This window comes from Serratia sp. PGPR-27 (assembly GCF_022678525.1).
Classification (GTDB): Bacteria; Pseudomonadota; Gammaproteobacteria; order Enterobacterales; family Enterobacteriaceae; genus Serratia; species Serratia nematodiphila.
In genome coordinates this window covers 1-100,667 of sequence record NZ_JALBYS010000019.1, presented here as the reverse complement: position 1 = coordinate 100,667, position 100,667 = coordinate 1, and the positions used below count along the sequence as shown (strand labels likewise).

Annotated in this window: 85 protein-coding genes and 4 tRNA genes; 61 read left to right on the top strand and 28 right to left on the bottom strand. The window is 59.8% G+C overall.

What is annotated here, in order from left to right; all coding sequences use genetic code 11:
- Window positions 1-269 precede the first annotated feature (269 nt).
- From actP to acs, 3 genes are all read right to left on the bottom strand, one after another.
- Window positions 270-1,922 (bottom strand): cation/acetate symporter ActP, encoded by a 1,653-nt coding sequence (gene actP, locus MMS95_RS12590; protein WP_031300213.1) that lies wholly within the window; start codon window positions 1,920-1,922, stop codon window positions 270-272.
- Entirely contained in the window at window positions 1,919-2,230 is a 312-nt protein-coding gene (locus MMS95_RS12585) for a DUF485 domain-containing protein (RefSeq protein ID WP_004930047.1), read from the bottom strand. Before MMS95_RS12585 ends, actP begins: the two co-directional genes overlap by 4 nt.
- A 91-nt stretch (window positions 2,231-2,321) precedes the next feature.
- Window positions 2,322-4,280 carry an acetate--CoA ligase gene (gene acs / locus MMS95_RS12580; protein WP_004930044.1) on the bottom strand — a complete coding sequence of 653 codons (1,959 nt, stop codon included), beginning with the start codon at window positions 4,278-4,280 and terminating at the stop codon, window positions 2,322-2,324.
- A 901-nt stretch (window positions 4,281-5,181) separates the two neighbouring features.
- On the opposite strand from acs, the gene gltP reads away from it, so the two are divergent.
- Window positions 5,182-6,498 carry a glutamate/aspartate:proton symporter GltP gene (gltP, locus tag MMS95_RS12575; RefSeq protein ID WP_156866184.1) on the top strand — a complete coding sequence of 439 codons (1,317 nt, stop codon included), beginning with the start codon at window positions 5,182-5,184 and terminating at the stop codon, window positions 6,496-6,498.
- Between the two features lie 273 nt (window positions 6,499-6,771).
- Window positions 6,772-8,115: a condensation domain-containing protein gene (locus MMS95_RS12570; protein ID WP_242141748.1), complete on the top strand. Its 1,344-nt coding sequence runs from the start codon at window positions 6,772-6,774 to the stop codon at window positions 8,113-8,115.
- A 43-nt stretch (window positions 8,116-8,158) separates the two neighbouring features.
- Here MMS95_RS12570 and MMS95_RS12565 read toward each other — a convergent pair whose 3' ends face one another.
- Together MMS95_RS12565 and MMS95_RS12560 are read right to left on the bottom strand one after the other, a co-directional pair.
- Window positions 8,159-11,254: an amino acid adenylation domain-containing protein gene (locus tag MMS95_RS12565; RefSeq protein WP_118892542.1), complete on the bottom strand. Its 3,096-nt coding sequence runs from the start codon at window positions 11,252-11,254 to the stop codon at window positions 8,159-8,161.
- A gap of 64 nt (window positions 11,255-11,318) precedes the next feature.
- Window positions 11,319-12,929, bottom strand: a complete 1,611-nt coding sequence (locus MMS95_RS12560; protein WP_172575074.1) for a condensation domain-containing protein — start codon at window positions 12,927-12,929, stop codon at window positions 11,319-11,321.
- Window positions 12,930-13,462: 533 nt separating this feature from the next.
- Between MMS95_RS12560 and MMS95_RS12555 the strand changes: the two genes are divergently transcribed.
- The 3 genes from MMS95_RS12555 to MMS95_RS12545 all read left to right on the top strand — a co-directional run bounded on the left by MMS95_RS12555 (window position 13,463) and on the right by MMS95_RS12545 (window position 19,824).
- Window positions 13,463-15,556, top strand: coding sequence for a TonB-dependent receptor (locus MMS95_RS12555; protein ID WP_015376338.1), 2,094 nt, complete (start codon window positions 13,463-13,465; stop codon window positions 15,554-15,556).
- A 78-nt stretch (window positions 15,557-15,634) separates the two neighbouring features.
- A complete protein-coding gene (locus tag MMS95_RS12550; protein WP_242141747.1) occupies window positions 15,635-18,544 on the top strand; it encodes a condensation domain-containing protein in 2,910 nt (969 codons plus the stop codon).
- A gap of 47 nt (window positions 18,545-18,591) precedes the next feature.
- Window positions 18,592-19,824, top strand: a complete 1,233-nt coding sequence (locus MMS95_RS12545) for a hypothetical protein (protein ID WP_048325759.1) — start codon at window positions 18,592-18,594, stop codon at window positions 19,822-19,824.
- 59 nt (window positions 19,825-19,883) lie between these two features.
- Here MMS95_RS12545 and MMS95_RS12540 read toward each other — a convergent pair whose 3' ends face one another.
- Window positions 19,884-22,166, bottom strand: coding sequence for a TonB-dependent siderophore receptor (locus MMS95_RS12540; RefSeq protein WP_242141746.1), 2,283 nt, complete (start codon window positions 22,164-22,166; stop codon window positions 19,884-19,886).
- A gap of 284 nt (window positions 22,167-22,450) precedes the next feature.
- Between MMS95_RS12540 and fes the strand changes: the two genes are divergently transcribed.
- The 11 genes from fes to MMS95_RS12485 all read left to right on the top strand — a co-directional run bounded on the left by fes (window position 22,451) and on the right by MMS95_RS12485 (window position 36,725).
- A complete protein-coding gene (gene fes, locus MMS95_RS12535) occupies window positions 22,451-23,824 on the top strand; it encodes an enterochelin esterase (protein ID WP_074469401.1) in 1,374 nt (457 codons plus the stop codon).
- Window positions 23,799-24,005, top strand: coding sequence for an MbtH family protein (locus tag MMS95_RS12530; RefSeq protein WP_004930023.1), 207 nt, complete (start codon window positions 23,799-23,801; stop codon window positions 24,003-24,005). The genes fes and MMS95_RS12530 overlap by 26 nt, the downstream gene beginning before the upstream one ends.
- A gap of 32 nt (window positions 24,006-24,037) precedes the next feature.
- Entirely contained in the window at window positions 24,038-27,982 is a 3,945-nt protein-coding gene (locus tag MMS95_RS12525; RefSeq protein ID WP_242141745.1) for an enterobactin synthase subunit F, read from the top strand.
- 175 nt (window positions 27,983-28,157) lie between these two features.
- Window positions 28,158-29,414: an enterobactin transporter EntS gene (entS, locus tag MMS95_RS12520; protein WP_015376345.1), complete on the top strand. Its 1,257-nt coding sequence runs from the start codon at window positions 28,158-28,160 to the stop codon at window positions 29,412-29,414.
- A 212-nt stretch (window positions 29,415-29,626) separates the two neighbouring features.
- Window positions 29,627-30,832 (top strand): isochorismate synthase, encoded by a 1,206-nt coding sequence (locus MMS95_RS12515; protein WP_176326589.1) that lies wholly within the window; start codon window positions 29,627-29,629, stop codon window positions 30,830-30,832.
- A 7-nt stretch (window positions 30,833-30,839) separates the two neighbouring features.
- The gene (locus MMS95_RS12510) at window positions 30,840-32,468 is read left to right on the top strand and encodes a (2,3-dihydroxybenzoyl)adenylate synthase (protein ID WP_076740803.1); all 1,629 of its coding nucleotides are present in this window, start codon (window positions 30,840-30,842) and stop codon (window positions 32,466-32,468) included.
- Between the two features lie 3 nt (window positions 32,469-32,471).
- A complete protein-coding gene (locus MMS95_RS12505) occupies window positions 32,472-33,332 on the top strand; it encodes an isochorismatase (RefSeq protein ID WP_004930014.1) in 861 nt (286 codons plus the stop codon).
- 61 nt (window positions 33,333-33,393) lie between these two features.
- Window positions 33,394-34,458: a YncE family protein gene (locus MMS95_RS12500; RefSeq protein WP_015376349.1), complete on the top strand. Its 1,065-nt coding sequence runs from the start codon at window positions 33,394-33,396 to the stop codon at window positions 34,456-34,458.
- Between the two features lie 121 nt (window positions 34,459-34,579).
- Complete coding sequence (locus MMS95_RS12495) at window positions 34,580-35,197, top strand: DUF2238 domain-containing protein (protein ID WP_156866174.1); 618 nt, start codon at window positions 34,580-34,582, stop codon at window positions 35,195-35,197.
- Window positions 35,198-35,516: 319 nt separating this feature from the next.
- Complete coding sequence (locus tag MMS95_RS12490; protein WP_242141744.1) at window positions 35,517-36,257, top strand: helix-turn-helix domain-containing protein; 741 nt, start codon at window positions 35,517-35,519, stop codon at window positions 36,255-36,257.
- A gap of 3 nt (window positions 36,258-36,260) precedes the next feature.
- A complete protein-coding gene (locus MMS95_RS12485) occupies window positions 36,261-36,725 on the top strand; it encodes a hypothetical protein (protein WP_033631555.1) in 465 nt (154 codons plus the stop codon).
- A 77-nt stretch (window positions 36,726-36,802) separates the two neighbouring features.
- Here the strand turns inward: MMS95_RS12485 and MMS95_RS12480 are convergent, their stop codons facing one another.
- The gene (locus MMS95_RS12480; RefSeq protein ID WP_156866173.1) at window positions 36,803-37,558 is read right to left on the bottom strand and encodes a winged helix-turn-helix domain-containing protein; all 756 of its coding nucleotides are present in this window, start codon (window positions 37,556-37,558) and stop codon (window positions 36,803-36,805) included.
- A 430-nt stretch (window positions 37,559-37,988) separates the two neighbouring features.
- Between MMS95_RS12480 and MMS95_RS12475 the strand changes: the two genes are divergently transcribed.
- The 12 genes from MMS95_RS12475 (at window position 37,989) to MMS95_RS12420 (ending at window position 48,767) form a co-directional block, all read left to right on the top strand.
- Window positions 37,989-38,543, top strand: coding sequence for a fimbrial protein (locus MMS95_RS12475; protein ID WP_156866172.1), 555 nt, complete (start codon window positions 37,989-37,991; stop codon window positions 38,541-38,543).
- Window positions 38,544-38,637: 94 nt separating this feature from the next.
- The gene (locus MMS95_RS12470; protein WP_033631559.1) at window positions 38,638-39,183 is read left to right on the top strand and encodes a fimbrial protein; all 546 of its coding nucleotides are present in this window, start codon (window positions 38,638-38,640) and stop codon (window positions 39,181-39,183) included.
- Window positions 39,184-39,230: 47 nt separating this feature from the next.
- The gene (locus tag MMS95_RS12465; RefSeq protein WP_156866170.1) at window positions 39,231-41,762 is read left to right on the top strand and encodes an outer membrane usher protein; all 2,532 of its coding nucleotides are present in this window, start codon (window positions 39,231-39,233) and stop codon (window positions 41,760-41,762) included.
- 43 nt (window positions 41,763-41,805) lie between these two features.
- Window positions 41,806-42,564 carry a fimbria/pilus periplasmic chaperone gene (locus MMS95_RS12460; protein WP_103086361.1) on the top strand — a complete coding sequence of 253 codons (759 nt, stop codon included), beginning with the start codon at window positions 41,806-41,808 and terminating at the stop codon, window positions 42,562-42,564.
- 37 nt (window positions 42,565-42,601) lie between these two features.
- A complete protein-coding gene (locus MMS95_RS12455) occupies window positions 42,602-43,264 on the top strand; it encodes a fimbrial protein (protein ID WP_103086362.1) in 663 nt (220 codons plus the stop codon).
- Between the two features lie 13 nt (window positions 43,265-43,277).
- Window positions 43,278-43,793: a fimbrial protein gene (locus MMS95_RS12450; RefSeq protein ID WP_050501218.1), complete on the top strand. Its 516-nt coding sequence runs from the start codon at window positions 43,278-43,280 to the stop codon at window positions 43,791-43,793.
- A gap of 13 nt (window positions 43,794-43,806) precedes the next feature.
- Window positions 43,807-44,295: a fimbrial protein gene (locus tag MMS95_RS12445; protein ID WP_103086363.1), complete on the top strand. Its 489-nt coding sequence runs from the start codon at window positions 43,807-43,809 to the stop codon at window positions 44,293-44,295.
- 150 nt (window positions 44,296-44,445) lie between these two features.
- The gene (locus MMS95_RS12440) at window positions 44,446-45,258 is read left to right on the top strand and encodes a hypothetical protein (RefSeq protein WP_242141743.1); all 813 of its coding nucleotides are present in this window, start codon (window positions 44,446-44,448) and stop codon (window positions 45,256-45,258) included.
- A 461-nt stretch (window positions 45,259-45,719) separates the two neighbouring features.
- Entirely contained in the window at window positions 45,720-46,208 is a 489-nt protein-coding gene (locus MMS95_RS12435; RefSeq protein ID WP_232733427.1) for a fimbrial protein, read from the top strand.
- Window positions 46,209-46,441: 233 nt separating this feature from the next.
- Complete coding sequence (locus MMS95_RS12430) at window positions 46,442-47,260, top strand: PapG chaperone-binding domain-containing protein (protein WP_134954212.1); 819 nt, start codon at window positions 46,442-46,444, stop codon at window positions 47,258-47,260.
- A gap of 166 nt (window positions 47,261-47,426) precedes the next feature.
- A complete protein-coding gene (locus MMS95_RS12425; RefSeq protein ID WP_232733420.1) occupies window positions 47,427-47,972 on the top strand; it encodes a helix-turn-helix transcriptional regulator in 546 nt (181 codons plus the stop codon).
- Between the two features lie 507 nt (window positions 47,973-48,479).
- Window positions 48,480-48,767, top strand: a complete 288-nt coding sequence (locus tag MMS95_RS12420) for a hypothetical protein (RefSeq protein WP_103086367.1) — start codon at window positions 48,480-48,482, stop codon at window positions 48,765-48,767.
- Between the two features lie 69 nt (window positions 48,768-48,836).
- Here MMS95_RS12420 and MMS95_RS12415 read toward each other — a convergent pair whose 3' ends face one another.
- Window positions 48,837-49,754, bottom strand: a complete 918-nt coding sequence (locus MMS95_RS12415) for a LysR family transcriptional regulator (protein ID WP_103086368.1) — start codon at window positions 49,752-49,754, stop codon at window positions 48,837-48,839.
- A gap of 252 nt (window positions 49,755-50,006) precedes the next feature.
- Between MMS95_RS12415 and MMS95_RS12410 the strand changes: the two genes are divergently transcribed.
- Complete coding sequence (locus MMS95_RS12410; protein WP_103086369.1) at window positions 50,007-51,335, top strand: MFS transporter; 1,329 nt, start codon at window positions 50,007-50,009, stop codon at window positions 51,333-51,335.
- Between the two features lie 395 nt (window positions 51,336-51,730).
- On the opposite strand, the gene MMS95_RS12405 is transcribed toward MMS95_RS12410, so the two are convergent.
- From MMS95_RS12405 to aspA, 6 genes are all read right to left on the bottom strand, one after another.
- A tRNA-Phe gene (locus MMS95_RS12405) sits at window positions 51,731-51,806 on the bottom strand.
- A gap of 160 nt (window positions 51,807-51,966) precedes the next feature.
- Window positions 51,967-52,542: a transcriptional regulator gene (locus tag MMS95_RS12400; protein ID WP_015376374.1), complete on the bottom strand. Its 576-nt coding sequence runs from the start codon at window positions 52,540-52,542 to the stop codon at window positions 51,967-51,969.
- Between the two features lie 39 nt (window positions 52,543-52,581).
- The gene (locus tag MMS95_RS12395; RefSeq protein WP_242141742.1) at window positions 52,582-54,306 is read right to left on the bottom strand and encodes a protein-disulfide reductase DsbD; all 1,725 of its coding nucleotides are present in this window, start codon (window positions 54,304-54,306) and stop codon (window positions 52,582-52,584) included.
- Window positions 54,282-54,605 (bottom strand): divalent cation tolerance protein CutA, encoded by a 324-nt coding sequence (gene cutA / locus MMS95_RS12390; protein ID WP_021504953.1) that lies wholly within the window; start codon window positions 54,603-54,605, stop codon window positions 54,282-54,284. Before cutA ends, MMS95_RS12395 begins: the two co-directional genes overlap by 25 nt.
- 109 nt (window positions 54,606-54,714) lie before the next feature.
- Entirely contained in the window at window positions 54,715-56,016 is a 1,302-nt protein-coding gene (locus tag MMS95_RS12385; protein ID WP_242141741.1) for an anaerobic C4-dicarboxylate transporter, read from the bottom strand.
- A gap of 249 nt (window positions 56,017-56,265) precedes the next feature.
- Window positions 56,266-57,702: an aspartate ammonia-lyase gene (gene aspA / locus MMS95_RS12380; protein ID WP_004929659.1), complete on the bottom strand. Its 1,437-nt coding sequence runs from the start codon at window positions 57,700-57,702 to the stop codon at window positions 56,266-56,268.
- 367 nt (window positions 57,703-58,069) lie between these two features.
- Between aspA and MMS95_RS12375 the strand changes: the two genes are divergently transcribed.
- The 5 genes from MMS95_RS12375 to MMS95_RS12355 all read left to right on the top strand — a co-directional run bounded on the left by MMS95_RS12375 (window position 58,070) and on the right by MMS95_RS12355 (window position 63,212).
- The gene (locus MMS95_RS12375; RefSeq protein WP_004929660.1) at window positions 58,070-58,558 is read left to right on the top strand and encodes an FxsA family protein; all 489 of its coding nucleotides are present in this window, start codon (window positions 58,070-58,072) and stop codon (window positions 58,556-58,558) included.
- 189 nt (window positions 58,559-58,747) lie between these two features.
- Entirely contained in the window at window positions 58,748-59,041 is a 294-nt protein-coding gene (locus MMS95_RS12370; protein ID WP_004929661.1) for a co-chaperone GroES, read from the top strand.
- A gap of 44 nt (window positions 59,042-59,085) precedes the next feature.
- Window positions 59,086-60,732, top strand: coding sequence for a chaperonin GroEL (gene groL / locus MMS95_RS12365; RefSeq protein ID WP_004929662.1), 1,647 nt, complete (start codon window positions 59,086-59,088; stop codon window positions 60,730-60,732).
- Between the two features lie 224 nt (window positions 60,733-60,956).
- Window positions 60,957-62,564, top strand: coding sequence for a methyl-accepting chemotaxis protein (locus MMS95_RS12360; protein ID WP_242141740.1), 1,608 nt, complete (start codon window positions 60,957-60,959; stop codon window positions 62,562-62,564).
- A gap of 303 nt (window positions 62,565-62,867) precedes the next feature.
- Window positions 62,868-63,212, top strand: coding sequence for a DUF4156 domain-containing protein (locus tag MMS95_RS12355; protein ID WP_004929664.1), 345 nt, complete (start codon window positions 62,868-62,870; stop codon window positions 63,210-63,212).
- 88 nt (window positions 63,213-63,300) lie between these two features.
- On the opposite strand, the gene epmB is transcribed toward MMS95_RS12355, so the two are convergent.
- A complete protein-coding gene (gene epmB / locus MMS95_RS12350; protein WP_004929665.1) occupies window positions 63,301-64,329 on the bottom strand; it encodes an EF-P beta-lysylation protein EpmB in 1,029 nt (342 codons plus the stop codon).
- 42 nt (window positions 64,330-64,371) lie between these two features.
- On the opposite strand from epmB, the gene efp reads away from it, so the two are divergent.
- The 4 genes from efp (at window position 64,372) to sugE (ending at window position 65,902) form a co-directional block, all read left to right on the top strand.
- Window positions 64,372-64,938: an elongation factor P gene (gene efp, locus MMS95_RS12345; RefSeq protein ID WP_004929666.1), complete on the top strand. Its 567-nt coding sequence runs from the start codon at window positions 64,372-64,374 to the stop codon at window positions 64,936-64,938.
- Between the two features lie 70 nt (window positions 64,939-65,008).
- Entirely contained in the window at window positions 65,009-65,140 is a 132-nt protein-coding gene (locus MMS95_RS12340; RefSeq protein ID WP_004929667.1) for an entericidin A/B family lipoprotein, read from the top strand.
- A 120-nt stretch (window positions 65,141-65,260) separates the two neighbouring features.
- On the top strand, window positions 65,261-65,392 hold the full coding sequence (locus MMS95_RS12335; RefSeq protein WP_004929668.1) for an entericidin A/B family lipoprotein: 132 nt from the start codon (window positions 65,261-65,263) through the stop codon (window positions 65,390-65,392).
- 192 nt (window positions 65,393-65,584) lie between these two features.
- Entirely contained in the window at window positions 65,585-65,902 is a 318-nt protein-coding gene (sugE, locus tag MMS95_RS12330; protein WP_004929669.1) for a quaternary ammonium compound efflux SMR transporter SugE, read from the top strand.
- Here the strand turns inward: sugE and blc are convergent.
- The 5 genes from blc to frdA form a co-directional block, all read right to left on the bottom strand.
- On the bottom strand, window positions 65,896-66,429 hold the full coding sequence (gene blc, locus MMS95_RS12325) for an outer membrane lipoprotein Blc (RefSeq protein WP_242141739.1): 534 nt from the start codon (window positions 66,427-66,429) through the stop codon (window positions 65,896-65,898). The genes sugE and blc overlap by 7 nt on opposite strands.
- A gap of 84 nt (window positions 66,430-66,513) precedes the next feature.
- A complete protein-coding gene (gene frdD / locus MMS95_RS12320; RefSeq protein ID WP_004929672.1) occupies window positions 66,514-66,873 on the bottom strand; it encodes a fumarate reductase subunit FrdD in 360 nt (119 codons plus the stop codon).
- A 12-nt stretch (window positions 66,874-66,885) separates the two neighbouring features.
- Window positions 66,886-67,278, bottom strand: a complete 393-nt coding sequence (gene frdC, locus MMS95_RS12315) for a fumarate reductase subunit FrdC (RefSeq protein WP_004929673.1) — start codon at window positions 67,276-67,278, stop codon at window positions 66,886-66,888.
- Between the two features lie 15 nt (window positions 67,279-67,293).
- Window positions 67,294-68,028, bottom strand: a complete 735-nt coding sequence (locus MMS95_RS12310) for a succinate dehydrogenase/fumarate reductase iron-sulfur subunit (protein WP_004929676.1) — start codon at window positions 68,026-68,028, stop codon at window positions 67,294-67,296.
- Entirely contained in the window at window positions 68,021-69,817 is a 1,797-nt protein-coding gene (gene frdA, locus MMS95_RS12305; RefSeq protein ID WP_015376381.1) for a fumarate reductase (quinol) flavoprotein subunit, read from the bottom strand. Before frdA ends, MMS95_RS12310 begins: the two co-directional genes overlap by 8 nt.
- A gap of 385 nt (window positions 69,818-70,202) precedes the next feature.
- Between frdA and epmA the strand changes: the two genes are divergently transcribed.
- The gene (epmA, locus tag MMS95_RS12300; RefSeq protein WP_242141738.1) at window positions 70,203-71,180 is read left to right on the top strand and encodes an elongation factor P--(R)-beta-lysine ligase; all 978 of its coding nucleotides are present in this window, start codon (window positions 70,203-70,205) and stop codon (window positions 71,178-71,180) included.
- Window positions 71,181-71,248: 68 nt separating this feature from the next.
- On the opposite strand, the gene mscM is transcribed toward epmA, so the two are convergent.
- The 3 genes from mscM to rsgA all read right to left on the bottom strand — a co-directional run bounded on the left by mscM (window position 71,249) and on the right by rsgA (window position 76,629).
- On the bottom strand, window positions 71,249-74,596 hold the full coding sequence (gene mscM, locus MMS95_RS12295; protein WP_015376383.1) for a miniconductance mechanosensitive channel MscM: 3,348 nt from the start codon (window positions 74,594-74,596) through the stop codon (window positions 71,249-71,251).
- Window positions 74,597-74,609: 13 nt separating this feature from the next.
- The gene (gene asd, locus MMS95_RS12290; RefSeq protein WP_015376384.1) at window positions 74,610-75,503 is read right to left on the bottom strand and encodes an archaetidylserine decarboxylase; all 894 of its coding nucleotides are present in this window, start codon (window positions 75,501-75,503) and stop codon (window positions 74,610-74,612) included.
- Window positions 75,504-75,579: 76 nt separating this feature from the next.
- Complete coding sequence (rsgA, locus tag MMS95_RS12285; RefSeq protein ID WP_004929686.1) at window positions 75,580-76,629, bottom strand: small ribosomal subunit biogenesis GTPase RsgA; 1,050 nt, start codon at window positions 76,627-76,629, stop codon at window positions 75,580-75,582.
- Window positions 76,630-76,873: 244 nt separating this feature from the next.
- On the opposite strand from rsgA, the gene orn reads away from it, so the two are divergent.
- From orn to MMS95_RS12265, 4 genes are all read left to right on the top strand, one after another.
- Window positions 76,874-77,419: an oligoribonuclease gene (gene orn / locus MMS95_RS12280; RefSeq protein ID WP_004929689.1), complete on the top strand. Its 546-nt coding sequence runs from the start codon at window positions 76,874-76,876 to the stop codon at window positions 77,417-77,419.
- A 192-nt stretch (window positions 77,420-77,611) separates the two neighbouring features.
- A tRNA-Gly gene (locus tag MMS95_RS12275) sits at window positions 77,612-77,687 on the top strand.
- A 66-nt stretch (window positions 77,688-77,753) separates the two neighbouring features.
- A tRNA-Gly gene (locus MMS95_RS12270) sits at window positions 77,754-77,829 on the top strand.
- Window positions 77,830-77,883: 54 nt separating this feature from the next.
- A tRNA-Gly gene (locus MMS95_RS12265) sits at window positions 77,884-77,959 on the top strand.
- 311 nt (window positions 77,960-78,270) lie between these two features.
- Here MMS95_RS12265 and queG read toward each other — a convergent pair.
- The gene (gene queG / locus MMS95_RS12260; RefSeq protein ID WP_015376385.1) at window positions 78,271-79,410 is read right to left on the bottom strand and encodes a tRNA epoxyqueuosine(34) reductase QueG; all 1,140 of its coding nucleotides are present in this window, start codon (window positions 79,408-79,410) and stop codon (window positions 78,271-78,273) included.
- Here queG and nnr point away from each other — a divergent pair.
- The 16 genes from nnr (at window position 79,409) to MMS95_RS12180 (ending at window position 98,034) form a co-directional block, all read left to right on the top strand.
- Window positions 79,409-80,923 carry a bifunctional ADP-dependent NAD(P)H-hydrate dehydratase/NAD(P)H-hydrate epimerase gene (gene nnr / locus MMS95_RS12255; RefSeq protein WP_041922173.1) on the top strand — a complete coding sequence of 505 codons (1,515 nt, stop codon included), beginning with the start codon at window positions 79,409-79,411 and terminating at the stop codon, window positions 80,921-80,923. The genes queG and nnr overlap by 2 nt on opposite strands.
- Window positions 80,924-80,933: 10 nt before the next feature.
- Entirely contained in the window at window positions 80,934-81,404 is a 471-nt protein-coding gene (tsaE, locus tag MMS95_RS12250) for a tRNA (adenosine(37)-N6)-threonylcarbamoyltransferase complex ATPase subunit type 1 TsaE (protein ID WP_015376387.1), read from the top strand.
- A 7-nt stretch (window positions 81,405-81,411) separates the two neighbouring features.
- Window positions 81,412-83,208 (top strand): N-acetylmuramoyl-L-alanine amidase AmiB, encoded by a 1,797-nt coding sequence (amiB, locus tag MMS95_RS12245; RefSeq protein ID WP_033631608.1) that lies wholly within the window; start codon window positions 81,412-81,414, stop codon window positions 83,206-83,208.
- Between the two features lie 22 nt (window positions 83,209-83,230).
- The gene (mutL, locus tag MMS95_RS12240) at window positions 83,231-85,114 is read left to right on the top strand and encodes a DNA mismatch repair endonuclease MutL (protein WP_075684694.1); all 1,884 of its coding nucleotides are present in this window, start codon (window positions 83,231-83,233) and stop codon (window positions 85,112-85,114) included.
- The gene (gene miaA, locus MMS95_RS12235; protein ID WP_004933679.1) at window positions 85,107-86,048 is read left to right on the top strand and encodes a tRNA (adenosine(37)-N6)-dimethylallyltransferase MiaA; all 942 of its coding nucleotides are present in this window, start codon (window positions 85,107-85,109) and stop codon (window positions 86,046-86,048) included. Before mutL ends, miaA begins: the two co-directional genes overlap by 8 nt.
- Window positions 86,049-86,162: 114 nt before the next feature.
- The gene (gene hfq, locus MMS95_RS12230; protein WP_004933678.1) at window positions 86,163-86,471 is read left to right on the top strand and encodes an RNA chaperone Hfq; all 309 of its coding nucleotides are present in this window, start codon (window positions 86,163-86,165) and stop codon (window positions 86,469-86,471) included.
- A 98-nt stretch (window positions 86,472-86,569) separates the two neighbouring features.
- Entirely contained in the window at window positions 86,570-87,850 is a 1,281-nt protein-coding gene (gene hflX / locus MMS95_RS12225; RefSeq protein ID WP_004933675.1) for a ribosome rescue GTPase HflX, read from the top strand.
- A 68-nt stretch (window positions 87,851-87,918) separates the two neighbouring features.
- Window positions 87,919-89,169, top strand: coding sequence for an FtsH protease activity modulator HflK (gene hflK / locus MMS95_RS12220; protein WP_016929360.1), 1,251 nt, complete (start codon window positions 87,919-87,921; stop codon window positions 89,167-89,169).
- Between the two features lie 3 nt (window positions 89,170-89,172).
- Complete coding sequence (gene hflC / locus MMS95_RS12215; protein ID WP_004933669.1) at window positions 89,173-90,177, top strand: protease modulator HflC; 1,005 nt, start codon at window positions 89,173-89,175, stop codon at window positions 90,175-90,177.
- 63 nt (window positions 90,178-90,240) lie between these two features.
- The gene (locus tag MMS95_RS12210; RefSeq protein ID WP_004933666.1) at window positions 90,241-90,441 is read left to right on the top strand and encodes a DUF2065 domain-containing protein; all 201 of its coding nucleotides are present in this window, start codon (window positions 90,241-90,243) and stop codon (window positions 90,439-90,441) included.
- A gap of 98 nt (window positions 90,442-90,539) precedes the next feature.
- Window positions 90,540-91,838 carry an adenylosuccinate synthase gene (locus MMS95_RS12205; protein WP_004933663.1) on the top strand — a complete coding sequence of 433 codons (1,299 nt, stop codon included), beginning with the start codon at window positions 90,540-90,542 and terminating at the stop codon, window positions 91,836-91,838.
- A gap of 233 nt (window positions 91,839-92,071) precedes the next feature.
- On the top strand, window positions 92,072-92,497 hold the full coding sequence (nsrR, locus tag MMS95_RS12200) for a nitric oxide-sensing transcriptional repressor NsrR (RefSeq protein WP_015376391.1): 426 nt from the start codon (window positions 92,072-92,074) through the stop codon (window positions 92,495-92,497).
- 59 nt (window positions 92,498-92,556) lie between these two features.
- A complete protein-coding gene (rnr, locus tag MMS95_RS12195; RefSeq protein WP_048325821.1) occupies window positions 92,557-95,031 on the top strand; it encodes a ribonuclease R in 2,475 nt (824 codons plus the stop codon).
- A 61-nt stretch (window positions 95,032-95,092) separates the two neighbouring features.
- Complete coding sequence (gene rlmB, locus MMS95_RS12190) at window positions 95,093-95,824, top strand: 23S rRNA (guanosine(2251)-2'-O)-methyltransferase RlmB (protein ID WP_004933653.1); 732 nt, start codon at window positions 95,093-95,095, stop codon at window positions 95,822-95,824.
- Window positions 95,825-95,940: 116 nt separating this feature from the next.
- Window positions 95,941-97,569 carry an isovaleryl-CoA dehydrogenase gene (locus MMS95_RS12185; protein WP_021504938.1) on the top strand — a complete coding sequence of 543 codons (1,629 nt, stop codon included), beginning with the start codon at window positions 95,941-95,943 and terminating at the stop codon, window positions 97,567-97,569.
- 66 nt (window positions 97,570-97,635) lie between these two features.
- Window positions 97,636-98,034 (top strand): DUF350 domain-containing protein, encoded by a 399-nt coding sequence (locus MMS95_RS12180; protein WP_048325824.1) that lies wholly within the window; start codon window positions 97,636-97,638, stop codon window positions 98,032-98,034.
- Here the strand turns inward: MMS95_RS12180 and MMS95_RS12175 are convergent.
- Both MMS95_RS12175 and bsmA read right to left on the bottom strand, forming a co-directional pair.
- Window positions 98,031-98,306, bottom strand: a complete 276-nt coding sequence (locus MMS95_RS12175; protein WP_033633541.1) for a DUF1471 domain-containing protein — start codon at window positions 98,304-98,306, stop codon at window positions 98,031-98,033. The genes MMS95_RS12180 and MMS95_RS12175 overlap by 4 nt on opposite strands.
- A gap of 122 nt (window positions 98,307-98,428) precedes the next feature.
- Window positions 98,429-98,737 carry a biofilm peroxide resistance protein BsmA gene (gene bsmA / locus MMS95_RS12170; protein ID WP_048325827.1) on the bottom strand — a complete coding sequence of 103 codons (309 nt, stop codon included), beginning with the start codon at window positions 98,735-98,737 and terminating at the stop codon, window positions 98,429-98,431.
- A gap of 127 nt (window positions 98,738-98,864) precedes the next feature.
- On the opposite strand from bsmA, the gene yjfP reads away from it, so the two are divergent.
- On the top strand, window positions 98,865-99,617 hold the full coding sequence (gene yjfP / locus MMS95_RS12165; RefSeq protein ID WP_049243008.1) for an esterase: 753 nt from the start codon (window positions 98,865-98,867) through the stop codon (window positions 99,615-99,617).
- A gap of 123 nt (window positions 99,618-99,740) precedes the next feature.
- On the top strand, window positions 99,741-100,088 hold the full coding sequence (locus MMS95_RS12160; protein ID WP_156866164.1) for a hypothetical protein: 348 nt from the start codon (window positions 99,741-99,743) through the stop codon (window positions 100,086-100,088).
- Between the two features lie 99 nt (window positions 100,089-100,187).
- Here the strand turns inward: MMS95_RS12160 and MMS95_RS12155 are convergent, their stop codons facing one another.
- Window positions 100,188-100,454, bottom strand: a complete 267-nt coding sequence (locus tag MMS95_RS12155) for a DUF1471 domain-containing protein (protein ID WP_033631615.1) — start codon at window positions 100,452-100,454, stop codon at window positions 100,188-100,190.
- A gap of 10 nt (window positions 100,455-100,464) precedes the next feature.
- The coding region (locus MMS95_RS12150; RefSeq protein WP_242141737.1) for a hypothetical protein at window positions 100,465-100,667 on the bottom strand (203 nt) is incomplete at its 5' end.

Sequence of the window (100,667 nt, the reverse complement as noted above, 5' to 3'; positions counted from 1 at the left end):
GGACAAATCCGCCGGGAGCGGATTTGAACGTTGCGAAGCAACGGCCCGAAGGGGGGCGGGCAGGACGCCCGCCATAAACTGCCAGGCATCAAACAAAGCCGAAAGCCCTGAACTGACGTTCAGGGCTTTTTGCTATGCGTAAAACGTAAAAAAGCGCAGCTACGCTGCGCGGTTTTCCCCCTCCTCCTTATTCTCCGCCAGCGAGCCAGAGAAAAGGCCCCGAAGGGCCTTTGATTAGGGTGTGTTTGCTTTTTTCACTTATTATTCGATCAATGCGAGCTGCCCTGAGAGATGCCCAGCCCGGTTTGCGAACGGACAAACTGGGCCCGGAAGCGTTCCCGTTCCTGCTGCCCGGCCAGCGAGCTGTCGGTGATCGAGAACAGCCAGGTGCCGACAAAGGCCACGATCATCGAGAACAACGCCGGGTATTCATACGGATAAATCGGTTTCTCATGGCCGAGGATCTGCACCCAGATCGTCGGGCCGAGGATCATCAGAATCACCGCCGTTAACAGACCCAGCCAGCCGCCAATCATCGCGCCGCGAGTCGTCAAACGCGACCAGTACATCGACAGGATAATGATAGGGAAGTTACAGCTGGCGGCGATGGAGAACGCCAGCCCGACCATAAAGGCGATATTCTGCTTCTCGAACAAAATCCCCAGGGCAATGGCGACCAGCCCCAATACCACGACAGTGATCTTGGAGACCTTCAGCTCATCGCGCTCGGTCGCCTTGCCATTTTTAATCACGCTGGCGTACAGGTCATGGGACACGGCCGAGGCGCCGGCCAGCGTCAGGCCTGCAACCACCGCCAGAATGGTGGCGAACGCCACCGCCGAGATAAAGCCGAGGAAGAAGTTGCCGCCAACGGCATTGGCCAGGTGCACCGCCGCCATGTTGGTGCCGCCCAGCAGCGCGCCGGTGGCGTCTTTGAACGCCGGATTGGCGCTAACCAGCAAGATGGCGCCGAAGCCGATGATAAAGGTCAGGATATAGAAGTAACCGATAAAGCCGGTGGCGTAGAACACGCTCTTGCGCGCTTCCTTGGCGTCACTCACGGTGAAGAAACGCATCAGGATGTGCGGCAGGCCGGCGGTGCCGAACATCAGCGCCAGGCCAAGCGACAGCGCGGAAATCGGATCGGACACCAGCCCGCCGGGGCTCATGATGGCGATGCCTTTCGGATGCACCTTCACCGCTTCGGCGAACAGGGTATTGAAGTCGAAGTTGACCGACTTCATCACCATCAGCGCCATAAAGCTGGCGCCGGCCAGCAGCAGCACCGCTTTGATGATCTGCACCCAGGTGGTGGCCAGCATGCCGCCGAACAGCACGTACAGCACCATCAGAATGCCGACCAGGATCACCGCCACGTGGTAGTTGAGCCCGAACAGCAGCTGGATCAGTTTACCGGCGCCGACCATCTGCGCGATCAGATATAGCGCCACCACTACCAACGAGCCGCAGGCCGAGAGGGTGCGGATCGGTTTCTGCTGCAGACGGTAAGAGGCGACATCGGCGAAGGTATAGCGGCCGAGATTGCGCAGGCGTTCCGCGATCAGGAACAGAATGATCGGCCAGCCGATGAGGAAGCCGATGGAGTAGATCAGCCCGTCATAGCCCGAGGTGTAGACCAATGCGGAGATGCCGAGGAACGAGGCGGCGGACATGAAGTCACCGGCGATCGCCAGGCCGTTTTGCAGGCCGGTAATGCGCCCGCCCGCGGTGTAGTAGTCCTGACGGGAACGGGTGCGTTTGGACGCCCAGTAGGTGATGTACAGGGTGGCACCGACAAACAGGATAAACATCACGATCGCCTGGATGTTCAGCGGCTGGCGATGCACCTCGCCGCCAATGGCGTCGGCGCAGGCCAGGCCCGGCAGTAACAGCAGCGCGGTGGCGGACAATAAGCGCTTCATTGTTTCACCTCGCGCAGGATCTCTGCGGTGAGGCGATCGAACTCGCCGTTGGCGCGAAACACGTAGATCCCGGTCAAGACGAAAGAGATCACGATCAACCCGACGCCGACCGGGATCCCGCGGGTGATGGTCGATCCGGCGGCGATCGGCGTACCGAGCCATTGTGGATCGAAGGCGATCAACAAAATAAAGCCGACGTACAGCGCCAGCGTAATCAGCGAAAGCAGCCAGGCGAACCGGCCGCGTTTTCTCACCAGCTCTTTAAAGCGCGGGTTTTCTTCAATCCCTTGATAAATGGTGTCATTCATCAGAGTGTCTCCAGTCGGTATTGAGAGAGTACGCCGCGCCAGGGCCGCTCAACGGCGCGTTATCCGAATGAGCGGCCTGAAGCGGCGTAAATTATGACGGCACTTTCATTGATTGTTTTTCTTCCAACAGCTTGTCGACTACGGCCGGATCCGCCAGCGTGGAGGTATCCCCCAGGTTGCTGGTGTCGCCGGCGGCAATTTTGCGCAGGATGCGCCGCATGATCTTGCCGGAGCGCGTTTTGGGCAGTGAGTCTGTCCAGTGCAGCACATCCGGCGTAGCGATCGGCCCTATCTCTTTGCGCACCCAGTTGCGCACTTCGGTATAGAGCTCCGGCGTCGGTTCTTCGCCGTGGTTCAGCGTGATGTAGGCGTAGATCGCCTGGCCTTTGATGTTGTGAGGAATGCCGACCACCGCCGCTTCGGCGATTTTCGGGTGCGATACCAGCGCGGACTCGATCTCGGCGGTGCCCAGACGGTGGCCGGAGACGTTCAGCACGTCGTCGACGCGGCCGGTGATCCAGTAGTAACCGTCCTCGTCGCGGCGGGCGCCGTCACCGCTGAAGTACATGCCTTTGAAGGTCGAGAAGTAAGTTTGCTCGAAGCGATCATGATCGCCGAACAGGGTGCGCGCCTGGCCCGGCCAGGAATCGACGATCACCAGGTTGCCTTCGCAGGCGCCTTCCTGCGGCGTGCCGACGTTATCGACCAGCGCCGGCTGTACGCCAAAGAACGGCCGCGTGGCGGAACCGGCTTTCAGCTCAGTGGCGCCCGGCAGCGGGGTAATCATGAAGCCGCCGGTTTCGGTTTGCCACCAGGTGTCGACGATCGGGCATCTCGCGTTGCCGATCTTGTTGTAATACCACTCCCAGGCTTCCGGGTTGATCGGTTCGCCGACCGAGCCCATGATGCGCAGCGAATCGCGTCGGGTGCCTTCGATCGCCTTGTCGCCTTCGGCCATCAACGCGCGAATGGCGGTCGGTGCGGTATACAGAATGTTGACCTGGTGTTTGTCGATCACCTGCGACAGGCGATTGACGCCCGGATAGTTAGGCACGCCTTCGAACATCAGCGTGGTGGCACCGCAGGCCAGCGGGCCGTACAGCAGATAGCTGTGGCCGGTGACCCAGCCCACGTCGGCGGTGCACCAGTAAATGTCGCCGTCGTGGTAGTCGAACACATACTTAAAGGTCATCGCAGCGTAGACCAGGTAGCCGCCGGTGGTGTGCAGCACGCCTTTCGGCTTGCCGGTCGAACCGGAGGTGTACAGGATGAACAGCGGATCTTCGGCGTTCACTTCTTCCGGCGGGCAGTCTGCGGAGACGCCCTGGGTCAGCTCATGCCACCACAGATCGCGCCCTTCCTGCCAGTAGCCCGGTTTACCGGTGCGTTTGAATACCACCACGTTGGCCACGCTGACCACGCCGGGATTTTTCAGCGCATCGTCGACGTTCTTTTTCAGCGGCACGGCGCGGCCGGCGCGCAGGCCTTCATCGGCGGTGATCACCAGTTTGGCGTTGGAGTCGATAATGCGCCCGGCGACGGCTTCCGGCGAGAAGCCGCCGAAGATCACCGAATGTACGGCGCCGATGCGCGCGCAGGCCAGCATGGCGACCGCCGCTTCCGGCACCATCGGCATATAGATGGCCACCACGTCGCCTTTTTTAACGCCGAGCTGTTTCAGCACGTTGGCGAATTGGCAGACATCGTGGTGCAGCTGTTTGTAAGTCACCTTTTTGGATTGGGTCGGGTCATCGCCTTCCCAGATAATGGCGGTTTGGTCACCGCGCTCGGCCAGATGGCGGTCCAGGCAGTTGGCCGCCAGGTTCAAGGTGCCGTCTTCAAACCAGCGAATGCTGACGTGGCCCGGATCGAACGAGGTATTTTTAACTTTGGTATAGGGTTTGATCCAATCCAGGATTTTTCCATGCTCACCCCAGAAAGCCTCTGGGTCTTGAACCGACTGTTGATAATACTGTTGGTATTGTGCCGGATTAATCAGGGCGCGTTCTGCAATTGCAGAAGGAATAGCGTGTTTATGCAGTTGGCTCATAGCTTTTCTCCTTGAAGTTGTTAATGATATGTCAACTGAAGGTTAAGTATAGTTTGCTACGATTCTTTGTTTCTTTTTTGCGCGGCAGATCACGCAACAAAGATATTGATTTGTAATCGTTCTGTCGCATTTGCAGGGCGTATCTATCTCTTTGGTGCTTAAATCCTCATAAACCCACGTTTTTAACCAAAAACACTTATATAAAGAACAAAAAAGAATAAACCAAAACGGACTCAACTGCCGCGAAATTAATAGATACGATCAGGGCCGCCATTATTTCTCGCTATAAATCTTTTTGGGTTGTTTTTCGCTATTAATATTCTAAGTTGGCATTAGCACGATATAACGATGGACTGCACAGCGTGAAATAACGTTTTATTAACGCTTAATTCCTGATGAAAACTCGGGAAATACCCTGTGGCATTCATCCTGCGGTATCGTTCGATTTTTAATCGAAATATAAAGTGGCGCTGCATTTATGGACGAAAGTGTCACTCGGCCAATTCTCATTTATTTGACTTTTGAGTAACAAAATATAAACATATGATGCGGATTAAATATGCAGAATGGACGAAAAATAACGCATTTTAATCGCGTTCAAAAAATCGTCGTCGGCGCGGTTATGTACTTCATTATATGAAAAATTATGTTTTTAATAACAAGCAATTATGCCATTTGAAATAGTTACGCGAAATTTTTGTGATTCGATTCAGCGCTCAAGCCTGACAAATCAAGGCTTGCAGAGCATGCCGCCCGGATGATACAGATTTATACTGCGTCGCACCCAGGGCAGGTGAACGCTTCCACTGAATTAACATAAGCCTGTAATAAATGATTAAGTATTCTTTTCGCCGTGTTGCGACTTTGTACGGCGCAAAGAGTCTTTGAGGACTTTTTGGGTATGAAAAGTGTAAAAATTAGCCTGGCTTGGCAAATCCTGATCGCGTTGGTACTGGGTATTATTGTTGGCGCGGTATTGCACAACCAGACCGAATCTCGTGAGTGGCTAGTGAGTAATATTCTCAGCCCGGCGGGTGATATCTTTATTCGTTTGATCAAGATGATTGTGGTGCCGATCGTTATTTCCACGCTGATCGTCGGTATTGCCGGCGTGGGGGATGCGAAAAAGCTGGGCCGCATCGGATTGAAAACCATTATCTACTTCGAAGTGATCACCACCGTCGCCATCGTGGTGGGGCTCACCTTGGCCAACGTTTTCCAACCCGGCCACGGCATCGATATGTCGACGCTGACCACGGTGGACATTTCGCAGTACGAGAAAACCACCGAACAGGTGCAAAGCGGTTCGCACAGTCTGGTGGCGACCATTCTGTCGCTGATCCCGTCGAACGTCTTCTCGTCGATGGCCAAGGGTGACATGTTGCCGATTATCTTCTTCTCGGTGCTGTTCGGCCTGGGGTTGTCGTCGTTGCCGAAAGAGACCAAAGAGCCGCTGCTGAAGGTGTTCAAGGCGGTGTCCGAGAGCATGTTCAAAGTCACCCACATGATTATGCGCTATGCGCCGATCGGGGTGTTTGGCCTGATTGCGGTCACGGTAGCCAACTTCGGTTTCGCTTCGCTGCTGCCGCTGGCCAAGCTGGTGGTGCTGGTGTACTTCGCCATTGCGTTCTTCGCCCTGGTGGTGCTGGGGGCGGTCGCCCGGCTGTGCAACCTGCGCATCTGGACGCTGATCCGCATCCTGAAAGACGAACTGATCCTGGCTTATTCCACCGCCAGTTCGGAAACGGTGCTGCCGCGCATCATCGAAAAGATGGAGGCTTATGGCGCGCCCAAGTCGATCACCAGCTTCGTGGTGCCGACGGGTTACTCCTTTAACCTGGATGGCTCGACGCTGTACCAGAGCATCGCCGCCATCTTTATTGCCCAGCTGTACGGCATCGAGCTGTCGTTGGGGCAGGAGATCGTGCTGGTGCTGACGCTGATGGTGACCTCGAAAGGGATCGCCGGCGTGCCGGGCGTCTCGTTCGTGGTACTGCTGGCCACCCTGGGCAGCGTCGGCATTCCGTTGGAAGGCCTGGCGTTCATCGCCGGCGTGGACCGTATCCTGGATATGGCGCGCACTGCGCTGAACGTGGTGGGTAACGCGCTGGCGGTATTGGTGATCGCCAAGTGGGAGCACCAGTTCGATCGCAAGAAGGCGCTGGCCTACGAAACGGAGTTCCTGACGCAGAAGGTGAAGCCGGCCAACCAGGCCTAATTACCGAGTATCGCCGACGTTGAAAACGCCCCAGGCAGTTGTGCCGGGGCGTTTTGTTTTTATGGCTCTTCAACCGGCCACTTTCTTTTCTCTGTCCTACTGCGCGACTTGCATCCCCGCTTAACAGAATCTAAAGTGTTACCAAATTAATAAAAATGATAATAGATGTTATTATCATTTTCATTTAATGATGTATGGAGACACGCAAAGCCGTTGAACGGTGGGGTTACGCCCGTTCGGCGTCTTTATTCAGGCTTATCAAAGGTAGGTAACATGTCGGACACCGCTTTGGCCTCTGAATGGTTGCCGCTGGCGCCAGCGCAGCTTGATTTCTGGGAAGAACACACCTTGCACCCCGGGCAGCCCCTGTCCACCGTCGCACACTGCACCGAACTGTGCGGCGCGGTAGAGGAAGAGACGCTCTGCCGGGCGATCGCCACCACTCTTGCCGAGACGCAGGCGTTTGCCTTGCGCTTTGGTGAGCGGCATGGCGACGCTCCTCCGTCGTTGCGTTACGATCCACAGTGCACACCGCCATTGCAACGCATCGATCTGCAAACGCACGGCGATCCCTGGCAGGCGGCGCAAAACCTGATGCGCGAAGATATCGCGCAGCGCCGGGCGCTGCATAGCGAGCCGCTAGCCGCAGCCTGGCTGCTCAAACTGGAGCCGGAGCGCTACCTCTGGTACGTGCGTGCGCACCATATTCTGATTGATGGCTTCGGTATGGCCCTGATCGAACACCGCTGCGCCGCGTTATATGCGCACTACCTCGGCCAGGGCAACGCGGGTATGCCCCTGGGTGCCTTTAATGTCTTTCAACAGGCCGAGCTGGCCTACGCTGATTCTGAGCGATGCGAGCGCGATCGGCGCTTTTGGCAGAGCTATCTGCCGCCGTCGCAGGCGTTGCCGACGGTGCGCAAGGGCGGCAGGGAGTATGGCGTGCGACGCCTGAGCGTCAACCGTCGGTTGCCGACAGAAGTCGCGCAACGTCTGGCGCAGCAGTCGGAACGCAGTGGCATCAATTGGCCCGACTTGCTGGTGGCGCTGTCGGCGGCCTGGCTGTTTCAGGTGATGCCGCGCGGTACCCGGCAGGGCGATACGCTGCCGATGTGGATGCCGGCGCTGAATCGCCGTGGGCAGGCCGCCACCAACGTGCCTTCGCTGGCGGTCAATACCCTGCCGCTGCTGGTGTCACCGCCGCAAGCGGAGACGCTGGGGAGCTTTCTCACCACGCTGACGCAGCAGCTGCGGGAGCTGCGCAGCCACGCCGGCTACCGCCTGCGCCAACTGGCCGCCGATCGCGGCGTGGATCCGGACTCGCGCTTCTTTATTTCCCCTTTCATCAACGTGCAACCCTTCGATACGCCCCGTTTTACCGGCTGCAGCGGTACGCGCAGCGTATTGGCCGGCGGCTCGGGCGACGGTTTCAACCTGACTTATCGCGGCCGCACCGACGCCCGCGATCTGCAGGTGGATATCGATATCTATCTGGAGCAGTTTCCGACGGAGGATGCGCTGGACTATGGCGAGGCGCTGCAAGAATTTCTGTTGCGTGCGCTGCAGCGGGAAGCCTGGGAGCAACCGCTGGCGGCCCTGACGGCGTTGCCCGCCTGAGAAAGTGCGGGCGGGAGGGTGCTCCCGCCCGAGTGGCAGGACTTCAGCTGGCCAGCAACGCCGCCACTTCGCGCGCGTTCTTGCACGGCAAGAGCGAACTGCTTACCAGACGGGTGCCGAAAGCGTCATTGAGGCGTGAGGCCACCTGTTTGATATGCGGCAGCTTCAGCCCCATGGCGATAAACGCCGTCTCTTCCCCCCATTCCGGGCGCGGGGTCACGCCGATCGCCTGCCAGTAAATGGTCAGGATCTCGGCGCTGCGCGCCAGCGGCGCGTTCGGCGGCGGGGCCGCGCAGGCGTTTAACGCCGGCGCGGTTTGCTGGTGGCTCAGGTCGGCGCGGATGCGATGGCGGTCGGTTTTACCGTTGGCAGACAGCGGCAGCGCCTCGGCATGGATAAAGCGCGTCGGAATATGGGTACAGGGCAGATAGCCGGTGGCGAAGGCGCGGATCTCGGACAGCGGCAGCGGTTTGCCGTCACGGGTCAGATACAGGGCGCCGAGCGCCGCCTCGTTGTTCTCTCCGCTGGGATAATCCACCACTACCATATCCAGGATCGCCGGATGGCGGCGCAGCACGTCTTCGATTTCCGGCAGCGAGACGCGCACGCCGCGGATCTTCACATAGCCGTTCACTCGGGTGGCGAACATGATGTTGCCGTCCGCACGGTAGTAGCCCTGATCGCCAGTGCGGAAAGCGCGCAGCGGTTGTCCGTCCGGCCCTTCGAGGGTGATGAAATCGTGCTGCTTCAGCTCCCCTTGCTCCAGGTAGCCCAACGCCAGGTTCACCCCGGCGGTATGGATGCGGCCGACCACGCCGGCCGGGCAGTGGCTGCCGTCGTCATGGCAGATGAAATAACGGTTGGCGGGCAGCGGGCGGCCGTAAGGCACGGTGCCGCTCTCCTGCGGGGCGATCGGGTGCCAGATGCTCCAGATGGTGGTTTCGGTCGGCCCGCCGAGCGAGAACAGCGCGAGATCCGGGCGCAGGGTTCGCAGGGTTTGCACCGTCGCCGGCTTGATGTAGTCGCCGCCTTGCGCCACCAGGCGCAGCGAACGCAGGCTGTCGGCCGTTTTGCAGGTGAGCAGCATCTCCAGAATGGCCGGCACCGAACACCACAGGCTGACCCGATGTTTTTCCACCAGCTGGTTCCAGCTGATGGCGTCTTTTTCCTGATGCGGCGCCGGCAGCACCAGCGTAGCGCCGGCGCACAGCGAACCGAACAGATCGAACATCGACATGTCATGGTGCGGCGGCGTGACGGAAATGAACACGTCGTCGGCGGTGACCGCCCAGCGCTGCTGGGTCTGGTGGATAACGTTGGCGGTGGCGCGGTTGTTGAGCACCACGCATTTGGGCTTGCCGGTGGTGCCGGAGGTATACAGGTAGTAGCTTGCGGCCAGGCTGGCGCTGCGTTCCACCAACGTCTGTTCATCCGGCAGCGCAGGCGCGCGATCCGTCGGCGCCAGCAGGATCGCCGGCGTCACGCCGATCGGCGTCTCCAGATCGCCGCCGTGCACCACCAGCGTTGGCCGGCAGTTCTCCAGCAGGTAGGCGGTGCGTTCCGGCGGTGAGTTGATATCGATAGGCACCCAGATCACCCCCTGCAGGGCGCAGGCGAGGCTGAAGATGATCTGTTCTGGGCTGCGCGGCAGATACAGCGCCACCACGTTGCCCGGCTGCACGCCGCGGCTCTGCAGGTTGGCGATCGCCGTGGCGATCCGCTGGCCCAGTTCGCGGTAGGTCAGCGTCTGTTCACCGCAGATCAGCGCGTTACCGCCGTTTTGTGCGCCAAACAGCCGCTCGGCCAGCTGCGCCAGATAAGGATAAGGCGCGTAATTCGCTTCGCTGTCGTTGTGGCGATAATGCGCCAGATCGATGAAATCTCGCGGCGCGATCGCCAGGTCGGCGCGTTGGCAACTGCGCAGGATGCGTCGCTGCAACGCCGCCAGCATGGCTTCTACCTGCTCGCCGTGCAGCGCCTGTTCGGCGTAGTCCACGCACAGCTGCAGGTTTTTTTCGCTGTCCAGCGTCAGGCGAATATCGATGGCGACCTGCGGCGTTTGGGTCAGGCCGTCGTGAAAGCGCACCGGCGCCTCGGCCGGCAGCGTTTCCCAACCCAGACAGTTGGTCAGGATCACCGGCAGCGCCGGGCCGCCCTGGCTTTGGCCGAGTAACTGCCGCGCCAGATCGACGCCGGAAAACGTCAGGTGGTCGAGCGCGCCGAGCACATCGTCCTGCAGGGCTTGCGCGCGCTGGATAAAGTCTTCACCGTGACGGGAATAGCGCACCGCCACGAAGCTGGAGGCGTTGCCCAGGGCACCATCGGCGGCGGGGAACGCTACCGGCACCCCGACGCACAGCTCACCGTCGGTGGTCCAGTGGGCCAGCGTATCGAGGACCAGCGCCGACAGCAGGCTGTTGCGCAGCAGCGCATGCGGCGATCCCAGGCGGCCAAGCTGTTTTACCGTATCGCGCGGCAGCGTCAGGGTGGCGCGGCGATAGCGTGATGAGGTGAGATTGGCGAGCGGGGCGCGCCACGGCAGTGCCGACGGGGTGGTGACATCTTGCAGCTTTTCACGCCAGTAGGCGGCATCGGCCTGGCGCTGCGCCGCCGATGCGGCGGGGGGCGCCAGTGCGGCGGCGGTCGACGTCAGAGGGCGATCGTCGAACAGGCGCGCGATCACGGTGGAGATCCCCTGGCCGTCGAGGATCAAGGCATCAAAGCTGGTAAAGATCAGCGTATCGTACGGCGATCCCGTCGGATCCTGCTGTTCGGCAAGTTGGATCACGGCGATGCGCCACAGCGGTTGGCTCGGATCGTGGCGCTGGTGGGAGTAACGCTCGCGCAGTTGTTCGACCTGGCGCTGCGCCGTTTCGCCATCAAGGGCGCGCAGATCGTGGCGATCCAGATGCAGCGTCACCTCCGGGCGTACGTGCTGCGTGCCGCGCTGCACATCGATGCAGGTGCGAAGCGCCGGGTAGTGCTGTACCAGCTCGGTCAGGCGCGCTTCAAGGCGCGGTACGTCCAGCTGCCGGGCGCGGTATTCGCGAAAGTCGTGCATCGCCACGCCGCCGAGCGGCCATCGATCGCTGCGGCCCAGAAGATAGGCCTGCTGCAGTGCGGTTAAAGCTGTCTCCATGGTACTTCCCTATAGTCGCTAACCGATTAAAACGAGCCGGGCGCCGTGCGCCCGGAAACCGATCTCAGTGCTGCGGCGCCAGCGCGGCGAGCAGCGTTTTCGCATGCCTTCCTGCCTCGGGCGACCGTTGGCAGATCAACGCCGCCAGCGCAGCCGGGGAGGGATGCGCCGTCAGATCCTGCGCCGTCAGCGCCGCCGCCAGATACTTGTTGAGCACCGTCAGCAGCGCGTTCACCCCGGCATCCGGCAAGGCCAACCGGCGGATATCGTCGTGGTCGCGCACACTGGCCTCGGGAGCCACCCGCGCCAGCAGCCGGTGCAGCACCTGGCGCACCGGCGCCTGCTGCGCCAGCGCGTCGGGCGTGCATTGCGCCAGCAGCTGCGACAGCGGGCGATCGAATGCCCCCGCTTGCCGCGCGGCCAGGTGCAGCAGCGCCCGGTAACAGGCCAGCAGGCGCGGCAGCACCTGCTCGGGGAACGCGTCCAGCCGCACGTCCCAGTTGATCAGAATGCCGTCGTCGACGTGGGCGACCTGCGCATCCAGCGCCACCTGCGGCCCCTGAGAGATCACCCAACCGAGACGGCCAAAGGTGTTGGTGACCCGTTCGGAAAACAGCGTTTTGCCGCGGATGCCGAAACCGGCGGTAAACACCACCGGCGAAGGCTGCAGGCTGCCGTGCAGGCGCGACAGATCGCGCATCACGCTGACGCCGGGGTAATCCGCATGCTCGATCAGCTCCGCCAGCTGCGTCATCAGGCGCCGGCAGAAGGCGTTCAGGTTTTCCGTCGGGTTCAGTTCCACGCCGAGCAGCACCAGGTTAGAGAAATCGCCGATGAGGCGATGTGCGTCCTCCCGTTCGCTCTCGCGGTGGAACAGCGGCACGTTGAGCCGGAAGCGCGTCATGTTCCAACCCTGGCCGACGGCCAGCGCGAACAGCGCCAGAAACAGCGTCGAGAGGGAGGTGTGATGCCGTTTGGCGACGTTTTCCAGCGCGCGGCTTTCTTCTGCATTCAGCTGTATGGCCAGGCGATCGCTGCGGCAGCGGTCCGGCGTGCGCAGCAGGCGCGGCGCCGGCGGCATCTGCGCCAGGCGTTCACGCCACCAACGCTGGCCGCGTTCGCGCCGTTGGCGCAGCGCCACGTCGGCGTCGCGTCGTTCGAGGTGATCGAAGTAGGCCGGCGGCGCGTCATGGGCTGGGGCCGCCGGACACTGGTGATAAAACGCCGTCAGATCTTCCATCAACAGGCGAAAGCTCATGGCATCGCCGGCGATCATGTCGAGATCGACATGCAGGCGGCTGCGTCCTTCCGGCAACAGGCTCAGGCTGATATCGCAGGGAACGCCCTGTTCCAGCGGCAGCAACTGGGTGCTTTTCGCCTGGCGTTTGGCGGCGAGCGCGGCTGTCAGCGTTGCTTCATCGGCGTGTCGCCAGTCGTCGAGATGCAAAGTATGCCGGGAGCCGGGAGGTGCGATCGTCTGCCTGCCATCGTCGGTAATGCGCAGGCGCAGCAGCGGATGGCGCAGGTACAACGCCTCGACGGCCTGGCGCAGCCGGGCGATGTTCAGCTCGCCGCCGTCGAATTCCGCATAAAGATGGGCGGCCATGCCGCCCAGAGGGGGAGCGGACTGTCGGCCAACCCAATAGGCGGCCTGCATCGTGGTCAAAGCTTTCATCGGGTATCCATTTTGATTCAGCCAACGAGACTGCAAGAATATATCCAAATGTTAATAGGAATGAAAATTATTATTATTTGATCCATTTGACGCGAGGGTGCTATCTATAAGGGGTTTTAGCTGTAACGGGCAGGCATGGGGTTGGGTGTGAATAATTTATTCATATTATTCTTAGTATTGTAATTATTGTCTGTTATTGCAGCGCTTGTTTTACCTGCGAAAGTATAAGGTTTTCTGGCGGTTATCGTGGCCGCTCTCACACCTTTATTGATAATGATTTGCATTAGAAAATGCAAAATATTATCATTCTTAACATTATTTTACGTTTTTATACAAGCCGTCGGCCGCTCCGCCGGCGGCTTGGCCGTGGACGGGCCGCGCCCGTTCGGCCGCGAAAGACATGGGTTTGCCGCAGGGATAAGCAACAGCAAGGCCGGGAAGGCCGCAGCGTCATGGTCTGTGTGAGTGTCGATGTAGGTTGTGTAAAAAAAATCAAATTTTGTGCACCTCTGGGATGAAAGGAGAAGACATCTATGGGCAAGCATTTTGCGGCTCAACGGCATGAAAGCGTAGGAAACGGGGAAAAGGCGGGGTTAAGAGCCATTGGGGCGTTTTCCTCGGTATTTTTAGGCGTGTGTTCACTGGCGATCGGTAACGTCAACGCGGCGGAAACGAAGAGCAACGAAACCTACCAGGACGCGGAAACGCTGCTGGTCACCGGTGAGAAGATCAAACGTTCCATTTTCGACACCGGCTCCAGCGTGCAGGTGTTCGACAGCAACCGCATCGCCTCGATGCCCGACGCGGTGCAGATCCCCGATCTGCTGCGCATGACCCCCAACGTGGTGGATCTGGGCATCGGCAACGAACTGCCGACCGTGCGCGGTATCGACGGTTCCGGCCCGAACGTCGGGGCCAATGCTTTCCTCAGCGGCACCCGCCCGCGCCTCAATCTGTCGTTGGACGGCCGTTCGCTGACCTATAACGAACAGGCGTTCGGCCCGCAGTCGCTGTGGGATCTGGATCGCGTCGAAGTGTTCCTCGGCCCGCAAAGCTACATCCAGGGGCGCAACGCCATCGCCGGCGCCATCGTCATGGCCAGTAAAGACCCGACCTTCGAATGGGAAAGCGCCTTCAAGGGCGGAGCCGGCAACCAGCACTCGTCACAGTTGGCCGCCATGGCGTCCGGCCCGCTGGTGGAGGATCAGCTGGCGTTCCGCGTCAGCGTCGATCGCCAGCGCCGCCGCAGCGAGGCTGACCTGCCGGCCTATGCGCCAGTGGGCGATCCGCGTGAAGTGGAAGCCACCACCGCCCGCGCCAAGCTGTTGTTCAATCCGGCCGGCCTGCGCGATCTGACCACTAAGCTGACCTTTAACCACTTCGGCAGCACCGCACCGCAAAACGAAAGCCTCAACCCGCAGCCGCATCCGACCAATCCGCGTCACGATCCGCGCCGCGCCGTGTTCAAAAGCAACATGAACAGCACTATCTGGGATCTGGCCTGGGAGGCCTCCGATGCGCTGACGTTTGAAAACCGCGTTATCTACACCGATTTCAACATCAACCGTCCTACCGCTTACAACATCCAATACGCCGAGATCGACGGCCAGGAAGTTCACGTGGAGCCGGTGGTGCGCTTCGGTGGCGCGGACAGCCGCCTGCACGGGCTGGCGGGGCTGCGTTACTTCCACGGCACGCAGGATGAGTTCGTCAACATTTTCGGCGGCTCGACCTTCAAGGATAAAACCGATACCCATTCGGCGTTCGCCGAGCTGACCTATGCGCTGACGCCGCAGGTGGACGTGACCGCCGCCAGCCGTCTGGAACGCGAACACCGTCGCCGCGACGGCGGCAGCCAGGCGGTGCGCATCGATTTTGATGAAACCTACACCGTGTTCCTGCCGAAGCTGGACGTGGCCTGGAAACCGACGGATACCCAAACCTACGGCGCCAAGATCGCACGCGGCTATAACGCCGGCGGTGGCGGCATCACGATCGGCACGCCGGTGGTCAGCTACACCTACGGTTCCGAGTATGTCTGGAACTACGAGCTGTACACCCGTCATCACCTGAAAGACGCCAACGTGGTGCTGACGGGTAACATCTTCTACAACGATTACAAAGACATGCAGCTGCCGTACTCGCTGGGTGAGAACTCCAGCGTGATCCGCAACGCCGACAAGGTGGAAACCTACGGGGCGGAAATCGGCGCCACCTGGCAGCCGCGCTGGGACTTCGAGCTGTTCGGCAACCTCGGCCTGCTGAAAACCGACATCAAAAAGTTCTCGGGCAGCGGCGTGGAAGGGCATGAGCTGGCGCGCGCGCCGGCTTACACCGCCAACATGGGGGCCAAGTATCAGTTCCTGAAAGGGTGGGAGCTGAGCAGCAACGTGGCGTTCACCGACTCCTACTATTCGCAATACGACAACGACTCGCGCGGGCGCATCGGCTCCTATTGGACGGCCAACGCCCAGCTGGCTTACACCTTCGACTACGGCCGCGCCACGCTGTATGCGAAGAACCTGTTTGACTCCGACCGCCGCGAGATGATCCGAAGCAATGACATCTACACGGCGACGCTCCAGCGCGGCCGCCTGATCGGCGCGGCGGTTGAGCTGACTTTCTAACGCTATCGCGGTGACGGGGGACGCATGTCCCCCGTTTTGTGCGCTATCCCGGCACGGCCGGGCAAAGGAGATAACGCAGTGATCGGTGATTTTGACAGCATTCTGAGCGATGAAGAGGCCCAGCGGCTGGAGAGCGCGTTTCAGGCGCTGGGCGCGGCGTCGGCCAACGGCGAGCGGTCGGTAAGCGAAGCCGAAGAGCGGGCATGGTTCGCCCATCTGCAGCAGGGTGACGCACGCGGGCAGCGGGCGCTGGCCTGGCGCCTGACGGGGGAAGTGGATATCGCCCGGCTGGCGGCGGCGCTGCAGGCGCTGGTGCGGGAGACGCCGGGCGTGGACGTGCGCTACGTTTTTGATGACGAAAACGGGCTGATTAAACGCGCCGCCGGTTCGGCGCCGTTACCGGTGAGCCTTCGTCAGGTGGCGGACGAACAGCACGCCATTGGCTGCCTGCTGCAGGCGCAGGCGGCACCGTTTGAACTGGAAAACGAAGCGCCGCTGCGCGGCTTGCTGTTGCTCACGCCGGGCGATGCCGTGATTTTGGGCGTGGTCTTGCATGACATCCTGGCGGAAACGCTGCCTTGGCGCCACCTGCCGGCGATGCTGTCCGCCCGTTACAACGGGGATGTGATGCCTCTGCCTTTCGCGGCGGAGCCGGTCGAGCTGGCGGAAACCACGGAGCCGCAACTGCCCTGGGCGCGCCAGGCGGTCTCGCTGCAGGATTACCGCAGCCCGGCGCCGCGTGCTGAAGCGTTGCCGCCGGTGGGCGCGCGCGTGGTCACGCGCATTGATCGCTCGCTGTTGCCCGCCAACGACACGCCGCGGGCCTTGCTGGCGGCGGTGGCGGCGCGGTTTGCCGAGTTCGTCGCCGCGCAGGCCGGCGGCCAAGCGGTGCAGCTGTGCGTGCCGGCCGCGGAAACGGCGGAGTTCGTCGGCCTGGAGCTTGGCCTGACGGCGCCGCCGCTGATGCGCCTGACCGTGCAGCATGGCGAGAGCGACGTCGGGCAGCGGCTGCTGGTGCAGGCCGTGGCTGAACAGCCGGACCCGCAACGGGCGCAGCTGCTGGTGGCCTGGCGCGACGATCTGGCCGCAGAGTGGCGGCTGGAAGGCGTTCACGCCGAGCGCATGTTGCTGCCGCCGCTGCATACGCCGTTTGAACTGGCGCTGCTGTTGGGCTTGCCAGAGGCGGAAGCGCTGACGCTCGAGCTGGTCACCGATCCGCGCCTGTCTCCCCATGTGGCGCCTTTCCTGCTGGAGCAGTTCAGCGCGTTCCTGGCCGGGCAGCGGATTGCCGTCGCCTTGCCGGCGGCTGAGGCCGCTTCCCCGGCGATGGCCGCGCCGGCGACGAACGGCGAGGCGGACGAAAGCGTTGCACCGCTGATTTTGCAGGAGTTCCGTGAGGCGCTGGTGGCGCCGGAAATGACCCTGGATGAAGACTTCTTCGATCGCGGCGGCCATTCGCTGGTCGCCACCCGGGTGATCGGCCGCTTGTTGAGCCTGCATCAAATCGAAATCAACATTAACGATCTGTTCAGCCATCCGACGGCGCGTGGGCTGGCGGGCTACGCCAAACGTCTGAACGTCGCGCAGCCGAATGCCCCGGTGGCCGCCGCCGACGATCATGATCGCGCGCAGGCGCCGCTGTCGCTGGCGCAGGAATCGCTGTGGAAGGTGTATGAAGCCTTCGGCCATGACGAGATTTTCAACCTGCCGTTCTCTCTGCGCTTCTTCGATGCGGTGGATGAAACGGCGCTGCATCAGGCGTTTATCGACGTCATGACTCGCCATACCGTGCTGCGTTCACGCTTTGTTGAGCAGCTGGGCGAGGTGGTGCAGGTGGTGGTGCCGGCCGCCGAACTGCCGGATTACTCATGGTTCCGCTTCTCTCACGAGACGCCGGCGGGCAACGCCGCCGCCCTGTTGGCCGACGTCGGCCAGCACCGGTTCGATCTGGCCGCCGAGCTGCCGCTGCGCGTCACGCTGCTGCGCGATGCGGACAACGGCCAGCAGCTGCTGTCGCTGCTGTTCCACCATGTGGTGCTGGATGAATGGTCGCTCAACCTGATGATGGATGAGCTGGGCATCGCCTACCGCCATCGCGTCGTCGGCCAGGCGCCGCAGTGGAGCGGGCAACCGCCGCAGTTCCACACCTTCGCCCGGCAGCAGCGGGCCTCCGGGGTGCAGCAGCAACATCTGGACTACTGGCTCGATGCGCTGCGCGGCGCGCCGGTCGGCCAGCCGATCTTCCGGCAAGAACCCTCTACCCACCCGGCAGTGCCGGCGCCGGCGGACGTCAACGGCGGCTGGCTGGAGTTCGAGGTCGATCCCGCTGTGGCGGAAGGCCTGTATCAGCTCGCTCGCCGCAATAACGCTTCGCTGTTCAACGTGGTGTATGCCGGGATCACCTTGGCGCTGCGCCTGCTTGGCGGCCCGGCGGATCTGCTGGTGGGCACTTCGACCTCCGGCCGTAACGACGCCGAGTTCTTCGATACCGTCGGCTACTTCACCACCGTGGTGGTGCACCGCGTGCGCTTCGACGAAGGGTTGACGGTGGCCGGCTTGGTCAGCCAGGTGAAAAACACCATCAACGGCTCGCTGCCATACACCGACATTCCGATCGATCTGGTGGAAGAAGGGCTGTTCGGCGTGGACGCCGACCGCAAGAACCACATGTTTGAAGTGTTCATCCAGATCCACAGCCGCATCAAACTGAACGGCGAGTTCCGGCTGCAGGACGGCAGCGCGATCGCCTACCGTCAGGTGGAGCCGGAGAAAGCCGAATCGTTGCTCGGCCTGCAGTTTGAGGTGATGGAAGACGATCTGGGGGGGGCGAAATCCCTGCGGGTGATGATGACCTACCGCCAGGATCACTACAGCCGGGAGCAGGCCAATCTGATCGCCGACGGCGTTCAGCACGTCTTTACCCAGTTTGCGCAGCACATCGCTGGCGATATCGCTCTGGCGGCGCTGCCGCCCGGGCCGCAGGCATGACGTTGTTTCACTCTAACCGAAAGCATGATTTTCAAGGAGATAAAAGGATGTCTGGAACCCTAGCAACCCCGCGCGCGTTACTGTCGCTGCTGGTGGCGGCCTCTCTGGTGGTCGCCGGCGCCGCGCAGGCCGACGATGCCGGCATCAAACCGCAGGACATCAAGCGCCAGGCGCTGTCGTCGACGGTGGTGGAGATGGCCTACAGCACCTCGCAACAGGCGCTGTTCGTCAGCGCGCCGGACTGGAAGGAAGAGGCGCGCTCCCGCGTGCTGCGGCTGGATCCCAACACCCTGGCGATCAAGGCGGAGATCCCGTTGCAGGTGAAAGGCTTCGGCGTGGCGCTGAACGACGCGGGCAATCGCCTGTACCTGACGCAGGCCTTCAACGGCGAAGTCGGGGTAGTGGACACCACCACCAACCACGCGCTGGGCAGCATCAAGTTGCTGGACAAAGCGGTGCTGGAGCAGGCTTACAAGCAGGCGGGCATCAGCGGCAAGCGTCTGGATTTCCTGTTGGCGGAGCTGAAGAAGTTTAAAATCACCGAGGACTACCTGTACCGCCTCCGCGAGCTCAAGTATGACGCGCAAAGCGGCCGTCTGTTCCTGCCGGGTCTGGGCTTCGGCGTCGACAGCGTGCTGTATGTGGTCGATACCAAGGCCGGCAAGCTGGAGAAAGTGATCCCGGGCTTCGGCTACAACGCGGTGGGCATCACGCTGGATGAGAAGGGCCGCCGGGTGTTCGTCTCCAACATGCAGGGGCAGGTGATCACCCTGAACGCCGACACGCTGGCGATCACCGCCACGCACGAAGTTCAGGCCGATCAGCTGCTGAACCTGGTGTATGACCCGGCGAGCAATCGCCTGCTGGGCGTCGATCAGGGCATCGATCGCGACGACTACCGCAATCATCATCTGGGGCACGACTATGTGAAGCGCAGCAGCGGCCACCGGGTATTCGCGCTGGATGCGGACAGCGGAAAAGTGCTGGCCAGCGAGCTGACGGATGAGGTGCCGATCGGCCTGCTGCTCGATGAGCGTAGCCAGCGGCTGTATGTCGCCAACCGCAAAGGCGTGCGCGTGGATCACGGCGCCGGGACGCTGACGGTGTTTGACGCCAAGACCCTCAAGCGCCTGCAAACCGTAGACCTGCCGCCGCACCCTAACAGCCTGGCGTTGGATCCGAAAGGCGACGCGCTGTTCGTGACGGTGAAAAACGACGGCGCTTCCACCAAGGCCGGCAAGCCGGAAAGCGTGGTGCGCATTCAGCTGCACACCAGGTAACTGAATTGCAAAGGTAAAAAAAGGGGTGCTGAGCACCCCTTTGTCGTTGGGTTATGTCATCAGAAGTGGGTGTTGATGCTCATGTAGTAGGTGCGGCCCGGTTCGTTGTAGGTGGCCGCGCCCGCGCCGGCGATGTTGATCACGCCGGTGTTTGGGTCACCCACGTTCTGCGCGTTGCCGGCGCGGAACTGGCGTTTGTCGAACAGGTTGTCGATGCCGGCGGTGACGCTGACGTTTTTAGTCAGGTCATAGGTCGCGCTGGCGCCGACGATGGCGTAAGGGCTGACCTCGCGGGTTTCGCCGCCGGTGGCCGGTTTACCCTGATAGTTGTACTTCTTCGGCTTCTGCCGGCCGTACCAGGTTAAAGTGGACTGCATCGACAGATCCTGCGTGGCCTGCCAGCTGAGGGTCGAGTTGACGGTGAACTTCGGGATCACCGACAGGTAATCGCCGGTAGTCTTGTTCTTGTTCTCGATCATGTAGGTGGCGTTGTTGCTCCAGGTGACGGTCTCGCTAACCGGCACGTTCAGCGAGCCTTCCAGCCCCTGCACCACCGCCTTCGGCACGTTTTCCCACTGATAGACCGCCGTGCCGGTGCTGCTGGTGGCGATGCGCGAGTTACCCGCCTCAATCTTGTTGTGGTAATCGTTGCGGAAGTAGGTCACGCCGGCCAGCCAGCCTTCGTTATGGAATTCCAGCCCGATCTCTTTGTTAACGCTGGTTTCCGCTTTCAGATCGTCGTTGCCGAGCAGGTAGCAGCCGTTTTTGGTATCGCTGCCGGCACATCCCTGGCCTTTGCTGTACAGCAGGTAGTTGCCGTTGGTTTGGAACAGCGTCGGGGCTTTATAGGAACGCGCGATGCCCATCTTCAGCGTGAAGTAATCACCCAGTTCCTGCGACAGGTTCAGCGCCGGGCTCCAGTTGTTGCCGGATTCCGAATGCAGATCGTAGCGCAGACCCGGCGTCAGCATGGTGGTGTCGGTCAGCTCAATGTTGTCTTCGGCGAACAGCGAGAAGATATGTGCGGAAGCGTAAGGGCTGCGCGTGCCGGTAGTCATGCCGGGAATGGTGCCGCCCATCAGCGTTTGGCTGGTGGAGGTGCCGTCTTTCATCCGCTGCTGGGTCCACTCGGTGCCCAGCGTGGCGGTTTGCGCGACGCCCAGCTCAAACGGCACGCTGACTTCGCTGTGCGCCAGGAAGTCGTCCAGCTTGGTGGTGCCGAAACCGGTGTTTTTGGTGTCGAAGATGCCTTCGGTGCCGCCGGCCAAGCCCTCGTTCAGGCGGGTGTTGCGGGTGCGTTCGAACTGCACGTAGTTGTTGGTGCTCACCCCGTTGTCCCAGGCGCCGCGGTGGGTCAGGCCGAAGGTTTCACGGTAGATGCGGTTGGTCTCTTTGCCGTAGTTGCTCTGCACCAGGGCGTTGGTGTTGGTGTTCTGGGTATCGCCGGCGTACAGGTTGCCCTGGCGGCCGTAGGCGTACTCGAATTCCAGCGACTGCAGATGGGCGAAGTCCCAGTGCAGCAGGGCGTCGATGTTTTTATCGACCACCCCTTCGCGCCCGGCGGGCACGCTGTTGGCGTAGGCGCCGACGCGTTCGGACTTGTGCGATTCGTTAATGTCCCAGGCGTCGGCCTGCGTTTTGCTGTAGCCGCCGAACAGGCGGAAGCTCAGGGAATCGCTCAGCGGGCCGGACAGGCTGAAATCGGTGCGCTTGGTGGCGCCCTCCTGCTTGTGCTGCGGCACGTTGAAGTAGCCGTTCAGCGAGCCGTGCAGCGCATCGCCGGCCTTCTTGGTGATGATGTTGACTACGCCGCCCGCGGCGCCGTTGCCGTAGCGCGCCGCGGCCGGGCCGCGCAGCACTTCGATGCGTTCGATCATTTCCGGCGGCACCCAGGCGGTATCGCCGCGTGAGTCGCGTTCGCCGCGCCAGCCCTGACGCACCGAGTTGCGGCTGGAGGCCGGTTTGCCGTCGATCAGAATCAGGGTGTTTTCCGGGCCCATGCCGCGGATATCGATCTGGCGATTGTTGCCGCGCTGGCCGCTGGTGGAGTTGCCGGTCAGGTTAACCCCGGGCATGGTGCGGATCAGTTCGCTGATGTCGCGCGCCGGCGGGCGTTTTTTGATCTCGTCGGCGGTGATGGTGGACACCCCTGGCGCCTGCAGGTTCTGCCGGGCGGCGGTCACGACGATGGTGTCTTCGCCGCGCGGCTTTTTATCCGTGGCGCCGCTGTTCTCTTCCGTGGTGGTGGTGTCGGTTTGCTGCGCGGCGTTGGCGAACGCGGACGCGCCCAATCCCAAGCCGATAAGAGTGGCTAAAGAATAACGTGATAGCTTGCTTTTCATCTGAGTGTCCTACCTTGCTGCCATCCCTCGCCGAATGGGGGGAAGGGCGGTTGTAGTTTTTGTGTAGTCGGAAATAGAAAATCGGCTGCGGCAAGGGATGCCATTGATGTATCCCCGATCCCTGTCCGTTGCGCGCAATACCAGCACGATCTCCAAGCCTTACACACTATTGCAAATGCAAATTATTATCAATAGTATTTGGCGTACAGTGCGTTCGGGCGGTGGCCGGCGATAGGGAAAAGTCGACGTTCCCGGTGCCGCCAACTACAAAATGGGTAGGCGTTGTGAATACAGAACTACAGTCAGAAAGCAGCAGATTATTGGCCAGCAGCAATGCGGGCAGTCCAGGGTGGTGGTTGACGGTGGCACGACGCGGTACGCCATGGGTAGAACCGGCGGGTAACGGCCGTTGGCGCACCACCTTTTTCTGGCGCGATCCCCAGGGATGCGAATTGACCTCCGCCTACCGTCGCGTGTGGATCAACATTAACTGCCTGACCGACCACCATCAGCCGAATCCGCCGCAAAGCCTGCAGCGTTTGGCCGGCACCGACGTGTGGTATTGGCAGACTGAACTGAGCGGCGCCTGGCGCGGAAGCTACTGCTTTATCCCCTGCTTTGACGAGCGGCCGCCGGCGTTCAGCGGCGACGATGCGCACGCCAACATGCACAACCTGCGTCACTGGTGGCACCAGGTGTTCGCCAGCGCTACACCCGATCTGCTCAACCCGTATCGTTCCTGGCAAAGCGCCAGCGGCCACAGCGTCTCCGGGCTGCACATGCCGGATGCGCCGCCGCAGCCGGTATGGCGTTCGTTCGACGAATATGAGATCGCCAGCGGGCGCTGCACGCCGCCGCTGCCGGCGCGTTTGCAGCGTCATACCTGGCAGAGCGAGCGCCTGGGCAACAGCCGCGACGTCTGGATCTACACCACCGGCGACAGCAAGCCGGCCGAGCGCCCGCTCGCGATCTTGCTCGACGGCCAGTTCTGGGCGAAGCAGATGCCGGTTTGGGCGCCGCTGATGCAGCTGACCCGCGAGGGGGCGTTGCCGGAAGCGGTGTATGTGCTGATCGACATCATCGATCTGCCGCACCGGGCGCGAGAATTAACCTGCAAGGACGATTTCTGGCTGGCGGTGCAGGAAGAACTGATGCCGCAACTGGCCGACTGGGCGCCGCACAGCGACAAACCGGCCGATACGGTGGTGGCGGGGCAAAGCTTTGGCGGCTTGGCCTCCCTGTATGCCGGGCTGCGCTGGCCGCAGCGCTTCGGCGCGGTGATCACCCAGTCCGGTTCCTACTGGTGGCCGCGGCGCGACATGCTGCAGCTGCCGAGCATTCCCGACGACGCCTGCTGGCTGATGCAACAGGTCGAACGCCACGGCCTGGGCAACCACGGCGCGCTGAAGGTCTTTATGGAAGCCGGTTCGCAGGAAAAACTGGTGCATCGGGTCAGTGGCGAAATGGCGGCGCGCCTGAGCGACGCCGGCCATCGGGTGCACTACCGGGTGGTGGAAGGCGGGCACGATGCGCTGTGCTGGCGCAGCGGCCTGACCGATGGGCTGCAGGCGGTATGGGCTTCCGCTTTCGCCACCGCTTACCCGGCATCGGCGACGGCACGAGGAACACATGATGGAAAGCCTGAATCCGTTCGATGATCAACAGCAGCGCAGCCTGGTGCTGCGCAACGTACAACAACAATACAGTTTGTGGCCGGATTTCCGCGCCATTCCGTCCGAGTGGACGATCGTCTTTGGCCCGGCGGCGCGCCTCGAGTGCGCCGAATGGCTGGAACAGCATTGGCAAGATATTCTGCCGGTCGCAGCACGCGAGGCGTGACCGGCGCCAGGTAATCACGGGAGCAATAAGCAGTGTCACACACCCCTAACTCTCTCAGCGGCCCGGCGCTTGCGGGCGAATGGCCGCTGGTCGCGGCACAACCCGGCATCTGGGTCGCCGATCAAATCTCCCCGCATCGCAATGCCTACGCGGTGGCTCACGCCATCGAACTCAACGGCCCTGTCGCCGTGGAGCCTCTGCTGCAGGCCATCATCCAGGGTCTGGGCGAGGTGGACATGCTGCGCCTGCGTTTTGCGGAACGCGACGGCGTGCCGGTGCAATGGCTGGATGACACGCTGGTGGTGCACGCGCCGGAACTTGTCGATCTGACGACGTCGCCGGATCCTGAAGCCGCCGCGCGCGCGCTGATGGACATCGATCTGGCGAGCGATCTGCGCGCCGGCAGCGGCGCGCAGCTGTATCGTCATGTGGTGATGCGTCTGGCGGATGACCGCTGGTTCTGGTATCAGCGCTATCACCATCTGCTGGTGGACGGTTTCAGCTTCACCGCCATCGCGCGCCGCGTGGCGGCGATTTACACCCATCTTTGCCGCGGCGACGCGCTGGAACCGACGCCTTTCACGGCGTTCAGCGACGTGGTGGCGGAATACCAGGCTTACCGGCAGGCCCCGGCCTGGCAACGCGACGCCGATTTCTGGCGCGAAAAAGCACGGCAGCTGCCGCCACCGGCCACGCTCTGTCCGCAGCCGCTGGCCGGGCAAACGCCCACGCCGCGCATCCACCGGCTGGAACAGCGCTGCGATCCGCAGGCCTTCGCCGAACTGGTGCAGTGCGGCGCGCAGCAGAAGCTGAACGCCGCCGATATGGCGGTGGCGCTGGTGGCGCTGTGGGTGTCGCGTCTGAGCGGCCAACCGAGCTTCAGCGCCGGTTTTATCTTCATGCGCCGTACCGGATCGGCCGCCCTGTGCGCCGCCGGCCCGGTGATCAACGTGCTGCCGATGGAGATGCACCTCGAGCCGCAGGCCACGCTGTATGAGGCCGCCGCCCGCATCAGCCGCGAGCTGAAAACGGTGCGCCGCCATCAGCGCTACGACGCTGAACAGGTGCAGCGCGATCTGGGGCGCATCGGCGACGGTGAACCGCTGTACGGTACGGTCTTCAACTTCAAAATGTTCGATTACCAGCTGGACTTCGCCGGTATCGAAGGCATTACCCACGATCTGGCCTCCGGGCCGGTGCGCGATCTGGAGATTGCGCTGTTTATCGACGAACACCATCAGCTGAAGGTGGAGCTGCTGGCCAACGCCGAGCGTTACAGCCGTCAGGAACTGCTGGCGCATCTGCAGCGGTTGCCGCTGCTGCTGGCGCAGTTCGCCGCGCAGGCAACGTTGCCGATCGGCGAAGCCGACATGCTGACCGCCGACGATCGCGCTCTGCTGGCGCGGGTCAACGACACGGCGCATCCGGTGCCGGCGACCACGCTGAGCCAACTGCTGGCGCAGCAGGCGCAAAGCACGCCGAAGGCGCCGGCGCTGGCGGATGCGCATTTCAGCTTCACCTACCGCGAAACGCGCGAACAGGTCACGGCGCTGGCGCGCCAGCTGGTTGTGCAGGGCGTACGGCCGGGCGACATCGTGGCGGTGGCGCTGCCGCGCTCGGTGTTCCTGTCGCTGGCGTTGATGGCGATCGTGGAAGCGGGCGCCGCCTACCTGCCGCTGGACACCGGTTATCCGGACGAGCGGCTGGCGATGATGCTGGAAGACGCCGCACCCCGGCTGGTCATCACCAGCCCGGCGCAGCAGGCGCGTTTCGCCGACAAGGGCGAAATTTTGCTGTATGACGCGCCGCTGGCGGCCGATCACGCCGACGGGGTGGCGATCGCGGGCCCGACGCCGGATCATGCGGCCTATATCATCTTTACCTCTGGCTCCACCGGGCGCCCGAAAGGCGTGCTGGTCGGCCATCAGGCGATCGTCAACCGCTTGCTGTGGATGCAGCATCAGTATCCGCTGGGGGCGGACGACGCGGTGCTGCAGAAAACGCCATGCAGTTTCGACGTCTCGGTGTGGGAATTCTTCTGGCCGCTGATGGTCGGCGCCCGGCTGGTGATGGCGCCGCCGGAGGCGCACCGCGATCCGCAGCAGCTGCAACAGCTGATCGCGCAACACCGCATTACCACGCTGCACTTCGTGCCGTCGATGCTGGCGGCTTTCGTGGCCGCCCTGGACGACGACGCGGCGGTGGCGAACTGCGTCGCGTTGCGTCAGGTGTTCTGCAGCGGTGAAGCGCTGCCGGCGGAGCTGTGCCGCCTGTGGCAAAGCCGCACGGCGGTGCCGTTGCACAACCTCTACGGCCCGACCGAAGCGGCGGTGGACGTGACCTGGCATCCGGCCTACGGCGACGCGCTGGCGAAGGTGACCGGCGCCAACGTGCCGATCGGCCTGCCGGTATGGAACACCGGGCTGCGCATTCTGGACGCGCGCCTGCGGCCGGTGCCGCCGGGCGTGGCGGGCGATCTGTATCTGACCGGCGTGCAGCTAGCGCACGGCTACCTTGGCCGGCCGGATCTGACCGCCAGCCGCTTTGTCGCCGACCCGTTCGGCGAGGGAGGACGGATGTACCGTACCGGCGACGTGGCGCGCTGGCTGCCGGACGGCGCGGTGGAATATTTGGGCCGCAGCGACGATCAGCTGAAGATCCGCGGGCAGCGTATTGAGCTGAGTGAAATCGATCACGCCTTGCTGTCGCTGCCGGGCGTGCGCCAGGCGGTGACGCACGCGCTGGTGTTGCAGGGCACGCCGGTGGACGCCGGCGGCGATGCGCGCCAGCTGGTGGGCTATCTGGTGATGCAGCCAGGCGCGAGCTGGGATGCGGAAGCCCTGCGCGCGGCGCTGGCCGACCGCCTGCCGCCGCACATGGTGCCGGTGGCGCTGGTGGAAATGCAGGATTTGCCGCTGAGCGCCAACGGCAAGCTGGATCGCAAGGCGTTGCCGCAGCCGCAGGGCGGTGAGCGCAAGGCGGGGCGGACGCCGCAGGCCGGGTTGGAAAGCGAGATCGCGGCGGTATTCGCCCGCTTGCTGCAGCGCGAGCAGGTGTTCGCCGACGACGATTTCTTCGCGCTCGGCGGCCACTCGCTGCTGGCGATGCGCCTGGCGGCGGAGCTGCGCCGCGATCTGGGCAAGGCGGTGTCCGTCGGCCAGGTGATGGTGGCGTCGCGCGTTGAGCAGCTGGCCGCCTTGCTGGCGGAAGATCGCACGCAGGAAGAGGCCGATCGCAGCGGCTTCGACAGCGTATTGCCGCTGCGCGTTACCGAGGGGCCGACGCTGTTCTGCCTGCACCCGGCATCCGGCTTCTCCTGGCAGTTCAGCGTATTGCCGCGCTATCTCGACCAGCACTGGTCGCTGGTCGGCATCCAGTCGCCGCGGCCGGACGGCCCGCTGGCGCTGAGCGAAGACATGGATCAGGTGGTGGATGCTCACCTGCAGACGGTGTTGCAGGTCCAACCGCACGGGCCGTACCACTTCATCGGTTATTCGCTGGGCGGTACGCTGGCGCAGGGCATCGCCGCCCGGCTGCAGGCGCGCGGCGAGCAGGTGGCGTTCCTCGGCCTGCTGGATACCTATCCGCCGGAGACCCAAAACTGGGACGTGATGCTGGACGACAACGTGTTGAAGGAAGTGCAGCGCGAGCGCGAGCAGTTCCTGGCGGTGTCGCAGGACACGCTCGATCCGGCGCTGGGTGAGACGCGCACGGCGATGTTCGACAACATCGAAGCCAACTACGCCGATTCGGTGCGGTTGTTGTCGCACACGCGGACCGCCCGTTTCCACGGCCAGGCGACGCTGTTCGTCGCCAAACGCACGCTGCAGGAAGGGATGGACGTGCAGCAAACCTGGTCGCAGTACGTCGATGCGCTGCAGGCGCACGAGCTGGACTGCGCGCATGTCGATATCGTTTCGCCGGCGTCGTTCAAAGTGCTGGGGCCGCTGCTGAACCGGATCTTGCGCACGCTGTAATGACGCCCTCATCCCGCCGCCAGGCACGGGGATTGCCTCGCGTTTGGCGGCGTTTCTTGCGGCTGCTCACAATTGAATATCAATGATTTTTATTATCATTATTGATTTCGTCATCTGTGCTAGCATAGCGCTCCGCAACTGCAGAATCCCCGTTTAAAGATGTGGTGAACAACCGATGAGTAGCAAACCCTCCATCCTGCTTGATTTCAGCCTGCTGAAAACCAACCGGGCTTTCCGCGCGGTGTTCTGCGCGCGCTTTATCTCCATTGTGGCGCTGGGACTGATGGCGATCGCCATCCCGGTGCAGATCCAGGCGTTGACCGGTTCCACCCTGCAGGTCGGGCTGGCGGTGACGCTGGCCGGCGGCGGCATGTTCGCCGGGCTGCTGATGGGGGGCGTATTGGCCGATCGCTATGAGCGACGCCGGCTGATTCTGTTTGCGCGTTCCACCTGCGGCGTCGGATTTGTCGGCCTGTGTCTCAATGCCCTGTTGCCGTCGCCTTCGCTGGCGGCCATTTATCTGCTGGCGGTGTGGGACGGCTTCTTTGGCGCGGTGGGGGTGACGGCGCTGCTGGCGGCCACGCCGGCGCTGGTGGGCCGCGAAAACATCGTGCAGGCGGGCGCCATCAGCATGCTGACGGTGCGCTTCGGCTCGATTCTTTCTCCGGCGATCGGCGGCCTGGTGATCGCCCATATGGGCATCACCTGGAACTACGGTCTGGCGGCGTTCGGCACCCTGCTGACGCTGCTGCCGCTGCTGAGTCTGCCGCAGCTGATGCCGCCGCCGCAGCCGCGTGAACACCCGCTGCGCGCGCTGGCGGGCGGTTTCGCCTTCCTGTTCCAGAACAAGGTGATCGGCATGGTGGCACTGATCGGCGCGCTGCTGACCATGGCCAGCGCGGTGCGCGTGCTGTACCCGGCGATGGCGGAAGGCTGGCACATCGACGCTGCCCACCTCGGTTATATGTACGCCGCCGTGCCGCTCGGCGCCGCCATCGGCGCGTTCACCAGCGGGCGCGTGGCGCATGTGGCGCGCCCCGGCTGGGTGATGCTGCTGACGGCGATCGCGGCGTTCGCCGCCATCGGCCTGTTCGGCCTGATGCCGTGGTACAGCCTGGCGTTACTGTGCCTGGTGGCGTTCGGCTACCTGAGCGCGCTGAACTCGCTGCTGCAATACGGTCTGATCCAGAGCCTGACGCCGGACAACTTCCTCGGCCGCATCAATGGCCTGTGGACGGCGCAGAACGTGGTTGGCGATGCGCTGGGCGCGTTGCTGCTGGGGGCGATGGGCGCCTTTATGCTGCCGGCGATGAGCGCCAGCGGTTTCGGCTTCGGCGCGGCGCTGCTCGGCATCCTGTTGCTGTTCGCCATGACCGGTTTGCGCCAGGTTACGCTGCACAAACCGGAGCCGCAGCCCGCCACAGAAAAGTAGTCGAACGCGTTAAAACAACGCTGTGGGATCAAATAGCAATGCTTATCATCGGCATGCGTAAAACCCACAGCGTTTATGTCATGATTTCGAAATGAAAGAAGTGCTTACGTTTATTGACATAGCAAATATCGGCGAGTAATTTAGCGCGGAATTAACCCAAATGATAATCATTATTATATTGGTTATCACTTCAAATTCTTGAGGGCGAAGCGATGGATACTGCCGTGAACGACATCAATCGAAAGGAAGTGCAGGAGTGCGAAGAGCAGCGATTTGCCGCTGATTTTTCTCCCGCGTCGGGCTTCTTCTTTACTTCTCCTTTCCGTAGTCTGACCACCACCGGTTGTTTCAGCCGCATTCGCCTGCCGGCCGCAGACGGCGCCGATCTGAACGGCGAGTTCCAGCGCAGCGTACGGCAGGCGTTTGCCGAGGCCCGCCAGGCCGGCATCAAAAAGCCGCTGCTGTGCGGCGCCATCCCGTTCGATACCCGGCAGCCTTCGGCGCTGTTTATTCCGCAGCAGAGCCGCTGGTTCGATCGCGCCGCCTTTATGGCCGGCGTTAGGCCGGCGGCGGATGGGCCGGAGCTGGCCGGGGTAACGGAACTGCCGCCACAGCAGCCGTTCATGAATATGGTCAGCGACGCCGTCGACGCGATGAAGGCCGGTGAGTTGGACAAAGTGGTCTTGTCGCGCCTGCTGGAGATCGACACGCGTCAGCCGGTGGATCGCCATGCGCTGATGGCGCGCGTGATTGCCCAAAACCCGCACGGTTTCCATTTCCATGTGCCGCTGGAGCAGGGCGCGCTGTTGGGCGCCAGCCCCGAGCTGCTGCTGCGCCAGGACGGCGGCCGTTTCTATTCCAATCCGCTGGCCGGTTCCGCCCGGCGCGAGGCCGACCCAGAGCGCGATCGCGAAGTGGGAGAGCGGCTGATGGCCTCGGCGAAAGATCGCCACGAGCATCGCATCGTCACCGAAAGCATGCGTGACGTGCTGGCCGGCCGCTGCCGCTACCTGAACGTGCCGCACACCCCTGAATTGTTGACCACCACCACGCTGTGGCATCTCTCCACGCCGATCGACGGCGAGGCGGCATCTCCCGACGAAAACGCCCTGTCGCTGGCCTGCCTGTTGCACCCGACGCCGGCGCTGTGCGGCATGCCGACGGCCCAGGCGCACGCCCTGATCGGCAAGCTGGAGCCGTTCGATCGCGGCCTGTTCGGCGGCATCGTCGGCTGGTGCGACGATGAAGGCAACGGCGAGTGGGTGGTCACCATCCGCTGTGGCACCGTTGACGGCAACCGGGTGCGGCTGTTCGCCGGCGCCGGCATCGTGGAAGACTCTTCACCCGAATCTGAATGGCATGAAACAGGCACCAAACTCAGCACCATTCTGCGTGCCTTTGGTATAAATCAAGGATAACGACAAGATGAGCATTGCCTTTACCCCCTGGCCGGCGGAGTTCGCCAGCCGCTATCGCGAGCGCGGCTACTGGATTGACAAACCGCTGACCGAGATCCTCGACCGCCAGGCCAACAACGACGCCCCGGCGATTATCGACGCCCAGGGCAGCCTGACCTACCGCGAGCTGCAGCAGCGTTCCGATCGTCTGGCAGCCGCTTTGCTGCGCCGCGGCGTAAAATCCGGCGACACCGCGCTGGTGCAGCTGGGCAACGTGGCGGAGTTCTATATCGTGTTCTTCGCGCTGCTGAAAATTGGCGTGGCGCCGGTCAATGCGCTGTTCAGCCATCAGCGCAGTGAGCTGAACGCCTATGCCGAGCAGATCAAACCGGCGCTGCTGATCGCCGATCGCCGGCACGCGCTGTTTGCCGACGATCAATTCCTGAACGCCTTCCGCGATGCGCATCCTTCGCTGCGCGTCGTGGCGCTGCGCAGCCAGGCCGAGGGCGAGCTGGCGCTGGCCGCCTGGCTGGACGAAGCGAGCGACGGTTTCGTCGCGCAGCCTTCCGCGGCCGATCGGGTGGCGTTCTTCCAGCTTTCCGGCGGCAGCACCGGTACGCCGAAGCTGATCCCGCGCACCCACAATGATTACTACTACAGCATTCGCCGCAGCGTGGAGATCTGCCGTTTCGACGCGCAGACCCGCTATCTGTGCGCGCTGCCGGTGGCGCACAACTACCCGATGAGTTCGCCGGGCGTGCTGGGCGTGTTTTATGGCGCCGGGCTGGTGGTGTTCGCCGCCGATCCGGACGCCGGGCAATGCTTCCGCCTGATCGAACAGCACCAAATCAACGTGACGGCGCTGGTGCCGCCGGCGGTCACGCTGTGGCTGCAGGCGATCGAAGAGTGGGGCGGCAATGCCCAGCTCGCCAGCCTGAAACTGCTGCAGGTGGGCGGCGCCAAGCTGGGCGAAACGCTGGCGGCACGCATTCAGAACGAAATCGGCTGCCAACTGCAGCAAGTGTTCGGCATGGCGGAAGGGCTGGTGAACTACACCCGGCTGGACGACGACGAACGCCACATTCTGGCGACGCAAGGGCGGCCGATGTCGCCGGACGACGAAGTGTGGGTGGCGGATGACGACGGCAATCCGTTACCGGCGGGCGAGGTTGGGCGGCTGATGACGCGCGGGCCTTACACCTTCCGCGGTTACTACCAGAGCCCGGCGCACAACGCCGATGCCTTTGACGCCGACGGTTTCTATTGCTCCGGCGATCTGATCAGCATCAGCGAAGACGGCTACATCACCGTGCAGGGGCGGCAGAAAGACCAGATCAACCGCGGCGGGGAGAAGATCGCCGCCGAGGAGATCGAGAACCTGCTGCTGCGTCATTCGGACGTGATCAACGCCGCACTGGTGTCGATGCCGGATGCGCTGATGGGGGAGAAGAGCTGCGCCTATATCATTGCCAACGCGCCGCTGAAGCCGGTAGTGCTGCGCCGTCACCTGCGCGAACAGGGCGTGGCGGACTTCAAACTGCCGGATCGCTTTATTCAGGTGGACAGCCTGCCGCTGACTCCGGTCGGCAAAGTGGACAAAAAACGGCTGCGCCAGCAGCTCGACGCGCAACTACAGACTCAGGCTCAGGGAGATTAATTGATGGCCATTCCAAAACTTAATGATTACGCGCTGCCGACGGCGGACGAACTGCCGCAAAATAAAGTCACCTGGCAGGTAGAACCGCAGCGCGCCGCGCTGCTGATCCACGATATGCAGCAGTATTTCCTCAACTTCTGGGGCGAGGACAGCGCGCTGATTAAACAGGTGGTGGAGAACATCGCCAACCTGCGTCGTTACTGCAAACAGCAGGGCATTCCGGTGTTCTATACCGCGCAGCCGAACCAGCAGAGCGATGAAGATCGCGCGCTATTGAACGACATGTGGGGGCCGGGTCTGAACAAACACCCCGAGCAGCAGGCGGTGACCGCCGCGCTGGCGCCGGACGAAGACGATACGGTGCTGGTGAAATGGCGCTACAGCGCCTTCCATCGCTCGCCGCTGCAGGAAATCCTGCAGGAGTCCGGCCGCGATCAGCTGATCATCTGCGGCGTGTATGCGCACATCGGCTGCCTGACCACCGCCATCGACGCCTTCATGCGCAACATCCAGCCGTTCATGGTGGCCGACGGTCTGGCGGACTTCTCGCGCGACGAACACCTGATGGCGCTGCGCTACACCGCCGGCCGCTGCGGCCGGGTGGTGACCACCGCGTCTCTGCTGCCGGCGGCCGGCATCGCCAGCATTGATGCGCTGCGTCAGCAGATCCTGCCGCTGCTGGACGAAGACAGCGAGGACATGGGCAACGATGAAAACCTGATCGATTACGGCCTGGATTCGGTGCGCATCATGGAACTGGCGACCCGCTGGCGCAAGATCCGCGGCGACATCGACTTTATCGCGCTGGCGCGCAACCCGACCATCGACAGCTGGTGGGCGCTGCTTTCCGAAGAGAAAGCCTGATTTTAATCACGAGCAGAGGGCGGCCGTTCGGCCACCCTGTTGGCTTTATAAGGAGATTTTGATGAATACTTTGATCACCAAGGGAAAACGTGCGGCATTTCCGCTGATGCTGCTGTCTACGCTGCTGTTCTCCAACACTTTGCAGGCGCAAACCGCGCCGGAAGTGCTGCGCAAGCCGGTCGGCAAAGGCGCCTATGAAATGGCCTACAGCCCGAGCGAGAACGCGCTCTACCTGGCCACCTCGCAGAGCCGCAAGCTGGACAAGGGCGGCATCGTTTACCGTCTGGATCCGACCACGCTGGACGTGACCCAAATTATCCATAACGACATCAAGCCGTTCGGCGCCGCCGTCAACGCCAAGACCGGCACGCTGTTCTTCGGTAACACCGTCAATAACTCGGTAACCGCGATCGACGCCAAGACCGGCGACGTGAAAGGCCGCCTGGTGCTGGACGCGCGCCAGCGTTCCGAGACCGTCAAGCCGCTGGCGCCGCGCGAACTGGTGGCGGATGCCGACAGCGATACCCTGTACATCACCGGGCTGGGGGATTCCAGCGTGGTTTGGGTGGTGGACGGCAAGGATCTGACCCTGCGCGCCACCGTGACCGACACCGGCAAATACGGCACTGGCCTGGCGCTGGACGCCGCCGCCAAACGCCTGTACGTCACCAACGCCGACGGCGAGCTGGTGACCATCGATACCCAGAGCAACAAGGTACTGTCGCGCAAGAAGCTGGATGAGTCTAAAGAGCACTTCTTCCTGAACATCAGCCTGGATACCGCCACTCACCGCGCCTTCATCACCGATTCCAAGCAGCCGCAGGTGCTGGTGGTGGATACCCGCAACGGCAACATCCTGAGCAAGATCGACGTGCCGGAATCGCTGGCGGTGCTGTTCAACCCGGCGCGCAATGAAGTTTACGTCACCCACCGCCAGGCGGGCGAAGTGAGCGTGATCGACGCCAAGAGCTACAAGGTGCTGAACACCATCAAGACGCCGACCCACCCGAACAGCCTGGCGCTGTCGCCGGATGGCCAGACGCTGTACGTCAGCGTCAAACAGGCTTCCAGCCGCGAGAAAGAAGCGACCGCGCCGGATGACGTGATCCGCGTCGCGCTGAAATAATCCTACGCTGGGTAAGCGCACACCGAACAGGCGAAGCGGCGACGCTCCGCCTGTTTTTTTTCGCCGTGCGATCTGCGGTATAAAGTGTGGATTGCCTTATTGACCCGAAGGAACGTTGGATATGCCCGTCTCACGCTCTCCGCTGTTGTTGTCCGTTATCACTCTGCTGCTGCTGGCCGCGCTGATCCACAGCGGCATCAGCCCTTACGATCGCACCACCTGGCTGATGGAGGTGGCGCCGGTCTTGATCGTTTTGCCGCTGCTGTGGCTGACCCATCGCCGTTACCCGCTGACGCCGCTGCTCTACACGCTGATTTTCTTCCACGCGCTGATCCTGATTTTCGGCGGCATGTACAGCTATGCCCGCGTGCCGCTGGGGTTTGAGGTGCAGCAGTGGCTGGGTCTTGGCCGTAACCCGTACGACAAACTGGGGCACTTCTTCCAGGGGTTGGTGCCGGCGCTGGCGGCGCGCGAAATCCTGCTGCGCGGTGGTTATGTACAGGGGCGCAAGATGCTGGGCTTCGTGGTGTGCTGCATCGCGCTCGCCATCAGTGCTCTGTATGAGCTGATCGAATGGTGGGCGGCGCTGGCGCTGGGCCAGGGCGCCGACGAGTTTCTCGGCACCCAGGGCGACCCGTGGGACACCCAGTCCGACATGTTCTGCGCGCTGCTCGGGGCGATATGCGGCTTGTTGCTGTTCGGGCGTTGGCAGGAGCGGCAAATCGTTCGCTTAGTTTGATAAATTTCAAACCGAATTAGCCCGCCGTTATGGCGGGTTTTTTTATATATATCGCAATGAACGTTGTCGCATCAAGCGAAGGCAGGGAGCCTTAGCTGCGCCCAAGGTTCCGCTATTCTCTATGATTTATTGTTCTTATTCTATTGTTTTATATGAATTTATATTTAATTCGTAAGAATTTTCTTATTATAATTGCTGTGCTAATATCATGTTGTTTGGTGGGGAATTGGCGTTGACATGGTTTGTAGCGCAGGGAATTATGAGATACATAATTAATAATAATATTAAATATCACGAAGATAGATCGGAATTGGTCTCGGTGAATGACGATATCCCGCCGATTACGCTGACGGCCACGCTGAACCGCCTGCTCTCCACATTAGTCAGAAACAACAATCTGGTGTTATCCAGAGAGACGTTGTTGACGCAGGTGTGGGAGGCTCATGGCCAGGTCGCTTCCGGTAACAACCTCAACAACACCATTTCAATTTTACGCAAGGCGTTCTCTTCGCTTGGCGAGGAGGAGATCATCGTCACCTTGCCGCGGCAAGGTTTTATGTTCACCGCCGCTACGATCAAAACCGCGGACAGCCAGGCGCCCGCAGAGGAGCCGGCCCCGGAGATGGGCCAGGAGGTGGGCGCCCCCCCTGAAGTAGGCTCCGTCGCTGTACGCAGCTATACGCGTTTCAAAGCCGCCGCACTGGCGGCTTTGCTGGTTCTGGCGTTGGGCAGCGGTATTTGGGCGTGGTGCGATGCAGGTTATCAGCCGATCAGCACGATCGACGGGGGGCGCATCGACAGCTGCAGCGTGCGCCTTATCACCACTTATCATAAGCCGGCAATCAACAAGGTCGATTTGGATCATCTGCGCGACATGCTGAAGCGGCGGCCGCAGATTCACTGCAACGAACCGGCGACGCTGCTCTACTACGACACGCAAACACTGGCGCCAAACGGTTCCGGGAGAACCCGAACGTCCTATTTCTATTACTGCCCAGAGTCGCAAATGGCGGATAACAAGGTGCAATGCGAGAGTTTCTATGAAAGCTGGGGCCTGTAAACGATGAAACGATATGGTTACGCGATTGCGGCGTTACTGGCTATGGGGTGCTGCGCCGTCGCCGGTTACTTTTTATTTTTCAGACCGCAAATCCCGGAGTGCCGGGCGGTTGAACATGTAACTGACAACATTGCCGGCCGCAGCATTGGACGCATTGTTCTGATAAATGTGGTTCCCGACGGCCCGCGGCGCATCAACATATTGTTGAACGGCAGAGCCTATGATGGCAAGGATCACTATGTTATCTCACGCACTCTGGTTATGGATTATCGGCGGCAGGGCAATAACTATACGCTGTGGGTGAAGGAAAATATCAAGAAACCGCATGACTCGATAAGGCTTGAGGATTTTAATCGGCGGTTACCGGTGGAAGGTATGCAAATACACTGGCGTATCGAGCAAATTGATAGCCGGCATTTCTTGTTTGCCGATAACCATGCGCCGTTATTTGTGTGTGCTACACCCTAAGATAAATCCCCTTGGCTAGGGCAAGGGGATCCTGAGAGTGAGATGGCCTGGTGAGGTAACATCTTGCAATGTCAATGCTATTCTTTGTCGATATAATTGTAGATACACGGGCTGCTTTTTTCTCGCGGGCAGAAGGTTAACAGCTCTTTGCCCTTCTGCGACGCTTCATCACGAATGTTATCATAGTAATACACGTCAGCTTTACTTCTACAATTAAAACCAGCGCGCTGGATAAATCGCTTGATTTCGGATAAGTGGCCGCTCCCCGAATTCATGCTGTATATTTGGCAGCGGTCGTAGTCGCCCAAAGGATACATGCTGATACGGGTGGCGTTTTGATAAAGCACGATAGCGGCAAACGGCACCAGGCAGGCTAAAAATGCCAGCAGAAGGCGCCTGAATGGGCTATTGACGCTATTATGCCGCGCTTCTTTCTTAGTCATCTTACTGACTTCAGTATCTCCTTCTGGATTGTTTTCCGGTTTTTTTACCTCCTCATTGTTATTTACTTCATGAATGATATCTGCGGTGAACTTAAACCCCTGACGCGGATAGGTAACAATAAGCGCCTCTTCGCCGAACTGCGCCAGCGATTTGCGCAACCCTGATACATAGTTATTCAGATTGTTGTTCGAGGCCTTAAGACCATGCTCAACCCAGACATCATTAAGCAACCTTTCACGCATTAATAACACATTATTGTTACGGATGAACAGTGATAACAGCCTGGCGCTGGGTCTAAGTAAGACTATTTTAGTCGCCGCATTATCAATATGCGACAATGTGTTCTCATCTTCATCATAGAGAACGTTGTTATTTATATGGAAAATCATTTTTTTAACCTGTCAACTTACCTGTCGAGAGATTATTCTGAGACCTGTGTGCTGTTTTTTCAATCCTTGGTATTAATGGTCAATAGGATTTTTCCATCTATCCATATAATTATATTAACCCGGGTCTAAGTGTATAAGTATTAAAAAATAAATAAGGTCATTTAATTTCTATTTTTTAGAATTTAAACCTATTTAATGTGTGTTTTTTATGTATAAATCCTGTGTTTTTGTCTTTTTGCGACATAACGTTTTATTTTTGATCTGGGCGGGGTAAATTTGTTGCCACTGATACGGAACGCTGAAAGGCAGGTATCAGCGAAAGAACCTGCGCTCGGAAATAAAGCGGCGCGTTAAACATCAAGAGTGAATTGTTGATCTAATTGACGTCAATGAGTACCTCTTTCTTACTAAGGAATGTAAGGGATTTAATATGAAACTGAATAAAATCATGATGGCAGCAGTATTGGCTTTCGGCGTAGCGTCTGTGGCTCACGCAGCAAAAGACCAGGGCCACGGCACCGTAACCTTTAAAGGCGCGATCATTGACGCGCCTTGCTCAATTACCCCGGAAACCGTAGACCAGACCGTTAACCTGGGCCAGGTTTCCAACGTGGCGCTGAAAAACGGTGGCCAGTCCACGCCGAAAAACTTCCAGATTAAGCTGGAAAACTGCGATCTGAACCCAGGCGATGTAAATGGCGTTGGCAAGAATAATGCTGTAGCTATCACCTTCACCGGCGCAGCTTCAGTAGAGGACGCTAAGCTGCTGGGCATTACTGGTACCGCTAAAGGCGCCGGCATTGCCATCACCGACGGTTCCGGCAAGGTGATCGAGCTGGGTAAAGCTTCTTCAGCGCAAGCGCTGGGCAATGGCAATAACACCCTGAGCTTCTCCGCTTACCTGCAGGGCAACAAGGCTTCTAACGCTGTTATCACCCCGGGCGATTTCCAGTCCGTGGCTGACTTCACCTTGGCTTACCAGTAAGTCCGGTTGTGCAGTGATAATGCAGCATGCGGGCTTGCCCGCATGCTTTTCCCGGGATTCGAGCGGTGGAATTTCTGTGAATAGGGAACATTCAATGAGTTATTTTCCTGCAAAATTAATGCTTCCTTGCCTATTGTCCTTAATGTTAATCGCGGATAACGTTCAGGCCGCTCGCCCCAGTCAAGGATGGGGACAGGTCAATATGCAAGGAGCCATTATCAATACCGCCTGCGCTATTGCCGCCGGCAGTCGGGAACAGCTAATCGATATGGATGTCACACCGGTTGCAGATATTATTCGCGACGGCAGCGGGGGCGCTCGTTACTTCTCCATTGAGCTAATTAACTGTGTTTTATCTCGGGCTGAGAGTAAATTGCCGGACTGGAGTGGTTTTCGGGTGACTTTTGACGGGGATGCCGACGGGGAGTTATTTGAGATGCATGGTGGGGCAAAAGGCATCGGATTGCAAATCGTCGATGCAGAAGGAAATATTGCCCACCCAGGAAACCCATTGCCCATTCGAGAAATATTGCCGGAAAGAATGCTGCTTAACTACCAAATGCGGCTGGTCGCTAATAATCAGCCACTGCAGGCAGGGGAGTATTATTCTGCGGTGCGTTTTAAAATGGACTATTACTGAGGCTGAGCTCTGCCGATAAATACTATTAAATAAACAGGGTCGTGGATATGTTTTTTTCTCCTGCATGGAAGCTGTTTCGTCCTCATGCGCTAAGTATCGGTATATTTCTGGCGTTGGCGCATTTAACGCCAAAGGCAGAAGCCGAGGATGGCATTCAGTTTAATACCGATATCTTGGACGTGAACGATAGAAAAAATATCGACCTGAGCCAGTTTTCACGCAGCGGCTATATCATGCCGGGCGCCTATGCCATGGTGATTCATCTTAATAACAATGAATTGCCGGAACAGAGCGTCAGTTTTTATCCGCCGGATGACGATGCTCAGGGCAGCCAGGCCTGTATTTCACCGGCGCTGGTGGAACAGCTGGGGCTGAAACCGGATGCATCAAAAGGACTGCGTTGGTGGCATCAGGACGAGTGTCTGGATATCGCCAGCCTGAAGGGCATGGAGGCGCGCGGCGATTTAGCCACGGCGGCGCTGTATTTGAGCATTCCGCAGGCCTATCTGGAATATTCCTCGCCTGACTGGGATCCGCCGTCGCGCTGGGATGAGGGCATTCCGGGTCTGCTGTTTGACTATAACGTTAACGGCCAGACTCAGCGCCAGGAGCGGAGTGGCGGGCAGAGCAACAGTCTGAGCGGCAACGGCACCGCCGGCGCCAACATCGGTGCCTGGCGATTGCGCGCTGACTGGCAGGGGCAGCTCAATCACCAAACCGGCAGCGGGCAGAGCACCGATCAGCGGCTGGACTGGAGCCGTTACTACGCCTATCGGGCCGTTTCTGCGCTGCGCTCGCGCCTGACGCTGGGTGAGGACTACCTCAACTCCGGCCTGTTCGACAGCTTCCGTTTCACCGGCGTTAGCCTGGTGTCTGACGACAACATGCTGCCGCCGAACCTGCGCGGCTATGCCCCGGAAGTGGTCGGGGTAGCGAAAACCAACGCCAAAGTCACCATCAGCCAGCAGGGGCGGGTGATTTATGAGACTCAGGTGGCGGCGGGGCCGTTCCGCATCCAGGATATCAGCGAGGCGGTCTCCGGTGAGCTGGACGTGCGGGTGGAGGAGCAAGACGGCAGCGTGCAGACGTTCAAGATGAACACCGCCAGCATTCCATACCTGACGCGCCCCGGTTCCTGGCGCTTCAAAATGGCGGCGGGCAAACCTTCGGACTGGCAGCACCGCAGCAATGGGCCGCTGTTCGGCACCGGCGAGTTTTCCTGGGGGGTGAGCAACGGTTGGTCGCTGTACGGCGGCGGCCTGTTCGGTGGCGACTACAACGCGGCTTCGCTGGGTATCGGCCGCGATCTGATGGCGCTGGGCGCGCTGTCGTTCGACGCCACTCAGTCGCGGGCGCGGTTGCCGCAGCAGGACGGCACGCTGAGCGGCGGTTCATACCGCCTGAGCTATTCGAAGACCTTCGACGAGACCGACAGCCAGGTGACCTTCGCCGGCTACCGCTTCTCGGAGCAGGACTTTATGAGCATGAGCGAGTATTTGGACGCGCGTTACTATGGCGGCCGGGTGGGCAACAACAAGGAGATGTACACCATCACCTTTAATCAGCAGTTCCGGGATATAGGCCTGAGCCTGTACCTGAACTATGACCACCAGACCTATTGGGATCGACCGGCCAATGATCGTTACAACCTGACGCTGTCGCGCTATTTCGATATCGGCCGCTTCCGCAACCTGAGTCTGTCGTTGACCGGGTACCGCAACAAGTACGAAAACACCAACGACGACGGCATGTACCTGTCGCTGTCGCTGCCGTGGGGCCAGGGAGCCAACCTGAGCTACAGCGCGACGGTAAACCGTCACGACAGCAGCCAGCGAGTGGGGTATTACGATCGGTTGGATGAGCATAGCAACTATCAGCTGAACGTCGGCAGCACCAGAAACGGCGCCAGCTTCAGCGGCTATTACAATCGTCAGGGTGATATGGCCCAGTTGAGCGCCAATGCCAGCTATCAGCAGGGCAGCTATACGGCGCTGGGCTTCAATGCCCAGGGCGGTGCAACCTTGACGATGGAGGGCGCAGCGTTGCACCGCATCGGCATGCCGGGCAGCACCCGGCTATTGCTGGATACCGGCGGCGTGGCCGGGGTGCCAGTGCGTGGTTACGGCAGCACCGTAGATACCAACCGCTGGGGCAAGGCGGTGGTGACGGACGTTAACAGCTATTACCGCAACAAGGCCAGCATCGATCTGAACAAGCTGGGGGATAACGCCGAGGCCACCAAATCGGTGGTGCAGGCCACCCTGACCGAAGGCGCAATCGGTTATCGCAAGTTTGATGTGCTCGCCGGGGAGAAGGCGATGGCGGTTATCCGGCTGGCGGACGGCAGCACGCCGCCGTTCGGCGCCACGGTGATGAACGCCAGCAAACAGGATACAGGGATTGTGAACGACGGCGGCAGCGTCTACCTGAGCGGCATCCGGCCAGGTGAAAGCATGACCGTGCACTGGAACGGCGCGGCGCAGTGCGCCATCAGCCTACCGCAAGCGTTGCCGGCTGACATGATGAGCAACCTGCTGCTGCCGTGCCGGGCGTTGCCGGCCAATGAGCCAGAGGCGTAATGAACGCGAACACCCTATTTGAATCTGTAAGAGTGATAAACGTATGAAAAAGAACTTTACCATGAGCAAACATCAATTGCTGACCGCCGCGCTGTTGGGCGCGCTGCTGGCGCCGCAGGCACAGGCCGCTATCGCGCTGGATCGCACCCGGGTGATCTTCGACGGCAGCGAAAAGTCTGTCAGCCTGAATATCAGCAACCAGAACAAGCAGTTGCCGTACCTGGCGCAGGGCTGGCTGGAGGACGAAAAGGGCAACAAGATCCAGAGCCCCCTGGCCGTGTTGCCGCCGGTGCAGCGCGTGGAGCCGGGCAAGCCGAGCCAGGTGAAGATTCAGGCGCTGCCGGCGACCAAACAGCTGCCGCAGGACAGGGAATCGCTCTACTACTTCAACCTGCGTGAGATCCCGCCGAAGAGCGACAAGCCGAATACGCTGCAGATTGCGCTGCAGACGCGCATCAAGCTGTTCTATCGCCCGGCGGCGATTGCACCGCAGCAGAATGCCGCGCCATGGCAAGAGCAGCTGACGCTGAGCAAGCAGGGCGACAAGTATGTGGTGAATAACCCGACGCCTTATTACGTCACTTTGGTGGACGCAGGGGCCAGGAAAGGCGTGGCTGGCGTGCAAGGTTTCGAGCCGTTGATGGTGCCGCCGAAGAGCAGTGCGCCGCTCGGCGTCAACGCCAGCGCGTTGGGTAACGGCCCGGTGTTGACCTATATCAACGACTACGGCGGTCGCCCGCAGCTGAGCTTTAACTGCAGCGGCAGCGCCTGCCAGGTCGTGCCGGAAAAGAGCAAGTCGTAACACCACCGGCTGCGGCGGGTCATCGGGAGGAATAAAGATGCAATGGATGAGCGAGAAACTGAGAAAACACCTGCCGGAGCGTCACGACTGTCGGTATTACGGCACCTTGGGCGGGCTGGCGCTGATGGTGCCCCTCACCCTCGGGGCGATGCTGTGGCTGATGCCGGCTGCGCAAGGGCAGGTGGCGGATAACTGGTACACCGACGGCGCCAATGGCGTGCTGCAGGTGCACGGCGCGCTGACGGAGAGCGCCTGTCGGCTGGAGATGGAAAGCGCGTGGCAGGTTATCAGCCTGGGGGAGATCGGCACCGGGCGCCTGCAGAATATTGGTGACCGCGGCGCGCCGGTAGCCTTTGAGTTACGGCTGAGAGACTGCCTGCGCAGCCCGGCCGGCAGCCGGGATTCACGCACCGGCGCCTTAACCTGGGCCAATGATCAACCGGCGGTAACGGTCACTTTCCGCGCCGGGCAGGATGCGGATAATCCGCAGCTGGTCAGGGCTCAGGGTGTTGCCGGGTTGGGATTGCGTCTTACCGACAGCCGTGGACAGGATGTGCGGCTGGGCAGCCGCGGGGAACCGCTGCTGCTGACGTCGGGGCAGAATACCTTGAGCTATAGCGTGGCGCCGGAACGCACGGCGGCCCGTCTGGCGGCCGGAGCCTATCGCGCCACGGTGGATTTTAGCCTGAGCTATGACTAAGGAGTTGAGAAGTATGGCGCACATATTCAACCCGGCCGGTAGTTGCAGCCTTTGGCGCAATGCGGCGATGTGTCTTCTCTGTGTGGGAATGTCACCATTGGCCAATGCGGCGACCACTGTAACGGTCAGCGTCACCGTACTGGAAACACCGTCTTGCGTGATTAACGACAATAAAACCATCGAAGTGGACTTCGGCGAGATCCTGACGGTCAAGGTGGATGGCAACAATTATAAGAAATCGGTTGATTATACGCTGAAATGTTCGGGCATTAAGTCCAATGCCATGCAGATGAAAATTCAAGGCGGTGCGACCGCGTTCGATGCTTCCGCGCTGCGGACTAATATCAGCGACTTCGGGGTGGCATTTCGTTCTGATGGGAAGCCATTGCCCATTAATAGCTGGCTGAAGTTCACCTACTCGGGTAGTCAGGCTCCGCCATTAGAGGCCGTTCCGGTAAAAAGAGCGAATGCGAAGCTGCCCGGCGGTGACTTTACTGCCGGCGCCACCCTGCTGCTAGCCTATCAATAGAGGAGAGGCAACGATGAAAAAGCTTGGCATAGTTTGCCTCATCCTATTGGGTATCACTGCTCGAGAGGGGATAGCAGTGGAAAACATGAGTTTCAAAGGGACGCTACGCGAGGATGTGCCCTGCGAGCTCAATGATGGGCAACCGATAAACGTGGATTTTGAAACGGTGGGCGTTAATAAAATCGATGGGGAGCGTTATAAGAAGTCATTTTCGGTGAAGGTAAGTTGCCCGGCGGGATTCGATGTTGCCTATAAGATTTACTATGTCGGTCAACCCAGTAGTTTTGATACGGCGGCGTTGGCCACTAATGTCAAGGGGTTGGGGATTAAGGCGCAGTGGCAAAAAAATGGCGCTTTTGTTGATCTTGGCGTCGGCGGTGCGATTAACGGTCTGGCTGATATGGATCTTAATTTCCAGGTGGTGCCTGTCCGGAAAGTGAATACGGAGCTGGTGCCGGGTGCGTTCAATGCTTCCGCATCGTTCCTGCTTAAATATGAGTGAGTTCGCCGCTGTTAACTGCGCGAGGGTAAATGACGGGAAAGAGAACAAGATGCTTGTGCCGGTGTGACTACGGTTGCCTGAAATTGATATCCTCGGTAGCGGACTCAGGCCTCATATGCTTAATAGATTCAGTGAACGAGGCTCAATATCATGGTTAACACGTTAACCAGATTAAATTTAGTGAGAAGTTTTTTTATATTACTGCTCTTATATACCTCAGGCGCTTGGGCGGGGTGGAGTGCTGATGTGCGGTATTCGCCCAGAGAAAAACAGTATTTTGCCAAGGTAACCTACTGGGATACTGGTGATGTCACGCCGAATCCACTGTATGGCTGTTCTTATTTATGTAATGTCACCTTTTTTGTAACAACCAATTGGACGGCGGGGTCTCCCATGAATGAAGTGAGCTTCCCAAGGATCACGACCAGCAAGACCATGGGGGAACTAGCGCAAAGCTTTGTCCAGTCAGCGCTCTTTAATAAGGAATTCTATAGTAAGCAAGGTTTTGGTGCCAAAGATGTATGTATCTTTTTTGGCTATTGGGGGAGATACCCCGGAGGGGCTTATGGCCCTGCTCGTTTTCCTGGGGGGATGCAATGTGTTCCGCCGGTGGTCGATCCCACCTATTGTGACCTGGCGGAAAAAGAGATTGAGCTGCGCCATGGCGTGCTGCGCGACGAGGAGGTTAATGGTCAGACTGTTAGCACCTCGCTGCATGTGACGTGCAGTTCCAAATATCCGGTGCGAATTATGTCGGCAGACAGAGTCGGCAGCGTTTACTTTAATGGTGGGAAACAGTTCCGGAGTGAACTGAAAATAGATGGCAAGGATTTAGGTGAAGGGAAAGTCTTTGAGGCAACGCCCCAAGGGGTAACGCTTACCTTAAGTTCCACGCTGATGGGATATGATGGCAGTATTGGGGTGTTTCAGGGATCTAAAACGATCATTGTTTCTTTACCTTAATCGGTATGGGTATTTCCAGCGTGACTTTCATAAAAAACAGCAGCACTAATATTTCTATAGTGGAGTTTAAAGGTGTTGCTTACCTTGCCACACAAGGCGCTGCTATAAATACGTTAGGTGTCCATAGGCTAGAATATTTTGGAGACCGATAGGTAACGAGATATCTCTCCCTCTGTGCCGTGTCGTCATCGCGGTACTGCGTGACGACCTGGTGAACAGATATATGTGGCGAAGCAACAGTGTACTTGTAAATCTGAGAATGGCATTTACGAGTAGTAATGTTTCCGATTTTTTAATTAATTGCCTGGCGAATCGGACAAATATGTGGCTGGTGGTGGGCATCTGTGACGGAGGGTATCACTCCGTCTTGATTATGCACATCGCAGATATAAGCGTTTTTATACGATATCAACCAGGAGAAAGGGATGAAAAAGACAGCGTTAGCGATGGCATTGCTGTGTATGAGCCATACCGGTTGGGGGGCCCCGCCTACGGTGGCTGTTAACTACCGTGGTGAACTGGTGGCGGAGCCCTGTGTGATTCCCCCTGGAGAGGAAAATATCGAACTGGATTTTGGCACGGTGATTGATAAATATCTCTATCTCAATCAGCGTACGGCGGGGAAAGAGTTTTCCCTACAACTGACGGAATGCGATCTCAGCCTTGGTGAAACGGTAAGCGTTTCCTTCAGCGGTACGGAAAGCGTTGCGTTGCCGGGGTTGCTGGCTATCAGTAGCGGTGGTGCGAGCGGCATCGCCATTGGCCTGGAGAATGTTTCAGGTGAGCTATTACCCTTGAATCAGCCTTCGGGGAAACTGCGACTGCAGGAAGGAAACAATAGAATTACGCTTAAAGCTTATGTGCGTGGTGAACCTGAGGCTATTAATAGTAAGAGTATCGGACGAGGGCAATTTACCGCAATTTCAACGTTATCCTTAAACTATGATTAATTGAGCGCTTAGGCTCTTTAATTCTATATGTGATAGATTTGTTCTTTATTGCATAATTAATTTCTTGTCACGACTTCAGGGTATTTTTGTTAAAAAGATGAAGTGGGAATTAGCAACGATATGCATGTCTGTATAATGAACGGTCGTGGCGGAGACTTTCTCTAGACTGACGACATTGGACTTTACTGAAGGCTTATTAACAAGTTACAGATAATCGTGGTTGAGGGCGTATAATGAATAATGGACTAAAGGATTTTATTTTTAAAATCTTATTTTCGTTGTCACTGACTGTATCTTTGCCAGCGTATTCATCTCCCTGGGAGATAGAGACGGAGGTGTTTCCGGGGAATATTTATGAAATTAGAGCCAGGATAACGTCATGGGATACTGGCAATATGACCAGTAACCCACTGTATCACTGTCCAGGTGGCGATGCTTGTGAGCTCTATATCCTATATTCTGATATTTTTGGAATAAGAAACCCTGACGAGGCTATATGGTTAGATGCGCAAGCAAGAGAAAAGAAAACGTTGGGTGAGTTGGGCGAGTATCTGATACAACAAGGTTTATTTAATAGAACAATTACCGGCAGAACTGCTGGTGGAGGGGGGACAATATGTTTCTTCCTTGGCTATCTTAACACTGGTGGGGGCTCTCTATATTTGCGCTTACCTGGCGGCCCAAATTTTTGCAAGCACCCGATTACCCCTACTTACTGTGATTTTTATCTGCCGAATATTGAGTTGAGGCACGGCGTACTCAGCCCGGAAAAGACCAACGGGAATATGGCCAAAGCTACGTTGAATATGCAGTGCAGCTCTGATTTGCAGGTGCGCATCGTGTCGGCAGATAATTCCGGCAGTATTTTTTTCAATGGAGTTGGCGGTTTTCGCAGCGACTTGCAGGTGGACGGCGTAAATATAGGCAACGGGAAGGTGGTGACGGCTACACCGACGGGGATTTCACTGAGCTTGACCTCCACGTTGGCTGGTTATGAAGGTAGTACGGGAACATTTCAGGGTTCAAAAACCATCATAATTGCTTTGCCATAGCTCATGTCTCTCTTATTGATATGAAAGTAAACTAAATAATTGGTTAATAAAAGTAAGTTTGATAAAGACTGATGAGGGTATTGTTAATTCTAACGAACTTTTTCAGGGGGGGGTAATAAGTTATAACCTCCAAGATAATTTTTCCACAGGATAGAGAGAGGTGATAATGATGAGTAATATTAACATTGTCATTGACGACGAGAACCGTTATTTTGCCGAGGGCCTGCGGCTCAGTATTGAAAAATATGCGAAGAGAAATAATAGAACCATCTGCTTTTTAGCCCCGGGCGCTGCGGAACAGCCTGATATGGTGCTTGCCTCCTCCCGGCGGCGCGCCCAGCGCTGGCGCAGAACGAGCCAAGGCGGCGCTCCGCAGGTCGTCACCGTTAAAGAACGGCCTATTTCAGCTGTGAAAGATGCTGTGCGCGTGCTTTACCGCACGGATGATCAGATCAAGCTGTTTGAGTTGCTGAATGAGGCATTGTCTGGTTCTGACTCTGTTCTTGTCAAACCTCAGCGCCTGACCCAGCGCGAATGGCAGGTGGTGAACTATCTCCGCAGCGGGGTCGATCAATCGCAAACCGCCAGGCTGTTAGGCGTCAGCGTAAAAACCGTGCACAGTCATAAACGATCGGTTATGAGCAAGTTGATGTTAAGCCGCAATCATGAGTTTATTTATTGGCTGTTGTCCCAGGAGGGAGAATATTCTTAACCTTGATGAGGGATACTCTAATTCTTCTTTTTTGTTATTCTGACATCTCATGTTATTTTCAATTTTAATGAGATGGCTATGTGCTTTTAACATACTAATGGCGTGAATGTTAAACTTTAAAAGATAGTTCACAAGCACGTCGCACAGGTTGTGAAAAAATACGGTAGATTTATTAATGGCTATTTATCGATGAGCAGGGGTTAGCCCTGCTTTTTTTGGCTCATAACGCGCTATGGCTTATGAGTTATGAAAAACTATTTATCAAGTGAATATTATATTTGTGTGGTGCCGAGATGTACCCAGGGATGGTAAATTGGATCTTTTTTATCTGGCGATTTTTTTGTTTTTTCTGAGTTTATATGTGTTTTTCAAACACGACCAGCGCATGAAGAAAAGGCGATTGGCGATAGGTGAAAGAGGGCGTTAGCCGCAACAGGAAACCGGTACAGGGTCTGCCGCACAGGGAAATAAATACAAACGGGTAATTCAATAAACAAGGAGAAGGACATGATGAGAAAAAAAATTGCATTGCTGGGTTGCACAATGCTGATGTGTTCGCAGCTGGCTCAGGCCAAGCTGGTGATCGACGGTGGTCTTAATGGCAATATCGGCAGCGGCAACGGTGCTTCAGTTGACGTGAGCATTAACGGCAGCACTAACGGCAACAACGGCACCGGTGTAAACGTTGGCGGTTCGCAAAAGCCGGATTCTAGCGCCAGCCAACTGCAAAAAGACATTTACGCGTCAATTTGCGCCAGCCCGTTTATGAAGAAATACGCTTCGATTTGCCAATAAGGAGTGTATGTAGTCAAGCCCGCCACGACTATGGCGGGCTTTTTCTTCGTTTTGCCCGCCATAGGTATCTCAATCTTGCCGTTCAGGCTTGATGTAGGCAATGCCTTGTTCGTCATACAGGGTGTAAATCATCCGCAACAGTGTCTTGATATCTTCAGATTCATCCAACTGCCGGATGCTCATGATGATCGGGGAAACCAGGCGCTGTTCGTTCAATGCGTTGTAGACCACGTCCGGGCGCTTCAGGCTGTGCAGGCAGTGGGGAACCAACGCGATGCCTTCACCTGCGGCGACCAGCCCCAATGCGACCTGCAGTTCCCGCACCTCCATGATTTTTCTGGGGACTAACGCACGATCGCGAAAGGTCGCCAGCACCTGATCGGCAAAGCTTGGGCGCGGCGTTTGCGGGTAAACGATCAGCGTTTCCGCCTGTAGGGCGCGCAGCGTTAATCCCTCCGAACGCGCCAGCGGGTGATCGGCCGCTAAGGCCGCCATCAGAGGCTCTTCTCGCAGGATAATGCGGCGTATATGCATGTCTTCATGGCGAATGCGGCCGAATCCTACATCAATTTTCCCTTCCTTGAGCGCTCGAATCTGTTCCAGAGTGGTCATTTCATGCAGGCTCAGACCCACTTCGGGGTGAGCGGTGCGGAAACGGCGAATCAGCTGCGGCAGGATGTCATAGAGCGTTGAGGCGACAAAACCGAGCGATAGCGGGCGCTCTACTTGCCCCACGCGCTGGGTCATGGTCTTCAATTCGAGACTTTGCGCCAGGAATTGCAGTGCGTGCCCATAGAGAAAGCGACCGGCTGCGGTCAGCACCAGCGGACGCGAGCCGCGTTTAAACAGCCTCACCCCCAGGCTCGCCTCCAACTGCTGAATTTGCCGGCTGAGCGGCGGTTGGCTGATATGCAGCCGCTCAGCCGCCCGGCTGAAATTCTGCTCTTCCGCGACGGCGATAAAATAGCGTAAATGACGCAGCTCCACGATTATGCCTTTAAGGTATCAATACGATGCAAAATGGGTGTTAGACGAGTGCGCCCATGAGCGATATCGTCGCGGATGAAAATAAAATATGTATTGTCCACTCATCATAGGTAGTTTTTAATATTTATTAAAGAATAAGTTTTTTAGCTGAATTCAATTCGTCTATATAAGTGAAATACATAAGCTCAACCTGTTATTGGTTGTTTGCTCTGATATTTATGGTTGGTGCTGATTTCATTTTCAGGAGGGCATATGTCTCAGGCTAATATTTGTGTCGTGGATATCAATCCAATAATAGATAATGCAAAACTGAATAATATGCACCGACTCACGGTGTTATGGTGCGCTTTTATTATTGTTTTTGACGGTTTCGATCTTGCTGTACTGGGTGTGGTCCTGCCTGAGCTCATGGTGAACTGGGGCATCACTGCGGCTCAGGCGGGCCTGCTGGGCAGTTATACCTTAGTAGGCATGATGCTCGGCGCGATTTTATTGGGTCCGCTCTCAGATAAAATAGGAAGGAAGAAAACCATTAGTTTGTGTATTATCACCTTTAGCTTATTTACTTTTCTTTGCGGCTTTAGCGTTAATGCCGGCCAATTCGGCTGGTGTCGTTTTATCGCCGGCATGGGGCTGGGAGGCGTTATGCCCAGCGTTACGGCCCTCACCAGCGAATATTCACCTAAAAGTAAGCGGAGCCTGATGGTTGGGCTGATGTTTAGTGGTTATTCCATCGGCGGCATGCTCGCGGCGCTGTCAGGCATTTATTTGATCCCGGTCGCGGGGTGGCAATCTATATTTTATATTGCCGCTTTGCCACTCATTGTTTTGCCGTGGATGTTAAACCACCTGCCCGAATCGGCGGCATTTCTAGTGAAAACCGAACAGCATGACCGTTTAAAACGCCTTTTGGAAAAGATTGCGCCAGACTATATCCATCAACCCGGTACGAAGTTTATCAGCTCTTCCTCGGCAGGTATAAAAGCGGGAAAGGCGACCCTGAAGGATCTGTTCGCTGAACGCAGAGGCTTAAGTACGTTGATGTTCTGGCTGGTTTTCTTCATGTCGCTGTTTGTCATCTACGGCATGACCTCCTGGTTGCCTAAGTTGATGTTGCAGGCTGGCTATCCATTAGGCTCCAGCCTGTCGTTCCTGTTTGCGCTGCATCTGGGCACCATTGTCGGGGCGTTGAGCAGTTGCTGGCTGATGGACCGAATGAATGGAAGACGTATTCTTATTGGGTATTTTTTGCTGGGTGCCGCCACTTTAGTGTTGTTGGGTACTCAGACGCCGGTGTACATCCTGTATTCGCTGCTGATTATTGCAGGTGCAAGCACTATTGGTACGCAAATCGCGATGAGTTCCTATGTCGCCCGTTTCTATCCTGGAACCATGACTTCAACGGGTCTTGGGTGGGGGTTAGGTATTGGTCGCATTGGCGCGATTCTGGGGCCCTTCATGGGCGGTGTATTGATTGATAGTGAATTGACGCTGCAGCAAAACTTTATGGCTTTCGCGCTGCCGTCGCTGCTGGCAGCGGTCTGCCTGCTTTTCGTTAATCCGCGCCTGGCGGCATCCTGAAAAAGCCATGGGAGGGATGGAGAGTTCTGTCTCTGAAAAGCAAAAACCCAGCCATAGGCTGGGTTCTCTAAATAGGGTGCCCGGACTCGGACAACCGGCGCTGGCGCCGCGTTGAACAGTGCTTCAGCGCTGGCCCGCAGGGTGAGGCCTTTGGCCGAATAATCGAACGCAGTTCGATGGAGAGTCCGTATCCCAGAAAGCGAAAAACCCAGCCATAGGCTGGGTTCTCTAAATATGGTGCCCGGACTCGGACAACCGGCGCTGGCGCCGCGTTGAACAGCGCTTCAGCGCTGGCCCGCAGGGTGAGGCCTCTGGCCGAATAATCGAACGCAGTTCGATGGAGAGTCCGTACCCCAGAAAGCGAAAAACCCGCCATAGGCGGGTTCTTCTGAATATGGTGCCCGGACTCGGAATCGAACCAAGGACACGGGGATTTTCAATCCCCTGCTCTACCGACTGAGCTATCCGGGCAACGGGCAGCATTAAACCGTATTGGCCGAAAGCCGTCAACGGCTTTATGCGTGAAATACGCGAAAATGCCTCCGGTTGCTGGCTTTTCAGGCAAAGGGCGCAAAAAATGCGCCTGTTGGGGCTATCGCCTCGGGTTGGTGGCGCTGCCAACCCTGCCGGTTCAGCTCAACGCCCCGTTGCGGCGGCACTGCGCCACCTGCAAGATGTCTTCCGCCAGCCGTTTGGCGACCGATACGTCCTGGAGCTGGCGTTTTACCAGCAGTTTGCTCAGGCAGCCTTCCTGAATCAGCTCCATTTGCTGCGCCACCATGTCGGCGTCGTCGGCATCCATGTCGCGCAGCAGTTCGCGGGTCAGCTCCAGCGAGGTCAGCTTTTGCTGCTCCGCCAGCTGGTGGATCGGGTGGTCCGTTTCCGGGAAGAAGCTGCAGGCGGCGATAAACAGGCAGCCGGGATAGCGGTCTTGCTGCACGTATTCCGCCAGCACGTCATAGCGCGCCAGCAGCTTTTGCTGCGGGCTCAGATTTTCGTCCAGCAGCAGCTGGCGGCGCCAGGTGTCGATCTGTTGGCCGTGGTAGCGCAGGCAGTCGTACAGCAGCGCTTCGCGATCCGGCCAGAACCGTTTGAGATCGCCGGGCTGAACGTCGAGTTTTTCCGCCAGCATCTCTAATGTGGCGGTCGCCAGGCCCTGTTGTTCCAACAGACCCAGCGCGGTATCAAGGACGTGTTCACGTTGCACTTGTGCTTCCTCCCATTCACTTCCGATCTTCAGTGTCAGTTATCGCATCACTTTCTGCAAATGCGCGTTGAAGGCTTCCGCCTTCATAAAACCGGTGACCCGCTGCGCCGTCAGTTCCTGGCCCGCCGGATCGAAGAACAGGATCGTCGGCAGCCCCAGCACCTGCAGATGCTTCAGCAGCGCCGCCTGTTCCGCGCTGTTGGCGGTCACATCCGCCTGCAGCAGCACCGCGTTGGCCAGGCTCGCCTGCACCGCCGCATCGCTGAAGGTGTATTTCTCGAATTCTTTACAGGCTACGCACCAGTCGGCGTACAGATCCAGCATCACCGGCTTGCCGCGCGCCTGTTGCAGCGCCAGATCGAGCTGTGCGACGTTGTTGATGCGGGTAAAGGCCAGGTGTGGCTGAGCGGCGTGCTGCGCCTGGTCGGCGCCGAAAGCCCAGTCCTGCAGCGGCCGTGCGGCGATCACCGCCGCCGCCAGCAGCAGCAGTTGCAGGGCGCGAGCCCAGCCGCGCGCGCTTCTCAGGCTCAGGGCGAAGGCCCAACCGAAGAACGCCAGGCCGAGCAGGCTCCACAGGCGCATGCCCCACAGATCGCCGATCACTCGCTCCAGCAGGAACACCGGCAGCGCCAGAATGACGAAGCCGAAGGCCTCTTTCACGTACTGCATCCACGGGCCGCTGCGCGGCAGCAGGCGGTTGCCGAACAGGGTGACGATCACCAGCGGAATGCCCATCCCCAGCGCGTACAGGTATAGCGTGCCGCCGCCGGCCCACAGATTGCCGCTCTGGGCGATATACAGCAGGATGGCGCTGAGCGGCGCGGTGGTGCAGGGCGAGCAAATCAGCCCGGCCAGGGCGCCCATCAGGAACACGCCGGTCAGCGAGCCGCCGCGCTGGGTGTTGCTCCAGTTAGCCAGCCGGGTTTGCAGTGCGGAAGGCAGCTGCAGGGAATAGAGGCCGAACATCGACAGCGCCAGGGCGATGAACAGCACCGACAGGCCGATCAAGACATAAGGATGCTGCAGCGCCGCCTGGAACTGCAGCCCGGCGGCGGCCACCACCAACCCGAGCAGGGTGTAGGTGAGCGCCATGCCCTGCACGTAAACCACCGCCAGCGCCAGAATGCGGCCGCTGCTTTGCGGCCGGTCACGGCCGAGAATGATGCCGGAGATCAGCGGGTACATCGGCAGCACGCACGGCGTGAAGGCGATGCCGATGCCGATCAGCAATGCCCACAGCGGCGAGAACGGCAGGCTGGCCGGTGTTGCGGATTGTTCGGCTGGCTCAGAGGCAGCCGCCGGGAGCGGCGCGGCAGCGCCGGCGCTGACCGCGTCCAGCGGGATGACCCGGGTTTCCGGCGGATAGCAGAAGCCGGCCTCGGCGCAGCCCTGATAGGTGACGCTGAGGCTGGCGTTGGCCGCCGCCTGTTGCAGCGGCACCTGCAGATTCAGCTGCTGTTTGAAAATCGCCACTTCGCCGAAGAACTCGTCCTTGTGGCTTAGCCCTTCGGGCAGGGTAAACGCGCCGAGCGTTGCCTGCTGGGGCACCAGTTTGATCTGCTGACGATACAGGTAATAGCCGGGGCGGATCTGCCAGTTCAGCGTTACCTGGTTGCCTTGCTGTTTGAAATCGAAAGCGAAGGCCCGATCGACGGGCACGAACTGGCTGCCGCCCGTCGGTGCGAACAGCGAAGCCTGCGCCGCCTGCGGCAGGAAGAACAGGCAGCACAGCAGCAAAATCAGTTTAATGAAGCGTTGATCCATGACAGGTAGTCTTTATCTCCGGCCATCACCGGCAATACCAGCAGCTCGGGCGTCTGGTAGGGGTGATGTTGTTTCAGGGTGTCGAGCAGGGCCTGCTGACGGCGGCGATCGCTTTTGAACAGCATCTGCACCTCGTATTCCTGTTCCAGTTTCCCTTCCCAGTAATACAGCGAGGTGGCGCCGGGCAGCAGCGTGGCGCAGGCCGCCAGCTTATCGCCCAGGATCCGCGCCGCCAGTTCCTGGGCGCTGGCTTCATCGGGTGCGGTACAGAGTATGACGACAGCTTCGCAATCAGACATCTTCAGCCCTCTCATCGGTTCGAATGAGCACTATACCCTGAAGGCGGATTGGCTAGAAGGCGAGTTTATCGCCAGAAGGAAAACCGGGGCCGCAGCCCCGGTCAAAGCATTACAGCATGACGCTGCCGAGCAGGAAGCCGAATACCACCGCGAAGATCACGCCCATGGTGCCGGGAATGAAGAACGGATGGTTGAACACGAAGCGGCCGATGCGCGTGGTGCCGGTATCGTCCATCTGCACCGCGGCGACCAGTGTCGGGTAGGTCGGCAGGATGAACAGGCCGGAAACGGCGGCGAAGGAGGCGACGGCGGTCAGCGGCGACACGTTCAGCGCCAGCGCCATCGGCATCAGCGCCTTGGCGGTGGCGGCCTGCGAGTACAGCAGCGCCGAGCAGAAGAAGAAGATCACCGCCAGCAGCCACGGGTGCGCCTGAATGACGCTGCCGGCCGTCTCTTTGATCCAGTCGATGTTGGCCTGCACGAAAGTATCGCCCAGCCAGGCGACGCCGAGGATACAGATACAGGCGCTCATGCCGGCCTTGAAGGTGCTGGAGTTCAGCACCATGTCGGTGTCGACGCGGCACAGCAGGGTGGTCAGCGTGGCGACGCTCAGCATGATGATCAGGATGGCGTTGGTGGTGTTCATCAGCGGCTTGGCCACCAGGCCCAGGCCCGGGCTGTTGATGATGGCGTAGGCCACCACGCACAGTACGCCCAGCAGGAACAGCAGCACTGAGGCTTTGGCGCGCGGTTTGATCGCCAGCGCGTTGTTGCCGCGCAGGGTGATCAGGCCCTCTTCCAGGCGTTTCAGGTAGACCGGATCGTTAGACAGCTTGGAGTCGAACAGCCAGGTCACCAGCAGCGACATCACCAGCATGGCGCAGAAGGTGGACGGGATCACCACCATCAGCAGGTGCAGGTAGCTGACGCCGTGGCCTTCCATCACCGAAGACATGTACACCACCGCGGCGGAAATCGGCGAGGCGGTGATGGCGATCTGGGCGGAGACCACGGCGGTCGACAGCGGCCGGCAAGGCTTGATGCCCTGTTCTTTCGCCACCTCGGCGATCACCGGCAGCGCCGAGAGCGAGATGTTGCCGGTGCCGGCGAAGATGGTCAGGAAGTAGGTGACGATAGGGGCGAGAATGGTGATATGTTTGGGGTTCTTGCGCAGCAGCTTTTCGGTCTGCTGCACCAGGTAGTCCATCCCCCCGGCGACCTGCATCGCGGAGATCGCCGCGATCACCGCCATGATGATGGAAATCACGTCGAAAGGGATGCTGCCCGGCTTGACGCCGATCAGCGCCAGGACCAGAACGCCCAACCCCCCCGCGAACCCGATACCGATACCGCCCAACCTGGCCCCTAAAAAGATGGCCAGCAGAACGATAACCAATTCCAAGGCTAGCATAGTGTTTACTCCTTAAAATGAGATTTCCCGTCATCCTTGAAACTGCATCGGTGTTGGCTGCGAGCACTCACCCCAGTCACTTACTTGAGTAAGCTCCTGGGGACTTGCGCTCTTGCCGCCTTGATGCAGTCCCAATGATTTAGGGTGTAAATTGAAAATAAAACGTTAAAATTTTGTGGGCGCCTAAAAGTAAAAAGGCACGCTATCCAGAGGATTTAGCGTGCCTTTCAGGGCTACCGGGTAGGTCTGTTATTGTTCATTTTCATCCGTATAGCGTTTGGCTTTATAGGCCGGGTGCATCAGGTTCTCCACGGAGAAGATGTCATCCAGCTCGGCTTCGGTCAGTAGGCCGCGTTCCAGCACCACTTCGCGCACGCTCTTGCCGGTTTCGGCGCAGATCTTCCCGACGATGTCACCGTTGTGGTGGCCGATGAACGGGTTCAGATAGGTGACGATACCGATCGAGTTGAAGACGTAGTGTTCGCAGACTTCTTTATTCGCGGTGATGCCGTTAATGCATTTTTCCAGCAGGTTGTAGCAGGCGTTGGTCAGGATGTGGATCGACTCGAACATCGCCTGGCCGATCACCGGCTCCATCACGTTCAACTGCAGCTGGCCCGCTTCGGCCGCCATGGTAACGCAAGTGTCGTTGCCAATCACCTTGAAACACACCTGATTGACCACTTCCGGCACCACCGGGTTCACTTTGGCCGGCATGATGGACGATCCCGCCTGCAGCTCCGGCAGGTTGATTTCGTTCAGGCCGGCGCGCGGGCCGGAGGAGAGCAGGCGCAGGTCGTTACAGATTTTGGACAGTTTCACCGCCAGGCGTTTGAGCGCGCTGTGCACCATCACGTAGGCGCCGCAGTCGGAGGTGGCTTCGATCAGGTCTTCCGCTGGCACCACCGGCAGGCCGCTGACTTCCGCCAGTTTTTGCACCGCCAGCGGCTGGTAGCCTTCCGGGGTGTTGAGCGCGGTGCCGATGGCGGTGGCGCCCAGGTTCACTTCCAGCAGCAGCTCCGCGGTGCGGTGCAGGTTGCGGGTCTCTTCGTTCAGCAGCACGCTGAAGGCGTGGAATTCCTGGCCGAGGGTCATCGGCACCGCGTCCTGCAGCTGGGTGCGGCCCATTTTCAGGATGGTTTCGAACTCTTTCGCCTTGCGATCGAAGCCTTCGCGCAGCTGGTTGATGGCGTCGATCAGTTTCTGGTTGGAGGCGTACACCGCGATGCGGAACCCGGTCGGGTAGGCGTCGTTGGTGGACTGGCATTTATTGAGGTGATCGTTCGGATTCAGGTACTGGTATTCGCCTTTTTGGTGGCCCATCAGCTCCAGGCCAATGTTCGCCAGCACTTCGTTGGTGTTCATGTTCAGCGAGGTGCCCGCGCCGCCCTGGAATACGTCCACCGGGAACTGATCCATGCACTTGCCTTTATCCAGCACCTCGTCGCAGGCCTGGATGATCACGTCGGCGATTTTGCGCGGAATGGTTTTGAGTTCTTTGTTGGCCATCGCCGCGGCCTTTTTCACCATCACCATGCCGCGAACGAACTCGGGAACATCGCTGATTTTGCTGTTGCTGATGTAGAAGTTTTCAATCGCACGCAGAGTGTGAACTCCGTAGTAAGCGTCTGCGGGGACTTCACGTGTTCCTAACAGGTCTTCTTCGATACGAATGTTGTTTGACATGAGAACCTTCTCTATGTGTTGCTGCCGAATTAATAATTTGTCAGGTCAAGGCTAAAGGGCACAGCCTAAATTAATATTGCCGAAGGCTTGGGGCGTGAAACGATTAACCAAATCGCCCGTTGCTGCCCAGATCATATGCTGGTTGATAAGAAATGACTGAATCCAGATCACCTTATGGTGTTTAAGGATATGCCCTTTTCCGGTTCTGTGACTTCTTTCACGTTTGTGAACTTTAGCAATAAAAACCGGCTCTCGGTTGAAATGGTGGGGGGATGCCCTCATTGTAATGGTGTCGGCCGTTTACGGCCTCTTTTTTCGCGCCGTCGCCCCGTGGCGGCCGCGCTTTACCTACCGATAGGAGAACCAGGTGCGCTGGTTACCGCTACTGCTGATATTTCTGCTGGCTTACATAGAAATATCCATCTTTATCAAAGTCGCCGCCGTGCTCGGCGTGGCTGTCACCCTGTTGCTGGTGGTGTTCAGCTCCTGCGTCGGCATTTCGCTGGTGCGCAATCAGGGCATGAAAACCTTCGTGCAGATGCAGCAAAAACTGGCGGCCGGCGAAAGCCCGGCGGCGGAAATGGTGAAAAGCGTTTCGCTGGTGCTGGCGGGCTTCCTGCTGCTGATTCCGGGCTTCTTCACCGACTTCCTCGGCCTGCTGCTGCTGCTGCCGCCGGTGCAAAAATCGCTGACGCTGAAGCTGATGCCGCATCTGTCGGTGTATCGCCCCGGCGGTTGGACGGGCGGCGACGCCGCCAATGGCAACACCTTTGACGGCGAATTCCAGCGTAAGGACGACGAGCGCCCGGTGCTGGAACACCGCCCGGACGAGGATCGCAAACCTCACGATCGTTAAGCAAACGCGGCCCAGGCCGCGTTTTTCATCTCTGCGGCACTCGCCGAACCAAAAATGCGAAATTTTTTTCGTTAGCCCCCTTGAAGGGGGCTGGAACGCCCCCATCTCAAATGCCACGAGGCCGGTAATAACAACCATCCGGTGTACAACCCTAAATCTGATAGAGACCTTCTTACAGGAGAGCGTTCAATGAGTATTCGTCCATTGCATGACCGCGTTATCGTCAAGCGCAAAGAAGTTGAATCAAAATCTGCTGGCGGCATCGTCCTGACTGGCTCTGCTGCGGGTAAATCCACTCGCGGTGAAGTGGTTGCAGTGGGTAAAGGGCGTGTGCTGGAAAACGGCAACATCCAACCGCTGGATGTGAAAGTTGGCGATATCGTGATTTTCAACGACGGCTACGGCGTGAAAGCAGAGAAGATCGACAATGAAGAAGTGTTGATCATGTCCGAAAGCGACATTCTGGCAATTGTTGAAGCGTAATTGCGCTTTATCTTCTGAACTGAACGAGTTGAAGGGAAATACCAATGGCAGCTAAAGACGTAAAATTCGGCAATGACGCTCGCGTGAAAATGCTCCGCGGCGTGAATGTTCTCGCTGATGCAGTAAAAGTGACCCTGGGCCCGAAAGGCCGCAACGTAGTGCTGGATAAATCTTTCGGCGCACCGACCATCACCAAAGACGGCGTTTCCGTTGCGCGTGAAATCGAGCTGGAAGACAAGTTCGAGAACATGGGCGCACAGATGGTGAAAGAAGTGGCCTCCAAAGCGAACGACGCGGCGGGCGACGGCACCACCACGGCAACCGTACTGGCTCAATCCATCATCACCGAAGGCCTGAAAGCGGTTGCTGCCGGCATGAACCCGATGGATCTGAAGCGCGGCATCGACAAAGCGGTTGTCGCTGCGGTTGAAGAACTGAAAAAACTGTCCGTACCTTGCTCCGATTCCAAAGCTATCGCTCAGGTAGGCACCATCTCCGCCAACTCCGACGAAACCGTGGGTAAACTGATCGCGGAAGCGATGGAGAAAGTGGGCAAAGAAGGCGTTATCACCGTTGAAGAAGGCACCGGCCTGCAAGACGAGCTGGACGTGGTTGAAGGTATGCAGTTCGACCGCGGTTACCTGTCCCCATACTTCATCAACAAGCCGGAAACCGGTTCTGTTGAGCTGGAAAGTCCGTTCATCCTGCTGGCTGACAAGAAGATCTCCAACATCCGCGAAATGCTGCCGGTGCTGGAAGCCGTTGCCAAAGCAGGCAAACCGCTGCTGATCATCGCTGAAGACGTTGAAGGTGAAGCGCTGGCGACCCTGGTGGTCAACACCATGCGCGGCATCGTGAAAGTGGCTGCCGTTAAGGCGCCTGGCTTCGGCGACCGTCGTAAAGCCATGCTGCAGGACATCGCGACCCTGACTGCCGGTACCGTTATCTCTGAAGAGATCGGTCTGGAGCTGGAAAAAGCCACCCTGGAAGACCTGGGTCAGGCGAAACGCGTTGTCATCAACAAAGACACCACCATCATCATCGATGGCGTGGGCGACGAAGCAACCATCCAGGGCCGCGTTGCTCAGATCCGTCAGCAGATCGAAGAAGCGACCTCTGACTACGATCGTGAAAAACTGCAGGAGCGCGTAGCGAAACTGGCCGGCGGCGTTGCCGTTATCAAGGTTGGCGCAGCGACTGAAGTTGAAATGAAAGAGAAGAAAGCCCGCGTTGAAGACGCCCTGCACGCCACCCGCGCTGCAGTGGAAGAAGGCGTGGTTGCCGGCGGCGGCGTCGCGCTGATCCGCGTTGCAGGCAAAATCGCCGCGCTGAAAGGCGACAACGAAGACCAGAACGTGGGTATCAAAGTTGCGCTGCGCGCAATGGAAGCCCCTCTGCGTCAGATCGTGGTTAACGCCGGTGAAGAAGCTTCCGTTATCGCCAACCAGGTGAAAGCGGGCGAAGGCAGCTACGGCTACAACGCTTACTCTGAAGAATACGGCGACATGATCGCGATGGGTATCCTGGATCCAACCAAAGTGACCCGTTCTGCTCTGCAGTACGCGGCTTCCGTGGCTGGTCTGATGATCACCACCGAATGCATGGTCACCGACCTGCCGAAGGCTGACGCACCGGATCTGGGCGCAGCAGGCGGCATGGGTGGCATGGGCGGTATGGGCGGCATGATGTAATCATCCCCCACACGCTTGTGTGCTGAGAACCCCGGTCAAACGACCGGGGTTTTTTTATCTTAAAAATCAATAAAAAGAATGTTTGTTTAGCGCGTTATTAGTTCACTGAATGAATTATTGCATTATTTTGCTTTTGCCCTAAACCGCTGTCGTTTCGTACCGATATAGCCCCTACCGGGCGGGGAATTTTCCCCCGCCGGGGTGACTGTCAACGGAGACGACTTATGCTGAAAAATATGAAAATAGCCACCTGGTTGATGTTGATGCTGTTGCTGCTGGGCTTGATGCCCATGGGACCCGGCGCCATCGCCTTCTATTTCATGCAGCAAAACGGCAACAGCATCGGCAGGATGAGCACTTTCTCCGACGAGGAAGCGGCGCTGAACCGCAGCTGGCGTTCCTTGCTGCAAACGCAGACGCTGATCGACAACCTGGCGTTCGAGCGTATGGCGCAGACCAGCAGAGCCGATATTCAGCAGGGCATTGATGAGGCGCGCGGCGAGCTGCGCGGCGCCGATGTCGCTTTCAATCTGTTCTGGGATACGCCGGGCCTGACGGTATCGCGCCCGGAGCTGGGCGAGGCGATGAAAAAGGTCTACCTGGCGCAGCAGAGAGTGCTGAAGCAAGAGTTGACGCTGCTGGCCGAGACGCCGCAGGCATCGTTGATTGAACGGCTGCACGCCATGGCGGCCGAGAAGCGTCAGGTGCGCCAACGGTTGGACGGCCAGTTTGCCGACTACATGCGGGCCACGGTGGCCGCCCACCGTCTGGCGGTGGAGGAGGCGGAGCAGACTCAGAAAGTGTTCGCCCGCCTGCTGAGCGGCACCCTGGCGGCGATCCTGCTGCTGCTGGTCGCCGTACAGCGTGATTTCCGCCGGCGCCTGATCCTGCCGCTGCGCCAGATTGCCGAACATTTGCAAAAGGTTGGGCGTGGCGATCTGCGCAGCAAGATCGTGGCGCGCAGCAACGATGAGATTGGCATGCTGTTCGCCAGCCTGCAGGCGATGCAGCAGGAGCTGAGCGCCACCGTGCAGCAGGTGCGTGACGGCGTGGAGTCGATCAACCACGGCACGCATGAGATCGCCGTCGGCAACGCCGATCTCTCCAGCCGCACAGAAGAACAGGCCAGCGCGCTGACGGAAACCGCCGCCAGCATGGAACAGATCACCGCTACGGTGCGGCAAAACGCCGATAACGCCAACCAGGCCGCCGGGATGGTCAATCAGACCGCCGGCATTGCCCGCAACGGCGAAACGCTGATGGCCAGCGCGGTCGACAAGATGCGGGCGATCAACGACAGCGCGCGTCAGGTGGGGGATATTACCAGCGTGATCGACGGCATCGCCTTCCAGACCAACATTCTGGCGCTGAACGCCGCCGTCGAGGCCGCGCGCGCCGGGGAGCAGGGGCGGGGTTTTGCGGTGGTGGCCGGCGAAGTGCGCAATCTGGCGCAGCGCTGCGCGACTTCGGCCAAGGAGATCAGCAGCCTGGTCGACGGCGTCACCGGCGATATCGCCGCCGGCGTGCGGCTGGTGGAACAGGCGGGCGAGACGATGAATGCCATCGTCGGCTCGGTGAACCAGGTGACGTCGCTGATGGATAACATCTCGTACGCGTCGCAAGAGCAAAGCAAGGGCGTTGAGCAGGTCGGGGTGGCGGTGACCCAGATGGATCAGGTAACCCAGCAGAATGCCGCGCTGGTGGAAGAGGTGGCGACCACCGCCGTCGGCGTGGAGGAGCAGGCGGCCCTGCTGGCGCAGGCGGTGGCGGTATTCCAACTGGCGGGAGAGCCGGAAGCGTCGGCTTCGGCGGCCGGTGCCGGCTGGGTATAATGCCGCCGCTCTGTATTTGATGATATTTTTGCCGCCCGGGGCGATTTAGCTGGTAAACTGGTTAGTCATCAGCTGTCGCTCAAGACGTTGGCCCGCTCGCGCGGCAACGGATGCTTAAGAGATGGCATCGCTTTCTGATATACCCTATGAATTTCAAGTTGTAGCTAGGCGGCCAGCTCGTGAGTCCCCAGGCGCTTACTTGAGTAAGTAACTGGGGTGAGCGAGTGCAGTCAACAACGCTACAGCTTGAAAGGCGACGGGTAGAAGATTTTGCGTAATTCTCAACATCGAATGGGGAACAAGATGCGGATTAAAGCCTTACTGGGTCTTTCGGCAGCGGTGCTGCTGGCGGGTTGCAGCACCACTCATGAACTGACCGCTGCGGGTCAGCAGATCAAGTTCACCGACAGCAAGCCGGCGGCGGAATGCCAGCTGCTGGGGGAAGTGACCGGCACCCAGAGCAACTGGCTGTCCGGCAACGGCGGTGAGGGCAGCTCCATGCGCGGTGCGGCCAACGATCTGCGCAACAAGGCGGCGGCAATGGGCGGCAACGTGATCTACGGCGCCAACAGCCCAAGCCAGAACCTGCTCTCCAGCTTCGCGCCGCTGGACAGCAAAATGGTCGGCCAGGTTTACAAGTGCCCATAAGGCGCTGAGGCCAAACGCCGCACAGAGATAAAAAAAGAGGAATGCCACGGCATTCCTCTTTTCGTTCCATCAGGCCATGTGGCGCGCATCACTCCTGCATCAGGCGCAGGTCGATCGGTGTTTTGCTCGGTTCGCCGCCCACTTCACGCGTCAGGCGCGGCACCAGATAACCGGACACCTTGCTCAGCAGCGCCTGCATGATGACGCGCGCTTCATCGTCGCTGACCATGAAGTGCGCCGCGCCCTGCACCTTGTCCAGCACGTGAATGTAGTAGGGCAGGATGCCGGCGTCGAACAGCGCGTTGCTGAGCGCGGCCAGCGTGTCGGCGTCATCGTTGACGTCGCGCAGCAGCACGCTTTGATTGAGCAGCGTGACGCCGGCGAGGCGCAGCTGAGCCATGGCACTCTGCAGCTCGCGGTCGATTTCGTTGGCGTGGTTGATATGCGTGACCATCAGCACCTGCAGGCGCGAGGCCGACAGCAGGCGGCACAGCGCCGGCGTAATGCGCGCCGGGATCACCACCGGCAGACGGGTGTGAATGCGCAGGCGTTTCAGGTGCGGGATGGTCTCCAGTTCGCCGACCAGCCACTCCAACTCGCTGTCTTTGGCCATCAGCGGATCGCCGCCGGAAAAAATGATCTCGTCGAGTTCCGGGTGTTGGCGGATATAATCCAGCGCCTGCCGCCAGTTGTTCTTGTTGCCCTGATTATCCTGATAGGGGAAGTGGCGGCGGAAGCAGTAACGGCAGTTGACCGCACAGCCGCCTTTGACCAGCAGCAGCGCGCGATTGCGGTATTTGTGCAGCAGGCCCGGTACCACGCTGCGCTGCTCATCGAGCGGATCGGTGGTGAACCCTGGGGCGTTGATGAACTCCTCTCTGGCGGTCAGCACCTGGCGCAGCAATGGGTCGTTGGCATCGCCGGGGCGCATGCGCGCAGCGAAGGCGCGCGGCACGCGCAGGGCAAACAGCCGGCGGGCATCGCGCCCCTGCGGCAGTTCCGGGTGCGTATTCAGTGACAAAAGCTGCAGTAATTCATCGGGATCGGTAATAACATCGGCGAGTTGATGCAACCAATCTTCTCTATGTGCCGTACTTTGGGTTATAATGTGTGCCATTTTTTTGGCTAAGCTACCAGTTCAAATATTCAGAGGGCCATCATGGCGACTTATTCTAGCAACGATTTCCGTCCGGGTCTTAAAATCATGTTCGAGGGCGAACCTTACGCCGTCGAAGCCAGTGAGTTCGTTAAGCCGGGCAAAGGCCAGGCGTTTGCACGCGTGAAAATGCGCCGTCTGCTGACCGGCACCCGCGTGGAAAAAACCTTCAAGTCTACCGATTCTTGCGAAGGCGCAGACGTGATGGACACCAACATGAACTACCTGTACAGCGACGGTGAGTTCTACCACTTCATGCACCCTGAGTCTTTCGAACAGCATCAGGTTGACGGCAAAACCGTCGGCGACGCGGCCAAATGGCTGCAGGATAACGCAGAGTGCATCATCACCCTGTGGGATGGCCGTCCAATCGCCGTTCAGCCGCCGAACTTCATCGAAGCGGAAATCACCGATACCGATCCTGGCCTGAAAGGCGATACCGCAGGGACTGGCGGCAAGCCGGCGACACTGAGCACCGGCGCCGTAGTAAAAGTGCCGTTGTTCGTCCAGATCGGCGAAGTGATCAAAGTTGACACTCGCTCTGGCGAATACGTCTCTCGCGTTAAGTAAGTTTCAAAACAGAGGAACCCCCGTGGTTCCTCTGTTTTATCCCATCCTCGTTCGTTGGCAGAAAATTCGCATGTTCAAGAAAACGCTGTTGGCCGTGCTCTCCCTGTTGTTCCTTTTCTCCCTCAGCAGTTGCAATACGTTTCGCGGTTTCGGCGAAGACGTTCAGCATCTCGGCGGCGCCATCTCCCGCACGGCCAGCTGATCCTGCCTTTAACCCGATGTATTTGCGCCACAAAGCCGGTCACGATCCCACACCCTCCGTCAATTTTGACTACGCTTAGAAAGCCGTACTTTTTCATCAACGACAAATAAGGACTTTCTTATGCTGAAGAAAAGTATTATCGCGATCTTCTCTTTGATGATTTTGAGCTCGCTGACCGCCTGCAATACCACCCGCGGTGTGGGTGAAGACATTCAGGCCGGCGGCAAGGCTATTCAGCGCAGCGCGGAATAATCCGCATTCCACCCGGCGGCGTTCCGGCTGCGGAGAGCCGCCACATTTCTATCCCTTGCCTGAGCGTTAACGCTGCTGCTATCCTGCCGCAGTGCGGGTGAGGTTACCCGTCATGCATCACCTCGCTGAACGGGACGGCCCGTTTACGCGTCATTTTATCGGGGACGACCCCAGTGGTAGGGAGGCCGTCTCATGGCCTGGATTATTCTGCTTATCGCCGGTTTGCTCGAAGTGGTTTGGGCTATCGGTCTGAAATACACCCACGGTTTTACCCGGCTGACGCCGAGCATTATCACCATCGCCGCGATGGTGGTCAGCATGTTGCTGTTGGCCAACGCCATGAAAACGCTGCCCGCCGGCACCGCCTACGCGGTGTGGACCGGCATCGGCGCGGTGGGCGCGGCCATCATGGGCATGGTGCTGTTGGGGGAATCGACCAATATCGCGCGCATCATCAGCCTGTGCCTGATCGTGGTCGGCATACTCGGGCTGAAGTTCAGCAGTCACTGACCGGCGGACTGCTGCACCCAGATCAGCTTGTCGGTGGCGAAACCGTAGCCTTTGGCTGTCTGCAATAAGCGGTCGCGCACGGCGGCGTCAAGCGTCGGCGTGCGCGACAGGATCCACAGATAGTCGCGGTTCGGGCCGCAAACCAGCGCGTAGCGATACGCCGGATCCAGGGCAATCACGTTGTAGCCGCCGTAGAAGGGGCCGAAGAACGATACTTTCAGCGCCGCGATCTGCGGTGAACCGATAAAGTAGGCTTTGCCTTCGCTTTCTTGCCATTGCTGTTTCTGCGGATTGAAGCCGCGATTGATGACTTTCAGTCCGCCGTCGGCACGCGGGCTGTAGTGGGCGGTCACCAGCTGTAAACCGCGTTCGAAGCGATGATCCAGGCGTGCAATCTCATACCAGGTGCCGAGATAGCGCTGGCTGTCGAAAGGGGTCACGACCTTGATGTCTTTAGGCGGGGAGACGCTGCAGGCGACGGAGAGCAGGGCGGAAAGCATGACGCTAAGCTTTGACCATAAACGCATCGGTGACTCCTGTTTACCGGGGGCGAGTAGACAGTGTAGCCGATGAGAAAAGGGCGGCCAACGGGCGTTGGCCGCCTGAGCGGTTTACAGCGTGACGACGCCGATGACGGTGACGACGCTGAGGATCGCCGCCAGACCGTAGAACACCCACTTGCCGGCCGGCACGTGGATCTTCAGATCGTGCATCGCATGGTGGATGCGGTGCAGGCCGCACCACAGCGGCAGAATGATCATCAGCAGCAGGAATAGGCGGCCGATCAGGCTCTGGCAGAACGCCAGCACGCGCTCGTAACCCAGCGCCTCACCGGGGAACAGCCCCAGCGGCAGCAGAATGCCGACCAGCAGTACGATGGCCGGTGCGACGATCGCCCCCCACATACCGCCGGCGCCGAACAATCCCCAGAAAACCGGCTCGTCGGAACGTTTAGGTGCTTGATTTATCATGTTTCCTCCGGATTAGATCAGGGCCACGGCCAGGATGACCACGCTGACGACGATGGTGACGGCCCACAGCCCTTTCACGATGGGGCCCGGCCCCATTTTCTCGCTGTTGACCACGATATTGGCGGCCTTCGGCGCCAGATCGAACCAGGTTTTGGTGTGCAGCGCCGCCGCCAGCAGGGCGACGACGTTGATCAACAGCACCAGCGGATTCTGCAAGAAACCGACGAAGCCGGCCCAGCTCTCGGCGCCGCCCTTCAGCGCGAACACGCCGTAGAGCAGCACGATGCTGAACCACACCGCCAGCACCGAGGTGCCTTCGCGCAGCATGTAGAAACGGTAGAAGCCGAGCTTTTGCCACCAGGTGGGCGTCATGGTGCGCACATAGGGCTTACGTTGAGTTGTCATGGCAATTTTTCTCCCTTATTGCGGCTTCAGCATGGCGATCATGAAGTCTTTGGCGCTCTCCACCTTGCCCTGCTGGATGGCGGCGGCGGGATCGACGTGTTTCGGGCAGACTTCAGAGCAATAGCCGACGAAGGTGCAGCTCCAGACGCCGTTTTGGCCGTTGAGCTGCGGCATGCGCTGTTTCTTGCCGTGGTCGCGGTTGTCCAGGTTATAGCGGTGCGCCAGCGTGATCGCCGCCGGGCCGATAAACTCGGGGTTGAGGCCGAACTGCGGGCACGCGGCGTAGCACAGGCCGCAGTTGATGCAGCCGGAGAACTGGTGGTATTTGGCCATCTGCGCCGGGGTCTGCACGTTCGGGCCATCCTCCGGTTTGCGATCGTTGCCGATGATGTACGGTTTGATCGCCTCCAGGCTCTCGATGAAGTGGGTCATGTCCACCACCAGATCGCGCTCGATCGGGAAGTTGCCCAGCGCTTCGACCTTCATGCCGCCGACGTAGTCGCGCAGGAAGGTTTTGCACGCCAGCTTCGGCACGCGGTTGACCATCATGCCGCAGGAGCCGCAGATCGCCATGCGGCACGACCAGCGGTAGGAGAGGTCCGGCGCCAGGTTATCCTTGATGTAGCCCAGCGCATCGAGCAGCGAGGTCTGTTCATCATAAGGCACGGCGTAAGTGACGAAATGCGGCTCGGCGTCACTTTCCGGGTTATAGCGCATGACGTCGATCTTCAGGGTTTGCATCTCAGCCATTTGCCTGCTCCTTATTCTTTTTCTCCTGCGCTTCGGCTTCTGCGCCGTAGACGCGTTTGGCCGGCGGCAGCTTGGTGATTTTCACGTCGCTGTATTCGAGACGCGGCGCGCCCTGCGGGTTGTGGAACGCCAGCGTATGCTTGAGGAAGTTGACGTCGTCACGCTCGGTGCAGCCTTCGTCCAGGCGCTGGTGGGCGCCGCGCGACTCTTTGCGGTTAAATGCGGAGTGCGCCATGCATTCGGCGACGTCCAGGCCGTAGCCCAGCTCGATGGTGTACAGCAGATCGGTATTGAACACGCTGGTGTTGTCGGTGATTTTGACGCGCTTGAAGCGCTCTTTCAGCTCGGCCAGCTTATCGATGGTTTTTTGCATCAGCTCCGGCGTGCGGTAGATGCCGCAGCCTTCTTCCATCGACAGCCCCATTTCGTCGCGGATCTTCGCCCAGTTTTCGTTGCCTTCCTGCTTCATCAGGTTGCCCAGGCGGGTTTCGACGTCGCGGGTTTGCGCATCCAGCGCGGCGCCGTTGGCCGGCGCGGTTTCCAGCGCGCGGCGCGCCGCGTGCTCACCGGCGACGCGGCCGAATACCACCAGTTCCGCCAGCGAGTTGGAGCCGAGACGGTTGGCGCCGTGCAGGCCGACGGAGGAACATTCGCCGACCGCGAACAGCCCCTTGATGCGAGTTTCGCAGTTCTGGTCGGTTTCAATGCCGCCCATGGTGTAGTGCGCGGTAGGGCGCACCGGGATCGGATCCTTCACCGGATCGACGCCGACGTAGGCTTTGGCCAGTTCACAGATGAACGGCAGCCGCTCCAGCAGCTTTTTCTCGCCCAGGTGGCGCAGATCGAGGTAGACCACGTCGCCGCGTGGGGTGGCGATGGTGCGGCCGGCGCGCCATTCGTGCCAGAAGGCCTGGGACACTTTATCGCGCGGGCCCAGCTCCATGTATTTGTTCTTCGGCTCGCCCAGCGGGGTTTCCGGGCCCATGCCGTAGTCTTGCAGGTAGCGGTAGCCATCCTTGTTCACCAGGATGCCGCCTTCGCCGCGGCAGCCCTCGGTCATCAGGATGCCGGAACCGGGCAGGCCGGTTGGGTGGTACTGCACGAACTCCATGTCGCGCAGCGGTACGCCGTGGTGGAACGCCATGCCCATGCCGTCGCCGGTGACGATGCCGCCGTTGGTGTTGTAGCGGTAAACGCGCCCGGCGCCGCCGGTGGCCATCACCACCGCGTTGGCGCGGATCTGCACGCGGGTGCCTTCCATCATGTTGAGCGCCACCAGGCCGCGCGCCTGGCCGTCATCCACCAGGATATCCAGTACGAAGTGCTCGTCGAAGCGTTGAATTTGCGGGTATTTCAGCGAGGTCTGGAACAGGGTGTGCAGCATGTGGAAGCCGGTCTTGTCGGCGGCGAACCAGGTGCGTTCGATCTTCATGCCGCCGAAACGCCGCACGTTGACCGAACCGTCCGGTTTGCGGCTCCACGGGCAGCCCCACTGTTCGAGCTGGGTCATCTCGCGCGGGCACTGATGCACGAAGTGATCGACCACGTCCTGCTCGCACAGCCAGTCGCCGCCGGCGACGGTGTCGTGGAAGTGGTAGTCGAAGGTATCGTGATCCTGAGTGACGGCGGCGGAGCCCCCCTCGGCGGCGACCGTGTGGCTGCGCATCGGGTAGACCTTCGAGATCAGCGCGATTTTCAGTTGGGGATTGGCTTCCGCTGCGGCTATTGCTGCACGTAAACCAGCGCCCCCGGCCCCAATAATGGCAAGATCGGCGTTAAAGGTTTGCACTGCATTCCTCCAATGTTCTTGTTAAGAACGGCAAGTTAAATATCTATGCTTAAAATTTAGCGAACTCTTCGGGTGCTAACTAATTGAACCGATTAATGTTGCTTAAAGGTTAAGGATAGATATCTCCCACCAATAATGGGGAATTAACTATACCTAAAGTTAAGTAGTCGAAATTTGATGTGATCGATTGTTTTGTCGATTAACGCTTGCCCAACAGGCTTGCCTGCCTTTTCGCGCGTTCGGCGTGCTTTACCCTTTTTAACGCGCTTTTGCCGCCTATTTATCGGAAATTGGCGTTATGGCCGGTTGCGCATCGTGAAGAATTTGTTTGGCTGCAAGGATGCGAGTAGACTGCATCCCCTGTTTGATTTCGGAGTTAATTACCATGAGCGAAACGGCAAGCTGGCAGCCTAGTGCACCCATCGCCAATTTGTTGAAACGCGCAGCGATTCTGGCTGAGATCCGGCGTTTCTTCGCCGATCGTGGCATGCTGGAAGTTGAGACGCCCACCATGAGCCAGGCGACGGTCACCGACGTTCACCTGTTCCCGTTCGAGACGCGTTTCGTCGGGCCGGGGGCGGCAGAGGGCCTGACGCTATACATGATGACCAGCCCGGAATATCACATGAAGCGCCTGCTGGCGGCGGGCAGCGGCCCGATCTACCAAATGGGGCGCAGCTTCCGCAATGAAGAAGCCGGGCGGCACCATAACCCCGAATTCACCATGCTGGAGTGGTACCGTCCGCACTACGACATGTACCGCCTGATGAATGAGGTGGACGATCTGCTGCAACAGGTGCTGGACTGCGAGAGCGCGGAGACCCTGTCCTATCAGCAGGCGTTCCTGCGCCATCTGGACATCGATCCGCTGTCGGCGGAGAAGGCGCAGCTGCGCGAAGCGGCGGCCAAACTCGATCTGAGCAACATCGCCGATACCGAAGAAGATCGCGATACGCTGCTGCAGCTGCTGTTCACCGTGGGCGTGGAACCGCATATCGGCCGTGAAAAGCCGGCGTTCGTTTACCACTTCCCGGCCAGCCAGGCGGCGTTGGCGGAGATCAGCACCGAAGACCACCGCGTGGCGGAGCGTTTTGAGGTGTACTTCAAGGGCATTGAGCTGGCGAACGGTTTCCGCGAGCTGACCGACGGCCGTGAACAACAGCAGCGCTTCGAGCAGGACAACCGCAAACGCGCGGAGCGCGGTCTGCCGCAGCAACCGATCGACTACAACCTGTTGGCGGCATTGCAGCACGGCATGCCGGAATGTTCCGGCGTAGCGCTGGGCGTGGATCGTCTGGTGATGCTGGCGCTGGGCGCCGAGAGCCTGAGCGACGTATTAGCCTTCCCGGTCGGGATCGCCTGACGTTTCAGGCGGTGAGAAAAGCAAAAAGGGTCGGCATTTGCCGACCCTTTTTTTATCGCGAGAAGCGCTTACAGCCCCCCGGCGTCGCGCTTGGTGTTCGGCGCCGGCGTAGACGGCGGCGTACGGCCGTTGTTGGTCAACCGCGACAGCGTCTCGGTGCGCACCTGGAACGGCGGGTACGGCAGCGTGATGCCGTGCTCGCGATAGCCCGCCAGGATCAGCTGGTGGATCTCGTGGCGCAGCGGCATGCGGTGGCCCATCTCGGCGGCGTAAATACGCATCTCGAAGATCTGGATGCCCTGTTGCAGATCGACCAGGTAAACCTCCGGCGCCGGATTATCCAGCACCAGCGAGCAGCGTTCGGCGGCGTTCATCAGGATTTTGGTCACCTCCTCGCTGTTGGCTTCGCCCGGCGCCGGTACGGTCAGCACCACACGGGTCAGGGTGTCCGACAGCGACCAGTTGACGAACTGTTCGGTGATGAACGCTTTGTTCGGCACGATGATCTCTTTGCGGTCCCAGTCCGAAATGGTGGTGGCGCGGGTATTGATCTTGGTGACGGTGCCGGTCAGGTTGCGGATCGTCACGGTGTCGCCGATGCGGATCGGTTTCTCGAACAGGATGATCAGGCCGGAGATGAAGTTAGAGAAGATCTCCTGCATGCCGAAGCCCAACCCCAGACTGAGCGCGGTAACCACCCACTGCAGTTTTGACCATTCGATGCCGATCCAGGCGAAGCTGAGCACCGCGCCGAACAGCAGCAGCAAGTACTTGGTGATGGTGGTGATGGCGTAGCCGGTGCCCGGCGACAGATCCAAGTGCTGCAGCACCGCCAGCTCCAGCAGCGCCGGCAGGTTGCGCACCAGCTGCATGGTGATGATCAGCACCAGAATAGCGATCAGAACCGCGCCGAGGGTGATCGGATGGGCGGTCTCTACGCCGTTCACCGTCGAAGTCACGTCCCACAGCGAGATGTTTTCCAGGAAGGCGAACGCGGAGTGGATCTCGGACCACAGCACGATCACCGACACCAGCGCGATCAGCGTCAGGATCGACCGCACCAGCCGCAGCGACTGGGCGCTGATGGTGTCCAGATCGAAGTCCGAATCGTCCGGATCGATGGCGCCTTCGGTGCTGTTCGGGGTGTGCGAGGTTTCGTCTTCGCCGCGGGCGCGCTGGGCCAGGATGTCGGCGCGGCGCTGTTTGGCGCGATCGAAGGCGATGCGCCGCCGTTGGATCAGCATCCAGCGGCGGATGATGTGGTAGATGACCAGCAACAGGAACCAGATCGCCACCGAGGTCTCCAGGCGCGCCAACAGCGCCTGCGCGGTGGTGAGGTAACCGACGGTCGACGCCAGCGCCGCCAGCAGCGGCGCCGACAGCAGCAGCCCCCAGAAGGCGCTGTTGAGCATGTTGTCGCCGGAGCCGTTTTTATCCAGATACAGCGGAATGCCGGCGCGTTTCAGGCTGTGGGTGACCAGCGCCAGCGCCAGACACAGCAGGATAAAGCACAGCCGTCCCAGGGTGTTGGCGAACTCGCGTTCTTTCAGGCTATCGAAGGTGATCAGCGCCATGATCAGCGGCACGATCAGCCAGATCGACATCTTGTAGTAGCGCATGGCGCGCGAGACCTGCTTCGCCGGCCAGCGGAAGTGCACGATGAACAGCCCCTGCGGGTGGGCGAAGGCGGCGCAGATCATGCAGATCCACAGGATCGGCAGCGTGGCGGTCACCCCTTTGCCGATCGCTTCTGCCACCGGGTAGTTCCAGGCGCTCTGCAGGCCGTAACCGAGCGCGGCCCACAGCACCGGCAGCGGCATCGCCACCAGAATCGACCAGAACACGGTGCGCACCGTGAGGAAGAATTCGTCCTGCGTCACCTTGCCGACGCGGCTGCTGGCGCGCTCGAGGAAGGCGTGATAGTGCTTGCGTGAACTGATGCTGAAAATCACCAGCAGCAGGGCGCCGAAGATCGGGATCAGCGTTTCGCGGCTGGTCACCATCATCATGAAGGCGCCGCCGAGCTGCGACAGCGTGTCCAACGACAGGACGCGCGTCAGATCGTGCGCCACGTTGAGCGGATAAGAGAAGTTGATCGGATTGACGTCCGGCACCCAGAACAGATAGCGGTGGGTGGCGTCGCGAATTTCGTTCAACGCTTCGATCAGTTGGGTGTTGGCCACCTTCAGCTTGGTCAGCTCGAGGATTTGGGTGTCGCAACCGGACAGCAGCGAGTTGAGCAGCTCGCGCTGGGTGCGCAGCTGGGCATCGACGATGCGCTGCTCCTGGCTGGTCAGCGCGCTGCCGTCGTCGCGCTTGAATTCGCGCTGCGACAGCTTTTCCAACTGATTTTCAAACTGCAGGCGCTGCACGCGCAGCTGGGCCATGTCGCCGTCCAGCTGTTGCGGCTTGGGCATTTCCGGCAGCGTCGCCACTTGGGCGCGCAGGGTTTCCCCCAGCGCCGACGACGAGCCGAGCCACTGGGCCTGTTCGATGATGGTGCTCAGCGCCTGGCGCACCTGCAGCGTCTGTGCCGCCGCCTGCCGCTGCTGCGACGAAATCAGATCCATGCGCTGCGCCTGGCTGTTCAGCGCGGCGGACAGTTCGCGGTTGATCTGCAACTGTTGGCTGATGCTTCTTGGCAAGTCGCCGTTCTGCTCGGCCAACTGCTCGGTTTTTTCCAGCGCCAGTTCCGCTTCGCGTTGGCGCTGGGCATTGAGGTTGTTGCGCAGCGCCTGCAGCTGCACGTCTATTTTCTCGTGGCGCTTTTTATAGACCTCGGCGCGCATGCGCGCCAGCTCCTGCCGGTTGTTGGCCGACAGCTGCGCCAGCTCCAGCTCGTCCACTTTGGCTTTGCGCGCCGCCGCTTCGGTCTGCAGCAGGGCCAGGGCGGCCTGCGCGTACGGCGTGGTCGGGTTGGCAGGCTGCGCCTGCAGGCGGCGCTGCACTTCCGTCAGCGCACGGCGAGCGTCGGTCTGCTGCTGCGGCAGCTGGCCGAGCGAATCGCTGATCTCCCGCGTGCGATCCTGCTCTTGCTGCAGCAGGCGCGCCTGTTCCAGCAGCAGGCTGCTGGTTTGCAGGATCTGCTGTTCCAGCTCGGCGGCCGGCAAATCGTCGCCGTTCGGCAGGATCTTGTTGCTTTCCAGCACCAACTGACGGCGCAGCTCCTGCGTCATCTTCGGGAAATCGTCGATCACCCTCTGATACTGCTCGGAGCGAGTCTGCGACTCTTTGCGCTCCGTCAGCCAGTTGAGGGCGCTTTGCAGCGCCTCGGTGGTTTCCGCCTGATTCGGCGCGTTTTTGCTGCTTTCCGCCTGCTTCAGCTCCTGTTTGAGCTGGCTCTCGGTCGGCACGGGGGCGGCCAGCGCCGGTTGCCACAACAGGCAACCGAGCAAAAGCGTGATGAAAAGGCGCACGGCGTCGATTCCTTTAGATCGGGGTCTGTGGTGTTTCAGCGGCGGCCGGGATTTCGGCGAAGGCTTCACCCATGCGGGTGACGGTGCCGTTATGCAGCTGCGGCGCAAACTGCACGCTGCCTGCGGTAAACAGGTTGATCACCGTGGAGCCGAGCTTGAAACGGCCCATCTCGGCGCCTTTTTCCAATGTGATGGCGCCTTCTTCACCAGCGGCCGGGTAGGTCCAGCGCTTGATAATGCCTTCGCGCGGCGGCGTGACGGTGCCGGCCCAGACGGTTTCAATGCTGCCGACGATGGTGGCGCCGACCAGGATTTGCACCATCGGCCCGATGTCGGTGTCGAAGACGCAGATCACGCGCTCGTTGCGTGCGAACAGGTTAGGCACGTTGGCGGCGGTGAGCGGGTTGACCGAGAACAGATCGCCCGGCACATAGATCATTTCGCGCAGCACGCCGGCGCACGGCATGTGGACGCGGTGATAGTCGCGCGGCGCCAGGTAGGTGGTGGCGAACAGGCCGTTGCGGAACGGCTCGGCCAACAGATAGTTGCCGGCCAGCAGCGCTTCCAGGCTGTAGTGGTGGCCTTTGGCCTGGAAGATTTGATCCTCGCGGATCGGGCCGAGCTGGCTGATGGCGCCATCGGCGGGCAGCGCCAGCCAGTTGGCGTCGGCGATGATCGGGCGCGCGCCATCGCGCAGCGGGCGCACGAAGAAGTCGTTGAAGGTGGCGTAAGACGCCAGGTCCGGGTTTTGCGCTTCCTGCATGTCCACGCGGTAGTAGCGGGCGAAGGTTTTGACCACCAGTTGGGTCAGCCAGCCGGCACGTTTGTCGGCGCCCCAGCCCGCCAGGCGGGTCAGCGCCAGCTTCGGCAGCCAATATTGCAGTTTAATCTTGATGCTATCCAGCACGTTAACCTCGTGAATCAGGGTAAAGGGCGCGCATTGTAACGAGGGCTCCGCCGTCGTCAATGCCCGCCCGTCAGTGTCAGTCTGCGGCGTCCGTGAAGTTCTTGCGAACCTTCACCTGCGCCATGCTTTCCAGAATGCGGTGGTAGTTGTCGAAACGCTCTTCCGCGATATCGCCTTTCTCCATCGCCGCGCGGATAGCGCAGCCGGGATCGGTATCGTGGCGGCAGTCGCGGAATTTGCAACCGCCTAAATAATCACGGAATTCGACAAAGCCGCGGGTAATTTGTTCCGGCTCCAGGTGCCACAGGCCAAACTCGCGCACTCCGGGGGAGTCGATCACGTCGCCGCCGTGCTGGAAATGGTACAGCCGCGCGGCGGTGGTGGTATGTTGCCCGAGGCCCGAGACGTCGGAAACCTGATTTACCAGAATTTGCTCTTCAGACGGCGGCAGCAGCGCGTTCAGCAGGCTGGATTTGCCGACCCCCGACTGGCCGGCGAAGATGCTGATGCGCCCGGCCAGCGCCTGTTCGAATTCCGCCATGCCTTCCCGCGTCTGGCTGGAGACTTCCAGCACCCGGTAGCCAATCTTGCGATAGATATCCATCATGCCGTCGACCAGCTTGCGCGCTTCGGCGTCCAGCAGGTCAATTTTGTTGAGCACGATCAGCGGCTCGACTTCGAGCGTTTCGCAGGCCACCAGATAGCGGTCGATGATGTTCAGCGACAGCTCGGGCAGGATCGCCGACACAATGACGATCTGATTGATATTGGCGGCGATCGGCTTCACGCCGTCATAGAAGTCCGGGCGCGTCAGCACCGAGGTGCGCTCGTGCACCGCTTCCACGATGCCCTTCACCCCTTCATGGGTGCCCAGGCCGGGGCGCCACACCACGCGATCGCCGGTGACCAGCGAACGCAGCGTGCGGCGGATGTTGCAGCGGTGCTGAGTGCCATCCGGCGCCTCAACGTCGGCGTGCATGCCGAAACGGCTGATGACGACGCCTTCCTGCGGCTCGCCCAGCTGGGAATCATCCGGTTCCGGTTTGTTATCGGCGCGCTTCAAACGGCGCTGATGGTTCGCCTGCACGCGGCGTTGCTGACCTTTGGACAGTTTGTTCTTACTCACTGCGCCTCACTTGAATCGGTTTTATACCTTTACGTATATGCACAGCCGCGGCGGGGAGTTGCCCCCGGCGCAGCCTTGAACCCGTCAGGGTATATGTCGCCCAAGGCGACCAAAAAGACTATGATACACGCTATTTTATATTAAATAACCGTTGTTAGCCGCCGGCTGCGGCGCGTCGCCACCGGCGGCGCCCGTCGTCTCGTCCGCACAGCGTTTTTCTCTCGGCTTTTAGGCAGGAAACATCATGACAGGAAACGAAAATAACCTGATTTGGATCGATTTGGAGATGACCGGGCTGGATCCCGAGCGTGACCGCATTATCGAGATCGCCACGCTGGTCACCGACGCCAACCTGAACATCCTGGCCGAAGGGCCGGTGATCGCCGTGCACCAATCCGACGAGCAGCTGGCCTTGATGGACGAGTGGAACGTGCGCACCCATACCGGCAGCGGGCTGGTGGAGCGGGTGAAAGCCAGCCGCCAGGACGATCGCGCCGCCGAGCTGGAAACCATCGCCTTCCTGCAGCAATGGGTGCCGGCCGGCAAATCGCCGATCTGCGGCAACAGCGTGGGCCAGGATCGCCGTTTCCTGTTCCGCTACATGCCGGAGCTGGAAGCCTACTTCCATTACCGCTACCTGGACGTCAGCACGCTGAAGGAACTGGCACGCCGTTGGAAGCCGGAAATTCTCGGCGGCTTTAAGAAGCAGGGCACCCATCAGGCGCTGGATGACATCCGCGAATCGGTGGCCGAACTGGCTTATTACCGCGAACATTTCATTCAGCTTTAAGGCGATGGCGGCCCCTGCGGGGAAAATACGCCGTTTTTAGCCGCTTAATTCGCCAATCTGGCGCTTTAATCGGCAATCAAACAAAAATCGCGTTTTTTTGCTTTCAGGGGCTTGCGGCAAAAAGGATTTCTCGTATAATGCGCACCCCGTACCGATGAAGAATTTCGTAACGTTCCACCATCGATACGCCGGGCGGGAATAGCTCAGTTGGTAGAGCACGACCTTGCCAAGGTCGGGGTCGCGAGTTCGAGTCTCGTTTCCCGCTCCAAATTCAACAATGCCGCGATGCGGCATGATGAATAAATAAAGCAGTATCAAGCAGTACCTATGCGACGCGGGAATAGCTCAGTTGGTAGAGCGCAACCTTGCCAAGGTTGAGGTCGCGAGTTCGAGCCTCGTTTCCCGCTCCAAAAATTCAAAGGTCACGCCAGTGTTTGGTGACCGGATGCCGAAAGCATCTCTATGCGGGAATAGCTCAGTTGGTAGAGCACGACCTTGCCAAGGTCGGGGTCGCGAGTTCGAGTCTCGTTTCCCGCTCCAATTTTCTCTTCGTTTCAAACTCAAGTCCAACGCCTTATCCGGCGCGGATTTTTGTCCCGTTTTACACGCCCGGTAAAAATGTTGTGAACAGAGTTATCCACAGCCTCTGCACATAAACTCGCCTGCCTGAAAAATCAACGTCATACAAATTAAATATTTATCTATTTGATTTATATACTTATTTATTTATCCCAAAACGTTATGCCGATCACTTGCTCTTTTTGTTGCAGTTGAAAGACAACGTGTTTTTATTTTTATGCACAAATCCACAGAGTAAGGATGCCGGTGATGCGGCCGCGCGGCGCACGCCGTCAGGCGTCCCTCGGCAAACCTTTTTCCACAGCCCGTATCAGCCGTTTTTTCTGTGCCGTCTGCACCTCGATGCCCTGCGCTTCACGGCGAGCAAGCTGTTGCGCCAGCGCCCAGTGGATATGCTCGTCCAGCATGCTGTCCTGGCCCAAACGCGTGCGCAGCGCGAGCACGACGCCGTCCTCATAAGGCGCATTGCCCAGCGCCACGGCGATATTGCGCAACCAGCGCAGGTGGCCGATGCGGCGTATCGCCGAGCCTTCGGTGATGCGCAGGAATTTTTCTTCTGTCCAGTTGAACAGATCGATCAGCTGCGGCGCATGCAGTGCGGCGCGCGGGCTGAAATCGTCTTCGTCAGTGAGCTGCGAAAAGCGATTCCACGGGCAGATCAGCTGGCAGTCGTCGCAGCCGTAGATGCGGTTGCCGAGCAGCGGGCGAAATTCTTCCGGGATCGCGCCTTCCAGCTCGATGGTGAGGTAGGAGATGCAGCGCCGGGCGTCGACAGTATAGGGGGCGACGATGGCGCCGGTCGGGCAAGTGGTGATGCAGGCGACGCAGCGGCCGCACTGCTCTTCCTGCGGCCGATCCACCGGCAGCGGCAGATCGATCAGCAACTCGCCGAGGAAAAACCACGACCCGGCTTCACGGTTGAGAATTAGTGAGTGTTTACCAACCCAGCCGATGCCCGCCTTGGCGGCCAGCGCGCGCTCCATCACCGGCGCAGAATCGACAAAGGGGCGGAAATTCAACTCGCCGCAGTATTCCTGGATCTGATCGCCCAGTTTTTTCAGGCGCTGGCGCAACAGCTTGTGATAGTCACGCCCCAGCGCGTAGCGGCTGACGTAGCCCAGTTGCGAATTCTGCAAGGTGCTGGCGAACGCCGCCTTGGCCGGCAGGTAGTTCATGCGTACGCTGATCACTCGCAGCGTGCCCGGCAACAGTTCGTGAGGGCGTGCGCGCAACATGCCGTGGCGCGCCATCCATTCCATCTCGCCGTGGTACTGCTTGTCGAGCCAGGCCTGCAGCTTCGGCTCTTCAAGGCTCAGATCGGTATCGCAGATGCCAACCTGCTGGAATCCTAGCGATTGCCCCCATTGCTTGATATGTTGGGCGAGTTGATGAAGATCGAGGGGGTGCGTCATGACGGGCCACAGTGAAAAAGCATACGCTGACAGTTTACCACACTCTGTCTGGCCTGCGGATTGGATCCGTCGCTCGGAACCCGCGGCGGCGGCCTCGCTCGGTATTTCTCTTTACGATTTGATGCAGCGCGCCGGTCAGGCGGCCTACGCGCTGGCTCGCAACGCGTACCCCTCCCGTGACCACTGGCTGGTGCTGTGTGGCCACGGCAACAACGGCGGCGACGGCTATGTGGTGGCGCGCCTGGCGAAGGCGGCGGGCGTGCAGGTGACGCTGATCGCCTGCGAAGGCGCACGCCCTTTGCCACCGGAAGCCGCAGCGGCTCGCGAGGCCTGGCAAGCTGCAGGCGGCGACATTCTGCCGGCGAACAGCCGCTGGCCGGCGTCTGTTTCGCTCATTATCGACGGCTTGCTGGGCACTGGCCTTGGCAGCGCGCCGCGTGCGCCTTTTGATGCGCTGATTGAGGCCGCCAACCGCCATTCGGCGCCGGTGGTGGCGCTCGATGTCCCGTCCGGGCTGCTGGCGGAAAGCGGCGCGGCGCCGGGCGCGGTGGTGCGTGCCGCGCATACCGTCACGTTCATCGGCCTCAAACCGGGGCTGCTGACCGGCCAGGCGCGCGACTGGGTCGGGCAACTTCATCAGAATGCGCTAGGCTTATCGGGTTGGTTGGCGAAGCAACCGGAGCAGATTCAGCGGCTTACCGCCGAGGCGTTGCCGCGCTGGCTGCATCCGCGCCGTCCTTGCGCGCATAAGGGCGAGCATGGCCGCCTGCTGTTGGTGGGCGGCGATAGCGGTTTCGGTGGCGCCATTCGCATGGCGGCGGAGGCGGCGCTGCGCAGCGGGGCAGGATTGGTGCGAGTGCTTACTCACATTGATCATGTTGCGCCGCTGCTGGCGGCCAGGCCGGAGCTGATGGCGCAGGCGCTCGACGAGGCGACGCTGCGGCAGGCGATGCAATGGGCGGATGTGCTGGTGATTGGCCCGGGGCTGGGCCAGGCTGAGTGGGGCAAAAACGCCTTGAGCGTGCTGCAAACCAGCGATAAACCGGCCTTGTGGGACGCCGATGCGCTGAACTTGCTGGCATTAAATCCCGAGAAACGGCAGAATCGCGTGATGACTCCGCATCCTGGAGAGGCGGCGCGGCTGTTGAGCTGCAGCACTGCCGACATCGAGAGTGATCGCTTACTTGCCGTGCGCAAGCTGACGGCGCGCTACGGCGGCGTGGCTGTGCTGAAAGGCGCCGGTACGCTGATCGCCGATGAGCAGGGGCAGATGGCGATCGCCGACGTCGGCAACGCCGGCATGGCCTCCGGCGGCATGGGCGATGTGCTGTCGGGCATCATCGGCGGTTTGCTGGCGCAAAAGCTCCCGCTGTATGATGCCGCCTGTGCGGGCTGCGTCGTGCATGGCGCGGCCGGCGATCGCGTAGCGGAAAGACAAGGAACAAGAGGCATGTTGGCGACCGATTTACTGCCGGACATCCTTCATTTCGTTAACCCTGAGTGGGCAAAATAGACTTTATCGAATGAAAGAACTCGTTTTACCTCTGCCGGACGAGGCAGCGACTGTCGCTTTGGGCACCACTTTGGCCAAGGCCTGCGATCGCGCCAGCGTCATCTATCTCTACGGCGACCTGGGCGCCGGTAAAACCACCTTCAGCCGTGGCTTCCTGCAGGCGTTGGGGCATCAGGGCAACGTCAAAAGCCCGACCTACACGCTGGTGGAACCCTATGCCTTGCAGCCGCTGGCGGTGTATCACTTCGATCTGTATCGCCTGGCCGATCCGGAAGAGCTTGAATTCATGGGCATTCGCGATTACTTCGCGCAAGACGCCATCTGCCTGGTCGAATGGCCGCAGCAGGGCACCGGCGTGCTGCCGGAGCCGGACCTGGCGCTGCACCTCGGCTATCAGGGCGAGGGACGAGAGGCGAAGATCGAGGCGATTTCTGCTTACGGCAGCCAGCTGTTAGACCGCATTCATGGATCACAGGGATGATGCTGCAATGACGCAGGTGTTGAAAAAATTTGCGGTCATCATGCTGATCGCCGTGCTGGGGCCGCTCGGCGCGTTGAACGCGCTGGCGGCGTCCTCGCTGTCCGATATCAAAGTGTCGAACGCCCAACGCGAAGCGACGGTGTCGGTGAGCTTCAATGGCCCGCCGGACTATGCGTTTTTCCCGCTGCACGGCCCGGAACGGGTGGTGCTGGACGTTAACCAGAAGGGCAAAGTCGGCGGCCTGCCGCTCAACTTTAGCGGGCAAAACCTGGTAAAGAGCATTCGCTCCAGCGCGCCGAAAGACGCTCAGAGCGTGCGCCTGGTGTTTGATCTGACCCAGCGCGCCAAAACCCGCGTTTCCACTCGCCAGAACGGCGGCGTGCATACCGTGGTGTTCACCATTTCGGCCGAAGGCGGCGCCAATATCGTGGCGCGTAAAGCGCCGGTGCAAACGCCTCCGCCGGTCGCCGTCAGTCAACCGCCGCGTCAGGCGCCGGTTGCGGTGCGTGAAGCGCCGGAGCCGCCGCTGCGCAAAGCGCCGACGGGATCGAATCCCTTCACCCAAAAACAGACTGTGGTCGCAGGCACCGCCACTGAGGTCACGCCGCGCAGCAGCCGCGTTTCCGCCGGTTCCGGCGATCGGGTGGTGGTGGCGATCGACGCCGGCCACGGCGGCCAGGATCCGGGAGCCATTGGCCCGAGCGGGTTGAAAGAAAAGAATGTCACCATCGCCATCGCGCGCCGCCTGCAGGCGATGCTGGACGCCGATCCGCAGTTCAAACCGGTGCTGACGCGTAACGGCGACTATTTTATCTCGGTGATGGGGCGTTCCGACGTTGCGCGTAAACAGGGCGCCAACGTGCTGGTCTCCATCCACGCCGACGCCGCGCCAAACCGCAGCGCCAGCGGCGCTTCCGTCTGGGTGCTGTCCAACCGCCGTGCCAACAGCGAAATGGCCGGCTGGCTGGAACAGCACGAGAAGCAGTCTGAGCTGCTCGGCGGCGCCGGCGATTTGCTGGCCAATAGCCAGGCCGACCCTTATCTGAGCCAGGCGGTGTTGGATCTGCAGTTCGGCCACTCGCAGCGCGTCGGGTACGACGTGGCGGTGAAGGTACTGCAGCAGCTGCAGAGCGTCGGATCGTTGCATAAACGCCGGCCGGAACACGCCAGCCTGGGCGTGCTGCGTTCGCCGGATATTCCATCGCTGCTGGTGGAAACAGGATTTATCAGTAATAGCACGGAGGAGCGGCTGCTGGGCAGTAGCGCGTATCAGGAGAAGATTGCCAGGGCCATTCATAACGGCCTGCGCAGCTACTTCCTGGCGCATCCGCTGCAAGCCGACCCAAAGGTGGAAAACCGACCGCTGGACGTCGCAGCGGCGGTTAACACCTCAACACCAGACGTGCGCCAGCCGGAGCCTATCGTCAGCCCGGCCGGCGCAAGCCGCAGCGTTAGCGGCAAGACCCAGATCCACGTGGTGAAGCGGGCGGAGACGCTGTCCGGCATCGCCGACAGCTACGGCACCACCATGGCGGCCCTGCGGGATCTGAACAAACTGAAGAAAGACGGCGTGTGGGTCGGGCAACGCCTGAAGGTGCCGGCGGGTAAAACCGCCGCCGTCACCGCCGTCGCCAAGGCGAAAACGCCGGCGAAGAAGCCGTCTAAACATAAAGTGGCCCGTGGGGACACGCTGTCCTCTATCGCTTCTCGTTATGGGGTCAGCGTCGGCGATCTGAAACGGGTCAATAATCTGAAGTCGGACGTCGCGCCGCTGGATCGGACGCTGACCATTCCGCAGGCCTAGCGCCACCGCTACAGGAGTCAGCATGCCTATCCAGGTGTTACCGCCACAGCTCGCCAACCAGATCGCCGCCGGAGAGGTGGTTGAACGCCCCGCGTCGGTGGTCAAAGAGCTGGTGGAAAACAGTCTGGACGCCGGTGCGACGCGCATCGATATCGATATCGAACGCGGCGGTGCCAAGCTGATCCGCATTCGCGATAACGGCTGCGGCATCGGCAAGGACGATCTGGCGCTGGCGCTGGCGCGGCACGCCACCAGTAAAATCAGCACGCTCGACGACCTGGAGGCGATCGTCAGCCTCGGCTTTCGCGGCGAAGCGCTGGCCAGTATCAGCTCGGTTTCCCGTTTGACCCTGACGTCGCGTACCGCCGAACAAAGCGAGGCGTGGCAAGCCTATGCCGAAGGGCGCGAGCAGGCGGTGACGGTCAAACCCGCCGCGCACCCGGTCGGCAGCACGCTGGAAGTGCTGGATCTGTTTTACAATACTCCGGCGCGCCGCAAGTTCATGCGCACCGAGAAAACCGAATTTGGCCATATCGATGAAGTGGTGCGGCGCATCGCGCTGGCGCGTTTCGATGTGGCGATCAACCTCAGCCACAACGGCAAACTGATCCGCCAATACCGGGCGGCGAAGGAAGAGAGCCAGCACGAGCGCCGTTTAGGCAGCATCTGCGGCCCGGCGTTTTTACAGCATGCGTTGAGCATCGACTGGCAGCACGGCGATCTGAGCATCCGCGGTTGGGTGGCGGATCCGGCCGGGGCACGCCAACTGGGTGAAATGCAGTATTGTTACGTCAACTGTCGCATGATGCGCGATCGTTTGATCAATCACGCCATTCGTCAGGCCTATCAGGATCAGTTGAAGGACGATCAGCAGCCCGCTTACGTGCTGTATCTGGAGGTCGATCCGCACCAGGTGGATGTCAACGTTCATCCCGCCAAGCACGAGGTGCGTTTCCATCAGGCGCGGCTGGTGCACGATTTTATCTACCAGGCAGTGACCACCGTGCTGCAACAGGCCGGGCAGACGCCGTTGCTGCCGCTGGCGGAAACGCCGGACGAAGCGCCCGCGCCGGTCTGGCAGCAGGAAAACCGCGTCGCCGCCGGCGGCAACCATTTTTCTTTGCCGGCGTCGCGTCGTGAAACGCCGTCATCGCCCGGCGCCGCCCGCGAGCGCGCGCCGCAGCCCGGTTGGCAAACGGCGGGCGGTTACCAAAAACGCGAAGGCGAGCTGTACGGTAAACTGATGCAGCCCGCCGCCGAGCTGCCGGCCGAGGCCGCGCCGGAAACCCCGAGCAAGCCGCCGCTGTTCCCGCCGGCGAAAGCCGCAGCGGAAACGCCGTTGGCGAGCGGGCAACACAGCTTTGGCCGGGTGCTGATGATCCATCCGCCGTGTTATGCGTTGATTGAACAGCGCCAGCAGCCGGCGTTGCTTAACCTGACGGTGGCGGAACGCTGGCTGCGCCAGGCGCAGCTCAACCCGCCGGCAGAAGGGCTGCGGCCGCAGCCGCTGCTGATCCCAGTCAAGCTGACGTTGGAGAAGAGCGAAGCGGCGGCCATCGCGCGGCATCAGGCGCTGCTGACGATGATGGGGCTGGATCTGCAGGCGGATCACGGCCGTGTGACGCTGCGCGCAGTGCCTTTACCATTACGCCAACAAAATTTACAAAAACTGATACCCGAACTGTTAGGCTATCTGGCCGAACATCAGGAGATGTCGCCCGCGGTGCTGGCTACCTGGCTCGCTCGCCGCCTTGGCAGCGAACATGAACAGTGGAACACCTCGCAAGCGATACAATTGCTGACCGACGTTGAACGACTTTGCCCGCAGCTGGTCAAATCGCCACCGAGCGGACTTTTACAACCCGTTGATTTACAGGCCGCACTGGCGGCCCTCAAGCATGACTGACACTGAAATGACACCACGTCCCCCGGCTATTTTCATCATGGGGCCAACCGCCTCGGGCAAGACTGCGCTGGCGATCGCGCTGCGTGAACGCCTGCCGGTGGAGCTGATCAGCGTCGATTCCGCGCTGATTTACCGCGGCATGGATATCGGCACCGCCAAGCCGAGCGCCGAAGAATTGGCGCAGGCGCCGCACCGGCTGATCGATATCCGCGATCCCGCCGAAGCTTACTCGGCCGCGGAGTTTCGCGCCGATGCGCTGAAAGAGATGGCCGACATCACCGCCGCCGGCCGCATTCCGCTGTTGGTGGGCGGCACCATGTTGTATTTCAAGGCGTTGCTGGAAGGATTGTCGCCGTTGCCGTCCGCCGATCCCGCGGTGCGCGAGCGCATCGAACGGCAAGCGGCGGAGCAGGGCTGGGAGGCGTTGCACCGTCAGTTACAGGCGATCGATCCGGTCGCGGCATTGAGAATTCATCCGAATGATCCGCAGAGACTGTCCAGAGCACTGGAAGTTTTTTTTATTTCGGGTAAAACTTTAACGGAACTGACTAAAATTTCGGGTGAATCGTTGCCGTATCAAGTTCACCAATTTGCGATAGCGCCGACCAGCCGTGAGTTGATCCATCAACGCATCGAGCTGCGGTACCATCAAATGTTGGCGGCGGGTTTTGAGACGGAAGCGCGTGCACTTTTCGCACGGGGTGATTTGCATACGGACTTGCCCTCCATTCGCTGTGTCGGTTACCGCCAGATGTGGTCATACTTGTCTGGTGAAATTAGTTACGATGAGATGGTTTATCGTGGTATTTGCGCAACGCGTCAGTTGGCTAAACGCCAGATGACCTGGTTACGGGGTTGGGAGTCGGTCCATTGGTTGGACAGTGAAAAGCCGGGAGAGGCTTTGGACTCGGTGACACAGGTTGTTAGTGCATAGGTTGGGTGATTGTGTACAATTGCTGAGTATTCAGCGCGCAAATTTTTTACGTCGTTTATTTTAGAGCCGACAGGTTCTTAGTTACAAACAACAAGCAAATAAGGAAAAGATAGAATGGCTAAGGGGCAATCTTTGCAAGATCCGTTCCTGAACGCATTGCGTCGTGAACGTGTTCCGGTTTCTATTTATTTGGTGAATGGTATTAAGCTGCAAGGCCAGATTGAGTCTTTTGACCAGTTTGTCATCCTGTTGAAGAACACGGTTAGCCAGATGGTGTACAAGCACGCTATCTCTACCGTTGTCCCGTCACGCCCGGTTTCGCATCACAGCAACAACCCGAGCGGCGGTTCAAGCAACTATCACCATGGCAACAATCCGTCTGCGCAGCAACAGCCGCAGCAGGAAAGCGATGACGCTGAATAAAGCGCGTTGCAAGTCAACCATGACGGGGAGCATAAGCAGCCGCGGGCTGTTTATGTCCCCCAAACTCACGGTGAGTGTCCGTTTGAGAGGTTGCACGCTTGTTTGACCGTTATGAAGCCGGTGAGCAGGCCGTACTGGTTCATATCTATTTCTCGCAAGACAAAGATACGGAAGACCTCAACGAGTTCGAATCGCTGGTCTCCTCAGCCGGTGTCGAAGCTTTGCAAGTGGTGACTGGTAGCCGCAAAGCCCCGCATCCGAAGTACTTTGTCGGCGAAGGAAAGGCCGAAGAAATTGCAGATGCGGTGAAAGCCAGCGGCGCGTCTGTTGTCCTGTTTGATCATTCCCTTTCCCCGGCGCAGGAAAGAAACCTCGAGCGCCTGTGCGAATGCCGGGTGATCGATCGCACCGGGCTGATTTTAGACATCTTTGCCCAGCGTGCCCGCACCCATGAAGGTAAGCTGCAGGTGGAGCTGGCGCAGTTGCGTCACATCGCCACGCGCCTGGTACGCGGCTGGACGCACCTGGAGCGGCAAAAAGGGGGGATTGGCCTGCGCGGGCCGGGGGAAACCCAGCTTGAGACCGACCGTCGCCTGTTGCGCGATCGCATCAGCTTGATTCTGCGCCGCCTGGAGCGGGTAGAAAAGCAGCGTGAACAAGGCCGACGCGCGCGGACCCGCGCCGATGTGCCGACCGTATCGCTGGTGGGCTACACCAACGCCGGCAAATCCACCCTGTTTAACCGAATAACGTCTGCCGAGGTGTATGCGGCGGACCAGCTATTTGCCACCCTGGATCCTACGTTGCGGCGCATTGACGTGCCGGACGTGGGGGATACCGTGTTGGCGGATACCGTAGGCTTTATCCGGCACCTGCCGCACGATCTGGTGGCCGCCTTCAAGGCGACGCTGCAGGAAACGCGCCAGGCATCTCTGCTGCTGCACGTCATCGATGCCGCAGATCCGCGCGTCGATGAGAACATCGAAGCGGTGAACACCGTGCTGGCGGAGATAGACTCGGATGAAATTCCTACACTGTTAGTGATGAACAAAATAGATATGCTGGACGATTTTGTGCCGCGTATCGACCGCAACGACGAAAACCTGCCGATCCGGGTGTGGCTGTCCGCCGCCAGCGGAGAGGGTATTCCGTTGCTGTATCAGGCGTTGACGGAGCGCTTATCGGGGGAGATCGCGCATTACGAATTGCGCTTACCGCCACGGGCAGGCCGTCTTCGCAGCCGTTTTTACCAGCTTCAGGCGATTGAAAAAGAGTGGAACGAAGAAGACGGCAGCATTGGCGTGGTGGTGCGAATGCCGATCGTCGAATGGCGTCGTCTCTGCAAGCAAGAACAGGACCTGATTGACTTTATCGTATGATCATATCCTGTTACATTTATGCTTCGCGAAAGCCTGAAGTACCCAATCACAGAATATGGAGCTAAAACATGGCGTGGAATCAGCCCGGTAATAACGGACAGGACCGCGACCCGTGGGGGAGCAGCAATAACAATGGCGGCAACTCTGGCGGTAACAACAAAGGCGGTCGTGATCAAGGGCCACCTGATTTGGACGATATCTTCCGCAAACTGAGCAAGAAATTGAGCGGTTTCGGCGGGGGCAAAGGCTCCAACAGCAATAGCGGCGGCACCGGCACCTCTGGGCCGGGCTTCAGCGGCCGCATTATCGGTATCGCGGCGGTCGCCGTGGTGGTGATCTGGGCCGCCAGCGGCTTCTACACCATCAAGGAAGCCGAGCGCGGCGTCGTGACGCGTTTCGGTAAGTTCAGTCATCTGGTGCAGCCGGGCCTGAACTGGAAGCCGACCTTCATCGACGACGTGCGTCCGGTGAACGTGGAGTCCGTGCGCGAATTGGCAGCGTCCGGCGTGATGCTGACCTCCGATGAAAACGTGGTGCGCGTGGAAATGAACGTGCAGTACCGCGTGACCAACCCGGAAGCGTACCTGTTCAGCGTCGTCAATGCCGACGACAGCCTGAGCCAGGCGACCGACAGCGCCCTGCGCGGCGTGATCGGCAAATACTCGATGGACCGCATCCTGACCGAAGGCCGTACCGTGGTGCGTAACGATACGCAGCGCATGCTGGAAGAGACCATTCGTCCTTACAACATGGGCATCACGCTGCTGGACGTCAACTTCCAGGCGGCGCGTCCGCCGGAAGAGGTGAAGGCGTCGTTCGACGATGCGATCGCCGCGCGTGAGAACGAGCAGCAATACATCCGTGAAGCGGAAGCTTACGCCAACGAAGTTCAGCCGCGTGCGAACGGCCAGGCGCAGCGTCTGCTGGAAGATTCCAAGGCTTATAAGGATCGCACCGTCCTGGAAGCTCAGGGTGAGGTGGCGCGCTTTGCCAAGCTGTTGCCGGAATACAAGTCCGCACCGCAGATCACCCGCGAGCGTCTGTATATCGAAACCATGGAAAAAGTGCTGGGCCATACCCGTAAGGTGTTGGTGAGCGACAAAGGCAACAACCTGATGGTGCTGCCGCTGGATCAGATGCTGCGCGGCCAAGGCGCGGCGACGGAGAGCGGCAACAAGGATACCAGCCTGATTCGCCTCAATCCGAATCCTGCGCCGGCTGCCAACAGCAGCACTCCGCGCACCAGCGGCGGATCGGTTATGGATCAGCGCCGGGCGAATGCGCAGCGTGACGACACCACTCGCGTAGGGAGAGAGTAATCAATGCGTAAGTCTTTTGTAGTTATTGTCCTCGCGGTGCTGGTGGTGCTGTACGCTTCGCTGTTCGTGGTGCAGGAAGGCCAGCGCGGCATCGTGCTGCGCTTCGGCAAGGTGCTGCGCGATGGCGAAAACAAGCCGCTGGTGTATGCGCCGGGTCTGCACCTCAAGATCCCATTCATTGAGACCGTGAAGAACCTGGATGCGCGCATCCAGACCATGGACAACCAGGCCGATCGCTTCGTGACCAGCGAGAAGAAAGACCTGATCGTCGACTCCTATCTGAAGTGGCGCATCAGCGATTTCAGCCGTTACTATCTGGCGACCGGCGGCGGCGACGTCTCCCAGGCCGAAGTGCTGCTGAAACGCAAGTTCAGCGACCGTCTGCGTTCCGAAATCGGCCGCCTGGACGTGAAAGACATCGTGACCGACTCGCGCGGCAAGCTGATGTCTGACGTGCGTGACGCGCTGAACACCGGCACAGTGGGCGACGGCGAAGAAGTGGCGACCACCGAAGCCGATGACGCTATCGCTTCTGCGGCGGCGCGCGTTGAGCGGGAAACCACCGGCAAACAGCCGCAGGTGAACCCGAACAGCATGGCGGCGCTGGGCATCGAAGTGATCGACGTGCGTATCAAGCAGATCAACCTGCCAGCCGAAGTGTCCGACGCCATCTACCAGCGTATGCGCGCCGAGCGTGAAGCGGTAGCCCGTCGTCTGCGCTCGCAGGGCCAGGAAGAAGCCGAGAAGCTGCGCGCCAGCGCGGATTACGAAGTGACCCGTACCCTGGCGGAAGCAGAGCGTCAGGCGCGTATCACCCGCGGTGAAGGCGATGCCGAAGCAGCCAAGCTGTTCGCCAACGCGTTCAGCCAGGATCCGGACTTCTATGCCTTTATCCGCAGCCTGCGTGCCTATGAAGCCAGCTTCAAGGACAATCAGGACGTGCTGGTACTGAGCCCGGACAGCGATTTCTTCCGCTACATGAAGTCGCCTGATACCCTGCGCAAATAAGCGCGGGAGGCAATCTGATCGAGGGCCCGTTTACGCGGGCCCTTTCTCGTTTTTGGGGGATGCATGAACTCAACGATTTGGCTGGCGCTCGGGCTGGTTCTGGTGCTGGAAGGATTGGGGCCGATGCTGTTTCCGCAGGCCTGGCGCAAAATGATTGTGGCGATGTCGCAGTTGCCGGACGCGACGCTGCGGCGATTTGGCGGTGGAATAGTGGTTGCGGGCTGCGTGATCTACTACATGTTGAGCGGCCGCACGGGTCTTTAAAGTCTAGCCCAAAATTTATGCAATCGTATGCTAAAAGTGCTGAAAATCGAAAATTACGGTGGTAGAATCCATTTTTAAGCAATCGGTGATTTTGAAAAATGGGTAAGAACGTCGTCGTACTGGGCACCCAATGGGGTGACGAAGGTAAAGGCAAGGTTGTAGACCTGCTGACTGAACGGGCTCAATATGTTGTGCGCTACCAAGGTGGCCATAACGCTGGCCACACTCTGGTAATCAACGGTGAAAAAACCGTTCTTCATTTAATTCCTTCAGGTATTCTGCGTGAAAACGTCACCAGCATCATCGGCAACGGTGTTGTTCTGGCGCCGGACGCGTTGATGAAAGAAATGGGTGAACTCGAAGCGCGTGGCATCCCGGTACGCGAACGTCTGTTGCTCTCTGAAGCTTGCCCGTTGATCCTGCCTTACCACGTTGCGTTGGATAACGCGCGTGAGAAAGCGCGCGGCGCGAAAGCGATCGGCACCACCGGTCGCGGCATCGGCCCGGCTTACGAAGATAAAGTGGCTCGTCGCGGCCTGCGCGTCGGCGATCTGTTCAACAAAGAAACTTTCGCCGTTAAGCTGAAAGAGATCGTCGATTACCACAACTTCCAGCTGGTCAACTACTACAAAGTTGACGCCGTCGATTATCAGGCGACGCTGGACTACGTGCTGTCTATCGCCGACATCCTGACCGCCATGGTGGTTGACGTTTCCGAACTGCTGGACGGCGCGCGCAAGCGTGGCGACCTGATCATGTTCGAAGGCGCTCAGGGCACCCTGCTGGATATCGACCACGGTACTTACCCGTACGTTACCTCTTCCAACACCACCGCCGGCGGCGTAGCTACCGGTTCCGGCATTGGCCCACGTTATGTGGACTACGTGCTGGGCATCGTGAAAGCCTACTCCACTCGCGTGGGTGCAGGTCCGTTCCCAACCGAACTGTTCGATGAAACCGGCGAGTACCTGTGCAAGCAGGGTAACGAGTTCGGCGCCACCACCGGCCGTCGTCGTCGTACCGGCTGGCTGGACGCGGTAGCGGTGCGCCGCGCCGTGCAGATCAACTCCCTGTCCGGCTTCTGCCTGACCAAACTGGACGTCCTGGACGGCCTGAAAGAAGTGAAGATCTGCGTGGGCTACCGCATGCCGGACGGCCGCGAAGTGGACACCACTCCGCTGGCGGCTGAAGGCTGGGAAGGCATCGAGCCTATCTACGAAACCATGCCGGGCTGGAGCGAAACCACCTTTGGCGTGAAAGAGCACAGCAAGCTGCCTCAGGCTGCGCTGAACTACATCAAGCGCATCGAAGAAGTGACCGGCGTACCGGTAGACATCATCTCTACCGGCCCGGATCGCAGCGAAACCATGATCCTGCGCGACCCGTTCGACGCATAATCAGGCTTTGCGGCATTAAACAAACCGGGCGCGTCCCGGTTTGTTTTTATCCTGACTCCCTCCGATTGCGGTTTCACGTCAAAAAATCCTTTCATAAACCCGCCTTAGGGCGCGGGATTCGCTAAATAATTAGCGACGAACTCTCCGGCTGGTTTATTATCCAATGAGTAATCTTTTGAATAGCGCCGAAAAGCGGCGTATCAGACGGGTAAAGTGATACCCAGAGGTAAGATGTGCAGTTAACAAGTTTTACTGATTATGGCCTGCGGGCGTTGATCTACATGGCCTCGTTGCCGCAGGACAAGATGACCAGCATCTCGGAAGTGACCGAGGTTTATGGCGTGTCTCGCAACCATATGGTGAAGATCATCAATCAGTTGAGCCGGGTAGGTTTTGTCACGGCGGTGCGCGGTAAGCATGGCGGCATCCGTTTGGGCAAACCGGCCGAGAGCATTCGCCTCGGCGACGTGGTGCGGGCGCTGGAGCCGCTCGCGCTGGTTAACTGCAGCAGCGAGTTTTGCCACATCACCCCTGCCTGCCGATTGAAGCAGGTGCTCCAACAGGGCGTACAGAATTTCCTTGAAGAGCTGGATAAGCATACGTTGGCCGACATGGTCGAAGACAATCCGCCGCTCTACAAGCTATTGCTTGTCGAATAAAACGACGTTGAGAAGACAAGGCTCAACGTCATCCTGCTGATGACAACGGAGGAACCGCAATGTCACAAGATCCATTCCTGGAACGAGAAGCAGAAAAATACGAATCCCCTATCCCCAGCCGTGAATATATCCTGGCCCATTTGGCGAAAAGAGAAACGCCGGCCAGCCGCGAAGAACTGGGCAACGAATTGGGTCTCAGCGGTGAAGAACAGCTGGAAGCGCTGCGCCGCCGCCTGCGCGCCATGGAGCGCGATGGTCAGTTAGTGTTTACCCGCCGCCAGTGCTACGCGCTGCCGGAACGTTTGGATCTGCTGCGCGGCACGGTGATCGGCCACCGCGACGGCTACGGCTTCCTGCGCGTCGAAGGCAGCAAAGACGATCTGTACCTGTCCGCCGAACAGATGAAAATGGCGATCCACGGTGACGTGGTGCTGGCGCAGGCCTTGGGCGCGGACCGCAAAGGGCGCCGCGAAGCGCGCATCGTGCGCGTGCTGGTGCCGAAAACCAGCCAGATTGTCGGCCGCTTCTTCATGGACGCCGGTACCGGCTTCGTGGTGCCGGACGATAGCCGTCTGAGCTTCGATATTCTGATCCCGGCGGACAGCGTCAGCGGCGCGCGCATGGGCTTTATGGTGGTGGTGGAGCTGACTCAGCGTCCGACTCGCCGCACCAAGGCGGTTGGCAAGATCGTTGAGATCCTCGGCGACAAGATGGGCACCAGCATGGCGGTGGATATCGCGCTGCGCACCCATGAGATCCCGCATACCTGGCCGCCGCAGGTGGAAAAACAGGTGGCCGATCTCAGCGAACAGGTGCCGGAAGCGGCCAAGAAGGGCCGCGTCGATCTGCGCAAGCTGCCGTTGGTCACCATCGACGGTGAAGACGCGCGCGACTTCGATGATGCCGTGTACTGCGAGAAAAAACGCGGCGGCGGCTGGCGCCTGTGGGTAGCGATCGCCGACGTCAGCTACTATGTGCGTCCACGCACCGCGCTGGACGACGAAGCGCGCAGCCGCGGCAACTCGGTGTATTTCCCGTCGCAGGTGATCCCGATGCTGCCGGAAGTGCTGTCCAACGGGCTGTGCTCCCTGAACCCGCAGGTCGATCGCCTGTGCATGGTGTGCGAGATGACCATCTCCGCCCAGGGGCGCCTGTCCACGGCCAAGTTCTACGAGGCGGTGATGAGCTCCCACGCCCGCCTGACCTACAACAAGGTGTGGCACATTCTGCAGGGCGATCAGGAGCTGCGCGAGCATTATCACCCGCTGGTCAAGCACCTGGAAGAGCTGCACGCCATGTACAAGGTGCTGGATAAGGCGCGCGCCGAGCGCGGCGGCATCGCGTTCGAAACCGAAGAAGCCAAATTCATCTTCAACGCCGAGCGTCGCATCGAGCGCGTAGAGCCGACGGTGCGCAACGACGCCCACAAGCTGATCGAAGAGTGCATGATCATGGCCAACGTGGCGGCCGCGCGCTTCGTCGAGAAACGCAACGAGCCGGCGCTGTACCGCGTGCACGATCGTCCAAGCGACGATCACATCTCCGCGCTGCGCAGCGTGCTGAGCGAACTGGGGCTGACGCTGGGCGGCGGTAATAAGCCGCAGCCGAAGGACTATGCGGTGCTGATGGATGAGGTGTCCGAGCGCCCTGACCACGAAATGCTGCAAACCATGTTGCTGCGCTCAATGAAGCAGGCGATTTACGATCCGGAAAACCGCGGCCACTTCGGCCTGGCGCTGGCCTCTTACGGCCACTTCACCTCGCCGATCCGCCGTTATCCGGATCTGGCGCTGCACCGCGCGATCAAATACCAGCTGGCCAAGGAACACGGCGAGCCGAAAGAGCGCTGGACGCCGACCGGCGGCTGGCACAGCGAATTCGAAGAGATGCTGCAGCTGGGCGAACACTGCTCGATGACCGAGCGCCGCGCGGACGAAGCGACGCGCAACGTCGCCGACTGGCTGAAGTGCGACTTCATGCAGGATCACGTCGGTGAAGTGTTCAGCGGCATCATCTCCAGCGTGACCGGCTTCGGCTTCTTCGTGCGCCTGAACGATCTGTTTATCGACGGGCTGGTGCACGTATCAACTCTGGATAATGATTACTATCGCTACGATAATATCGGCCAGCGCCTGATCGGCGAGTCTTCCGGCACGGTCTATCGCCTGGGGGATACGGTGGAGATCCGCGTGGATGCGGTGCATATGGACGAGCGCAAGATCGACTTCGCGCTGGTATCCAGCACCCGCAAAGCGCGCGGTGAAGGGAAAACCGAGCGCGATCGCGCCAAGAAGGGCGGCCAGCGTACGCTGCGCGACAGCGGCAATGCGGGGCGCGGCAAGCGCCGCGGCGGCAAACCGCCGGCCAACTTCGAACCGGACAGCGCCTTCCGCAAGCAGGATGACGCCAAGCCCGCCGACAAGGTGAAGAAGGCGAAGAAGAAGGCCAAGAAAGCGTCTGACAAAACGCGGAAAATCGCGGCGGCGACCAAAGCCAAACGCGCAGCCAAGAAGAAAGGTGCCGAGCAGGCCTAACCTGCCGCACATCGTTACCATCGGCCGGTTATCGCCGGCCGCACGAATTTAAAAGAGCATCATGAGCGAAATTATTTACGGCATCCACGCCGTCAAAGCCCTGTTAGAGCGCGACCCGCAACGCTTCCTGGAAGTGTTTATCCTGAAAGGCCGCGAAGATCGCCGCCTGCAACCGCTGATCGCCGAGCTGGAAGCGACCGGCATCGTGATCCAGGTGGCGAACCGCCAATGGCTGGATGACAAGGTTGAAGGCGCGGTGCACCAGGGGATCATCGCCCGGGTGCGCGAAGGGCGCCAGTATCAGGAGAACGATCTGCCGGGCCTGCTGGAAAGCGTGGAGACGCCGTTCCTGCTGGTGCTGGACGGCGTGACCGACCCGCATAACCTCGGTGCCTGCCTGCGCAGCGCCGACGCGGCCGGCGTGCACGCGGTGATCGTGCCGCGTGACCGTTCCGCCCAGTTGAACGCCACCGCCAAGAAAGTGGCCTGCGGCGCCGCCGAAAACGTGCCGTTGATCCGCGTGACCAACCTGGCGCGCACGCTGCGTCTGCTGCAAGAGATGAATGTCTGGGTGGTGGGCACCGCCGGCGAAGCCGACCATACGCTGTATCAAAGCAAAATGACCGGCCCGATGGCGCTGGTAATGGGCGCGGAAGGCGAAGGCATGCGCCGCCTGACCCGCGAACACTGCGACGAGCTGATCAGCATCCCGATGGCCGGTACCGTCTCTTCGCTGAACGTGTCGGTCGCCACCGGCATCTGCCTGTTCGAAGCGGTGCGTCAGCGCGGCTGATTCTCCTGACGGGGGCGCTGTGCCCCCGTTAATTCCCCCTCTTGTGATCCCGCCTGCGGCAGAAATCTCTGCGCCGACCATACTTACTCCTGACGCTTTTTTCAGGGAGCACTCTCATGGTCTGGACTACGCACACCGTTTTTAACCAACCCAAGCCGCTGGGCAACAGCAACCTGTTTCTCTCCGATACGCCGCTGCGCGAAGCGTTGCAGCGCGAGCAAGGCGGTTGGGACGCCGAGGTATTGGCTTCGCTGGGCCAGCAGCTCGGCACGCAGGAGTCGCTGGAGCTGGGGCGGCTGGCCAACGCCAACCCGCCGGAGCTGCTGCGCTACGACGCCACCGGCCAGCGACTGGACGACGTCCGCTTTCACCCGGCCTGGCATATCCTGATGCAGGGGCTGATCGCCAACCGGGTGCACAACCTGCCCTGGCAGGAGGATGCGCGCATCGGTTCCTTCGTGGCGCGCGCCGCGCGCTTTATGCTGCATGCGCAGGTCGAGGCCGGCACGCTGTGCCCGGTGACCATGACCTTCGGCGCCACACCGCTGCTGCAGCAGGCGTTACCGGCCGAGTTTCGCTCCTGGCTGACGCCGCTGCTGTCGGATCGTTATGACGCTCACCTGCTGCCGGGCGGGCAAAAGCGCGGCCTGCTGATCGGCATGGGCATGACGGAGAAGCAGGGCGGCTCCGATGTTTTGAGCAATACCACCACCGCCACGCCGCTCGGCGCGCGCGGGCCGGGCGAAGCCTACCGGCTGGTGGGGCACAAGTGGTTCTTCTCGGTGCCGCAGAGCGATGCGCACCTGGTGCTGGCGCAGGCCGAAGGCGGGCTGTCCTGCTTCTTCCTGCCGCGCATTTTGCCGGACGGCAGCCGCAACGCCATTCGCCTGGAACGGCTGAAAGACAAGCTGGGCAACCGCTCCAACGCCAGCAGCGAGGTGGAGTTTCAGGACGCCACCGCCTGGCTGCTGGGCGATGAGGGCGACGGGGTGCGGCATATCCTGAAAATGGGCGGCCTGACCCGTTTCGACTGCTCGCTGGGCAGCCACGGCCTGATGCGCCGCGGGCTGTCGGTGGCGCTGTATCATGCGCTGCAGCGGCAGGCATTTGGTAAGCTGTTGATCGAACAACCGCTGATGCGCCAGGTTCTGGCGCGCATGGCGCTGCGGCTGGAAGGGCATACCGCGTTGCTGTTCCGGCTGGCTCGCGCCTGGGAAAGCCGCAGCAATGAGGGCGAGCTGATCTACAGCCGCCTGCTGACGCCGGCGGCCAAATACAGCATCTGCCGTCAGGGCATGCCGTTCATCGCCGAGGCGATGGAGGTGCTGGGCGGCATCGGCTACTGCGAAGAGAGCGAGCTGCCGCGCCTGTACCGTGAAATGCCGGTGAACAGCATCTGGGAGGGCTCCGGCAACATCATGTGTCTGGACGTTTTGCGCAGTCTGCATAAACTGCCGGGCGCGCTCGAGATGTTGCAGTTCGAGCTGCAGCCGGTGCGCGGCCAGAATCGGTTGTTCGATCATGCCTGGCGGCAGTGGCAGCAGCGCGCCCGGCAACCGCGTGAAGAGATGGGGCGGCTGCTGACCCAGCAGCTGTTCGACCTGTGCTGCGCCGCGCAACTGCTGCAGCATGCCAGCCCGCAGATCGCCGACGCCTGGTGCCACCTGACGCTGGATCACCGCGGCGAGAGCCTGCTGTCGGCCGAGGTGTGCGAACTGCTGCTGAACCGCGCCATCGGCGGTTAGGGAAAAGGGTGGCGCGCGGCGGCGAAAACCTTTTTAATTCAGCCTCACTCTGACAGGAAAATGCACATGGATATTCTCAGCGCGTTGGCGGCGTTCGCCTCTTACTTCTTCAGCGGTTTCGCCATGATTTTGGTGTTTCTGTTCGTCTATACCCGCATCACCCCGCATGACGAATGGGCGTTGATCAAGGCCGATAATCAATCCGCCGCCTTTGCCTTTATCGGCGCTTGCCTGGGGTATGTGATCCCGCTGGCCAGCGCGGCGGTCAACTCGATCAGCCTGCTGGATTACCTGCTGTGGGGCGTGGTGGCGCTGGTGGTGCAACTGCTGCTGTTCGCGGCCGTGAAGATCTACATGCCGCGCATCAGCGACAAGATCGAAGCCAACCATCTGGCCGCCGGGATTTTCCTGGGGGGCGTCTCCATTAGCGGCGGCGTGTTGAATGCGGCGTGCATGAGCTACTAAAGGTATAAGATGGCCGAGGCGCGCCAGCCAAGCGGGTGCGCCTGTTCTTCCATCCGCAGGATGCGGTAATAGCTGGCGCCGTGTTGACCGGCGGTGCGGGCGATGGCCAGTTCCGCTTCCTGCGGCGAGCCGGGCAGATCGCTGAAGGTGATCTCGGCGATTTCACTGAGCGGCGTCACGCGATCGGCGGGCGCCAGCTCGGCGGACTGTGCGCCGGTGCTGAGCAACCCCATGGAAAGCAAGAGGGAGGTGAGTGCGGTGGAGCGTTTCATGGCGTTCCCCTTCGTCAGATCCTGAATCGCACCCGCAACATGCGGCATGCTGTCCCTCAGTGTGCAACACCCTGCTTCAGCCTGTGCAAAGCCAGTGTAAATCTGCTTAAACAATCCCCGCCTTAGCGATACAGGATCGCCTGGGAATACCATTGGCCCGGCACGACGGTTTCGCTGTTCATGATGATCACATAATAACGGGCGCCGGCGGCGGTGGCCTTGCGTTGGATCTCCGCTTCCACGTCCATCGGGCTGCCGCGTACCACGGCGGTGACGGTGCCGATTTTCACCAGCTCGGCGGTCTGCGCGCGGACGATCTCCTGCGCCTGTGCGGTGGGCGGCGGCGGCGGTTTCGGCGTGGTGGTCATGATGCCGCAGGCGGAAAGCTGCGCGGCCAGCGTCAGGGCGATGAGTGTGCGGACAAACGTCATGGGAACCTCGAAAGAGCCGGTGCGATGGCTTCAGTGTAACGCAATATAAGCTGGAACAGATTGAGCTAACGCTGGCTGGCGCAAGTTTGTCATGATGAATGCCAACAGGTGAGTTGAGGATGAACGGATGATCGAAATTCATGACGAGCGGGCGGGCGATATTGCGGTGATCCATGCGGTGCCGGCGGGGCAGTATCATCGGCCGCTGCCGACGGTGTTCTTCTGCCATGGTTATACCTCGTCGAAAGAGGTGTACGCCTACTTCGCCTATGCGCTGGCGCGCGCCGGTTTTCGGGCGGTGCTGCCGGATGCCGATCGGCACGGCGAGCGGTTCGACGGCGATGAGACGCGGCGCCTGGCGGCGTTCTGGGAGATCCTGCGCGGCAATATCGACGAGCTGCCGCAGATCAAGGCACATTTTGAGCGGCTTGGCCTGATTGCCGACGGACGCATCGGCGTTGCCGGCGCCTCAATGGGCGGCATGACCGCGCTTGGCGCCTTCGCGCGCTTCCCGTGGATCCGGGCGGCCGCCAGTCTGATGGGCTCCGGCTATTACCGTTCACTGGCGCAAACGCTGTATCCGCCGTTGGGCGAAGAGGGCGAGGCGCTCTCGCCGGCGGCGTTTGCCGCGCGCACCGCCGTGCTGGCGGAATATGAGCTGGAAGGACGTTTGGAGACGATAGCCGGGCGGCCGTTGTTGCTGTGGCACGGCGAGACGGACGACGTGGTGCCTGCGGCGGATAGCCTGCGTTTGGCGGCCGAACTGCGGCGGCAAGGCGCGGATGGCCGTTTGACGTCGCTCGTCGAGCCGGGGGTGAAGCACCGCATCACGCCGTTGGCGCTGTCCGCCACGGCAGACTTTTTCCGCCGCGAGCTGTGATGCGCCGCCGGGCACGATGCATGGAATTGCAGCGCTCTGTGCCTGCTGTTTCGGCCATCGTTTGGCCGAATGAAGGGGAGAATGTCAGCGTGAATTCTTTCAGGGCAGCAAGGAGCAGAGGGCATGATAAAAAGCATCGGCAGTGTGGCCGGCTTAATGGGAACGATAAAAGCGCGCGCCGAGCTTAACTCAGCGGCCTTCAGCGAGATGCTGGAGGCAGCCGACGGCAAGGTGCATCCGCTGTCGCGCATTACCGCGCAGACGGTGCAAAACATGACGGCGCTGTTCTCTTTCGCGCCGAAAGCGGCGGCCACTCACACTGCGGCGCCGGGAGCACTCTCGTTCGAACAGCGGGCGACCCTGGCGGAAAGTGCCGATCTGCTGCAAATGCGCACCCACTATCTGCGGATGGCGTTGCAGTTGCACAATCCGGGCAAGTCGCTCAACGCGCCGGCGTTGCTCAAGCTCTGATTGGCGGGGGAAGCGGAGCGACCAACGGGCGGCGCTCCGGTGCGGACTGAACGGGCTTTCTGATGAAGCCCTGGGATTTCCCTGGCGTGGCGCGTCTCTTTAGCGGTACAGCTCGGCGCTGACGTGCATCGTGCTGTTGTCGCCCGGTTCGTGCAGGGCGATGATGCGATAAGAGCTTGCGCCGCGTTGGTCGGCGATTTTACTGACCTGGCTGCTGGCGTCGTCCGGCGAAACCACATTCTGGTTCAGGGTGACGAAGCCGACGCTTTGGCGTTGATCGGCCTGGTGCGAGGTGATCTCCGTCGCAGCCATCACATTGGCGGAGAACAGGGCGGCCAGCGCCGTCGTGAGAATAATGCGTTTCATAGTGCCTCTCTTACTTTTTGCCGTTACGGCCTGACAGCGAGTGTCGCTGCGGCAAAAAGTCATTTATCTGCATTGAATAACCTGGGATCTTTTTCGTCGCGCTGTCTGCGGCGGATATGGTTAATTTTAGTCCGTTGCCGGCGATTAAAAAGCGGGGTGTTTTGAAGACCTCTTTCAAAAAAAGTGAAATAGATTTGTGGCTCAGCGCTGATT

What these genes read in the sequence shown, in the direction of transcription:
- MMS95_RS12180 (WP_048325824.1), top strand. Translation starts at nt 97,636, where the DNA reads ATGGATATTCTCAGCGCGTTGGCGGCGTTCGCCTCTTACTTCTTCAGC.
- MMS95_RS12385 (WP_242141741.1), bottom strand. Translation starts at nt 56,016, where the DNA reads ATGCTAGCCTTGGAATTGGTTATCGTTCTGCTGGCCATCTTTTTAGGG.
- MMS95_RS12500 (WP_015376349.1), top strand. Translation starts at nt 33,394, where the DNA reads ATGAATACTTTGATCACCAAGGGAAAACGTGCGGCATTTCCGCTGATG.
- bsmA (WP_048325827.1), bottom strand. Translation starts at nt 98,737, where the DNA reads ATGACGTTTGTCCGCACACTCATCGCCCTGACGCTGGCCGCGCAGCTT.
- frdC (WP_004929673.1), bottom strand. Translation starts at nt 67,278, where the DNA reads ATGACAACTCAACGTAAGCCCTATGTGCGCACCATGACGCCCACCTGG.
- MMS95_RS12475 (WP_156866172.1), top strand. Translation starts at nt 37,989, where the DNA reads ATGAAACTGAATAAAATCATGATGGCAGCAGTATTGGCTTTCGGCGTA.
- MMS95_RS12505 (WP_004930014.1), top strand. Translation starts at nt 32,472, where the DNA reads ATGGCCATTCCAAAACTTAATGATTACGCGCTGCCGACGGCGGACGAA.
- MMS95_RS12585 (WP_004930047.1), bottom strand. Translation starts at nt 2,230, where the DNA reads ATGAATGACACCATTTATCAAGGGATTGAAGAAAACCCGCGCTTTAAA.
- MMS95_RS12440 (WP_242141743.1), top strand. Translation starts at nt 44,446, where the DNA reads ATGGTTAACACGTTAACCAGATTAAATTTAGTGAGAAGTTTTTTTATA.
- blc (WP_242141739.1), bottom strand. Translation starts at nt 66,429, where the DNA reads ATGCGTTTATGGTCAAAGCTTAGCGTCATGCTTTCCGCCCTGCTCTCC.
- rlmB (WP_004933653.1), top strand. Translation starts at nt 95,093, where the DNA reads ATGAGCGAAATTATTTACGGCATCCACGCCGTCAAAGCCCTGTTAGAG.
- MMS95_RS12210 (WP_004933666.1), top strand. Translation starts at nt 90,241, where the DNA reads ATGAACTCAACGATTTGGCTGGCGCTCGGGCTGGTTCTGGTGCTGGAA.
- MMS95_RS12455 (WP_103086362.1), top strand. Translation starts at nt 42,602, where the DNA reads ATGCAATGGATGAGCGAGAAACTGAGAAAACACCTGCCGGAGCGTCAC.
- frdD (WP_004929672.1), bottom strand. Translation starts at nt 66,873, where the DNA reads ATGATAAATCAAGCACCTAAACGTTCCGACGAGCCGGTTTTCTGGGGA.
- MMS95_RS12460 (WP_103086361.1), top strand. Translation starts at nt 41,806, where the DNA reads ATGAAAAAGAACTTTACCATGAGCAAACATCAATTGCTGACCGCCGCG.
- MMS95_RS12495 (WP_156866174.1), top strand. Translation starts at nt 34,580, where the DNA reads ATGCCCGTCTCACGCTCTCCGCTGTTGTTGTCCGTTATCACTCTGCTG.
- actP (WP_031300213.1), bottom strand. Translation starts at nt 1,922, where the DNA reads ATGAAGCGCTTATTGTCCGCCACCGCGCTGCTGTTACTGCCGGGCCTG.
- MMS95_RS12555 (WP_015376338.1), top strand. Translation starts at nt 13,463, where the DNA reads ATGGGCAAGCATTTTGCGGCTCAACGGCATGAAAGCGTAGGAAACGGG.
- queG (WP_015376385.1), bottom strand. Translation starts at nt 79,410, where the DNA reads ATGACGCACCCCCTCGATCTTCATCAACTCGCCCAACATATCAAGCAA.
- MMS95_RS12480 (WP_156866173.1), bottom strand. Translation starts at nt 37,558, where the DNA reads ATGATTTTCCATATAAATAACAACGTTCTCTATGATGAAGATGAGAAC.
- MMS95_RS12445 (WP_103086363.1), top strand. Translation starts at nt 43,807, where the DNA reads ATGAAAAAGCTTGGCATAGTTTGCCTCATCCTATTGGGTATCACTGCT.
- MMS95_RS12155 (WP_033631615.1), bottom strand. Translation starts at nt 100,454, where the DNA reads ATGAAACGCATTATTCTCACGACGGCGCTGGCCGCCCTGTTCTCCGCC.
- tsaE (WP_015376387.1), top strand. Translation starts at nt 80,934, where the DNA reads ATGAAAGAACTCGTTTTACCTCTGCCGGACGAGGCAGCGACTGTCGCT.
- MMS95_RS12545 (WP_048325759.1), top strand. Translation starts at nt 18,592, where the DNA reads ATGTCTGGAACCCTAGCAACCCCGCGCGCGTTACTGTCGCTGCTGGTG.
- MMS95_RS12510 (WP_076740803.1), top strand. Translation starts at nt 30,840, where the DNA reads ATGAGCATTGCCTTTACCCCCTGGCCGGCGGAGTTCGCCAGCCGCTAT.
- cutA (WP_021504953.1), bottom strand. Translation starts at nt 54,605, where the DNA reads ATGTCTGATTGCGAAGCTGTCGTCATACTCTGTACCGCACCCGATGAA.
- hflK (WP_016929360.1), top strand. Translation starts at nt 87,919, where the DNA reads ATGGCGTGGAATCAGCCCGGTAATAACGGACAGGACCGCGACCCGTGG.
- MMS95_RS12310 (WP_004929676.1), bottom strand. Translation starts at nt 68,028, where the DNA reads ATGGCTGAGATGCAAACCCTGAAGATCGACGTCATGCGCTATAACCCG.
- miaA (WP_004933679.1), top strand. Translation starts at nt 85,107, where the DNA reads ATGACTGACACTGAAATGACACCACGTCCCCCGGCTATTTTCATCATG.
- aspA (WP_004929659.1), bottom strand. Translation starts at nt 57,702, where the DNA reads ATGTCAAACAACATTCGTATCGAAGAAGACCTGTTAGGAACACGTGAA.
- orn (WP_004929689.1), top strand. Translation starts at nt 76,874, where the DNA reads ATGACAGGAAACGAAAATAACCTGATTTGGATCGATTTGGAGATGACC.
- MMS95_RS12205 (WP_004933663.1), top strand. Translation starts at nt 90,540, where the DNA reads ATGGGTAAGAACGTCGTCGTACTGGGCACCCAATGGGGTGACGAAGGT.
- MMS95_RS12185 (WP_021504938.1), top strand. Translation starts at nt 95,941, where the DNA reads ATGGTCTGGACTACGCACACCGTTTTTAACCAACCCAAGCCGCTGGGC.
- mutL (WP_075684694.1), top strand. Translation starts at nt 83,231, where the DNA reads ATGCCTATCCAGGTGTTACCGCCACAGCTCGCCAACCAGATCGCCGCC.
- groL (WP_004929662.1), top strand. Translation starts at nt 59,086, where the DNA reads ATGGCAGCTAAAGACGTAAAATTCGGCAATGACGCTCGCGTGAAAATG.
- epmB (WP_004929665.1), bottom strand. Translation starts at nt 64,329, where the DNA reads ATGGCACACATTATAACCCAAAGTACGGCACATAGAGAAGATTGGTTG.
- MMS95_RS12420 (WP_103086367.1), top strand. Translation starts at nt 48,480, where the DNA reads ATGATGAGAAAAAAAATTGCATTGCTGGGTTGCACAATGCTGATGTGT.
- efp (WP_004929666.1), top strand. Translation starts at nt 64,372, where the DNA reads ATGGCGACTTATTCTAGCAACGATTTCCGTCCGGGTCTTAAAATCATG.
- MMS95_RS12530 (WP_004930023.1), top strand. Translation starts at nt 23,799, where the DNA reads ATGGAAAGCCTGAATCCGTTCGATGATCAACAGCAGCGCAGCCTGGTG.
- MMS95_RS12515 (WP_176326589.1), top strand. Translation starts at nt 29,627, where the DNA reads ATGGATACTGCCGTGAACGACATCAATCGAAAGGAAGTGCAGGAGTGC.
- MMS95_RS12160 (WP_156866164.1), top strand. Translation starts at nt 99,741, where the DNA reads ATGATAAAAAGCATCGGCAGTGTGGCCGGCTTAATGGGAACGATAAAA.
- MMS95_RS12340 (WP_004929667.1), top strand. Translation starts at nt 65,009, where the DNA reads ATGTTCAAGAAAACGCTGTTGGCCGTGCTCTCCCTGTTGTTCCTTTTC.
- MMS95_RS12360 (WP_242141740.1), top strand. Translation starts at nt 60,957, where the DNA reads ATGCTGAAAAATATGAAAATAGCCACCTGGTTGATGTTGATGCTGTTG.
- hfq (WP_004933678.1), top strand. Translation starts at nt 86,163, where the DNA reads ATGGCTAAGGGGCAATCTTTGCAAGATCCGTTCCTGAACGCATTGCGT.
- MMS95_RS12435 (WP_232733427.1), top strand. Translation starts at nt 45,720, where the DNA reads ATGAGCCATACCGGTTGGGGGGCCCCGCCTACGGTGGCTGTTAACTAC.
- MMS95_RS12565 (WP_118892542.1), bottom strand. Translation starts at nt 11,254, where the DNA reads ATGGAGACAGCTTTAACCGCACTGCAGCAGGCCTATCTTCTGGGCCGC.
- nnr (WP_041922173.1), top strand. Translation starts at nt 79,409, where the DNA reads ATGACGGGCCACAGTGAAAAAGCATACGCTGACAGTTTACCACACTCT.
- MMS95_RS12470 (WP_033631559.1), top strand. Translation starts at nt 38,638, where the DNA reads ATGAGTTATTTTCCTGCAAAATTAATGCTTCCTTGCCTATTGTCCTTA.
- MMS95_RS12465 (WP_156866170.1), top strand. Translation starts at nt 39,231, where the DNA reads ATGTTTTTTTCTCCTGCATGGAAGCTGTTTCGTCCTCATGCGCTAAGT.
- acs (WP_004930044.1), bottom strand. Translation starts at nt 4,280, where the DNA reads ATGAGCCAACTGCATAAACACGCTATTCCTTCTGCAATTGCAGAACGC.
- MMS95_RS12430 (WP_134954212.1), top strand. Translation starts at nt 46,442, where the DNA reads ATGAATAATGGACTAAAGGATTTTATTTTTAAAATCTTATTTTCGTTG.
- yjfP (WP_049243008.1), top strand. Translation starts at nt 98,865, where the DNA reads ATGATCGAAATTCATGACGAGCGGGCGGGCGATATTGCGGTGATCCAT.
- MMS95_RS12335 (WP_004929668.1), top strand. Translation starts at nt 65,261, where the DNA reads ATGCTGAAGAAAAGTATTATCGCGATCTTCTCTTTGATGATTTTGAGC.
- MMS95_RS12175 (WP_033633541.1), bottom strand. Translation starts at nt 98,306, where the DNA reads ATGAAACGCTCCACCGCACTCACCTCCCTCTTGCTTTCCATGGGGTTG.
- MMS95_RS12395 (WP_242141742.1), bottom strand. Translation starts at nt 54,306, where the DNA reads ATGGATCAACGCTTCATTAAACTGATTTTGCTGCTGTGCTGCCTGTTC.
- hflC (WP_004933669.1), top strand. Translation starts at nt 89,173, where the DNA reads ATGCGTAAGTCTTTTGTAGTTATTGTCCTCGCGGTGCTGGTGGTGCTG.
- MMS95_RS12410 (WP_103086369.1), top strand. Translation starts at nt 50,007, where the DNA reads ATGTCTCAGGCTAATATTTGTGTCGTGGATATCAATCCAATAATAGAT.
- MMS95_RS12425 (WP_232733420.1), top strand. Translation starts at nt 47,427, where the DNA reads ATGATGAGTAATATTAACATTGTCATTGACGACGAGAACCGTTATTTT.
- sugE (WP_004929669.1), top strand. Translation starts at nt 65,585, where the DNA reads ATGGCCTGGATTATTCTGCTTATCGCCGGTTTGCTCGAAGTGGTTTGG.
- MMS95_RS12355 (WP_004929664.1), top strand. Translation starts at nt 62,868, where the DNA reads ATGCGGATTAAAGCCTTACTGGGTCTTTCGGCAGCGGTGCTGCTGGCG.
- entS (WP_015376345.1), top strand. Translation starts at nt 28,158, where the DNA reads ATGAGTAGCAAACCCTCCATCCTGCTTGATTTCAGCCTGCTGAAAACC.
- MMS95_RS12450 (WP_050501218.1), top strand. Translation starts at nt 43,278, where the DNA reads ATGGCGCACATATTCAACCCGGCCGGTAGTTGCAGCCTTTGGCGCAAT.
- rnr (WP_048325821.1), top strand. Translation starts at nt 92,557, where the DNA reads ATGTCACAAGATCCATTCCTGGAACGAGAAGCAGAAAAATACGAATCC.
- MMS95_RS12540 (WP_242141746.1), bottom strand. Translation starts at nt 22,166, where the DNA reads ATGAAAAGCAAGCTATCACGTTATTCTTTAGCCACTCTTATCGGCTTG.
- MMS95_RS12560 (WP_172575074.1), bottom strand. Translation starts at nt 12,929, where the DNA reads ATGAAAGCTTTGACCACGATGCAGGCCGCCTATTGGGTTGGCCGACAG.
- epmA (WP_242141738.1), top strand. Translation starts at nt 70,203, where the DNA reads ATGAGCGAAACGGCAAGCTGGCAGCCTAGTGCACCCATCGCCAATTTG.
- gltP (WP_156866184.1), top strand. Translation starts at nt 5,182, where the DNA reads ATGAAAAGTGTAAAAATTAGCCTGGCTTGGCAAATCCTGATCGCGTTG.
- MMS95_RS12485 (WP_033631555.1), top strand. Translation starts at nt 36,261, where the DNA reads ATGAAACGATATGGTTACGCGATTGCGGCGTTACTGGCTATGGGGTGC.
- amiB (WP_033631608.1), top strand. Translation starts at nt 81,412, where the DNA reads ATGACGCAGGTGTTGAAAAAATTTGCGGTCATCATGCTGATCGCCGTG.
- MMS95_RS12370 (WP_004929661.1), top strand. Translation starts at nt 58,748, where the DNA reads ATGAGTATTCGTCCATTGCATGACCGCGTTATCGTCAAGCGCAAAGAA.
- MMS95_RS12570 (WP_242141748.1), top strand. Translation starts at nt 6,772, where the DNA reads ATGTCGGACACCGCTTTGGCCTCTGAATGGTTGCCGCTGGCGCCAGCG.